Raw genomic sequence first — 112,953 nt, forward strand, 5'->3', positions numbered from 1 at the left:
AATGCGGTGGTCCAGCCGTTCGTGGACGCGTACGCCGCGGGGCTCACGCCGAGCCCCTGCGTGGGCTGCAACGCCTGCTGCAAGCTGCCCTCCCTGCTGGCTGCCGCCGACGAGCTGGGCTGCGAGTCGGTGGCCACCGGCCACTACGCCCGCATCGCGCAGCTTGCGGATAACGGGCGCTACGTGGTGAAGTGCGCGCTCGATGCGCGCAAGGACCAGAGCTACATGCTGGCGCTACTCTCCCAGGAGCAGCTGGCGCGCCTTGTGCTGCCGCTGGGCGGCACCACGAAGGCGGAGGTGCGCGTGCTGGCTGCCGACCTGGGGCTTCCCGTTGCCGAGAAACCCGAGAGCCAGGATGTGTGCTTCATCGAGGGTGATTATCGTGCGTTCCTGCACGCGCGGGGCGTCGATGACCGGCCGGGCGCCATCGTGGATTGCGCGGGTGCCGTGCTCGGCCGGCACGACGGGCTGGCCAACTACACGGTGGGGCAGCGCAAGGGCATCGGCGTAGCCGCGCCCGAGCCGTACTACGTGGTGGCCAAGCGGCCCGAGACGTGCGAGCTGGTGGTGGGATTCGCCGACGAGGCCCGCATCTCGAGCGTGCTGACGGGTCCGGTGAGGTGGCAGGCCCTCGCATGCCTGGACGGGCCGCGTGCCGCCAGCGTGAAACTGCGGTACCGAAGCCGGGCCGTTCCGTGTATCATAGAGCCCGAACCCGAAGGGCGCGTTCGCGCAGTGTTGCGCGAGCCGCAGCCGACCACGGCGCCGGGACAGTTCGCCGTCTTCTCCGTGGGCGACACCGTGCTCGGAGGCGGCATGATCGAGGAGGTAGCATCGGTATGAAGAAGCTGTTCATCATCGGCGGCATGGGCGCCGGCAAGTCGACGGCCCGCAAGGCCCTTGTGGACGCGGGCCTGCCGTACATCGACCTCGACAAGGTGGGCCACGACGTGCTCGCTTGGGACACGGTGAGGGAAGAGCTGGTGGACACGTTTGGCGCCGACATCATGGACGGTGACGAGGTGAACCGCAAGGCGCTCGCCCACAAGGCGTTCGTGAGTCCCGCCGAGACGCGCAAGCTCAACCGCATCACCGTGCCGCGCATCGAGGACGCCTACCGCGACAAGGTGGCCGAGCTGGAGGCCGCGGGCCATCCGGCCGTGGTGGTGGAGCACTCCGTGTTCAAGAACCGTACGTCCTCGCTCGCCTACGATGCCGACGTGGTCATCGCCGTGCTGGCACCGCTGGACGTGCGCATCGAGCGCGCCGTGGCGTCGGGCTTCGACGAGGCCGACGTGCGCCGCCGCATCGCCCGCCAGATCACCGATGCCGACCGCATCGAGGCCGCCGACGTGGTGTTCAACAACGACGGCACCCCCGAGGAACTGCACAACCAGGTGATAGCCTGGTGGGGAGAGTACGAGAAAGGCCTGTAAAGACTAGACGGCGAGGATGCCCCTTGGGCGGGCCCTCCCCGAGCTTTTAGTCGCGTCCGGCGTGGGCCAGCACCATGTTCGAAAAATTATATTAGAACATCCGTTTTATAAGTACGGATGTTCCTTTTTGTGCTACCATGTGATTTGTCGAAAAGAGCCAGTGCAGGCGCCTGCCCGATGCCGCAATGCGGGAGGGCGGCCCATAGATGGCGACGGTGTTCCGCGTCCGCCCGTACCACGCTTGCAAGATCCTCTCCAGCTTTCGGAACCGGAAGAGGGGTCTGCCATGGAAACCTTCATCTGAAAAACGACGAGAGGAAGCGCGGGTCGCTCTCCGTGCCCTGCCTTCCTTGACGCTGCGCCATTTACGTTTTACAATTTCGTTTAACAAAAAGGAATAGGTGATCGCTCAATGGAAGTGCTGGTTGATTTGCACGCGCTCAAGCATGGGTTGACCGAGGAAGAGATCCTGTATGCTTGGAAGAACTACGTGAGGAAGCAACATCGTAGGGCACCGAAAGAGGATCGTGTGGTAGTGGTAGCCCTTGGGTTTTGCAGCGATGGACGCCTCGTCCAGATGGTCGGCGTCGACAAATGGTACGGTGTGCTGATATACCATGCAATGACGCCGCCGACAGCGAGCGTTTTGGCAGAGTTCGGGCTGACAGGGAGGTAGAACGTGAAGACAGCGAAAGAGCTTGAGGAGATGTTCGGGGTCACCGCCGAGCAGCTTGATGAATGGGAGAAGGAAGCAGCGCAGGGCATCTTGCCTGGCGAGCAGGTGGGCGAGATCATTGTGGGGCGACCCCTCAAATTCGGGGAGCCGTTGCAGTTCGTCGGGTTCAAGGACACGCCGCAGAAGGTTGCGGCTATGGACGAGAGGGCGTCGAAGCTGGGCATGAGCCGGTCGGATTACCTGCGCAGCTTGGTTCGCAAGGATTTGGCAAGCGCCTAGGCAGCTCGACATCATCTCGAAAGATGGGGAAGATAACGGTTGAATCACGAACATATGTTCATTTTGCTTCTGCTGTGCTAGACTGAGTGGTCGATGAACCCTCTCGTCGGTGTCCTTCGGCATGCGGCGTTCTCTTCGGGAAGGAGCTTACGTGGCGCATCTTTCGAATATCGAAGGCCTCGAGATGGAGGGCAAGCTGCCGGAGGTGCGGCTGGCAACGACGCCTCTCAAGGTGGTGTCGCCCTACGAGCCGTCGGGCGACCAGCCGCAGGCCATCGAGAAGCTGGCCCGCGGGGTCGAGGACGGCCTGCGCTACCAGACGCTCCTGGGCGTGACGGGCTCGGGCAAGACGTTCACCATGGCCAAGACCATCGAGGCCGTGCAGAAGCCCACGCTGGTCATGGCGCCGAACAAGACGCTCGCGGCCCAGCTGGCCAGCGAGCTGAAGGAGTTCTTCCCGAACAACTCCGTGGTGTACTTCGTGTCGTATTACGACTACTACCAGCCCGAGGCCTACGTGCCCTCGTCCGACACGTTCATCGAGAAGGACGCCTCCATCAACGAGGAAGTGGAGAAGCTGCGCCATGCGGCCACTTCGGCCCTGCTTTCGCGGCGCGACTGCATCGTGGTGGCCTCGGTGTCGTGCATCTACGGCATCGGCTCGCCCATGGACTATGCCGGCATGGCGGTGTTCGTGGACAAGCAGAAGGAGATGGACCGCGACGACGTCATCCACGAGCTCATCGACATCCAGTACGACCGCAACGACTACGAGCTGAAGCGCGGCACGTTCCGCGTGCGCGGCGACAACCTGGACGTGTTCCCGCCCTATGCGGACAACCCGTTGCGCATCGAGTTCTGGGGCGACGAGATAGAGCGCATCGCGGAAGTGGACAACGTCACGGGCGAGGTGGTGAACGAGTTCGAGGCGCTGCCCATCTGGCCCGCGTCGCACTACGTGGCCACGCGCCCGAAGATGGACCGCGCGCTCGGCACCATCCGCGACGAGCTGCGCGAGCGCCTGCAGCAGTTCAAGGAGGAGGGCAAGCTGCTCGAGGCGCAGCGTTTGGAGATGCGCACGAACTACGATCTGGAGATGATGGAGACGATGGGCTTCTGCTCCGGCATCGAGAACTACTCGCGCCACATCGACGGGCGCTCGCCGGGCGAGCCGCCCTACACGCTCATCGACTACTTCCCGAAGGACTTCCTCTGCATCATCGACGAGAGCCACGTGACGGTGCCGCAGATCCGCGGCATGCACGAGGGCGACCGCTCGCGCAAGATCACGCTGGCCGAGCACGGGTTCCGCCTGCCCAGCTGCCTGGACAACCGCCCCTTGCGCTTCGACGAGTTCGAAGAGCGCATTCCGCAGTTCGTGTACGTGTCGGCCACGCCGGGCGACTACGAGCAGAAGGTGTCGCAGCAGCAGGTGGAGCAGATCATCCGCCCGACCGGCCTGCTGGACCCCGAGATCATCGTGCGCGGGAGCGCCTCCCAGATCGACGACATCATCGACGAGTCCAAGGACCGCGCCGCCCGCGACGAGCGCGTGCTCATTACCACCCTCACGAAGAAGATGGCGGAGGATCTGACCGACCACTTGCTTGACCAGGGCGTGAAGGCGCGTTACATGCACTCGGACATCGCCACGCTCGAACGCGTGGAGATCCTGCGCGAGCTGCGCCAGGGCAAGTTCGACGTGCTCGTGGGCATCAACCTGCTGCGCGAGGGCCTGGACTTGCCCGAGGTCTCGCTCGTGGCCATCCTCGATGCCGACAAGGAGGGGTTCCTGCGCAACCACCGCTCGCTCATCCAGACCATCGGCCGCGCCGCCCGCAACGTGTCGGGCCAGGTCATCATGTACGCCGACAAGATGACCGACTCCATGGCGCTTGCCATCGACGAGACGAAGCGCCGCCGTTCCATACAGATGCAGTACAACGAGGACCACGGCATAGAGCCGCAGACCATCCGCAAGGCCATCAACGACATCATGGACTACGTGACCGACGAGGTGGGCAACACCACGGCCGAGCAGGTGAACGCCGAGCTGGCCGCGCTCTCGCGCGAGGAGGTGCTGCGCATCATAGCCTCCATGGAGGACGAGATGGCCTCGGCGTCCCAGAGCATGGATTACGAGGAGGCGGCCCGCCTGCGCGACCAAGTGGTGAAGCTGCGCGCGAGCGTGGAAGGCGCGAGCGAGGAGGACGTGCTGAAGGACTTGAAGAAAGGCGCCCGCAAGGGCAGCGCCTTCGGCAACCGCAAGAACGCCGCCTACGGGTCGAGCCGCCGCTCGTAGGCGCGGGACCGGCGACGGATGCGGGGGCATCGAAGGCCGGCGAGGAAAGGGGCAGGGGAAATGGGCGGGATATCGGTCATGGTCATGCTGTCGGTGATGGGCGCCGTGGCGTTCGTCATCTTGGGCGTGGTGGCGCTTGCGCTGGCGATGTTCGTGGCGGCAACCGTGGTGAGCATCGTGTTCGCGTGCCGCGCGAAGGCACGGCGCGAGCAGGGCAAGCGGCTCAAAGGCCTTGTGGCCGTGCCCATCGTGCTGTACGCGGTGAGCGTCCCCGTGCTCATATGGTTCGCAGTCGTGTGGGTGGTGCCGCTCTCCACCGATAGAGAGGGTGACGAATTCGTCGACTTCTCCCAAGCCGTCACGCGGCACGATCCGGAGGCGTTGCAGGCATGCTTTGACGCCGATGCGTTCGCGTTCCCGGAGGAGGGCCCCGAGTCGCTTGCGGCTCTGCTGAAGATCGCGCGCGACTACGAGGACGAGGAATGCGCGTCCATCGTCATGCGCGAGGCAAGGGCAGAAGGCGTGTTCCTGGCGCATGACGGCCCGGTTTCCCTTGGTCTGCCGGAGGGGTCCGGGCCTGGGCAGGCGCCCGAAAGGGGATCATCGGATGCGGCCTGACCTAGCACCTGGACCGAACCGGGCGATGGGCTCCGCCTGCCCGGGCGCGCGCGGCACCAGGGCAGGCAAGCGCCGCGCTAGGCCTCGGCTTCCGCCGTTTGCCCACCGGCCGTTTCCGGCTGGACGGCTGGTGCATGGTCGAGGGCGCGCACGCTCTTCGGCAGGTACACCACGAGGCCCAACACCAGGCAGATGGCGCCGTCTACCACGAAGAACGGGGCAACTCCGATGCTCTCCGCCAACATGCCGCCGAGCGCGATGCCGATGGGTGAGGCCAGGCCCATAGCCGCCATGGACAGTCCCAGCGCACGACCCGTCTTCTCCTCGGCCACGTTGCGCTGGATGAGCGTGATGAGCGGCCCGTTGAACCAGGCGCAGGCGATCGCCATGACGGCGCAGAGCGCAACGAACGCCCAAAACATGCTTGGTGCAAGGAAACCGCAGGCCATGGTGGTGGCGCCTACGATAAGGGCCGCCACGCCGATGAGCAGCGCGAGTCTCTTGCCGCCGCCCCAGGCCATGAGCACGATAGATCCGCACACCATGCCGATGCCGAACGCGGCCTCCACGAGCGAGGCTGCGTAGCCGTCGCCGCCGAAGTGGTCGAACGTCATGAGCGGGAAGATGGCGCCCAGAGGCGCGAACGCCACCATGCCCACCGTCACGCCGGCTATGAGGATAACCAGGCCGCGGTTTGCCGACAGCGCGCGCCAGCCGTCGCGCAGGTTCGCCAGCACGTGCTGGTTCTCGGCCGCCTTGTCGATGACGGTGGGTATCTTCGCCAGGGCGAGGCCCGCCACGGCTGCGAGCGCGCCGAAGAAGTCCAGGAACATGACGGCATGGAAGCCGAGGGTGGTGTACAGGAAGATGCCGAACGCCGGAGCGCCGATGGACGCCACGCTCATGAGCAGCTGGTCGAGCGTGTTGATGCGCAGCAGATGCTTCTCGGGCACGAGCAGCGGCATGGCGGCCATCATGGCCGGCCCGTGGAACGCCTGGCCGATGCTGCGCACGACAACCAGTATCATGAGCAGGGCGAACGATACCTGGCCCAGGAGGATGGCCACGCCCAGCCCGAGCGACACCAAGCCGACTCCCAGGTCTGCCACGATCATGACGGTCTTGCGGTTGTGCTTGTCGGCGATGACGCCGCCGAATGGCGAGAGCAGGCCCTGCGGCAGGTAGGCGCAGATGGCGGCGGCAGACAGCATGAGGGCGCTGCCGGTGGTCTCGGTGATGTACCAGACCACCGCGTAACCTGCGGCGTAGCTGGTTATCATGGACACGGCCTGGCCGATCCAGATGGTGGCGATGACGGCGAGCCAGCGTTTGGGAAGCGGATGGCCCGCGGCGCTCAGGGTCATGGCAGATTCGGTCATGGGAGAGAGCTCCTTCAAGGTCGATGTATTCGTCGGCCGCGCAACGGGTGTTGGGCGGTGTGCATTTCAGTGTGGGGTTGCGAACGCGGCCGCGCCAGCCATTTCGGTTGGCAAAAGGGGTGCAACGGGAAGTTGCGACGAGGTTTGGCGCGCGTGGGCGTGCCGACTACTGAAATACGTAATACATCGAAACAGAGCTCCTTGGTTGGTTACAGTCCGCACAGTCTACTGGCGCGTTGGGGCCCTGTCAAGTACGAATGTGCGGTTTTGGGGTTCGAAGCCGCGCTCGGCGAGGGCTGCAACCGATCGTTGCGGTTGGGATACGGCCGGCAGGCTTCGGGCGATGCGGCGTCAGCCTGCGGCGGCGAAGCGGATGTTCAGGTCCACACGGGTGGATATGCCGGCCACCGTGCCGGCGCTCGTGTACTGCCACATGACGAAGTCGAACTGCCCGGTGGGCACGGCCACGTCGTACTCGGCGAACCACACCGGACGGCCGTCGAGGTCATCGCCGCCGAACCGGGCGATGTCGCGCTTATTGCCGTACACGAGCGTGTCGTAGCCCGCCTGCTCGATGCGCTCGCAGAACGCGCGGGCGCAGGCGGCCAGCTCGGGGCCCGTGAGGCGGTTCGCGCGTCCGGCGTTGTCGGAGACGGGTTCGTGGTCGAAGGCGACGGGCAGGTCGAGGGGGCGGCCGGCCAAGAGCCCGAGCACGAAGTCGGCCTCCTCGCGGGCTTCGTCAGGCGTGACGGCCTGCGAGAAGAAGTAGACGCCCGTGGCCAGACCTGCCGCCTTGGCGCCATCGACGTTCTCTGCGAAGCGCTCGTCGGCGTACAGCGCGCCCTCGGTGTAGCCGCGGTTGCCCGCGCGCACGATGGCGAAGTCCACGCCATCGGCCGCCACGGCCGGCCAGTCGATGGCGCCCTGATGGCTGGAAACGTCCACGCCAAGGTCAGAACGCAGCACGCCGTCCTCGTAGTAGGCGAGCCGGTCGCCGTTGCGCTCGAGGCCCGTCCAGTCGTAGGGGCTCACGTATGCGGCCGGCGCCGCGGCGTGCGGGGTGCCGGCGCACCGCCCGGCCAAAAGGCCCGCTGCGAGGGCGAGCAGAGCCAGGGCGAACAGCCCGACGAGGACGCGCCGCGACGACGCACGTCTCTGCACCGGCCGCGGCCGGGGTGCATGCGCCCGCGCGGTGTCGCGGCGCGATGGTCGGGGCGAGAGGGTTTTGTTCGTGTTCATGCCGCCATCCTAGCAAACCGCTGCGCGCTGCCACCCCCGCCCCCGCGCTTCCCATGCGAATACCAGAAGTCCCCGATTCCCGTCTTGGCGGGTACGCTCGCCGCCTCCCTACGCCCCCGCGCCCTGCGCGCCGATGCGGCGGGCGTCGGCCTCGTCGAGGTAGTCGTAGGCCACGAGCTTCTTCAGCACCTGGTATTGCCGCTGGCGGGCGAGGTCGGGGTTCTCGGAGAGCGCGTAGGCGCTCGGCGCGTTTGGTATGCCGGCCAGCAGCGTGCACTCGCCCGCATCGAGTTCCTGCGGCTCCTTGCCGAAGTAGCCTGCGCTGGCATTGCCGATGCCCTCGTAGCCGTCGCCGAAGTAGATGGAGTTCACGTAAAGCTCCAGTATCTCCCGCTTCGTGAAATGCTGTTCCATGGTCAGCGCCATGAACACCTCGGCCACCTTGCGCTCGATGGTCTGCTCCTGCGTGAAGTACTGGTTCTTCGCCAACTGCTGAGTGATGGTGCTGCCGCCCTCTACGATTGATCCGGCTTTGAGGTCGTTCACGAGAGCGCGGCCGGTGGCGATGGCATCGAAGCCCGGGTGGGCGTAGAACCGATGGTCTTCCACGGCCACGACCGCCTGCAGATACAGGTCGGGCAGCTCCTGGATGGGCGTGAAGCCGGATGCGCTCTCTATGCGCTGCTCCATCTCGTCCAGCGGGAGTGCGGCCAGAGCCTCGCGGTACTGATTGAAGCCCCGTGCCACGAAGAACGTGACGGCGAGCGCCACCAGGATGATAGCGAAGATAAGCAGGCTCCCGACAAGCCGTGCGACCGGCCGGTCCGGGGTGGTGCGCTGCGTGCTCGGTGCCATGGCGGTGCCTTTCCCTAACCTTGTTTCCCTATGCTCTCTGTTATACCGAGTCTTCCTTAACGCAACCTTACCGACCGCTTGCCCGGGCCTTACATTCCTGAAAGGAAGATCGGCGAGGATATGCTACCGATGCGCTATACTTACGGCGGTTGAGCGGCTGTCCTCAGGAGGAGACAGGCGCGACGGAGCGGTGAGGATGGTGGCGGACATGATGATTTCGACGAAGGGGCGCTACGCCCTGCGGCTCATGATCGATATTGCCAGCCGCGAGCAGGATGGTTCCCCCGTGACCATGCGCCAGGCGGCCGCGCGCGAGGACTTGTCCGTGAAGTACCTCGAGCAGCTGGGCGGCGCCCTGGTGAAGGCCGGCATCCTGAAGAGCATCAGGGGGGTGAGCGGCGGCTACCTGCTTGCCAAGCCCGCCGAGGACATCACTGCCGGCGACGTGCTGCGCGCCACCGAGGGCAGCTGCGCCCCCGTGGCCTGCCTCGAGGACGGCGCCGAGGCCTGTCCGCGTCGCGGCGAGTGCGTGGCCGTGAACTTCTGGCGCGGCCTGGACCGCACCATCGAAGGCTACGTTGACGGCGTCACCCTGGCCGACCTTGTGAAGATGGGCTGACACCCGTCCGCTCGCGGCAACGGGCCTCGGAAGTCCCGCTTTTCGCTCAGGCGAAAGGCGAGCCAGGCGGATACCGCGTAGAGCACCCATTAGCGGAATCCGACCAAGACGGCAGCCGAGGGCGCGTAGAACGTCTTGCCTTGCATGGGTGCCTTCTTCCTTGAGGCAGGGCTTTGGGACCGGCGGCTTCGGCTAGAAGTCGCGCCGCCGGTAGGCGGCGAGGCATGCAGCGCAGGATGCGGCGTACAGCGCGAAGGCGGCTGCTGTCAGGGCACCCGCTGCCACGAGGAAGGTCTCGGGCGACGTGGCGATCGAGACGAGCCCGCCGAGGAACGCGGGCGCTGCCTCCGGCCTGGCCCAGATGCTGACAATCGGGTTGATGCCAAGCACCGACACCATCATGACCAGCGCCATCGCGTAGCGCGGCCCGTTTCCCATGCCGAAGCTGAAGAACGTGGGCAGCATGATTCCCCCGACCACGAACGCGAGCGCAAACGACACGGCAACGGACCAGGCGAGCCCGACCGCGTCGAAGCCGCCCGGGCGGAGCGTAAGCGCCGCATAAGCCGGCACTACCTGTACGGCCAGTGTGACGACCAGGTAGAGCGCCACGCCCATCAGCGTGCCCGCCACGGCGACGGCTGCGAGGAACGCGTAGCGCCCGAGCACGACGCCCGTGCGGGTGAGCGGCATGGTCAGGCGGAACCGGCTCCAATCGCGCCGATCATCGTAGAGCGCGAGCGCCTGCGCGACCGAGATCACGGACAGCTCTCCGAAATACGGGATGATGCCCGGGTGGCTGCCCATCATGAGGGCGGCCAAGCCTCCCATGCCCAGGAGCAGCAGCAAGTAGCGCCGCAGCAGCTTCTTAACGGTGACGAAATCCATCAGGAACATCGCTTTCATGGGCAGGGCTTCCTTCTCGTCGGTCGGCGCGCTCTGGCGCCCGGCAGAAGTGCCGCCTGCCTGGTGAGCGGTGCAGGCGGCACGGGGATGCTGCTTAGAACTCCCGCCTTTCGTACAGCTTCACGGAAAGCATGCACGAGAGCACGGTGAGCACGGCCATGAGGGCGATCACCGCGGCAACCAAGGTGACGGTGCCCGTCGGCGTGCTCGCCCAAGTGGCAAGGTCGAGGACGAATGCGGGCGGGGGACCGGCCTTCTGCACGAGCACCGTGCCGATGGGCAGCAGGATGATGAACGCCAGCGGAAGGTAGCGCACGGCTTTCGTCATGCCGAAGCGCGCGACGAGAGGCAGGGCGACGAGCCAGAGGGCGAGCGAGAACGCGATGGAGGCTGCAACCATGCCCAGCGCTATCTGCCAGTCCATGCCCTCAAAGAGGCCGGCAAACAACTCGGTCTGCGGAAGCGCAAGCGACAACCCGTACACGATGGCGGTGACCGCCATGCCCAACACGAGCCCGACCAGCGTCATGACAACGAATGTGGCGTAGCGGCCCTGTACGACGTTCGCGCGCGAGAGAGGCAGCGTGAGGCGGAAGCGCTCCCAGTCGTTGCGCTCGTCGAAGGCCACCAGCGTGAAGCCCACCGAGTAGGCCAGCATGAGCGCCATGATGGGCATGATGCACAGGGCGGAGCCGGTGGATACCGTGAGGACCAGGGCCACCACCACACCCAGAAGCAGCTGCGACCGCGCGAGCTTCTTGGCCGTCAGCAGGTCGAACATGAGCATGGTCTTCATCGGGCCTCTCCTTTCAGCATGAGCGACATGTACGTTTCGATGTCGGCCCGCTCCAATACGATTTGGGGGAACCTCGCCGCGAACGACTGGCGGTCAGGGACGAGGACGGTGATACCGTAGGTGTTGCGCTCGTAGCGCATCCCTCCGCGGGGGAAGAAGCCGCTGTCCGCAATGGCGTCAAACTCGGCCGCGCGGCACTGGGCCACGCCGGCCAGGTCGGTGATGACATCCTTCTCCACCGAGAACACGATGCGGCCCGCATCGATGCACACGATGTAATCCGCGATTTTCTCCAAGTCGCTGGTGATGTGGCTGGACATGAGGATGCCGCGGCTCTCGCAGTCCATGTACAGGCGAAGCGTGTCGAGCGCTTCCTCGCGGGCCATGGGGTCGAGCCCGGCCGTGGCCTCGTCGAGCACGAGCAGGTCGGGGTTGTGGGCCAGCGCGCACGCCAGCGATAGCTTCATGCCCATACCGCGCGACAAGTCCTTCACCGTCTTGTCCTGGGGCAGCTGGAACGCATGGGCGAACGTGCGGAATGCGCCAGGGTTCCAGTCCTTGTAGCTTTGGGCCATGAGCTTGCTCACCGTGTCCACCGTGAGCTCCTCGGGGAACGAGCACGTGTCGAACACCACGCCGATGCGCTGTTTGAGCTGGGCAAGGCGCCTCTCGGGCGCACCGGTCACTTCCTCGCCGAAGAGCGAGATAGATCCGCCGTCGGGGCGGATGAGCCCGAGTATCGCCTTGATGGTGGTGGTCTTGCCGGCGCCGTTGGAGCCGATGAAGCCTACGACGCTGCCGGTCGGCACGCTTAAGGAGATGCCCTCCAGGTCAAAGCCGTCGTAGTGCTTTTCCAGATTCTGTATACGTAAAAGGTCGCTCATCAGTCGTCACTTTCTTCCGTGGTCGAACGGTCTGGGGTGCAGCCCTGCGGGCGCCATCCCCGGTCAGTCCTCCATGAGGAGGTCGAGCATGTCGTGGAGCTCGCCCGGCGCGACGCCCGCGCTGCGGGCCTCTTCCACCGCGCGCGCCATCAGATCCTCGATGTGCTTCAGGCGCTCCTCGCGCAGAAGCTCCATGTTGCCGCCGGCGACGAAGCTCCCCTTGCCCTGCACTGTCTCGATGAACCCTTGGGCCTCGAGGTCGGCGTAGGCGCGCTTCGTGGTGATGACGCTGATGCGCAGGTCGTTCGCCAGCGCGCGCATCGAGGGAAGCTGAGCGCCTTCCGCGAGCGTGCCGTTCAGGATGAGGTTCTTCATCTGGGCAGTGATCTGCTCGTAGATGGGCTTGTCGCTTGCGTTCGAGATGATGATGTCCAACGGTGCTCCTCGTCTTGTTCTTTGAGGGGGCGCCTGGCGTCCCAAGCACTCCCGGTGGCGGAGCCGCGACGTCTCGCCGCTTCGCCCGACGGCTGGGAAACACGTTCTTTCCCCGCCGCCCGAGGGTCCCCTACCTTGCACCCCGCCTCGCAGCAGTGTGCAATGTGTATATACCCTATATGCACACTATAAACACCTAAGGCGAAGGGTGTCAAGGGGAAGGAGGCGAAATTCGCGGAACTTGAAAGTAATACGGTATTACGATACACTGCTCTCCAGTGATTGACAGGAGGTTTGGCATGGACGCTGTAACGGAAAAGGGTGACCCCAGGACCTCGAAGAAGGCGATTGACAAGGCTTCGGATAAGTCGGGTCGAGTCGACTCCATCGTCACCGCCCGTGTGCCGACGGAGATCAAGAAGCAAGGCAATGCTGTGTTGGAGAAGATCGGTGCTACTCCTACCGAGCTGATCAATTCGGCATACGAATATGCCATTTCGCATGGGAGCTTGCCAACCGAAGGGGGGTTCGTGCGCCCAGGCCCGAGGAAGCTGACACCGGGCCAAAAAAACAAGCTCAAAGAGCGCGGACGTAGGATGCTGGTCAAGCCCGGTGGCGATGTCCTGAACGGTCGTTCGCTCAAAGACGTTCTCGCTGAAATGAGGTATGCCGATTATGAGGCTCTTTCTTGATACGAACGTGCTCATCGATCTCTACCAGGAACGGCATCCGTACTATGAAGACATGAAAAAGCTTCAGATCATGGAGGAGTTCGGTGATGCCGAGCTATGGGCTTCGGCGAAATCGTTCACCGATATTTACTACATTATGCGGAAGGAATGCGTCGGCGCCGACATACTCCGCGGCTTTGATGCGAGTTTCGAGTTCCTTCGCATCTGCTCGATTGACGGGGAAGACGTGAAAAGCGCCGTGAGGCTCGAATGGATAGACTTCGAGGATTGCGTGATCGAAATGGCCGCTCGAAAGGTAAAGGCCGATTTTCTCCTTACTCGGGATGCGGCCGGCTTTGCCCAATCGAAGATCCCGGTAAAACGCCCCGAGGCATTCCTCGATTGGGTTGAGAGAGAGCGCGGACTTTTGTACGGAGATATCGACTGGTGGAGTGATGGGGAGGAATGATGGTTGACGTGCTGTTCTTGGAGTACCCGAAGTGCTCCACCTGCAAGAAGGCGAAGGCGTGGCTCGATGCGCACGGCGTGGCGTATGCCGACCGGCACATCGTTGAGGACAACCCGACGGCCGACGAGCTAGCGGCGTGGCATGCGGCCAGCGGGCTGCCGCTGCGGCGCTTCTTCAACACGAGCGGCATGGTGTACCGCGAGCGCAACGTGAAGGCGCTCCTCGACGCGGGCATGGGCGACGAGGAAGCGTACGCGCTCCTTGCGGAGGACGGCATGCTGGTGAAGCGGCCGCTCGTGGTGGGCGAGGGTTTCGTGCTCGTGGGCTTCAAGGAAGCGGAATGGGAGCAGGCGCTGCTGGGCTAGCAGGTAGTCTGGCAGCTGCGGATGCTTCATTTGATCTGCGGCGTATCAGAGCTCGTCGGTGTCGAGGCAGAGCGTGAAGGGGCCGTCGTTCACCAGGGACACGTCCATATACGCGCCGAAGCGGCCCGTTTCCACGCGGGCGACGTCGCGTCGGGCGCGTTCGACGAACCACTCGTAGAGGCGGTTGGCCTCGTCGGGTGCACCGGCGCCCGTGAACGAGGGGCGGTTGCCCTTCTTGCAGCTGGCGTACAGCGTGAACTGCGACACCACCAGCACCTCGCCTCCGACGTCGGCCAGCGATAGGTTCGTCTTGCCGTCGGCGTCCTCGAAGATGCGCAGGCGCGCGATCTTGCTCCATAGGCGCTCGGCTTGCTCCTCGCCGTCGCCGTGGCCCACGCCCAGCAGGATCAGCAGGCCGTGCCCGATGCTGCCTGCCGTCTCGCCGTCGATGTCCACCTGTGCGCTGCTCACGCGCTGAATCACTGCTCGCATGGATGCTTCCCTTCCTTTGCCCGCGATGCACAGGTCGCCCGGAACGCATGCTGGGATGCACGCACCGCTGCGCCGCCTGGCGTGCGTTCCGAGGCGCTTCGCCAGCTTCGCATGCTGATCGCGGTTTTTTACCGTCCGACCCAGTATACCGGGGTTTACAGTGGGAGCGTGCCGGCGTATAACGATCTGCAACCGAGCGAAGGCGCCCTAGTGCCGCCGCCCCCGACGTAAGGAGCGAAACCCATGACGTACGCGATCGTCTACGACAGCAGAACCGGCAACACCGAGGAACTCGCGCGCGCCGTGGCCGGGGCGCTGCCCGCGCAGGGGTGCCTGGCGTTCGGGCGCGTGGACGAAGTGGACGCCGCCTCCATGGCGCAGGCCGACCGCGTGTATGCGGGCTTCTGGACGAACCGGGGCGACTGCACCGACGAGATGGGGGAGCTGCTGGCCGGCCTGGCGGGCAAGGAGGTGTTCCTGTTCGGCACGTGCGGGTTCGGCGCCGACGAGACGTACTTCGCCGGCGTGGCGGCCCGCGCGGCCGCCCATCTGCCAGAGTCGGCGCAGATCGTGGGCACGTTCATGTGTCAGGGCCGCATGCCTTCGAGCGTGCGCCGCCGCTACGAGCACACGGCCGCGCAGAACCCGGCGCAAGCCGCCCGCATGGCGCAGCTCATCGCGAACTTCGACGAGGCGGCCGCGCACCCGAACGACGACGACCTTGTGCGCCTGCGCGCCAAGGTTCAGGCCGCGCTTTCGGCCTAAGGCTCGGGGCCGCCGGCCCCCGAGCACGTGCGAACCGCTGATTCCGCAGCGAGAAACGGAGGACTCCCATGGCGAACCTCACCGATATGCCGAACATCGGCCCCCATGCCGCCGAGCAGCTTGCCCAGGTGGGCATCGTGACGCCCGAGGACCTGATGGCCGCAGGGGCCGAGCGGGCATGGCTCAAAGTGCAGGCCATCGACCCCGGCGTGTGCCTGCACATGCTCTACGGCTTGGAGGGTGCGGTGCAGGGCGTCCCGAAGAAGGAGCTCGACCCCGCTCGCAAGCAGGAGCTCAAGGCGTTCATGGACGCGAACAGGCCGGCGTAGGGGACGCGCCGCGGAAGATCTGCCCGCGTCCGCAGGAACGCCGCGCAACGGCAGGAAGCCCCCGCAGCGCCCGGCGCGGCGCGGGAAGGAGCGCGGCCGGCGTGGCGGGGGCTTCGGTGGAAACGTCGTGCTGATTGTCGCACGACAAAATGGTATGCTGTGCAGGAGGCTGCGCCGGCGGGTGCGGCAGGCGGCGGAGACGGCGAGAGGGGGAGCGGTGGTCTTCGGCGAGCTCATCGTGTGGTACCTGTTCCTCGGCGGCACCGCCGCCGGGAGCTTCGCGGTGCTCTCCGCCATCGACCTGCACACGGCCTTCTCGCATGCGAACGGCCCGTGCCTCGCCTGCGCGCCTCGTAGGCATCGCGGCCGTCGCGCGCGCTCGGCGACGCAGCGGCGCATCGCCCAAGCGGGCTACGCCGCCGCCTTCGTCATGCTGGTGGCGGGCATGCTGTGCCTGCTGGCGGATCTCGGCCGGCCGGAGGCGTTCTACCTGCTGTTCCTCTATCCCACCGGCAGCTTCGTGTCCGTGGGGACGTTCGCCCTCACGCTGTTCGGGGTCTGCCTCGTCGTGGCGCTTGCGGAATCCGTGCTCACGTTGGGCCCTGCGTGGGAGAGGGCGGCGCTCGTTGCGAAGGCGCTTGGAGCGGTGCTGGCCGTCGTCGTGATGGTGTACACGGGGCTGCTCCTGAAGAGCGTCGTTGCCGTGGACCTGTGGCAGTCGGCGTGGCTGCCCGTGCTGTTCCTGTTCTCGGCGCTCTCGTGCGGTTGCGGCGTCGTGCTCTTGTGCACCTGCTTCTGCGCGTCCTTCCCGGGCGTGCTCGTGTGGGTCCGGGGGCTGGCCGTCGCGGATGCCGTGTTCATCGTGCTCGAGGTGCTCGCGGCGGCGGCATTCGCGGCGACGGCGAATGCCGCGAGCGCCGGCCGGCCGTTCGACGCGCTGCTTGCGGGAGACCAGTCCTGCGCGTTTTGGCTCGGCTTCGTAGGATGCGGTATACTGGCGCCTCTGGCTATCGAAGCATCCGCGTTGGCCGCTCGACGCAGCCATCGGAGCAGCGTCGTCGCCGTGTTGGCGGTGCTCGTCCTGGTTGGTGGCCTGAGCCTGCGGTTCGTGCTCGTGAACGCCGGCGTCCAAACCGCAGTGTGAGAAACGACGGGACCGATGGCAACGAAGGACATACCTCCCTTTACCTTGAGCGACCAGAGCGACCTGCCGCTGTGGGTGCAGCTGCGCGACCGCATGGCGTACCTCATAAACTCGGGGTTCTACCAGCCGGGCGAGAAGCTGCCTACCGTGCGCAAGTACGCCGCCGACCTGCACATAGCCTACAACACGGTGAGCAAGGCCTACATGGGCCTGGAGCGCGACGGCTACGTGACCACGGTGCGCGGCAGCGGCGTGTTCGTCAGCGACCCGGGCACGTTCCCCCGTGAGGGTGGCCAGGCGGACCTGCTGGTCGAGGAGTTCGTGAAAAGCTGCCTTGAAGAGGGGATGACCTACGACGACATTCCCAAGCTCGTGTCGAAGCACATACGGAAGATGAAGAGGGACCATGAAGAGAAGCAATAAAGAGCGTATCGCGCGGGACGAGCGGGACTCCTACCGCCGTTCGGAGATGGAGTTCGGCGTCGCCGCCGACGCCTATCGTTCCGATCCCAGCAGGAAGGCCACGCGCAACGGGGCCGTGATGGTGACGGTGGTGCTCGCGCTGGCCGCCTTCCTTGCGGTGCTGACGCTGTGGTACGTGGTTGCGGGCGGCTTGAGCCTTGTCGGCATCGCCGTCGCGCTCGTCGTGGGGCTCGGGGTGCTGTCGTCGGTCCACGTGTGCCTCGAATGGGAGCGCGCGGTGATCATGCGCCTGGGCCGGTTCAACCGCTTGGCGGGCCCCGGCATATTCTTCAGCATCCCGCTCATCGAGTTCAGCACGCTGCGCGTGGACCAGCGCACGACGGCCACCCCTTTCGGGGCCGAGGAGGCGCTGACCAGCGATCTGGTGCCGCTCGACGTGGATGCCGTGCTGTTCTGGATGATATGGGACCCCGAGAAGGCCTGCATGGAGGTGGAGGACTGCCGCTTCGCCGTGGCGCTGACTGCGCAGACGGCGCTGCGCGACGCCATCGGCCGCGCGTCGGTGTCCAACGTGGTGATGAGGCGCCACCAGCTGGACCAGGAGCTGCAGGAAGCGGTGGAGGCGAAGGTCACCGACTGGGGCATCGCGGTGCTGTCGGTGGAGATCCGCGACATCATCATCCCGAAGGAGCTGCAAGGGGTCATGTCCCTGGAGGCCCAGGCCGAATGCCGCAAGAACGCGCGCATCACGCTCATGGAGGCCGAGCGCGATGTGTCCGCTATCCTGCAGGAGGTCGCTGAAACCTACTCCCATGACGAGATAGCGCTCTCGCTGCGCAAGATCCACCTGGTGTACGAGGGCATGCAGGACAACGAGGGCACCGTCGTGGTGCCGAGCGCCTACAGCGAGGGCTTCACGCTCGATCCGAACAAGGACGCCCCGAAGGCTAAAGGAAACCCCGCAACTTAGTTATACCTAAAATAGTATAAAGACAGTAAAAATTGTCGTGCGACACTCTTGATTGTCGCACGACAATTTTCCATAATAGGCGACAGAGGGATCGGCCGATTTCCTGCAAACACGCATCCGAGCGATCGCTGCGCCCACGCCCCCTTCCCAGGAGGCGGTGCGCCCGAGAGGCTTGGGCGAGGCGCGTGCCATCGTGGCGCGCGCCGCAAAAAGAGGCGCCTGCAGAGGGCGGGCGTTATGGGAAGAGGAGGCTTGAGCATGGGGCTTGAATCTTTGTATTTGTTCACTATGCTGGGAGGCTTGGCCGCCGGCGCGTACGCGTTCGACGCCGGCCTGCGCCGCACGCGCGAAGGCAGCCGTCCATGGCTGGTTCCCCTGGTCGTCGTGGCGCTGTTCGCCGTGGGCATGGTTGCGGCCACCACGCACGTGCACAGCATTCCGCGTGCTGTAGAATCGGTGTTCGGCGGTACGGTCAACTTCGGGTCCGGCATGATCCAGGAAGTCGCCGTTGCCGGGTGCTTCTTCGTGCTGGCGGCCATCGACCTGGTGGTGACGCTCGTCCGCAAGAGCAGCCCCTACGCGCTGCGCGTGGTGGGCGCTATCGCGGGCGTGATCTGCATGGTTATGATGGGCGTGGCCTACATCGACATCTATGGCAACCCCGTGTGGTGCAACGCCCCGGCGACCATCCTCACGTTCGTTGCCGGCGACCTGGCCATGGGCTTGGCGCTGTTCGCCGTGCTGGCTTCTGCGGACTACGCGGGCAAGCTGCTGCGCTTGGCGGCCTTCATCGTGAACGCCGTGCTGGCCGTGGGGCTCGTTCTGGAGGCTGTCGCTTTCTCGGGCGAGGGCTTCAGCCCGATCAGCCAGATCGCGGGACTCGTTATCGCGCCGGTCGTCTCCGTCGCGCTCGTGGCGCTGTCGTCGAAGATCAAGAACAAGAAGGCGCTTGCGATTGCCGTCTGCGTTGCCTCGATCGTCGGCGTCGCCATCGCACGCTACGCGTTTTACGCAACCTGCACGGTGGCATAGGGAAGCAAAGGGGGATTCATCGTGAGCATTCAATCCAAGAACATTTCTCGTCGCGGCTTTCTCGGGGCGTCGGCGGCGGTGGCGGCGAGCGCTGCCCTGTTGTCGGCCACGGGCTGCTCCGCGGAGGCGAGCCTCGACGCCGCCGATAAGCACGAGCTGCCCGTCGACCCGGCCGAGGGCGGCGAGTGGGTGGCGGCCGCATGTTGGCACAACTGCGGCGGACGCTGCATGAACAAGGTCATGGTCAAGGACGGTGCCGTCGTGCGCCAGAAGACCGACGACACGCACGAGGACTCGCCGGACTACCCGCAGCAGCGCGGCTGCGTGCGCGGCAAGGCCCAGCAGCAGCAGTGCTTCGGCGCCGACCGCGTTCTCTATCCGCTCAAGCGAAAGGGTTGGAAGCCGGGCGGCGGAGAGAATTCAAACGGACAGATGCGCGGTAAGGACGAGTGGGAGCGTATCAGCTGGGACGAGGCCATTGACCTGGCATGCCAGGAGATCAAGCGGATCAGCGACGAGTACGGCCCGACTGGCTTCTACTGCAAGTCTCCGGATGCCAGTATCAACGTCATGTGCGGATGCGTGCGCGGTTGGGACACCACTTCGCACGGAACTTATACGCTGGGATGCGACATGATCGGCCTTCCGCCGACTGATTGCGGCAAGGCGAACGACCGCTTTGACTTGAAAAATGCTGACTACATCATCCTGTATTCGTCGAATCCTACGTGGTCGGCAGCCGGCACGCCAACTTATTACTTCATTCAGGCCAAGGAGGCAGGTGTGAAGTTCGTGACCGTCGACCCGCTGTACAATGCAACGGCGCAGACGCTCGACGCCGACTGGGTTCCGGTGCGAAACGGCACCGACATGTCCTTCATGCTTGCCGTGGCTTACGAGATGCTGCGCCTCGACAAAGAAGAAGGCGATATCGTAGACTGGGATTTCATCCACAAGTACACGGTAGGCTTTGACGCAGAGAGCATGCCTGCAGATGCAAAACTCAACGAGAACCTTATGGACTATCTGCTGGGTGTCTACGACGGGATTCCGAAAACGCCCGAGTGGGCCGAGCCCTTCTGTGGCGTTCCGCCCGAGCAGGTGACGGAGTTCGCGCGCATCCTAGGCAAAAACAACAAGACCATGCTTTTGCACAACTACGGAATGGTGCGCTGCAACGGATCCGAAATGATCCCCCAGATGCTCATGACGCTGGGCGCGATGGGCGGCCACATGGGCAAGTCGGGACACGCTTGCGGAGGCAACTACCATGCCAATGCGGGCAACTACGGGCCCAATCTGGTGACCGCAGGGAGCGCTAAGACTCCCAAAACGAAGAATCCCTGTTCCACGGGCGTGCGCCAGCCGCAGCTCTATGATATTATTCTCAACGGTGGTGGAACTTTCTACGACGTGTCCAATTCTTACGGGAGCTTCCACGAGCCTATTCCGACGACGCTCGGTCCCATTAAGGGCATCTTCCATGTGACCGATGCGACGCTGCAGACTTCGCTGCATCAGAAAGCGGGTATCGAAGCCCATCGTGCTGTGGACTTCGTGCTTACGCGCGCCCAGTTCATGACGACGAACGCCCTCTATTCGGACATCATTCTGCCCGTCACGACCGAGTGGGAGCGCGTTGGTTCGGTGACGTCGTGCAACCGTGAGTTCGTGTATTGCTATTCGCAGGTGACCGAGCCGCTTGGCGAGGCGAAGACCGACCAGGAGATCGGCACGCTGCTGCTCGAGGGTATGGGAATGGATCCGAAGCTTGCCTACAATACCTCGGAAAAGCAGCAGTTCTTCGAGCAGATTTCCGGTTGCAAGGTCATGGGCGACGACGGCAAGATGGGACCGCTCGTCACCATCACTGATTCCGATATCTCGGAATGGGGGGTGACTGGAGTTCCCCAGAAGGGCGTGATCTCGCTTGCTGATTTCATCAAGAACGGCGGTTACCAGTTTGAGCGCAAGCCCGATGATGGGCACGGTTTTATCGGCTACGAGGATTTCGTGTCCGATCCTGTTGCCAATCCGCTCTCGAGCGCGAGCGGCAAGCTCGAGATCTACTGCCAAGCTCGCTACGACCTTATGGCGTCGTTCGAATACGATGGCATTGAGCAGTTTAAGCCGTATCCCACTTACGTCGTTCCGTGCGTTGGGTACGAATCTACGTTCAAGGACGAGCAGGTGGGCGGCGAAAAGGGCGAGTATCCTTATCTTATGTACAACCCTCACTATCTGCGACGTTCCCATACCGTCTTCGACAACTGCCCGTGGCTGCGTGAGGCATGGCCGAACCCGGTGTTCCTAAGTCGCCAAGATGCTGAAGAGAAGGGTATCGGAGAAGGGGACACGGTTCTCATCAGCACTCCGGCGGGGAAAGGCTTGCGCAAAGCGGCGGTCATGGACATCCTTATGCCGGGAATCGTCGGTGTGCCGCACGGTGCATGGGTCGATGTCGACGAGGAAACGGGTATTGATCGCGCCGGTTCCGATAACTACTTGATCGGCGCTGAATATGGTGGCATGGGCGTGTCGGGCTACAACAACCAGATATGCAACATCGAGAAGTACGACGAAGGGCAACTGGTACCCGATTGCGAACTGCCGCCTCGTTGGAGCAAGAACTAGGGCTGAGGATAAGGAGGTTGGATCATGAGCGTTGGATTCTATTTGGACCAGAACCGCTGCACGGGTTGCCGTGCGTGCCAGGTTGCGTGCAAGGATAAGAATCGCCTGGAAGTGGGATTGCTATATCGGGAAGCGCATACGTATTCTGTCGGGGAGTTCCCGAAGTCGAAGGCGTACAGCTACTCGTTCGGCTGCAACCACTGCGAGGAGGCCATCTGCCTGAAGAACTGCCCGACGGGGGCCATCTACAAGGCGCCCGACGGAACGGTCGTGCAGGACCAGAGCAAGTGCATCGGGTGCCGCATGTGCGTCATGTCGTGCCCGTACGGCCAGCCGAAGTACTTCCCGGACGAGGGCGTTTCCGGCAAGTGCGACGGCTGCTACGGCCTGCGCGAGGCCGGCGGCGAGCCGGCGTGCGTGGCGGGATGCCCCAACCGCGCGCTCAAGTTCGGCGAAATGGACGAGCTGCGCGCCGAGTTCGGCCCCGACTTGAACGAGGGCGGCATCGCCGTTCTGCCGTCTCCGGACGAGACGCACCCGAATATCCTCATCAAGGCGAAGGACTGTGCCTTTGACGAGGGATACCGGGAGCTTACCTGGTAACCTACCCCTTTCTTGCCGCGTCGCAGACCCCCTCCCTGCGGCGCGGCAACCTTTTTGCCGGTGCAGCCGCCGACCCGCCCGGCTGCTACGAGAGACGGGAGACCGTTATGCCGAACGAGGAGCGCGAGAGCGTGCTAGCGATGGGGCTGGCCCGTCGCACGTACCTGTACCACCTGTTCCACGTGGTGTTCGGAAGCCGCCCGACCGGCGAGGGCGTCGCGAAGGCGTTCGGCGGCGAGACGCCGGCCATGCTCGGCTCTGTGGGCGATGCGTTGGCCGGGGACGGCTTCGCGGACCTGGCGGGGCGGACGCTCGGCTCGTCCGGACGCAGCCTTGCCGCGTGCGCCGAAGATGCCCGTGCCTGGGCCGAGCGGGCGCAGGGCGAAGCGGGCGACCCGGAGCGCGCCGAGGCCCTTGCCGCGCGCCTGCGCGTCTCCTACGACCGGCTGTTCCAGGTGCCCGGCGAGCATTACGTGCACCCGTGGGAATCCCCGTATGCGGGCAAGGAGTCCGTGGTGTTCCAGGAGAGCACGCTCGACGTCCGGTCGTTCTACCATGCGGCAGGCTTCAAGCTGCGAGCGGAGAGGCGATTCCCCGACGACCACATCGCTGCTATGATGGACTACCAGGGCGCCTTGAGCCAGCGCGCGTACGAGGCGTTCGCCGACGGCCGCGACGGCGAGGCGGTCCGGACGCTCGCGACGCAGCGGCAATTTGCTGATCGGCACCTGCTGAACTGGGTCGACCAGTTCGCAACCAAGGTCATCGAGAACGATGCCCAGGGGTGCTACGGCGCGCTCGCGGGCGGCATGGCCGCATTCGTTGCGCTCGACCGCGCGATGGCCGAGCAGGTCGAGACGGAGCTGGCCGGCTCGGAATAGGCGGGTCCGATCGAGCCGGTCGGGCACGATGCGCCGGCCGCCCGCGCCGCCGAAGGGCAGACGTTTCTACAGGAGGGCACCGTGGATCTTCAGGGCTATAGGCAGGCGTTCGACGAGGCCGAGCACGATTTCGAGGCCGCGGTAGAGGAATACGGCCTGCCGTTCGAGCGCGAGGAGACCTCACCGCGCGAGGCGCGCAAGCGCACGGCGGCAGAGTGCGGGTGCCGCTGCGAGAACGGCGCCTCGTCGCTGTGGAGCAACTGGATATCGCCCGCGTGCCTGGCCTGCCGCACCGGCGACGAGACGGCCACGTTCTTCGTCGACCTGCGGTGCGTGAAGAAGTGCTACTTCTGCTTCAACCCGAACCAGGACCACTACGAGCATTTCCTCTCCCATGAGCGCGATATCGTGGCCGAGCTCGAGCAGGCGCACGCCATGGGCGCGCGGTTCCGCTGCCTGGCCATCACGGGCGGCGAGCCGCTGCTGCATCCCGAGCAGGTGAACGCCTTCCTCCAGCGAGCCGCCCAGCTCTACCCGGACGCCCACACGCGCCTGTACACGTGCGGCGACCTGCTTGACGAGCGCGGCTTGCAGGAGCTTGCCGAGAGCGGCCTGGACGAGATCCGCTTCAGCATCAAGCCGCCCGATGCGGGTGACGGCCAGGACCGCGTGTACGAGCTCATGGAACAGGCGGTGGGCACGATCCCGAGCGTGGTGGTGGAGGTGCCCGTGATACCGGGCTCGCTCGGGCAGATGAAGGACCTGCTGGTGCGGTCGGACGCCCTCGGCATCAGCGGGGTCAACCTGCTGGAGTTCTGCTTCCCGCTGCACAACGCCGCAGAGTTCGCGAAACGCGGCTTCCAGCTGCGCAAACACCCCTTCAAGTACCTTTATAACTACTGGTACGGCGGCGGCGTGCCAGTTGCGGGCAGCGAGGCCGAGGCCTTGGAGCTGCTGGCGTTCGCCGAGCGCGAGGGCCTGCAGCTGGGAATCCATTACTGCAGCTCGGACAACAAGAACACCGGCCAGATATACCAGCAGAACAAGGCGTTCTTCGCGGACCCGGCACTGCGGGACGCGCACCCGTGGATGCGTGCGGACGAGGAAGACCGGTTCCTGAAGTGCGCGAAGGCCTTCGGAGATGATGTGCGCCGGGCGAGGGAGTGGGCCGAGGGCGCCGGCGTGGTTTGCGGCTACGACCCGGACGTGCCGAGCCTCGCACTTGCGGACGACGACGCCGCGGCGCTGGAGGAGGCCTGCCCGTCCATCGTCCTGGCCGAGAGCGTGAACGTGGTGGAGTTGCGCGAGCCGGACGACGCCTCCGGGTCGGGACGCGTCGGCGCGCGCCCCGACCTCTACCTGAGGGAGGTGGCCGTCGAGCCTAGAGCTTGACGTGCCCGAACGTGACGATGGAGTAGATGAGCCCGGCGATGCCGAGTGCCACCACCACGGCCACGATGACCTTGTCCGAGGTCTTGGCGAACAGCTTCGCCTTGGGGTCGTGCTGGCGCACGCCCACGATGTAGAGCGGCAGGCCGACGGCGTACACGATGCACGCCACCATGAGGTAGTTCAGCCCGGCGGCGTAGATGAGCCACAGGCCGTAGAGCGAGCCGGCCGCGCCGGTGAACACCGCCATGTTCCGGCTGGCGAAGATGCCCTTCGGGTATTCTTTCTTGATGGCGATCTTAAACAGGAAGAGCGTGCAGAACAGGTAGCACGGCAGCGCCATGACGCTGGTGATGCTGATCATGGTGGTCCAGGCGTTGCTGCCGATGAAGAACGAGATAACGAGCACGATCTGCACGATGATGGTGGTCCACAGCAGCGCGGTGGAGGGCGAGCCCTTCTTGTTCTCCTTCACGAACGCCTTGGGGAAGATTCCGCTCTTCGAGGCGGCCAGCGGCATCTCGCCCAGCATGAGCATCCACACGAGCCAGGAGCTCAGCACCGACACGATGACGCCGGCGTTCACCAGGATCTCGCCCCATTTCCCGAACTTGTCCAGCATGATGGCGGCCATGGAAGGGTCGGCCATGTTGCCGACGTCGGCCTGCGAGTACACGCCGAGCGGCAGCAGGGACACGATGATGTAGAGCGCGAGCGTGACCAGAAAGCCGATGGTCGTGGCCTTGCGCACGGCGGCCTGCGACTTCGCCTTGCCGGACACCACGACGGCGCCCTCGATGCCCAAGAACAGCCACAGCGTGACGAGCATGGTGGCCTGCACCTGCGGCATGACGTTATCCCAGCTGAACGTCAGGTCGATGGTGCCCTTCATGCCCCAGAAGCCCTCCATGAACACCGAGAACTTGAACACGGTGGCCACCGCGATGATGAAGATGGCCACGGGCAGCAGCTTGCCGATGGTGCCGATGATGTTCAGGAAGCTCGTGGACTTCGCGCCCTGCAGGGCCAGCAGGTACATGATCCACGTGATGATGGAGCCGCCGATGATGGACGGGATGTTGTTGCCGCCCGAGAAGTCGGGCACGAAGTAGTTGAGCGTGGCCATGACCAGCACCGAGTACGCCACGAGGGCGAAGCAGTTGCAGATCCAGTAGCCGTAGGCCACGAAGAAGCCGATGAGCTTGCCGAAGCCCTTCTCGGCGTACGTGTACAGGCCGTTCGTGAGCTCCGGGCGCGCGGCCGAGAGGATACGGAACGTGTTCGCGATGAACCAGATGCCGATGCCCGTGACCACCCAGGCGATGATGATGGCTCCAGCGGAGGCGTCCGCCGCCATGTTCTGGGGGAGGTTGTAGATGCCTCCGCCGATCATGGCGCTGATGACGATGCCGACGAGGCCGATCAGCCCTACCTTCTTCGAGCTGTCGGATGCCTTGGCGGCGCTTCCGCTGGAACCGGTCGAGGTATTGTCTGCCATGATTCCAGTCCTTGTCATGTGAGGCGCGCCCGCTGGGAGGCGGGCGCGCGGCGATCTTCGTTGCGGCGGGGGCAACGGGCGCCCGCCGTCATGCGATAGGGGAGCTCCGCGCTACTTCGCGAGGTTCGTGAGCGACTCGAAGTCCATTTCCTTTAGCCAGTCGGAGAGGTTGAGGTCGTTCAGCGAGGTGAAGCCCGTGGTGGGCACGGCGTTGCGGGCCAGCGTGACGTAGGGGCCTACGGTGATGGCGTTGCCGATCTCGCCCGGCTTCATCATGCGGTGCGCGAATCCCACGTACGTGCGGTCGAACAGCACGTTGGAGTCGCGGCCGCACTCCACCACGGACCAGACGATTTCCTTGCGGTGCTGCTCGAGGAAGGCCATCATGTCGTCCTCGTTGTCGTTTTCGGTCCATACGCCGGCGTCCTCGATGAACAGGTCGGCAGAGAAGTCGCGGTCGGCGGACAGCGAGATGGCGATGAACGACCAGATGCCGTACGCCTCGCCGGCCTTGAGCGGGCGGTCCTCCTTCGGGCGGTAGGCGGTGACGCCCTTGTTGGCGCAGATGGTGTGCGCGCCGGGGATGGGATGGTAGCGGCGGTTGTTCTCGGTGCCGAACAGCTCGACGCCGGCGTTCAGCAGCGGGGCGGCGTCGAACACCTTGAGCTCGGAGCCGTCGAACTGCTTCTCGGTGAACAGCGGCTGGCTCTTGCCCGATGTGATGTCGTCGTGGCGGGCCAGGTCGTAGCCCCACACCTGACCGGCCATGCCGCAGAACGAGGAAGCCGTGAGCATGTTGATCTGGCCGATGTAGGCATCGGCTGTCTCCGCCTTGTCGTAGGTGACGATGGTGTCGATGAGCGCGTCGTTGGTCTTCTCCACCGTGCCGGCCGACACCTTCAGCACGGACACGTAGCCGTTGCCGTAGGCGCCCGGCATGCCGTAGCCGTCGCAGTAATCGTCGTAGGGGCTGATAGCCGTCTTGTCGATGTGCGGCGCGCGCATGCTCGCGTGGTAGTTCGCCTCGCGGGCGATGGTGCGGTTGCGACGTTCCTCGATGTTCTTCAAAACAGGTCTCCTTTCGCAGGTGTTCGATTCAGCGCCGATTGTAGGGCCCGAGCCTCGCGTTTGATTTCGCATAACGGTTCCGAAAGGGAGCCGTGCCTTTCCCGATGGCGGATCGTTGGGGAGGTGAAACGAGGGCGTTTCCAAAGGGGCCCCGTCCCCCCCCCCGATGGTCGTCCCGCCCCGCCTCTTCCCTTGACCGGCGGGCGCGGGGGTGATATATTACAACTGTCATATAACATATGTTATGTTAAAGGGGGCGGCCATGCCGGAGCAGCGGGTGGGCAGGGAGCAGGTGCTTGACGCGGCGCTTGCCGTCGTGCGCGAGCAGGGCGAGGCGGCGCTGAGCGCACGGTCGGTGGCGCAGCGGGCGAGGTGCTCGGTGCAGCCGATCTACAGCCTGTTCGGCGACATGGGGGAGCTGGTGCGGCAGTTGTACGACCACGCCCGGGCGTGGGTTGCGGCATACAACCGCGAGCATGAGCACGAGGGGTGCAACGCCTTCGAGTCCAACGGCCTTTCGCACCTGCGGCTCGCGCGCGAGGAGCGGCCGCTGTTCCACTTCCTGTACCTGTCGCCCCATATGGAGGCGACGGGCTTCACGGACGTGTACGAGAGCGTCGCCATCGACGGCGTGCAGGCGTGCATCGAGGAGCTGGGGCATCTGTCGCCCGACGCGGCGCGCGAGCTGTACCTCGACATGATCGTCTTCGTGCACGGCATGGCGGCGATGCTGGCCACGGGCGCGCAGTTCTCCGACGAGGAGCTGCACGCGCGCATGGATCGTGCGTTCAAGGGGTTCGTCGCGCTGGTGCGCGCGTGAGGGGCCGGATGCCAAGCAGCCTCGCATGAGGTGCTTGGACATCGAGAAAGGATGTCACGGCTTCCTTTTCCCCGTAAAGCAGGACGCGGCTGCGGCCTGCTGGGGAAGCCGCCACGACCGGGCGATCGAAAAACGTAGAAAGGCTTTCCAATGAGGGAGACGATCTTGCGGGGGCAGAAGCGCCAACGGATACGGCGGCTGATGCTGCTCGCAACGTTCTTGCTGTTCCCCATAATAATCTTTTACTTCTCGCCAGTGCTCATCATCGAAGGGGCGCTCTCGGGCGTCGTGTCGGCCAGCATGCTCGTGTTCGGCCTGCAGTTCTTGACGGCCATCGTGCTGCGCCGCGCATGGTGCGGATGGCTGTGCGCGGCGGGCGGGTTGCAGGAGCTTGCGGCCACCGCCGTGGGCAAGCCGTCGAGGCCTGCCTGGCTCAAGCGCGTGAAGTACGTCATCTGGGTGCCGTGGGTGCTCTCCATCGTCGCGTGCGCCTGGGTGGCGGGCGGCTTCACGGTGGTGGACCCGCTGTACGGCATCCCGGGCGGCGTGTCGATGAACAACCCGCTGGGCCTGCCCATCTACTTCGGCATCGTGGCGCTGTTCTTCGTCCCCAACCTCGTTCTGGGACGACGCGCCATGTGCCACGGCATCTGCTGGATGGCGCCGTTCATGGTGTTGGGCGAGAAGCTGGGGAGCGTTCTGCGCGTCCCGCAGCTGCACGTGAGCGCCGAGGCCGACCGCTGCATCGGCTGCGGGAAGTGCGACCGCGCCTGCCCGATGAGCCTGCCGGTGGAGCGCCTCCTGCACGCGGGGACGATCGAGGACGCCGAGTGCATCCAGTGCGCGGCGTGCGCCGACGCCTGCCCGAAGGGCGTGCTGAACCTACGGATAGGCCGCGTGCGGTGAGCGGGTGGGCAATGCCGCATCACGCGTCGCGCAGCGCTATTCCGGCAGATCGACAAGGGCGTAGGTGTCGATGTTCTGTCGCTGGTGCAGAATGCGGTACACGGCGAGCGCCGTGTCGTCGAAACGGTAGCAAATGATGTAAGGGCTGACGCTGATGGCCCGGCATTCGACTGCATGAATCGCATTCGGACACAGGCGCTCTTTTATGTCGGGGAATAGGCGATTGCGCAGGGAATTGTCTGTTGAAAAGAATCGAAGCGAGAACGATGCTTCATGCAAGCAGGCCGCATCAAAAACGATGCGGCCTGCTTCGGATCATGCGGCGTCTAGGCGGTCGACGTCTTCAACGCACTGGATGCTCCCGGGATGCCGGGCGCGCCAGGGGCTGCAGGCGCTCCCGGGGCGCCGGGTGCTTTGGGAGCGCCAGGGGCGCCCGGGGCACCGGGAGCTGCGGAAGCGGGAAGCTCGGATCCGCAGCTTTCGCACGTATCGTTCTTGGACGGGTTGAGCGACCCGCAGGACGGGCATTTCTTCTTCACATCGAGCGATGATGGCCTGAAGCACATATCGTCGGTCCTCCTTTTTCTTCTCGCGCCCTTCTAGACGAAGGAGCAAAGCAGTTGCTTGGGGTGATCGGACAGTTTCTTCGAGAGCTCCTCGATGGTTCCGAACTCGAGGCACTTGGCTTGGCAGTGATGCACGCAGGAGGGAACCTTGCCCTTCTTTCGGCGCAACAGGCACATGGTGCACTGGTCGGTGAACGCCGGAGCGTAGGAGAGCAGCCATTTGTCGGGAGCGATCTCCCAAGGGCCTATCTCGTTCACCTTGATACCGAACTGACCTGCGGGAAGGCCGTTTTCCATCTGGCAGGCAACTTCGCAGGAGTGGCAGCCTGTGCACCATGCGGGATCGATCAGAATGCCGTATTCAGCCATGGTTACTCACCTTCCTTGACTTTGTAGATCTTGCAGATGTTCGTCTTGTAGTTTGCGCCGAACCCGGTCTTTCCGAATTCGCCCCACGGGAGCAGCTTGTTGATGGCAACGTCGTACAGATCGAAAAGATCCTCGGGGTCTTTTTCAGGCAGCCACCAGCCGTGATCGCATGCGACGATGCGCGTGCCCAGGATGGGCGTCTTCTTCACGCGTCGCTTGGCGCGTCCCAGGTGATTCTCGACCCATACCCAGTCGCCCTCGTCGACGCCGTAGCGCTCGCAAAGTTCGGGGTGAACCTGTATGGTCGGGTCGGGCGTGTAGGAGCGGTTGCGCTCGATCATGCGATGCTCGGAATGGAAGGAGTTGAACACGCGGGCGCCCGTGGTAAGAACCAGCGGATACTCTTCCATCAGGTCAGGCGTCGAACCCGGTCCGGGCGAGGGCTCCTCGAAGTACGGCAGCGGATCGTACCCCATCGACTCGCAGATGGTCGAGTAGAGCTCGAGTCTGCCGGTCGGGGTGGGGAAGCCCAGCTGCCCGTCCTCGCGAAGCAGGCCCTTCTCGTGGCGGTGGTACTCTAGGGGAAGGAAGATGGGAGCGACTTCCTTGAGCTCGGAGAAGGTGAATCCCGTGGGCTTCAAAAGCTCGTCGTACACTTCCTCCAGCGTTTCCCAGGGCCAGGCTTCAGGTGCGAGCCTTTTGCCAAGAAGCAGGTTGATTTCCATGTCGGACTTGCTTTCGCCGACCGGTTTGCAGGCCTGGCAGATTACCTCGCCGCGCTGGATGCCGTCGCCCAAGCGAATGCTGTCGTGCTCGGGGAACGTGTTGGCGGGAAGGAACACGTCGGCCAGCGCCATCGCCGTCGGCGTCATGAACAGGTCGACGGAGACGTTGATGTCCAGCTTCTCGAACGCCTTATGAGTACGCTCCGGATCGGCGGCGATGCATGCCAGGATGTTGGTCTGCTGCAGCCAGGAACCGTGAATCTCGTACGGTTCGCCGCTTTCCATCGTTTCGATGAGCTCGTCGGCTTGCGACATCTGGAATCCTGCTTGGAGGATGGGGTAGTTGCCCAGGCCGATGCGCTTGGCTTTTTGCTCGTCGCTGATAAGCTCTCCGCCCCAGCCGGATGCGTAGCTGAGGATGGATATCGTGGGGATGATGCCGCCCGGTACGTCGATGTTGCCCGTGACCATGAAAATGGAGGCGATAGCCTGGCTTGCGGGCAGGGATTCCTTGGTCATGTCGACCGCGAGGCCCCACTGCAAAGATGCTGTTTTCGCCTTGCCGATCATGCGTGCGGCTTCGATGATGTTCTCTTCGGGAACCCACGTGATCTCGGCTACGCGGCTGACGGGGTATTCGGCGGCGCGTGCCTTGAGCTCATCGAATCCGTAGCACCACTTGTCGACGAAGTCGTTGTCGCAGAGGTCTTCTTCGAAGAGGATATTGAGGATGCCCAAGGCGAGAGCGGCGTCGGTTCCGGGGCGGATTCGAAGGTGCTGAGCCGAATTGCACGAGAGCCAGGTGACTTTGGGGTCGATGTCGATGATCTTGGTGCCGCGCTTCATCATGTCGACCACCCAGTGCCCGTACCAACCTTCGTTGTTGGCGACCAAGGGGTAGTTGCCCCAGACCACGAGGACTTCGGGGACCTCGTATGCGGGGTTGTCGTAGCGGTCGGTCCATCCCTGGGATGCATCGGCTACCATGTACGTCCCCGTGGTCAGGGCCATACCGGCGATGCGCGGAAGGAAGCAGGCCAGGCCCGAGAGGATGCACGTGTAGTTCGGAGAACCGTAAGACCAGGCCAGGCGCGTGATTGCGGGGCCGATGTCGCGTCCGGTGCCCTGTGCGAAGATTACGCTTTCGGCGCCGTACTTCTCTTTTATGTCAAGGAACTTGTCGGCTACGTAGTCGAGGGCTTCCTCCCAAGACACGCGTCGCCAGGTGTCCTTGCCGCGGTCCTTCGGATCTCGCATCATGGGGTAGGTGATGCGCTTTTCATGGTACGTCACTTCCTGGATGTTCAGGCAGCGCATGCACAGGCGCCCTTGGTTGAACGGGTTTTCCGGATCGCCTTCGCACTTGACCAGTTTTCCGTCTTGATCGGTGTGCAGGAGCACGCCGCAGCCAAGGTGGCATCCCGGGCCGGACCACGCACTTCCCCTTGTGACGGTAAGACCGTCTTCCTCGTACCTCCAGGGTTTTTCGTAGTCTACGAACTTGAGATCTGACTTCGCGAACTTCGTCATAACGCACCCTCCTCCTTTTCAGTGTGTAGGACTATCAGACGCATTATTTGTGCATTTTATACAGCTATATTGGTGAGTGACAATTGATAAAGTGTTGGTATCTGCGGTACTTATTCATATATTATGTACATATAAAATTAAGAGCGGGGGAACGATCGTTCTTGCGGGAAGCGGCCAAGATGACAGGGGACAAGCCGGTATGAAGCTGAATCTTTATTTCGTGCAGGAGGACTTACCTGAATTGCGGTTCGAGGGCACCCCCGTCGACCCCCCGACGGTGGCGCGATGTCGCATCGCCCAGTTCGTGGATGAGCTTCCGGGGCATCTTGACGAAGGGGTCATGTACGTTGTGAGCGCATCGACGCTGGCCTTGCATCCTCCCAAGTCCACGAAGGCTTCTTTTCTGTGTCTGGGATCCGCGCCGAAAGCGTGGAAAGATGCTGCGCTGAACCTGCTGCATTCCGAAGCGGACGTTGAACCCGTCGACGTAATGAACGCGGTGATTCGCCTGTTCGATCGTTACCGCGCGTGGGAAGAGGATCTTCACGCCCTTGTCGACCAGCACATGCCCATAGATATGCTAGGCGCGCGCTCTGTGGGCATCTTTGGAAATCCCGTCATAGCGCAGGACGTTTCCTACCGCCCCTTTTTCTACGCGCTGCCTTCCCCGGGGGAGGAAACGGAGGCTTTTCGAATCTACCGCGAAGAGGTATACGGGCAGCATGTTGGGGAAGGCGGTCTTTCCGTTCCGAGGAAAACCGCTATGGCGTTCAATCAGAACTCCGATTTCGCCAAGCTGGAAAACGCCGAAGACCCTGTTTTGTTTACCGGCGATACCTGGAGCAAGCTGTCGGTTCACTCGCTGTCTTTTCGTAGCCTTCTTTACAATTGCCGCGTGAACGGGACTTTGCTTGCCCGCGTGATCGTCGACGACATAGTGCGGCCCTTCCGTAAAAAGGACTACGTGCTGGTGAAGGTGCTTGGTGATTGCTTGACGAGAGGGCTGCAAACCGCGGGCATCGGCGATGCCGGGCAGAGCACTCGTTTCGTGCGGATTTGCCAGAGCCTGCTTTCGGGGGAAACCGTGTCGGATGGCCGGATTGCTGCAGTTATGGAAAAGCTGGGGTGGCACGACAGCGACAGGTTTTTCTGCATTGTGCTTAGGGAGCGGAAGCTCGATCGCAAATTCAGCGCTATTGCACGGGTGGCCATAGCCGTTACCGCTCACGATGATTCTCGCCAGCATTGCTTCTTCGACGGAAGGGCCCTAATCGTGTGCGACCTTAGCGCGGGTGCGCATACGCGCGACGAGGTGATAGCCGACGTGTTGCGCAACGTGCGGGATCTTGGCACTATCGTCTCTTTCAGTTCGTCGTTTTTCGGATTTGGAAACCTTGCGCACTTCTATCGGCAGGCTCTTGTTGTAGAGCGGGTGGGGCGTATCGAGGATGTTTCATCGGAGGCGTATCGATTCGAGGACTATGTCGTCGATTACCTTATCGCTCGATGCGAAGAGGGATCGACGGTTGACGCTATCGTTCCGGATGGCGTGCAGAAGCTTATCGAGCTCGACAAAGAGCGGGGCACGCGCGATGCTCATCTGCTCAAAACGTTTTTGGACAACGATCGCAACATAGCGAAAACCGTTCGAGAGTTCTATATCCATCGCAACACGCTGCTGTATCGTCTCGAGAAGATAAAGGAGACCCTTGGCTCCGATTTGGACGATCCTGACGTTCGCTTGTCAGTTCAGATTGCGTTGCGGGCGCTGCGCGTTTCGGCGGATGCGCCTTATGGGGAATGAGGCGTTGCTCCGACTTCTTTGTAGCGGTACTCGCGCTGCGGACGGATTCATTCCGGCAGATCGATGAGGGAATGCGTGTCGATGTTCTGTCGCTGGTGCAGAACGCGGTACACGGCGAGCGTCATATCGTCGAAACGGTAGTACACGGTATAGGGGTTCGCGTGCACGGTGCGGTACCCCTTGGCGTCCAGGCCTTCCATGCGGAAGCGGCCGCCAGCGTGGGGCAGGGCGCGCGCACGTTCGACGGCCGCATCGATGCGCTGGACGGCTGCGAGCTCGGCAGGGAGGTTGCCGCATTCGACCCCCAGGTAGATGGCGATGGACTCGCGGTCGAGATAGGCGCGGGGCCTCCAGGCGAGGTCGAGCATGGCTAGCTCGCGCTCGGCTGGTAGTCGAGCCCCCAGAGGGCGAAGATCTCGCGCATCTTCGCGTCAGACTCCGCGGCCGGCACGACCCCGGGACGGTAGCGCTTCTCGATCTCGGCCTCGCGCAGGGCCAGGTAGACGCGGTTGCGGCGCTCGGCCGTCTCGTAGGCGGCGCTGTCCATGAGCACGTAGGACGCCGTGCCGTTCTTCGTGAGCACGACCGGCTCCTGGGTGGCGGTCGCCTGCGTACACACGTCGTTGAGCTGCGTGCTCAGGTCGGTGATGGGCCTGATGATGGGAAGCGGTGCGGCGAGGGCGGGCTAATGCTCCTTTCGTCATGCTTAATTCAGTACATAATACCATCTACAATAAAGTATTTGAAAAGACGGGAAAACGTCATCTATTCTCGCTTGACTCTGACGTTGCGTGAGGGTGTAGGCTGTCGATGCGATCGCGAAAGGAAGGAGGCGCCCATGGAGCGCGAGCGGGCGGAATGCGGCTACACGGTGCACGAGCTGGCGGCGTTGTCGGGGTGCACGGTGCGCACGTTGCACCACTACGACGAGCTGGGGCTGGTGCGGGCCGGGCGCGCGGCGAACGGATACCGTCGCTACGGGCCCGCCGAGGTGGATCGGCTGCAGCAGGTGCTGCTGTACCGCGAGGCCGAGATGCCGCTGGCGGACATCAAGCGGCTGCTGGACGACCCGGCGTTCGACGCGCGCGATGCGCTGGTCGGGCATCTGCGCGAGCTGCACGCGCGCAAGGAGCGCCTCGACGGACTGATCGCGAGCGTGGAGAAGACGCTCGCCAGCCTGGAAGGAGATGGCCCGATGAAGGACGAGGAGAAGTTCGAGGCGTTCAAGCAAGGCCTCGTGGACGAGAACGAGAAGAAGTACGGCAAGGAGGTGCGCGAGCGCTGGGGCGACGATGCCGCCGACGCGAGCAACGCGAAGCTCATGGGCATGACCGAGGAGCAGTACCGCGCCACGCAGGAGCTGGAGCGGGAGATCAGGGACGTCCTCGTGGCGGCGATGGAGACGGGCGACCCGGCAAGCAAGGAAGCGCGCCATGCGGCCGATCTGCACCGTCAATGGCTGTGCGCTTTCTGGAAGGACGGCACGTACTCGAAGGCCGCGCACGCGGGCCTCGCCGAGATGTACGTGGCCGACGAGCGCTTCAAGGCCTACTACGAGGCATGGGCCCCTGGCGCCGCCGAGTTCCTCCGCGACGCCATCAAGGCTTTCTAAGGCAACCTGCGGCCCATTCGTTGCTTGTGCCTGCAGGCGGGCCATCCTACACTGCTGCCCATGAGCAGAATCGCAACGTCCATGAAGTCCGTGCTGCGCACCTCGGCGCGCCGTCTCGCCGCTTGGGTGCGCGCGCCGTTCGCCAGCCTGTACCGGGTTGCGGCGGCGGTCCTCGCCGCGGGGGCAGTGGGCCTCGCGCTGCCGCCCTGGGTCGGTTTGCTGCTGTTCGCCCCGGTGGCGGTGACCGTCGGGACGAAGGTCGCGCATGCCGTGCGCGCCATCGCCTCGCTGTGCTACGTGGGCGTGGCGGAGAACCGCGAGGGACACCCGACGCTCGACGTACGCCGCGATCTGCTGCAGCGCTCCCGGGTGCTCGGCACGGCCTCGCTCGCTGCGGGCGTGGCCGTGCTGCTCGCCGCGCGGGCAGCCCTGACCCTGTTCCCGAGCCTTGCCGAGGACGGCGTGCTCGCCCCCTACCTGGTGTTCACGGCGGTGCTGCTGGGCGGCTTCCTGCTGTTCTACACGCTGGCGCTGCGGTTCGACTCGTCGGTGCTGCGGGGCCTCACCAGCATCGCCGTCACGTTGCCGGTGTTCTTCATCGTGGTGGCGGTGGCCAGCATCCTGCTGTCGTGGGCCATGGGCGTGCTGGCGGGCTTCGGCGTGCCGGCCGAGGGCCTGCTGCAAGGCGGGTTCGCCTGGCTCTACGAGATGCAGCGCCTCCTGGGTGCGGCCGTCGGCTACTTCCTGCGGCAGGATACCCTCATCGTCGGCGTGTCCATCGTGGCAGCCGCGCTGCTGTTGCTGCTGTATACCTACTCGGTGCCGCTCTACTGGCTGCGCAGCGTGTCGCGCTGGCTCAAGGGCATCGGCGTGGCCGCGGCCGCATTCGGTGCGGCCGTCATCGTGTTCGCGGGCGTGTGGCTGGCCGACGTACAGCATCTGGCCGAGCAGGCGGCGGCGGGGCGTCTGGGCGCGGGGCTCGACGCCGGGGTGGCCAGCAGCCAGGCGCAGGCCGTCGCGCAATACCGCTCGGACGACCTCGTTGCGCTCATCAAGGCGTTCGTGTTGCCCTACACGGTGGGCGTGTTCGTGGCGAACGGCGTAGTGGCGTGGCGCAAGGGCCGCGCCAAGCAGGTGGCCGACGGCATCCTCGACGACTTCGCCGCCGCGGGCCACGTGGACGAGGCGGCGCTTCCCGAGCAGCGCAAGCGCTACCTCTACTGTGGCGGCAGCCCCACACTCTGGGACATCGCCCTGCGCTCCATCGGCCATGGCGTGCCCCTTCCGCACCCCTTCGCCCCGCGCAGGCTCACGCTCAAGGAACGCCTGACCGGCGTGCTGGAGGACCCGCCGTCCGAGAGGGCGCCCGACCCGCCGGCCGAGCAGCCGGCCGAGCAGCCGGCCTTGTCCGCTTCTGCCGGCTTGCCAGACGAAGTTGGCATGCGCATCGACCCCAAAACCGGTCATGCCGAGGGTCGCACCAAGAGGAATGAACCAAGACAGGCTCTGCAATAAGAGGGGAGGGAGGACAAGGGGCCAGGTCCTTGTCTCGTGCGTCGCGACGCCAGAGTTCGTCGGGGAATTCGTGGGCGTGGCGGCCCCTGCTGCTTCGCGCTTGGGCGCGGGCGAGCATCGCTGATGCGGCGAACCGATGGCTATTGTGCGTGCCAGAAGCGTCTGGATGCACAGTTTTTACCAGATTATTGCAGAAGGAGGAGTTCGAGGGGCGATTTGTATGCCTCGACGGCATCGCGGTGCCTTCATTGGTGGTGTTTTTCCTGATCGCAATAAGGCCGACGATGCAAAAGCCCCCGCAAGCGCTCCAAGCATGCAGAAAACTGGTAAAAACTGTGCAGAAAAGTCCGTGGGGGCCCGAACTTGAAGAACCTGCGCGGGCTGTTCGCTTCCGGCATGCCGGTGCCGTATGATGTGTTTCTTGTCTGACGGGACGGCAACGCGCCCGCCTCGCCTCGCGCCCCGCCGTTGCCGTTTTGTATAGTGGCTCCATGAAGAAATCCGAAGCGCTCAAAACCCTGGGGCTGGTCGACGGCGCCACCGACGACGAGGTCAAGCAGGCCCACCGCAAGCTGGTGATCGCGCATCACCCGGACAAGTTCGCCCTGGACTCGCCGGAGCGCGCCGAGGCCGAGGAGCTTACGAAGCGCATCAACGAAGCCCGCGACGTGCTGCTGAACCGTTCGTGGACCCCCGAGTTCGACCCCCGCCGCGACCCGCGTCCCTACGCGAACAACCCCTACGCGCACCCCGGACGCCCCGGATCGTCCGCCGCGCCGGGCGGAACGGCCGGCCAGGATCCGTTCGCCGGCTGGCCCTTCGCGGGAGGCCAGGGCTCGCCGTTCGGCCAGGGCCAAGGCACGGGCCCCGCACCCGGCCGCACCACCTATGTGTGGACGTCCTGGGATGGCACCCGCACGGCCGGCGGCGATCCTGGCGTCGGCGGCCCCTTCGACCCGTTCGACCCCTTCGCGCCCTTCCGCGCCGCCGAGCCGCGCAAGACCCCGCAGCAGGTGTTGGCCGAGGCCGTGCGCTCGCTGCGCAGCGAGGCGCTCGCCGTGGCGGGCAAGGCGGCCGTGCTCGCTGTGGCCGCGCTGCTGGGCTCGGTGGCCACCGGCCTGTTCTTCTACGTGATGATATCGCTCGTCTGGGGCCTGTGGAAGCGGCTGGGCAGCTGCCTCATCGGCTTCATCGTGCCCATCGCGCTTCTGGGCGCCCCCTTCGTGTTCCTCATCGCACCGCGCCAGGGCGCCGTGACCGTCGGCTTGGCCGTCTTCTTCCTCGCGGCCGTGCTGTTCGACGCTGTGAACCTGCGCAACGCCCTGCGTGCCTACCGCGCCGCCAAACGTGCCGCCCGGCCGTAGGGCCTCCCCTCCACGACCTCGTGCTATACTAGCCGCTTTAGGAAACGTTCGCGGGAAGGGTCCGGTTGAAGAAAGCGCTGCTGCTCGTTATCGGCATCGTCGCGGTGTGCTTCCTCATCGCGAACGCCGACTACCTGGCGAGCTTCCTCGCCATCCTCCAGACCGGCGCGCTCGTGCCGCTCGTGGTGGCGTGCGTGCTGATGCTGGCCCGCCACCTGGTGCAAGCGGCCTCCTACGACGCGGCGTTCGAGGCCGTCGGGCATAAAACCGGTTTCTGGCACAACGTCGTGCTCATCTTCTCGCTCGTGTTCATCAATACGTTCTGCCTGTTCTCGGGCGCGACGGGCGTGGCGTTCATCATCGACGATGCGCACCGGAGGGGCTGTGACGCCGGCCAGGCCACCTCGGGCGCCATCCTCTCGCAGATCGGCTACTTCGCCGCCATCCTCGTGATCTCGGTCATCGGTTTCGTCACCATGCTTGTGTCCGGCTCCATGAACACGCTCTTCCTCGTGGGGGGCCTTGCGCTTGCGGCCGTGCTGGCCGTGCTGTCCAGCATGTTCGTGGCGGGCTACCGCAAGCCGCGCATCCTGTTCCGGCTGTTTTTGGGCCTCGAGTCGCTCATCAACAAGCTGCTCGGCCTGCTGAAAAGGCACCTCAAGCCCGGTTGGGGCCGCAAGACGGCCGGCTCGTTCATCTCGTCGGCGTCCATCTTGGCGAAGAACCCGCAGGGCACGCTCGTCACCGTGGCCTATGCGTCGTTCTCGGCCATCCTCAACATGGCGTGCCTCGTGGCCATCGGCTACGCGTTCGGCTTCACCCACGTCACCGCACTCGTGGCGGCGTTCGCGGTGGCGGCCATCTCGGTGATACTGAGCCCCACGCCGCAAGGCGTCGGCGTGGTGGAGGCCGCCATCGCGGCCATCCTCACGGCCCATGGGTGCTCGCTCGCCACGGCCACGGCCATCGCGCTCGTGTACCGCGGCATCATGTTCTGGATGCCCTTCTGCATCGGCGCCGTGCTGCTGTCCCAGTCCGGCTTCTTCGCCGACAAGAAGAACCCCTCCGAGGAGCAGCGCGCGAAGGACCTCGCCTGGATATCCGGCACGCTCGTGCTGGTGGTGGGTCTGGTGAACCTGGGCCTGGCCCTCATCCCCAAGTCGTTCGAGCCGTTCACCGTGCTCACGGAGTGGGTGAACATCGGCGGCGTGCTCATCGGCCCGGCGCTCATCGCGGGAAGCGCGGTGCTCGTCGTGCTGGCGGTGGGCCTCATCCTGCGCTTTCGCACGGCGTGGGCGCTCACCATCGGCGCCCTCGTGCTGCTGGCCGGTGCCGAGTTCCTTTATGTGAACACGTGGCAGGTGGCCGTGGCTGCCGTCGTGCTGGTGGTGTGGCTGTTCTGGAAGCGCTCCGCGTTCGACCGGCCCGTGGTGCTGAAGGGCGACGCGGCGCGCATCGCCCGCGAGTTCGGCGATAACGTGGCCCGGTTCCGCCGTTGGCGCGCCGAGCGCCGCGCTCGCCGCGACGCCGCGGTCGGCGCGCCCGATACCGGATCGGACGACCTCGAAGAGCTTGTCGGCGCCCGAGCCGGTGCGCCGGCCGGCCCGGGGTCTCGCCTGCGCAACGCCGCGCCCGCCGGGCGCGGCGTGCGCGGCGCGAGGGCGGCCGAGCCGCCGCGCAAAACAAGTTGGGAACAGCAGGCCGAAAAGGGCGCGCTGCTCATGCGGCAGGTGGAGCAGGAGGGTATACTGGCAGACGAACCATCTGCGAAGGAGGAGCAACGCCCATGATAGTGCTCGACGAGCCGTACGTGTCCGACCCCCTGGTCGATTGGCTGGAGCAGTCGCAGCATCCCGTGCTGGACAACGATGTGGCCGCCGCGCTCGCCGCGGGGGGCCGCCGTCTCAACCTGGTGGGAGAGGACGAGGCCGCCCGCCGTATCGATGCGGGCGAGCGCGTGTACACGAACTCCGAGAACGCGCTGGCATGGATCGCGGACCATGCGGCCAACACGTCCCTCGCGCGTGCCATCGACCTGTTCAAGGACAAGGCGGCCATGCGGCGCGCGCTGGCCGGCCTCGATCCCGACCTGTTCTTCAAGACGTGCTCCATCGACGAGCTGTTCAAGTTGGATTTCTCCCGCCTGCCCGCTCCGTTCGTGCTCAAGCCCTCTGTGGGCTTCTGCAGCGTGGGCGTGTACGCCGTGGCAGACCGCGAGGACTGGGAGCGTGCGCTGGCCGATATCCAGAAGAACGCCGCGAGCTGGCACGACCTCTATCCCGAGAGTGTCATCGGCACGGGATCGTTCATCTTGGAGGGCTACATCGACGGCACGGAATACGCGCTCGACGCCTACTTCGACGAGCAGGGCCGCGCGCGCATCCTGAACGTGCTGCGCCACGACTTCGCCTCGGCCGAGGACACGTCCGACCGCATGTACGTGACGAGCGCCGCCATCGTGCGCGACAACGCCCCGGCGTTCGCCGCCTGGCTCGACCGGGTGAACGCGCTCGTGGGCGCCCGCAACTTCCCCGTGCACGTGGAGGTGCGCGTGGACGAGGGCCACGTGTGCCCCATCGAGTTCAACCCCCTGCGCTTCGCAGGCCTGGGAGGCACGGACGTCAGCTGGTATGCGTACGGCTACCGCACCTACGAGGCGTTCCTCGAGGGCGTCCAGCCCGACTTCGGCGCGGCGTTCGCCGGCAAGGAGGACAAGGTCTACTCCATGTCGCTGCTCAACGCGCCTGCCGGTGCGAAAGGCAACGAGCGCTTCGACTACGATGCGCTGCGCAGCCGCTTCTCGCACGTGCTCGAGCTGCGCCCGTTCGACGTGGGCCGCGTGGGCAACTACGGCTTCCTGTTCCTGGAAACGGATGCCGAGACGGCCGGCGAGCTCGATTTCCTTAAAAACACGGACTTGAAAGAGTTCCTCCGCTAGCGGCGGGGGCGTTATGGGACGGAACGGGGGCAGGCCTTGAAGCTGAGCGTGCGCAACCTGCTCATCGGGCTCGTCATCGTCATCGTGCTCGCCGTGGTGCTGCTGCGCGGCGACCAGCTGGTGGAACTCGTGGAGACCATCAAGAAGGGGTCGGTGATCCCGCTCGTCGCCGCCCTGTGCACGCAGCTGGGCAAGTACTTCGCGCAGAGCTTCGCCTACTCGTTCGCGTTCGAGGCCGTGGGCGAGCGCATGGACCCGCGTTCCACGCTGCCGCTCGTGTTCGGCACGTTCTTCATGAACACCATCGCCCCCTCGCTCAACCTCGCCGGCACCACGCTCGTGGTGGACGACGCGCGCCGCCGCGGCATCCCGCCGGGGCGCGCCACGAGCGCAGCCCTGCTCATGCAGATCACCGTGGACTCGGGTTTCGCCACCATCATGCTCGTGGGCTTCGCCATCCTCGCGTTCACCGTGGGGCTCTCGCCGCTGTGGTTCCTCCTGGGCCTGCTGGTCATCGCGCTCGTCACGGTCATGGTGCTCATCCTGGTGCTCGGCCGCAAGCGCCCGGCGCTCGTGCTGCGCGCGCTGCGCCCCATCGAGCGCTTGGTGGACCGCATCCGCGTGCGCTTCAAGAAGCCGCCGCTGGACTCGTGGGTCGAGCGCACGGTGGGCTCGTTCTCCGACGCGGCCGGCCTCATCGCCCACAACCCGAAGGCCACCGCCAAGGCGTTCGGCTGCTCCGTGGTGGCCTCCCTGTGCGAGCTCGCGTGCTTCTCGCTTGTGGGCGTGGGCTTCGGCGTCACCGTGCCCGAGGCGCTCGTTTGCGGCTACGTGGTGGCCACGCTGTTCGCCATGATATCGATCACCCCGCAGGGCGTGGGCGTGGTAGAGGCTGCCGTGGTGGTGGCGTTCACGTCGTTCGGCGAGTCGAGCGCGGCGGGCCTGTCCATTGCGCTCGTGTACCGCGGCATCGTGTTCTGGTTCCCGTTCTTGGTGGGCGCCATCCTCATCCAGACCACGAAGTCCTTCAAGCAGGAGGCGAAGAAGACCGTGCGCACCGCCCGCAAGTCCGACCGCATGCGCACCGTCGAAGGACAGGCCAGGCGCCTGGACGAGGCGAAGGCGCAGGGCGCGCCCGTCTCGGGCAAGGCACGGCCCGCCGCCCGCTCGCCGCAGGAGCAGGCCGCTGGCGCGCCGCCCGCTTCCTCCGAGCCGCGCGGCCGCTGACCGTCCGCGGCGCGCTGTACGTTTTCCAACCTCAAAAACTACGCCAATCGAGGGTTTACGCCATGCGCGGGTTCGCCATGCTATAGAATAGCGGGATGGTAGCATATCGCGGGCCGCAGGCCCGCTTGCAGAACGGGGGCAGTATGGAACGTGGGAAGCTTTTCGGCGCCGTCGCAACGTTCGCGCTGGCGGGGATCTTGGCCTGTGCCGGATGCGCAGGCGGTGGGCAGGGTGCGGCGCTCGAAGCCGGCAAGGCGTCGGTGCTCGACCCGGCCGATCCCGTGCAGGTGGAGCTCTGGACGTATTACAACGGCACGCAGCAACAGGCGTTCGAGGATCTGGTCAAGGAGTTCAACGCGGGTCGTGGCAAGGATACGGGCGTCGTGGTAACCAGCTCCAGCCAGGGAGGCGTGAACGACCTGGCCGCCGCCGTCACCGACTCGGCGCAGGAGCTCGTGGGCTCCGAGGCCATGCCCGATGCGTTCCTCTCGTACTCCGACACCGCCTCGGTCATCGATGGGCTCGGCCGCGTGGCCGACTTGTCGGCCTACCTGACCGACGACGAGTTGGCCCAGTACGTTGACAGCTTCATCGAAGAGGGCGACATCGGCGGCGACGGCAGCCTCAAGGTGTTCCCGGTGGGCAAGTCCACCGAGACGTTGCAGGTCAACTTGACCGACTGGCAGAAGTTCGCCGACGCCACCGGCTCGACGCTCGAGGAGCTCTCCACCATCGAGGGCGTCACGACCGTGGCGCAGCGCTACTACGAGTGGACCGACGCCCAGACGCCGGACGTCGCGGGCGATGGACGTCCTTTCTTCGGGCGCGACGCCATGGCTAACTACCTGATCACCGGTTCGCGCCAGCTGGGCCATGACGTGTTCGACATCGACGGAGGCGTGTGCGCGCTCGACCTCGACCGCGCCACTATGAAGAAGCTCTGGGACAACTACTATGTGCCTATGGTTCAGGGCTGGTTTTCCGCCGAGGGCAAGTTCCGCTCCGATGCCGTTAAGACGGGCGACCTCGTCTGCTATGTGGGCTCGTCCTCCTCGGTGGTGTACTTCCCGAAGACCGTGACGGTTGACGACAATACGAGCTATCCCATCGAGCTGGCCGCGTTGGCGAACCCCACGTTCAAGGACGGCAAGCCGTGCGCGCCCCAGCAGGGCGCCGGCTTCGTGGTGACGAAGTCCGACGAGAAGAAGGAAGCCGCCTGCGTCGAGTTCCTGAAGTGGTTCACCGACAAGGAGCAGAACACGGCCTTCTCCATCAGCGCCGGCTACGTGCCCGTGAAGAAGGACGCGCTTACGCTCGAGAATCTGCAGAAGGCTGCCGAGTCCGTCGAGGGCGCATCCGAGAACTACCTGGTGAACCTACCGGCCACGCTCGATACCATCGAGGCGGGCGTGTACGCCAACCCGCCGTTCAAGGGCGGTGTGGAGGCGCGCGCCGTGCTGGAGAAGGCGCTGTCCGACAAGGCCGTGGCCGACCGCGCGGCCGTGACGGCCGCCATCGAGGGCGGCGCGACGCCCGAGGAGGCCGTGGCGCCGTACCTGGAGGATGCGGTGTTCGACTCCTGGCTGGCCGACCTGACCGCGTCGCTCGAAGCGGCAATGGCCTAGCCAAAACGCCTTCGGCGAGGGCCGGAGAAGGGAAAACGACGGCGGCATGGGCCTGGAAACGGGAAAAAAGCGGGGCGCGCGGCGCGGACTGACGTTCAAGGTCCTCGTCGTGGTGCCCTTCTGCATCGCCCTCGCCATCCAGGGCGTCATGTGCGTGGCCGTGCTTGCGGGCAGCGAAACGCTCGAGCAGATGGAGACGGATGCCTACGACCTGTTTTCCGAGCGCGTATCGAGCCGGGCAGGCTATCTTGAGAACGACATGATATTCCGTTGGTCGGATTTCGACGTGGTCGTGGACGACGTGGGCGGCGATATCGATTCAGCCCTCGCCGCGCACGGTGCGTCGGCGACCGACATCGCCACGGGATCCGACCTCTCGCTTGCCGTCATCGACGCATCGGCCGACGACCTGCTGTCGTTCGCCCGCCGTGCCGAGGTGGACGGCGTTTACCTCGTGCTCGCGGACGGCGCGGTCGACCCCTCCTCCGAGGGGGACGGTCATCCGGCGCTCTACATCCGCGACGCGAACCCCAAAGTGGACGTGGCGAACGGCTCCGACCTTCAGCTGGCGGCGTGCCCCATCAGCGTGGCCCGCCGGCTCGATATCGCGCTCGACAGCCAGTGGTCGGCCGCGTTTCCGCTCGCCGCCGAGGGCGAGGGTCAGAGCGCTTTCTACTATCGTCCCCTGCGTGCCGCCCAACAGTACCCCGACGCCGACACGAGCGACCTGGGTTACTGGGGGCGCCCCGTGGACCTGGGATGGACGGGCACGCAGTCCGTCACGTACAGCAAGCCGGTGAGGGACGCCGCAGGCAATGTCGTTGGCGTGTTGGGGGTGGAAGTGCGGCTCGATCGCATAGCCTCCTTCTTCCCGTACCTCGACCTCAACGAGGGGGGCAACGGCTCCTATCTGCTGGCCGTCACGGGAGAGGACGGTGGTTTTGCGCGCGACGGCGGCGTGTCGCCGGCAGCCGGACAACCACGCACCTACGAAGTGCTCACGGCCACGGGTGCATCGCAGAGCCTCTACGTGGAGGACGGCTCGTTCGAATCGTCCCTCGACGAGAAGGGGCGCATGACGGTGGAGCCGTCGGAGGCCGCGTCGTCGGCCGCGCGTGCCGCTGCCAGTGTGGCCGAGATCAAGCTCTACGACAGCACGTCGCCGTTCGCCTCCGAGCATTGGGCTCTTGTGGGGCTCGAGCGCGAGGACGACCTGTTCTCCGCCGCGCACCTTCTGTCCGAGAACCTCATGAAGGTGTTCGCGGCCTCCATCGTGGTGGGCATCGTCGTTGCCGTGCTCACGGCATGGTTGTCGTCGTCCCGCCTGCGCCACCTGATGGGGGAGGTGCGTGCCGCAAGCCCCGAACAGCCTATCTCGTTCACGCCCACCGGCATCGTGGAGGTGGACGAGCTGTCCGAGTCCATCGAGCTGCTGGGCTCCGAAGTGGCCTCGGCCGCCTCGCGCCTGTCCCAGATACTCAAGCTGTCCGATCGCTCCATTGCCGCGTTCGAGTGCAATTTCACGTCGTCCGTCGCCACGTATACGGATGGCTTCTTCGATGCGATGGGGCTCGTGCTCCCGTCGGGCTCGGGCGAGCAAGGCTCCGCGCATGAGGGTTCTCTCGGCGGCGCCGTGCCGCTCGGAGCATTCGAGCGGCTTTTCCAGTCGCTTCGTCCGCGCTACGAGCAAGAGTCCGACGGTCGCTGGATCGTCTCGGATGTCGACGGCCGGCGCTGGGTTCGCATCGTCACGTTGGAAAGCGATGACGGAACGCGGGTGTTCGGCCTGGTGGAGGATGTGACCGACGAGATAGCCACACGCCGCCGCATAGAGCACGAGCGCGACCACGACGTGCTCACAGGCCTCTTGAACCGCCGTGCTTTCGAGCAGGCCGTCACGGAGCGCCTGGCCGGCATCCCGCCGGCGTTCGGCGCCATGCTCATGCTCGACTTGGACAATCTGAAGTACATCAACGACACGTACGGCCACGATTGGGGCGACCACTACATCAAGGCCGCCGCCAGCGTCATCGAGCGCACGTTCGAGGGCGAGGGCTTCTTCGCGCGCATCTCGGGCGACGAGTTCCTCGTGTTCGTCGACCGCTGCGCTGACGCCGACGGGGCATACCGCCTGTTCGACTCGTTCATGCGCGCGCTCGACACGAGCGTGCTCGAGGCGCCTGACGCCACGGTGCTCAAGGTGCGCGCATCCGTGGGCGTGGCGTTCTATCCCGAGGATGCGGTGGATTTCTCCCACCTGCGCGAATATGCCGACTTCGCCATGTACGAGGCCAAGAACCACCGCAAGGGCGCGCTCTTGCGGTTCGACCGCAAGAGCCACGAGCGGGGGGCGTTCATCCTCAACAACAAGGAGGACCTGAACCGCCTGCTCGACGAGAACCTCATCGACTACTACTTCCAGCCCATCGTGGACGCCCGCATGGGCGAGGCGGTGGCCTACGAGGCGCTCATGCGGCCGCAGCTTCCCTCCATCGCCACGCCGGACCGCGTGCTGCTGCTCGCGCGCTCGCAGTCGAAGCTCTACCGGGTGGAGCATCTCACGTTCTTCGGCGCCCTGGAGGCGTTCGCCAAGCACGGGGACGCCGCTCGCGGGGCCACCTTGTTCGTGAACAGCATTGCCACGCAGCGCCTGTCCTCCGATGACGAGGTGGAGCTGCAGAAGCGGTTCGGGCCCCTGCTCAAGCACCTGGTCATCGAGATCACGGAGAGCGACTACAGCCGCGAGATGTCGCTGTACAAGGAGGGCCTCGCACGGCGCTGGGGTGCGCGGCTCGCTATCGACGATTTCGGCAGCGGCTACAACGGCGAGACGTCGCTGCTCGACTACCACGCCGACTTCGTGAAGCTGGACATGGGCATCGTGAGCGGCATCGACGTTGCGCGCGACCACCAGGACATCGCCCGCAATCTCATAGGCTACGCGCATGACCGCGGCATACGCGTGATAGCCGAGGGCGTGGAGACGCCCTCCGAGCTCAAGGCCGTCATCGGGCTGGGCGTGGACTACCTGCAAGGCTACCTCATAGGCAAGCCAGCCGCCACGCCGCCGGCCGTGCCCGCCGATATCCAGGAGCTCATCCGCACGCTGGCCGGCACGTCCTGCTAGAAGGGAGCACCATGGCCCTCACCGACACGCTGCATATCGAGACCGTCTCTGCTGGCAAGCGCCACGTGGAGGCGTCCATGCCCATCACCCCCGACGTGCTCCAGCCGCACGGCTACCTGCACGGCGGCGCAACCATCGCGCTCTTGGAGACGGTGGCCAGCATCGGTGCCGAGCAGGGCACCGATTTCGAACGCGAACGCCCCTTCGGCGTCGACGTGCGGGTGCGCCATCGCAAGGGTGGCAGGAAGGGCATGCTGCGCGGCGTGGCCGACCTCGACCGCGAGGAGGTCTCGGAGCGCACCGGTGCCGTGAAGCAGTACTGGAACGTGGCGGCGTACGACGACGCGGGCGACGTGGTGTCCGACGGCGTGGTCATGACCAAGATCGTGCCCCTCGCGTACCTGGAGGCGAAAGGCGAGGGAGGCGCGTGAGGCGCCGTCTTTCGTCTCCCTCCTTGCTCTAGACGGGTGCGCTTTGTCGCCCAGGGCGCATCCATCGGCCTCTCCTACGGGGGAGGGAGCGGCTTCGAACGGCCTCGACCACCGGTGAAGAAGACGTGGAGGGGGAAATATTGCCACATTTTCTTTTACCTTCGATTACATTGTGCTATCATAACCGTCGCTGCAACAAGCAGCTTACGGGTTGTGGCTCAGCTTGGTAGAGCGCTGCGTTCGGGACGCAGAGGCCGCAGGTTCAAATCCTGTCAACCCGACCAGGGAGCTAAAGGGATGTAACTTTCAAGGAGCATCCCTTTTTTGCATAGTGTGTGCTACTCTGACGGCGTTGGAGTGGGCGGGGCGCGCTGCGGTGGCGGCCCGTAAGACAAGCTTGGAGGAACGTATGAAAATCCTGGGTATGGGCATGCCGGAGCTGCTGATCATCTTGGCAGTCATCCTGCTGATCTTCGGGCCGAAGAACCTCCCGAAGCTCGGCGGCGCGATCGGCAAGACCGTCAAGAACCTGCGCGAGGGCATGGGCGGCGGCAAGGCCATCGAGGAAGCCGACGACGAGGACGAGGAAGTCATCGAAGAGGTCGAGGAAGAGAAGCCGGCCCCCAAGAAGGCTACCACGACTGCGAAGAGGACCACGGCGGCGAAGAAGAAGGCCGAATAGCCTGGCGCTAGCGAATCGGTTCGCGGTATGTGCAGACGGCTCGGCCGGGCACATACCGCTTTTTTGTATATCGGCCGACACTCCGTCGGAGCACTCACGTACAGAGAGAAAAAGCCGCACGTCCGACAATCGGGCGTGCCTGTTGTAGGTATCGGACAGGTGAGAAGCATGGCAAACGACAACTTCATCCTCACGCAGGAGGGCAAGGAAAAGCTCGAGGAGGAACTGCACTACCTCGAGACCGAGAAGCGCGCCGAGATCGGCGAGCGCATCAAGGTGGCGCGCGAGTTCGGCGATATCTCGGAGAACTCTGAGTACGACGATGCCAAGAACGAGCAGGGCATGATGGAGGCGCGCATCGCCGAGATCAGCCGCATCCTGTCCGAGGCCACCGTCGTGAGCACGCCGAAGCGTTCCAGCAAGGTGAACATCGGCTCCATGGTCACGGTGGACATGGGGGGCAAGGAGCGCGTCTTCACCATCGTGGGCGGTGCCGAGAGCGACGCGGCCGCCGGCAAGATCAGCAACGAGTCGCCGGTGGGTGCAGCGCTCTTGGGCCACAAGAAGGGCGACAAGGTGGAGACTACGGGCCCGACCGGCCGCGACATCTCCATGGTGATTCTGAAGATCGAGCATTAGGAAGTTCCGTCGGCCTGGCGGCCGCCGGAACCCGCCGACGACTGCGGTTCCGGTTTCGTCGGCCTGGCGGCCGCCGGAATCCGCCGACGCTGCGACCCGCCCTCGCACCCGATCTTCGTGCGATGCCGCGGGCTTGCGTACCGAAGTACGCGGCGCCCGCGCCATCCCCCGAATCTCGGGCACGAGGGCGGGTCTCGCTGACTTACTACGCCAACCTGCGCGGTTGGTTTTCGCGCTTCGCGCGAAGGGCTCGGCCCTGATGGGCGAGCCCGCTCTGCGAGCTGGACGAGATTGAGGGGCACCGAACTATGAGCGACACCAACGACACGACGGGCAACGGGCAGGTCATCGAGGACGATCCCATCGCGGTGCGCCGCGCGAAGCGCGAGGCGCTCATCGCGGCGGGACGCGACCCGTACGGCCACGCTTATCACTACTCGCACCACCTGGCCGACCTGGCCGCCCAGTACGAGGGCCTCGAGGACGGCGCATCCACCTCAGACGAGGTGAAGGTCGCTGGCCGCATCATGGCCAAGCGCGACCAGGGCAAGCTCGCCTTCCTCGAGCTGCGCGACTCGACGGGCGACATGCAGCTGTTCTGCCGTATCAACGCGCTGGGCGAGGAATCGTTCGCCGAGCTCAAGGACCTCGACGTGGGCGACTGGATCGGCGTCGTCGGCACCATGATGCGCACGAAGCGCGGCCAGCTCTCCGTGGCGGTCGAGTCCTTCGAGCTGCTGTCCAAGAGCCTGCGCCCCTTGCCCGAGAAGTTCCACGGCCTGGCCGACAAGGAGACGCGCTATCGCCAGCGCTACGTCGACCTGGTCATGAACCCCGAGGTGAAGGACACGTTCACGAAGCGCTTCAAGATCGTGGCAGCCATCCGCCGCTTTATGGAGGACCACGGCTACTTCGAGGTGGAGACGCCCATCCTGCACCCCATCCTCGGCGGCGCGAACGCGCGCCCCTTCGTCACGCACCACAACGCGCTCGACAAGGACTTCTACCTGCGCATCGCCACCGAGCTGCACCTCAAGCGCCTCATCGTGGGCGGCTTCGAGAAGGTGTTCGAGATCGGCCGGCAGTTCCGCAACGAGGGCATGGACCCCTACCACAACCCCGAATTCACCACCATGGAGTTCTACCAGGCGTTCTCCGACCTGGAGGGCATGATGGAGCTCACGCAGGGCGTCGTGCAGGCCGCGGCGCTGGCCGCATGCGGCACCACGCAGGTTGAGTACCAGGGCCAGCAGGTGGACCTGGGCGGCACGTGGCGCCGCGCCACTATGATCGAGCTGGCCAGCGAGGGCGCGGGGGAGGACGTGAGCTTCGCGCGCACCCGCGAGGAGCTGGTGGCCATCCTCGAGCGCAACGGCGGCCATGCCGAGGACGCGTGGGGCAAGGGCAAGCTCATCGCCGAGATCTTCGAGGCCGTGGCCGAGGAGAAGCTCATCCAGCCCACGTTCGTGACGGAGCATCCCCTGGAGGTGTCCCCGCTCGCCAAGAAGAAGGCCGGCGAGCCCGAGCTCACCGAGCGCTTCGAGCTGTTCATCTGCGGCCACGAGTACGCCAACGCCTTTGGCGAGCTGAATGACCCGGTGGACCAGGCCGAGCGTTTCCGCAAGCAGGTGGAGGCGAAGGACCTGGGCGACGACGAGGCCATGGGCTACGACGACGACTACGTGCGCGCGCTCGAGTACGGCATGCCCCCGGCGGGCGGCTGCGGCATCGGCATCGACCGCCTGGTCATGCTGCTCACCGACGCCCCGTCCATCCGCGACGTGCTGCTGTTCCCGCATATGAGGGACGAGGCTCCCGCAGGCGGGCGTCAGCGCGCCGATGCGCCGTCTGCCGCCGTCGACGCTCCTGTGGCCGCGCCCATCGACTTCTCGAAGGTGGTCGTCGAGCCGCTGTTCGAGGACGAGGTCGATTTCGACACGTTCAGCAAGTCGGACTTCCGCGCCGTGAAGGTGAAGGAGTGCGCAGCTGTTCCCAAGAGCAAGAAGCTCTTGCAGTTCACGCTCGACGACGGCACGGGCGTCGAGCGCGTCATCCTGTCCGGCATCCACGCCTACTACGAGCCTGAGGAGCTGGTGGGCCGCACGCTCATCGCCATCACCAACCTCCCGCCGCGCAAGATGATGGGCGTCGACTCGTGCGGCATGCTGCTCTCGGCCATCCACGAGGAGCCCGGCGAGGACGGCCAGCCCGAGGAGTGCCTGAACCTGCTCATGGTGGACGACCGCATCCCCGCCGGCGCGAAGCTGTACTAGCGTCCCGGCAAAAGCACGCTCCCAACGAAGGCCGCCCTCGCACCCGCTCGGGCGGCCTTCTTGCGTCTAAGGCGCCCCAGCGCACGGGAAACCCGGTTTCGTGGCAGGTTTTGACGATAGTTGATCATTCGAGATGCCGGAAGCCGGCTGCTGAAGGCTCCTTCTCGAAGGGCATTCGCAAAGGGCCAGGTCATGTACCTGTCTCTCAAACCGGTGTGCCTGACCGTAAAAAGCCGATGATAAACTAACGTCATTTTCTGCCGCGAACGTGGCGAATCGCCGCGCGCGAGGCGGATTGCGCTCAGCCGAGCAGCTCCCTTCGGAGGGCGAACTGGCGCGCGGGGTAGTCGGAGCAGACGGGCCTGACCCTCGTGCCGAGGAGCTTCGCCAGTGCCTTGACGAACCGGTTGTACTCCTGGTAGTTTCCACCTGTTTCCAGGTGGCGGTCACCACCGTGAATCCGAGTGCCTCGAGCGCGTTCTTGCGGGCGGCGTCCTCGGCGATGCGCTCGGCTCCGGTGTGGCAGAGCGTGCTGTCGTACTCCACGGCCACACGCTCATCGGGCCAGAGCAGGTCGCAGCGCAAATGCGAGCGGCCGGTGACCCAGCGGCTGCGCGCAGGTATGGGGACGACAGCGTTCATCAAGGGGTGCTTGATGCCGCTTCCTCAGCGCAGAAAGGGAAGGGTCACGAGCTCGGCCAGCGTTGATTCGCGCGGCGAGGCTGAGCCCTCCATGATGTGGGGGAGGGCTGCGCGCAGGGCTTTCGCTCCTCGAACGCCGTCGAGTTTTCGCAGGTAGGAGGCTATTTTCTCCGGCGAAGTGAGCGGTTTTCTGGCCCTCGATCCGTAGGGGCGGCTCTCGTCGGGCGCGAACGTGCCGCAGAACTCGTATCCGAGGTGGGCGGTTCGTGGGAGGCTCGTCATGAGCGCCGCATGGACGAGGGTCAGCTCGGGGCTGGTCACGAAGAGGGGCTCGCCGAATCCGGGAATCGCAACAAGGCGCAACGACCCCTCGGGTAAGGGCGTCGACTTGTGGATGGCGAGCGCCGCGCCGCTTCTTCGGCCTTCGAGCGCGAGGACGTGGACGGGCAGCGACAGGACTCCGCAGCGAATGAGGGGATGGTCGCGCATATCTCGGGCTGATCCCGCCTCCGAGGGCAGCTCCCGGGCGCGGCATAGATCGCGCGCCGACCCCGTGTCGCTTAGGGCCGAACGCCAGAACTCCATTGCCGATATGTGGGAGACGATCGTTCTCATGGCGGCAGTGTAACATGGAGTAATACCAGATAAAATATCAATTTTGCCGTGCTGGAACCGTGCTGGAACCGTGCAAGGTTCCCGCTGGATTCCCGCAAGATCCGCGCTTGAAACGTGCAAGGTTCCTGCAAGGTCCACGCCGTCTTTCTGCAAGGTTCGCATGGCTTCGCACGCTCCACGTGCCCCTCTCCGACGGGTCTGCGCCGCAAAGCACCGGCAGCCGGACATTGCGAGGTGCGCTCCTGAGAAAAACCCGCACGTGTCAGAACCTCGTCAGAAGTGAGCACTTTTGGAGGCATCGGGGGGCACGGCAGCGCGCAGCCGGAGGTCGTGATAGGATGAACGGGTCGCCGCCGCCTGCGCTTGTGGAGCGAGCGTGTGCGGCCATATGCGGCATTGGCACTCTCAATACAAGAGTGCTAAGATGGCACGGAACCATACGATAGACTCTGCGAGAATAGAGGCTAGCATGTCATTTGAGAAGTTTACGGACAAAGCGCGCAAGGTGCTCGTCCTGGCGCAGGACGAGGCCCGCTCGCTCCACCAGCCCTACGTGGGCACCGAGCACATCCTGCTCGGCCTTATACAAGAGAAGGACGGACTGGCCGCCCAGGCCCTCGACCGCAAGGGCGTGAAGTACGACGCCGTGGTGCAGGCTATCCGCCAGGTGGTGGCCATCGACGAGGACACCGACGTGTCCGGGCATCTCTCCTTCACGCCGCGCGTCAAGCGCGTGCTGGAGAACAGCCTGCGCGAGGCCATGCAGATGGGCCAATCCTACATATCCACCGAGCATCTGCTGCTCGGCATCGTGCGCGAGGGCGACGGTACCGCGCTCGAGGTGCTCACGCGCCTGGGCATCTCCGGCGACGACGTGCGCAGCGCGCTGAACGACCTCGTGGGGCAGAGCCCCGTGTACGCCGGGCGCAACGCGTTCGACCCCCAAGGCCAAGGCTCCGACAGCGTGCTCAAGGAGTTCGGCACCGACCTCACGCAGAAGGCGCGCGACGGCAAGCTGGACCCGGTCATCGGCCGCGCGGGCGAGATCGAGCGCGTCATGCAGGTGCTCTCGCGCCGCCAGAAGAACAACCCGCTGCTCATCGGCGAGCCGGGCGTGGGCAAGACCGCCGTGGCCGAGGGCCTGGCGCAGCTCATCGTGTCGAACCAGGTGCCGGACATCCTGCGCGACAAGCGCCTGTTCACGCTCGACGTGAGCGCGCTCGTGGCCGGGTCGAAGTACCGCGGCGAGTTCGAGGAGCGCCTGAAGAAGTGCATCAAGGAGGTCATGGACGCGGGCGACATCATCCTGTTCATCGACGAGATGCACACGCTCATCGGCGCGGGATCGGCCGAGGGCTCCATCGACGCGGCCGCCATCCTGAAGCCGCCGCTGTCGCGCGGCGAGATCCAGGTCATCGGCGCCACCACCATCGACGAGTACCGCAAGCACCTGGAGAAGGACTCCGCGCTGGAGCGCCGCTTCCAGCCCATCACCGTGGGCGAGCCGAACGAGGAGCAGGCGCTGCGCATCATGGAGGGCCTGCGCGACCGCTACGAGGCGCATCACCAGGTACACTTCACCGACGAGGCGCTGCAGGCGGCCGTGACGCTGGCCGACCGCTACATCCAGGACCGCTTCCTGCCCGACAAGGCCATCGACGTGCTCGACGAGGCCGGCGCCCGCATGCGCATCCGCAACATGACGCTGCCGAAGGAGCTGCGCGACCTGGACGAGGAGCTGCGCAAGCTCCGCGCCGAGAAGGACGGTGCCATCGCCGCCCAGGACTTCGAGCGCGCCGCCCAGCTGCGCGACGAGGAGGCCCAGCTCAAGGACAAGCGCGCCCAGGCCGAGAAGGACTGGGAGGAGAATGCCCAGAAGACCATCCAGCAGGTGACGGTGGAGGACATCGCCGACGTGGTGTCCATGACCACGGGCGTGCCGGTATCGAACCTCACCGAGGCCGAGACCGAGAAGCTGCTGCGCATGGAGAGCGTGCTGCACGAGCGCGTCGTGGGCCAGGAAGAGGCCGTCACGGCGCTGTCGAAGGCCATCCGCCGCTCGCGCTCGGGCCTCAAGGACCCGAAGCGGCCCGCCGGCTCGTTCATCTTCCTGGGCCCCTCGGGCGTGGGCAAGACGGAGCTCTCGAAGGCGCTGGCCGAGTTCCTGTTCAACTCCGAGGATGCGCTCCTGTCCTTCGACATGTCCGAGTACATGGAGAAGCACAGCGTGTCCCGCCTGGTCGGCAGCCCTCCGGGCTACGTGGGCTTCGACGAGGGCGGCCAGCTGACGAAGGCCGTTCGCCAGCGCCCCTACTCGGTGGTGCTGTTCGACGAGATCGAGAAGGCGCACCCCGACGTGTTCAACATCCTGCTCCAGATCTTGGAGGAGGGCCGCTTGACGGACGCGCAGGGCCGCACGGTCGACTTCCGCAACACGGTCATCATCATGACGTCGAACGTGGGCGCGCGCGAGATCGCGCAGCCGACGACGCTCGGCTTCTCCACCGAGGAGCACGCGGGCCTCTCCGACAAGGAGATAAAGAGCCGCGTCATGTCCGAGATGAAGAAGCTGTTCCGTCCCGAGTTCCTGAACCGCATCGACGAGATCATCGTGTTCAAGAGCCTGAACGACGAGCAGATCGCCGAGATCGTGAAGCTCATGGTGGCTGACCTGCGCGAGCGCCTGATCGCGCAGAACATGTCCATCAACCTGACCGACACGGCGTGCAAGCTCATCGCCAAGGAGGGCACCGATGCCACGTTCGGCGCGCGCCCGCTGCGCCGTGCCATCCAGCGCTTGCTGGAGGACCCGCTGTCCGAGGAGATACTCGAGGGCAAGTGGTCCACGGGGTCGATCATCGACGTGGATGCAGTGGACGGCGAGCTCGTGTTCACCCAGGGCTCGGGCGTTGTCCCGGAGCCGCGGAAGCGCGACAGCATCGCGCGTGATGCCGAGCTGCTGCTGACGAACTACGACCTGGGCCATGCCGGCGTGCGTGGCGGCGGGTCGATGTCGGGCGGCGCGGCAGACTAGCGCTCCCCCTGAAAAAAGCTCCCCTGTTCCCTGGGCTCGCATCTGGCGCCCGGGGAGCAGGGGTTTCTTGCGTTCTGGACCCGCATTTGTCGTATACTGGGGAAACGCTGATTGCTGCATCGTTCGGCCCGTTTGCGGGGCATGGGCTCTGCCCTTGCCGACGACCTGCGACGGGCCGCCTGTTGGGCGGCAAGGGCAGAGCCCATGCCCTGCGGCGCCTATGCGAGCTTCGCTCAACCGACCGACTACAGGAGGTTCTATGTTCGGAGACAACCTCGATCGCATCGTGAAGGGCATCGAGAAGAACTACGAGGCCGACGAGATATTCTTCACGAAACCGGGGCGGCAGTTTCCCAGCCGCTCGGCCGTGAAGGGGGTTCTCAAGGACTTGCGGCGGGTGCTGTTTCCGGGCTATTTCGGCGACGAGATGCTCACGCCGTCCACGAGTCCGGAGTACTTCATCGGCGAGACGCTCATCCAGATCGAGCGGGCGCTGCGCGAGCAGATCGTCCTCGCCCTCGCCTACACGTCCGACGACCGCGACGCCGAGGAGGCCGATCCGGCCCGCTCGCTGTGCGGCGGGACTCCCGAGCGCATCTGCGATCGCGCCTCGGAGGTGTGCACGGTGTTTTTCGACGAGCTTCCCAGCATCCAGCGGGTGCTGCTCACCGATGTTCAGGCGCTCTACGACGGAGATCCGGCCGCCGGCTCGAAGGAGGAGGTCATCTTCTCGTATCCGGGCCTGTACGCCATCTACGTGTACCGTATCGCGCACGTGCTCTACCAGCAGAACGTGCCCATCATCCCGCGCATCATGACCGAGCTCGCGCACAGCGGCACGGGCATCGACATCGGCGCGGGGGCCGAGATCGGCGAGTACTTCTTCATCGACCACGGCACGGGCGTGGTGATAGGCGAGACCACCGTCATCGGCGACCACGTGAAGCTCTACCAGGGCGTGACGCTCGGCGCGCTGTCCACGCGCGGCGGGCAGCGGCTCGCGGGGGTGCGGCGCCATCCCACCATCGAGGACGACGTGACCATCTACTCCAACGCCTCGGTGCTCGGCGGCGAGACGGTGATCGGGAAGGGGTCGGTCATCGCCGGTTCCGCGTTCGTCACCTCGTCGATCCCGCCGCATTCCCGCGTGTCGCTGAAGGCGCAGGAGATCACCGTGCGCCAACCGGGCGAGCGGGACTAAGTCCGCGGGCGCAGCGGGCGGGGCGGAAACGGAACAGCGCAAGGCGGAGAGGAAGATCCCATGACCAAGACAATCGATCCCGTGTTCTCGTCGGAGGTGCTGCGCGCGCCTGAGCTGGCGTGCGACAGCTTGGACATCGACACGATCGCGCAGTCGCTGCACGGGCTGAAGGGCGAGGTCGACAAGAACCCGCAGACCGCGGCCATCATACTGGCCGGCGGCACGGGGGAGCGCTTCGGCAAGGAGGGCGGCAAGCAGCTCGTGGAGATAGCGGGCAAGCCCATCCTCACCTGGTCGGCCGAGGCCTTCGACGCGGTGGGCGACATCGGGCTCATCGTCATCGTGTGCCCCGAGGACCGCTGCGACGAGTACCTCAAGCGCGCCATCGACCCGTTCCCGTTCGTCACGCCCATCGTGGTGGCGCCCTCGGGTCCCAGCCGCCAGGAATCGGCGTTCTCGGGCCTGGAGTTCGTGCCGGACGACTACGAGTACGTCATCCTGCACGACGGCGCCCGCCCGCTCATCTCGCCCGACCTCATCGCGCACACCATCGCCACGCTCAAGGGCAACATCGACTGCGACGGCGCCGTGGTGGCGCACCCGGCGGTGGACACCTTGAAGGTGGTGGAGAACGGCGTGATCGTGGGCACGCCCGATCGCCGCGTGTTCTGGAACGCGCAGACCCCGCAGGTGTTCCGCGCCGGCATCTACCGCCGCGCGCACGCCTCGGCGCTCTCCGACGGCTTCATGGGCACCGACGACTCCTCGCTCATCGAGCGCTTGGGCGGCCGCGTGCTCGTGGTGGAGGGCAAGCGCGACAACATCAAGCTCACCGTGCCTGAGGACTACCTCATGCTGGCCGCCGCCGTGCGCACCAACTACATGAAGGGGGCAGAGGAATGACGGGCTCGTTCGATCCGGCCTCCCTGCGCATCGGGCAGGGCTACGACGTGCATGCGTTCGCCGAGGGGCGCCGGCTCGTCCTGGGCGGCGTGGACATACCGCATGCACGCGGGCTCCTGGGGCATTCGGATGCCGACGTGCTCGCGCACGCCATTGCCGACGCCCTGCTCGGCGGCATCCGCGGGGGCGACATCGGGAAGCTCTTCCCCGACACCGACCCGGCCTTCAAGGATGCGGACTCGCTCAAGCTCTTGGCCGCCGTGGCCGACAAGGTGCGCGCGGAGGGCTACGCCATCCTCGATGTGGACTCCGTCATCGCCGCGCAGGCGCCGAAGCTCTCGCCGCACCGCGACGCCATGCGCGCGAACCTGGCCGCCGCCATGGGCATCCCCGTGGAGAACGTGGGCGTGAAGGCCACCACCACCGAGCACCTGGGTTTCGAGGGCCGCGAGGAGGGCATCTCCGCCACGGCCGCCTGCCTGCTCTGCCGATGTAGCTAGAAGGCCGGTTCCTTCGGGAAGCCGGCCCGCTCGGCCCGCTGTGCTAGAATTTCAGGTTGACGCGCGCCCGCATGGGGCGGCGTTTCGGACAGGCAGGATGCGAGGACACTCTATGATCAGGCTCTACGACACCAAGGTCCGCGAGAAGGTGGATCTCGAGACGCTCGAGCGCGGCAAGGTCGGCATGTACGTGTGCGGCCCCACCGTGTACAACTACATCCATGTGGGCAACGCGCGCACGTTCATCAGCTTCGACAACATCCGCCGCTACCTCATGTGGCGCGGCTTCGACGTGAAATACGTTTGGAACGTCACCGACGTGGACGACAAGATCATCGGCAAGGCCAACGAGGAGGGGCGCAGCGCCGCCGAGGTGGCTGCCGAGTACACGCAGGCGTTCATCGAGGATATGCACAAGGTGAACGTGCTCGACCCCGACGTGCGCCCGAAGGCCACCGAGGAGATTCCCGAGATGATCGAGCTCATCGGCGAGCTCGTGGACGGCGGCCACGCCTACGAGGTGGAGGGCGACGTGTACTTCAGCGTGCGCTCGTTCCCGGACTACGGGGCGCTCTCGGGCCGCAACGTCGACGAGATGGAGGGAGGCCACCGCGAGCTGCGCGCCGACGGCAAGGGCGTGGAGGACCGCAAGCGCGACCCGCTCGACTTCGCGCTGTGGAAGGCCGCCAAGCCCGGCGAGCCGGCGTGGGAGTCGCCGTGGGGCCAGGGGCGCCCGGGCTGGCACATCGAGTGCTCGGCCATGTCGCGCAAGTACCTGGGGCTGCCGTTCGACATCCACGGCGGCGGCGGCGACCTCGTGTTCCCGCACCACGAGAACGAGCGCGCCCAGAGCGAGGCCGCGTGCGGCTGCACGTTCGCGAACCACTGGATGCACGGCGGCATGCTGCAGATCAACTCCGAGAAGATGAGCAAGTCGCTGGGGAACTTCAAGCTGCTGCGCGAAGTGCTGGAGACGACGCGTCCCGAGGTGCTGCGCTTCCTCATGCTGCAGACGCACTACCGCAGCCCCCTCGACTTCTCCGCCGATCGCCTGGACGAGGCCGCCTCGGCGCTCGGCCGCATCGAGAACGCGGTGAAGAACCTGGACTGGCTGCTGGCCAACGCCGAGGACATCCCCTCGCCGCTCGACCTGCGCGCGCTCATGGACCGCACGCGCCAGGCGAAGATGGGCTTCATCCTTGCCATGGACGACGACTTCAACACGTGCAAGGCGCTGGGCGAGGTGTTCGACTTCATCGCCGACGTGAACGCCCAGACGGCGGGCAAGGCGCTGTCGCTGTCCGACGTGCCGCCCGTGCGCGACGCCCGTGCGCTCATCGTGGAGCTCATGGGCGTGTTCGGCATCGACGTGGAGGCCGCCGGCGCGGATGCGGCGGGCGAAGGCTCTGCGTACCCCGCCGAGGTCGTGGCGCTGGCCGCCGACATCGCCGGCTACGAGGGCTCGGATGCCGCCGAGGCCGTGGACGCGCTCCTGGCCGCCCGCGCCGACGCCCGCGCCGCCAAGGACTGGGCCCGCGCCGACGCCGTCCGCGACGGCTTATGCGGCCTCGGCTTCACCATCGAGGACACCCCCCAGGGCGCCCGCGTGTCGTACGAAGGGTAGGGCGGCGCCATAGGATTCGCATGCGAAGGACGGCTCCGAGGAGCCGTCCTTTTCGTGTCGGAAGTTTTCCGGTTAGGGGACAAGGGGGCGGTTCTCTTGTCCCTCTCCTTGGATTTTCTCAGGGAAGCGGCGCTCCCAGCAGGAAATCATAAAGGCTCCTTGCTCTATGGGTGATTTTAGGATACCAGGTTTTCCGGTTGGCACTTGGAAAATTATCGATAATGAAAAGTTTTCCAAGTAGTAACCGGAAAACTCTTCTATTTTTAAAATTATCCGGTTAGCATTTGGAAAACTCGTGATAGCGAGGCCTTCCTCCGCGCTTGAGCTTTTGGCGATGGGTCGCGCCGCCGTCGTCCTGCGCTACAATACGGCGCATGCGAAATCAGACGGCACATATCCCCGAACTCCTCGCGCCGGCCGGCGGGCGGGCGCAGCTGGAGGCGGCGGTGCGCTTCGGGGCGGACGCCGTGTACTTCGCCTGCGATCGCTTCGGGCTGCGCCAACGCGCCTCGAACTTCGCGCTCGACGACGTGCCGGCGGCGGTGGCCTGCGCTCATGCGGCCGGCGCGAAGGCCTACGTGGCCGTGAACGCGCTCATGGACGCCGACGATGTGGCGGCGCTGCCGGCGTACCTGGAAGCGCTCGACGCGGCGGGCGCGGACGCGCTCATCGTGAGCGATCTCGGCGCGTTCTCGCTCGCGCGCAAGCACGCGCCGCATGCGGACCTGCACGTGAGCACGCAGGCGGGCGTCATGAACGCCGAGGCGGCCCGCATGTGGCACGAGCTGGGCGCGAGCCGCGTGGTGTGCGCCCGCGAGATGAGCGTGGAAGACATCGCGCGGATGCGTGCCGATGCGCCGCGCAAGCTGGCGCTGGAGGCGTTCGTGCACGGGGCCATGTGCATGGCCGTGTCGGGGCGCTGCCTTTTGAGCTCGGCCATGGCCGGCCGCTCGGGCAACAGGGGGCACTGCGCACAGCCGTGCCGGTGGAGCTACGCGCTGGTGGAGGAGCAGCGCCCCGGCGAGTTCTACCCGGTGGAGGAGGACGTGCGCGGTACCTACGTCATGAACGCGCAGGACCTGTGCATGGTGGAGCACCTGGACGATCTGGCCGCCGCCGGCGTGGACTCGTTCAAGATAGAGGGGCGCAACAAGAAGGCGTTCTATGTGGCTTCGGTCGTGCACGCCTACCGCCGCGTGCTCGACGGGGCCGACCCGGCCGAGGGTGCGGCCGAGCTCGCGTGCGTGTCGCACCGGCCGTACTCCACCGGCTTCTACTACGGGCTCGCCGAGCAGTCGCCCGAGCGCGACGGCTACGTGAGGGAGTGCCTGCACGCGGCCGACGTGCGCGCATGCGCCCCCGTCGGCGACGGCGCCTGGCGCGTGGAGGTCGTGTGCCGCAACCGCTTCTGCGAGGGCGACGAGCTGGAGGCCGTCGTGCCCGGACGCGCATCCTTCAGCGTGCGGGTGCGCAACCTGGCCTGGCTGCCGCGGCCCGATGCGGACGATCCGCACCCCGCGCCCGTCCCCGCAGCTGTGGCGAACCGCTCCGCCGAGGCGTACGCGTTCACGGTCGCCGAAGAGCTCTCCCCGGGAGACTTCCTTCGCATAAGGACACCGTAGGCGATCTCCTCGTCATCCCATCAGCCGGCCGAGAGCTCGTGTGCTAGGGGAGCTGTCCGGCGCATACGGCAATCCCCGAGGTTGATCGCATGCGCCGGGGCGGCCGTCTCTGGTCGCATGGTTTCGGCTGGCTGATATGAGGGGGGGGACCTCCGGTTGGTGCGGGAAGGGCGGCATCTTCGTCATCGTTGAGCTTTGCGCCCCTCATCTGCGCCGAAGCGATGGATACCTGCCATGTGGCCGTAACGGCCCGGCCTCGGCGCCGCGCTACACTGGGCTGCACCAATCGAATCGAGGGCGCTCTCGGCGCCCCCTTAGGAAAGCGAGGTGCATCATGCCCAACCATGCCTATCATGCCACGGCGGCACCGGGCGTCGTGCAACGGGCTCGCAGCACGAAGGCCGGCCGCAAGCTTGAGCGCGGCGGCTACCTGACTGCCGAGACGGTGACGATGTGGGTCGTCTACGCGCTCACGCTCGTCGGCAACGCGGTTATCGAGGGAGGCCAGGTAGGGGGCAACACATCGGCCACCGTGGCCTACGGCGTGTTCACCTGGTTCACGCCGGCGGGCTACGTGTTCTCCATCTGGTCCCTCATCTACGTGGCGCTCATCGCGTGGCTCGTGTCCTACACGCGCGAGGCGCCCTTGCGCGCCAAGCGCTTCACCCCCGTGTCCGTGCTGTTCATCGGCAGCTGCGTGCTGAACGTGCTGTGGCTGGCGCTGTGGCACTTCGAGCTGGTGGGCATCTCGTTCATCGTCATCCTGGCCGAGTGGGCGGTGCTCGCAGCCCTGTACCTGAACGTGCGCCGGTCGGCGAAGTCGGGCTGGGGTTGGGTGCCCATCTCCATCTACACCGCCTGGGTCACGGTGGCCGCGCTGGCGAACATGGCCATCCTCGTGACGCGCGCTTTGGACGGCGGCATCGCGTTCTTCAACGGGCTTTCGGTGCTGGCCCTCACGGCGGGCGTGCTGGCCCTCGGCTACGTCATGCGCAAGATGTACGACGACGTGGCGTTCCCCCTAGTGTTCCTGTGGGCCCTCATCGGCGTGGGCATCCACGTGGCCGAGGCGTCGTGGCTCGTGTCCTCCCTCGTGTTCATTCTCGTCATCGCGGGAGCGGTGCTCACGTTCGTGCCGCTGGGCAAGCTGCGCTCCGCCGTGCGGGGGTAGGCGGGCTTCCGGCGCGAGGGCGTTCGTCCGAGGCCTCGCAGGTGCTCCGGCGCCCTTCTTGGCGGATGCCTGCGAAGGCTCCGGGCCGGCGCCGCCGATGGCGCCCCTTCCGGCGCGCCCGGGCCGCGGGGGTTTGCCGCAGCCCGGGCGCTTCCGTATAATGACCCCCATGAGAAGCGTTTCAGACATATACGCGGCCGCCCATGCGGCGGGCCGCCAGCCGGTCTCGTTCGAGATATTCCCGCCGAAGGGCGATCTCACGCTCGAGACGGCGCACGAGGTGGCGGCCGAGCTGGCCGACCTGCTGCCCGATTTCGTGAGCGTGACGTACTCGGCGGGCGGCAGCGGCAACCGGCAGGCCACGGCCGACGTGGCCGCCATGATCCACGATGATTTCGACATCCCCACGGTGGCGCACCTCACCTGCCTGGGTGCCACGGAAGAGTCCATCTCGCGCGCCATCGACGACCTGAAACGCAAGGGCATTGCCAGCGTCCTCGCGCTGCGCGGCGACCGCACGGCCGACGCATCGGCGGCGGAGGGGCCGTTCCGCTTCGCGAAGGACCTGGTCATGCGCCTGGCAGACGAGGGGTTCTGCGTGGGTGCGGCGGCGTATCCCGAAGGGCACATCGAATGCACGGACTTCCGCGCATCCGTGGCGCACCTCAAGCAGAAGCAGGACGCAGGCGCGTGCTTCTTCGTCACGCAGCTGTTCTTCGACAACGCGTACTTCTACCGCTTCCGCGAGGCGGCCGACGCGGCGGGCATCTCCGTGCCAATCGCGTGCGGCGTCATGCCGTTTTTAGGGAAAGCGCAGATCCAGCGCATGGTGTTCATGTGCGGCGCCTCGCTGCCGTCGCCCATCATCAAGCTTCTGGCCAAGTACGAGGACGATGCGGCCGCACTGCGCGCGGCGGGCATCGAGTACGCTTGCGCCCAGCTGGTGGATTTGCAGGAGCACGGCGCGGACGGGCTGCACGTGTACACCATGAACCAGCCCGACATCGCCCGCGCCTGCGCGGGCGCGCTGCGTGCGACGTGGCGCCCGGCGGGCGAGGCGGCCGTGCGCGGCGCCGGGGAGCCTGTCGGCGGGCGCGTCTGATGGCGACGGAGGGCCTGCGCGTCGACCGCGACGAGGCGCTGCGCTACTTGGGCTACGACGGGCAAAAGCTCGACGCCGACCTCGCGCGCCGCTTCGACGAGGCCGTGGCCGCCTGCGAGCGCCTGCGCCCGCGCTGCCTCCATGCCGTGTTTCCCGTGGACCATGCGAGGTCGGACGCCGGGCACGTGGCGTTGGAGGGGTGCGGCCTCGTGCTGGAGGGACGCGACATCGCCCGCCATCTGGACGGCGCCGGCGAGGCAGTGCTCATGGCGTGCACGCTGGGCGCCGAGAGCGAGCGGGCGCTGCGCCTGCGCACGGCCACGAGCCCTGTGGACGCGCTCCTGTACGGGGCTGCCGCGTCGGCGCTCGTGGAGGCGGCGGCCGACTTGGAGGAGTCCCGCATCGTGGCCGAGGCCGCCGCGTGCGGCCTGCGCACGAACTTCCGCTTCAGCCCCGGCTTCGGCGACCTGCCGCTTGCCGTGCAGCCCGCGTTCCTTGCGGCGCTCGATGCGCCGCGCCGCATCGGCCTCACGGCCACCGCGGGCAACCTGCTCGTGCCCACGAAGAGCGTCACGGCCGTCGTGGGCCTGTTCGAGGGCGAGCCGTCGAACGCCTCGGCGCGCTCGACGTGCGCTTCCTGCGCGCTGGCCGGACGCTGCGCGCTCAAAGACCAGGGAAGGACCTGCCATGGATGAGAACAAGCCCGCTGCTTCCGCCCCCGCCCGCTCGGGCGCGGGGCGTGCCGCTGTCGCTACCGCCCGCACCGCCGTTTCCGCCCCCGCCGGCCTGCCCGACTCGCTCGCGGGGCTGCGCATTGCCGACGCGCACCTCGAGCGCGTGCTGCGCGGGCAGGACTTCCTCGTGCAGGACGGCGCCATGGGCACGCTCTTGCAGGAGCGCGGCCTCACGGCGCATGGCGAGCTGCCCGACCTGCTGAACTTGCATGACCCGGAAGCCGTCGCGGACATCCACGCCGGCTACGTGCGCGCTGGGGCCGAGATGATCACCACGAACACGTTCGGCGCCAACGCGCACAAGCTGGAGGGCCGCGCGACGGTGGCCGACGTCTACCGTGCGGCGGCGGCCAACGCCCGCGCGGCCGGCGCCCGCTACGTGGCGGGCGGCCTCGGCCCCATCGGCGTGCTGCTGGAGCCCCTGGGCACGCTGCCGTTCGAGGCGGCCTACCAGATATTCGCCGAGCAGGTGCGCGCCGTGGTCGAAGCCGGGTGCGACATCGTGCTCATCGAGACCATGACGGACCTGCGCGAGGCGAAGGCGGCGGTGCTGGCGGCGAAGGACTTCTCCGACCTGCCCATCTTCGCCTCCATGACGTTCGGCGAGGACGGGCGCACGTTCCTCGGCACGCCCCCGGGCGTGGCGGCGGCCGTGCTGTCGTCGCTGGGCGCTCATGTGGTGGGCGTGAACTGCTCGCTGGGCCCGAAGGAGCTGGAGCCGGTGGCTCGCGAGCTGGTGCGCTGTGCGCGCTGTCCCGTGGTGGTGCGCCCGAACGCCGGGTTGCCGCACGTCGTGGAGGGGCGCACCGTGTACGACGTGGAGCCTGCGGAGTTCGCAGCCGTCATGGAGCGCATCATGGAGGCCGGCGCGAGCGTGGTGGGCGGCTGCTGCGGCACGAACCCGGCCTTCACCGCGGAGCTGGCGGCCCTCGTGGCGGGCCGCACGCCGGTGCCGCGCACGCCGCCGTCCGCGTTCACGGTGACGAGCGCCCAGGAGGCCGTGGAGCTGTCGGAAGGGCGCGCGAACGCGGTCGTCATCGGCGAGCGCATCAACCCCACGGGCAAGACGAAGCTGAAGGCGGCTCTGCGCGCGGGCGATTACGACTACTTGGTGGGCGAGGCCGTGGCCCAGCAGGAGGCGGGCGCCGCCATCCTCGACGTGAACGTGGGTCTGCCGGAGCTGGACGAGCCCGCCGTGCTCGCGGCGGCCGTAGGTCGCCTGCAGGCCACGGTCACGGCGCCTTTGCAGGTGGATTCGAGCGATCCGGCGGCCATCGAGGCGGCCGTGCGCGGGTATGCCGGAAAACCGCTCGTGAACAGCGTGAACGGCAAGCGAGAGAATCTGGATGCCGTGTTGCCCGTGGTGGCGCGCTATGGCTGTGCGGTAGTGGGCCTCACGCTCGACGAGGACGGCATCCCGCCCACGGCAGAAGGGCGGCTCGCCGTGGCCGAGCGCATCGTGGCGGCCGCGGAGGCCCACGGCATCCCGCGCTGCGACGTGGTCATCGACTGCCTGGTCATGGCGGCGGCCACGAACCAGGACGAGGTGCGCGAGATCCTGCGTGCCGTGCGCCTCGTGAAGGAGCGCCTGGGCGTGCGCACGGTGCTCGGCGTGTCGAACGTGAGCTTTGGCCTGCCGCAGCGCGGCCTCGTGAACGCCACGTTCCTGGCCGCGGCGCTCGCGGCGGGGCTCGACCTGCCCATCCTGAACCCGCTGAACGCCCGCTGCCGCGACACCGTGGAGGCATGGCGCGTGCTGAACGGCCAGGACCGAGGGGCGGCGGCCTACGTGGAGCGCTACGCCGGGGCGCCCGACCCGTACGCGGTGCGTGGCGCGTCCGAGGCACCCGGGGGCGTGGCAGATGCCGGGGCCGCGGCGCCCGAAGGGGAGCGCAGTCCCGTGGCGGGGCCGGACGGAGCGGCAGGCATGCCGGTGCCGCCCGCCCTTGCGGACGCGGCCGAGGAGGTGCGCGCCATGGAGCGCCTCATCCTCACGGGACGCGCGACCCCCATGGCGGCCGCGACCGAGCGGCTGCTGGAGGGCCACGACGCGCTCGACGTCATCGACGGCGTGTTCATCCCGGCGCTCGACGCCGTGGGCGAGCGCTTCGAGCGTGGCGAGTTCTTCCTTCCGCAGCTCATGGCCTCGGCGGAGGCGGTGAAAGCCGGCTTCGACGTGGTGCGCTCGCGCCAGGGGGAGGCTGCCCCGACCGACGACGGCAAGGCCATCGTGCTGGCCACCGTGCAGGGCGACATACACGACATCGGCAAGAACATCGTGCGCATGCTCTTGGAGAACTACGGCTACCGGGTGATCGACCTGGGCCGCGATGTGGCCCCCGAGCGGGTGGTTCAGGCGGCGCGCGAGCACGGCGCGCGGCTCGTGGGCCTCTCGGCGCTCATGACCACCACGGTGAAGGCCATGGAGCAGACCATAGCGCTCTTGCACGAGCAGGTGCCCGGCACGGCCGTGTTCGTGGGCGGCGCCGTGCTCACGGCCGACTACGCGTGCGAGATAGGCGCGGACTACTATGGCAAGGACGCCGCCGAGGCCGCCCGCATCGCGGAGCGGTTCTTCGCCGCGCACCCGGCAATATGAAAACGAGATGCTTTTGCGGGTGCAACCTTCAGGAGTTCTTGCTATGATGTGTGCCAAGGCTTATTCCCGAGGAAAGGGGTCTGCTATGGGTGTGAAATCGGCGGAGGCGCTCGACGTTTCGTTCGACGAGCTGCCGAACTACCTGCACGCCAAGCATTCGGTGTACATGGAGGTCGGCGGCGCAACGTATTACCTGACCGATGTGAACGACCGCTACTGGCGCGCACAGGACACGGCCCAGTTCAACGACAAGGGCCACTACGTGGACGCGAGCGAGCTGGTGCCCACGGTGAGCGAGTTCATGACGCTCCCCTTCGTGGACGGCAAGTCGATAGGGGATGTGTTCGAGGAAGCAACCTTCTACGCCTCGGAAAAAACCGAATAGTGAAAACAGGGACGGCCGCGCAAGCGGCCGTCCTCCGTTGAGCGTGACAAGGGGACGGGGATAATGTCACGTCTCCGGGAGTTTTGCGGCCCCGCGCCCAGCGAGGAACGGGACATCATCCCCGTCCCCTTGTCACGCGGCGCATGTCGTGGCGCTCCGATGCGCGCCTATGCCGGGCGGATGACGAGCTCTTTGATAAGGCTGTCGTCCAGGCTGCATACGCCGTCGTTGCAGTTCTCGATCTGCGCGAGGGCGTGGATGATGGTTCCGTTGTAGTCAGCGTAGAAGTTCACTGTGCGCTCGTTCACGATTCTCGGGTCGCGCATGGTGAAGCCGCCGAACATGAACTTGTTGTGGAACGACATCTCGATGGCGTTGCGCCCGTACAGAAACGTGTTCTGCCGCTTCACCATGGAGGGGCAGTAGTCCACGAGGCGGCTGTCCTCGGTGAAGCATGCCGCGAGCCCCTTGTGGTCCTTGCCCTGCATCGCGGTGACGAAATCGTTGATGACCATGTGCGCCTCCTAGTAGACTTTCTCGGAATTGAGCAGGGCGTCGGTGCCGCCGTCCACGAACAGCACCACGCCGTTGATGCCGCTGGCCTCGGGGCTGGCGATGAACGCCATGGCGTTCGCTATCTCGATGGGCTCCATGAGCGGCTCCTCGCCGAAGTGCGTCGGCACGGGGATGGCCTCCATGGCCGCGCGTTGCTCGGGCAGCATGTTCGCGGTCATGGCCGTGCGCACGTTGCCCGGCGCGATGGCGTTCAGGCGCACGCCGCGCGAACCCCAGTCGGGGCTCATGCGCCGCACCCAGCGGGCGAGCGCGTACTTCGTGGAGGCGTAGTACACGTGCCCGACGGCCGGATCAACGTCCTTCACGAGTTCCAGGATGCGGTCCTCGTCGGCCTGGTTGTTCAGCATGCCTGCCACGTCCATGCGCGCCGCGCCCTGGGCGATGGAGTTCGACGACGTGATAACGCAGCTGCCGCCCCTCTTCTCCAGAAGGTCGCGCACGCCTTTGGCCATCTCGGTGGCGCCGAAGTAGTTGAGCGAGATGATGAGCGAGATGGGCACCTTGCCGCCCGATACGCCCGCGTTGCAGATCATGGCGTCGATGCCCTCGGGATAGCGCTCGTGCAGCTCGGCGATGGCGCCGGCACGGCCCTCCTTCGTGGCCAGGTTCGCCTCGATGTCGCCGTCCTTGAGGTCGATGTTGACCACCTCGTGGCCTCGTTCGCGCAGGATCTCGGCCGTCTTCGCGCCGATGCCGCTCGACGCGCCGGTGATGACGTAGATGCCCATGCGTCCTTCCTTTCATGCGGGGCCGCGCGCAGCACAGCCCTTATCGATACGCATTACTATTACGGGGTAAATCATATACCATGGCCCACGGCGTCCTGCCTGCGCCGGGGCCAACGGTAGCCGAGGCGTCATCCGCGGCGGCTCCCTTTCGGCCGGCGGCCTCGGCGGCTGTCGAAACCGTTGGAGGTGCAACAGCTGCGGGGCGGCGGGCACCTCGGGAGCATGGGCGGCGGGCAGGCGATCGGCTGTCGGGCGTCGTGGGCGGGCAGAGAAGGGGTTCGAAAGCCTACGGAGACGGGGTGCCTGCCGGGACCCGGCTGCCACCTCGGGCCTGCGAACCGGCCGGGGCGGGGAGCTCTGCTCCTGCGTGTCGTTCAAAATAAGGAACATAAGTTCTTAAATTCCCGATCATAAGCTCTAAATCCATGCTATACTGCCCCTAACCGCCCCATGACTCTTGGAGGATGCCCATGGTTGCTTGGCACGAGCTGTTTCCCGTAGACCGCGAGCCGTCGATGGAGGATGTTGCCGACTACGTCGCCAACCCCTTATGGGATGCGTTCATTAGGTTCGTCGACGAGGCCTACGGCGCCCAGCCCCGTATCGAGTACAGCCGCTGCGGGGCCGCGCCGGGCTGGAACGTGAAGTACAAGACGCGCGGGCGGGCGCTCTGCACGGTGTACCCGCACGACGGTTTCTTCATCTGCATGGTGTCGGTGGGATCGAAGGAGAAGCCCGAGGCCGAGGGACTGCTGCCCGCGTGCGATCCGTACGTGCGCGCGCTGTACGAGAGATCGGCCGACAGCAGCATGGGCCGCTGGCTCATGATCGAGGTGACGAGCGAGGCCATCCTGCGCGACGCCGAGGCGCTCATGATGCTGCGCGCCGCGCCGAAGAAGGAGGCGCGCTCATGATGCGCGACCCCGAGCAGACCATCGGCAACCTCGTCGACCACCAGAACGCGTCGTTTATCGGCTCGGTGGACGGGGACGGCTTCCCCGAGATCAAGGCGATGCTCCCGCCGCGCCGGCGCGAGGGCATCCGCACGTTCTACTTCACCACGAACACCTCGTCGATGCGGGTGCGGCACTATCGCGCGCACCCGCAGGCGTGCCTCTACTTCATGGACCGGCGGTTCTTCCGGGGCGTCATGCTCAAGGGCACGATGGAGGTGCTCGAGGACTCGTGGGCGAAGGAGCTTATCTGGCAGGACGGCGACACGACGTACTATCCGCTGGGCGTGACCGATCCTGACTACTGCGTGCTGCGCTTCACGGCCGATGCGGGGCGGTACTATCAGAACTTCGGGTCGGAGGACTTCGTCGTGCCGGAGCCTGCTGGCGAGGAACCGGGCGCACCGGAGGCGTGACGCGCAGGCCGCTTGACCCACCAGGTTGCGGCCACGCTGAACAGGAGCGTCTGCGCGAGTATCTCGAGCGTTCCTCCGATGCTGATGCCCAGGGGCGCGTCCGTGGGCGCGAGGTAGATGAAACCCTCGATGGAGTCGGGCGAAGGGGCCGGCGTGTTGAAGATGCCAACGATGGCTATGACCGCCCACACGACGAGCCAGCCGTGCTTGCGCTCCATGAACGCGGGGCGAATGAGCCAGAGCACGAGGGCGAACAGAGCGCCGCGCACGATCTGGAACACAGGGGCCAGCCCGACGATGGGGTCGTCCAGGGGGCGCATGCCGATGGCCTCTACCGAGGATTGGTAGTCGAACAGGAACATTGCCGCAAAGCCGCACAGGGTGTAGGTGAGGACGTGCGCGACCGTGACCTTCGTGCCGAAGGCGAGCTTCTCTTTCATGGGTATGCCTTTCTGTCGGTTGCGAGACGGGCGGGTGCAGGCGGCCGCGCTCAGCGGCGGTTCTTCTCGCGGTAGCGGGCGAGGGCCTGGTCGTAGCCGCCGGCAGTCTTCTTGAAGTAGACGGTGTAGCCTGCCGTGACGCCCGCGAGGATGAACAGGTACACGATGGCGAAGGCCGCCCAGACGCCGGGATCGTCGAGTGGGAACCACGGGCCCGCCCAGGCGCAGAGTGCCAGCACGGGCAGGCCGCAGGCGCCGAAGCCCGCGATGCGCGCCGGGTAGGCGAGCTTCCTGAACACGGCGCCGGTGAACCAAAGCGCCTGGAGAGCCGCCATCCCGAAGGCGGCGCCGAACACGCTCATGGTGAGGTTGAGCCCGTAGCTCGGCCCGGCGAACAGGTAGCCCATGCCCGTGAACCACAGCATGACGATGGTGAACATGATGCACGCGGCGGAGGCGGCTTGGACGATGATCTTCTTCATGGCGAATTCCTTCGAAATGAGACACGGGGACGGGGTTGACGTCTCATGCGGTGGCTACAGCCCGAGCTTCCGCTTGATGGCGGGCGCGTACTGGCGCGACACGATGACGGCCTCGCCGTTGTCCAGCATGAGCTGCAGGCGCGCGTTCAGGGCGGGCCGGATGGACGCGACGTGGTCGAAGTTCACGAGCATCTGCTTCGATGCGCGCACGAACTCGGTGCCCGCCAGCCGCTCCTCCAACTCGTAGAGCTTGAACGGCGCCTGGTACACGGCATCGGCCGTGTAGAGGAACGTTTTGCCGTCCACGGTCTCGGCGTAGCAGACGTCGTCGACGTCGAGCCGGTACGTCGCCCCGTCGCGCTCGCCGACGAGCACGCGGTCGAACGCGCCGAGCGCAGACACGATGCGCTGCACGCGCTCGTCGATGCGTGGGCATACGATGGCGACTTCGACGTCGTCGAGCGCGGGGTTCTCGGTGATGGTCACGTTCATGGTGCGCGCCTTCCGTTGTCAGGTTGCGGCGGTTGGCCAACGACGCCAGTATGCCCGACCGCGCGGGACCCGCGCAAGGCCGTCGGGGCCCAGTTGCATGCGGGGCCGCGCAAGTTGCACGGACGCGTCGTGTGGTATGCTCGGGAAGCAAGGCGAGGCAGGCGAAGGGGAGGGCGCATGGACGTGGAGGCGAACGTGGATATGGGCCGGTTCGAGGCGGCCGTCAAAGTGGTGGACGTGCATGCGGCCGGGGAGCCCTGCCGGGTAGCCGTGGGAGGCTTTCCGGAGCCTGCGGGCGCCACGATGATCGAGAAGCGCCGCTGGACGGAGCGGCACGCCGACGACCTGCGGCGGGCCCTCATGCTGGAGCCGCGCGGCCACCACGACATGTTCGGCGCGTTCCTGTGCCGGCCGGTCGACCCCCGGGCCGACGTGGGCGTGCTGTTCATGGACACGGGAGGTTACCTCAACATGTGCGGGCACGGCGCCATCGCCGTGGTCACAGCCGTGCTGGAGGCCGGGATCGTGGAGGCGCGCGAGGGTGGGAACGAGGTCGTGCTCGAGGCCCCCGCTGGGCTTATCCGTGCCACGGCCTTGGTGCGCGGCGGTGCGGTGGAGTCTGTGTCGTTCGAGAACGTGCCGTCGTTCGTCTACCGGGACGATGTCGCGGTGCAGGTGGAAGGGCGCACCGTGCCGCTGACCATCGCCTTCGGCGGCAGCTTCTTCGCGCTTGCGGACGCTGACGGCCTGGGTCTCGGCGACATCGGCCCCGAGACGGCTCCCGCCTACGCGCGCCTCGGCATGCTCGTGCGCGACGAGGTGAACCGCACGGTGGCCGTGAGCCATCCGGCGCTCGACATCGACACGGTGGACCTCGTGGAGTTCTCGGCATCGGGGGCGCCTGCGGCACCCGATGCCCCGGCGGCGCTGCGCCATGTGGTGGTGTTCGGTGCCGGGCAGGTGGACCGCTCGCCGTGCGGCACGGGCCTGAGCGCAAAGCTCGCCGCACTCCACCGCGCGGGCAAGGTTGCCGTGGGAGAGCCGGTGGTCTGCGAGAGCGTGATCGGGACCCGCTTCACCGGCACCATCGACCGGACGACGCAGGTTGGCGACCGTGCGGCAATCGTCCCGCGTATAACGGGCAGCGCCTACCTCACCGGCTTCGGCACCTGCCTCGTTGACCCGAACGACCCGCTCGGCCATGGCTTCCTGCTGCCGCGCTGACCTTACCGTACTGTTGCCCGGTCAGAACAGGCTGCCCTGCGTGCCGATGGGCTGGGCGGGCTTGTACGCCTTGATGATGTCGGACATGCGCCACAGAAGCCCGTGCTGCTTGCACAACGCGCGGAACAGGGCGCGGTTCTCGCTTGCGCGCGGGCTGTTGCAGAAGTAGCGCTCGCCGTACGCGGCGCGGTAGCGCTCGGGCAGCGCGGGGTCGACGGCGGCGATGCGCTCGAGGAAGTGCTCGCGCTGGCGGTCGCGCATCGTGACGCCCGTCATGTGGAAGACGAACCGCGCGCCGGCCGCCGCCGCGCCCTCAACGACGCCGCGGATCGTGTCATCATCGTCCGTCACCCAGGGCAGCGTCGGCGTGAACAGCGCGCCGCAGAACACGCCGGCGTCCGCCAGCTCGGCCAGCGCTGCGAAGCGCTCGCTCGGCGAAGGCGCGTGCGGCTCGATGATGCGCGCCAGCTCGTCGTCGGCCGTGGTGACGGTGACCTTCGCGATGGCGCCGCCCTCGCGCCCGATGGCGCTCAGCAGGTCGGCGTCGCGCGTGACGAGGGTGCTCTTCGTGTCCACCGAAACGCCGAAGCCGAACTCCTCCACCAGCTCGAGCGCCCCGCGCGTCACGCGCAGCTCCCGCTCGAACGGGTTGTAGGTGTCGGACATGGCGCCGATGCCCACGATGCCGCGCGCGCGGCGGCTGCGCAGCTCGCGCCGCAGGATGGCCAGCGCGTCGAACTTGACGCTCACCTGGTCGAAGTCGTCGATGCGGTAGCACTCGCTCCGGCTGTCGCAGTAGATGCAGCCGTGGCAGCAGCCACGGTAGAGGTTCATGTTGTAGTCGATGCCGAACCACTCGACGCCGTGCGCGCGCACTTTCTGGAGGATCGATCGCGCGCGCACGACGGGGCAGGGGCTTGGCGCGGCATCGCTCATGCGGATGCGGGCTTCACGGGGTGGCGCAGCACGGTGCGCAGGTTCTCCGGCTTCGTGCGGCGCGGATCGCCCAGGTAGATCTCGTGGTGCAGGCGCACCGAGGGAACGCCGCCATCCGCATCGAGCATGTCCATCAGGGCCTCGGCGCTCGGCGGGTCGGCGATGTCCCCCGCGCGTCCCGTCGTGCGGACGAACTCCTCGAGAGCGGCAACCGTGGCGGGCTCGTCGTCGTAGGGCCCCTTGTGCATGATCTGCGCGCAGGGTCCTTCGGCGAAGCGCACGAGCCGCGCGCGGCCGACGTCGAGCCCGGGCTTCTTCGCCGCGACCTGCTCGCGCGCCCAGGCAAATACTCCCGGCGTGACGAAATCGGGCTGGCGGATCATCGACACCCAGTTGAGCGCATCCTTGTCCTCGATGCGCTTTCCGTCGAAGCCGCCTCCCCACCACAGCCCTTCGAGCGGCGGCACGACGTAGTCGAAGTAGCCTTCCGGCTGCCAGTCGCCCATCTTCGCCATCTTCACGGTGAACGAGAAGGCGTAGAGCAGCCCGAGCGCCTCGGCGTAGTCGCCGTTCTCCTCGTTCGGGTTGCCCGAGCCGGCTACCGCGATGAACGTCATTGCCGGCACGTCGATGAGCATCGGCTTCGTCTTCGGCAGGTAGAGGTCCTTGTATTCCTTCTTGAAATCGAATGCTGCGCCCATGGGGTCCTCCTTCTTCGTCGTTCAGTCGGCGGCTGCGCCTTTCCAGCGTTCGAGCGTGGGCAGCAGCGATTCCATGTAGGCGCGCGCCTCTTCCTCGGTGAAGGGCGCCTCGGGGCCGGCCATGTTCTCCACGCAGATCTCAACCATGTCCTCCATGGTGCATTCGCCCAGGTAATCGCCGTTCGCATAGCACCACTTGCAATGATGTTCGCTGGGCGAGCCGTCCGCCTCCGTGCCCAGCAGGCTTGCGTCCGCGAGGGGCATGCCGCAGCTCTGGCACACGGCCTGCAGGGGCATGTCGAGCAGCTTCTCGATGGGCACGTTAAACGTGGTGGCGATCAGTTTGAGCGCGTCGATGCCTGGCTGCGTGTCTCCGCACTCCCAACGCGACACCGCCTGGCGCGTGACGAACAGGCGGTCCGCCATCTCCGCCTGGGTGAGGCCGTTTCGCTCCCTGATCTCGATGAGCGTGTCCTTGATCGCCATGAAGGGCTCCTTTTCCCGGTGTCGATACTCAGGTTCCATGGAACCATGGCGCACGCGGCCCCGTCAAGCAACAGCCGGTTGCCCGACGGGGCCGCGCGTTCGGCGCGGGCGTTATCGCAGGGCCACGTACACGTCGATGTCGGCGCAGGACATGTCCTCGCCCGGAAGGTACGCCTCGAAGTCCACGGTGTACGCGCGCTGCGCCGTCAGCTCCTCGTCGGCCCAGATCTCCTCCCAGGCCTTGGCCACGCTCGCCACGCAGTCGCCGCCGCGGATGGCGATCTTCGCGTAGCGGCCTGCGGCGATGGTCTGGGCTTCCATGCCCTCGGGCGCGTCTGCGGACGTCTCGCAGCCCACGAGCATCGTGTAGCCCATGTCGCTCATATCGTAATCGTAGTACAGCCCGAAGCAGCCGTACGGCTCGACGCGCGTCTCGTGGATGGTGCGGTCCATGCCCTCGCCCATGAAGCGTCCCCACAGCTGGCCGATCGCGGCCACTTCCTCGGGGGAGTTGTTCGACGTGCGGATGGTGGGGCCCACGATGGTGCGCTCGGGAAGCTCGACTATCTCATACTGCATGGTTCGGATCCTTTCGAAGCGGTGAATGTTGACAAGGAGCACGATACCGAACATAACCGGACAGGGCGTGTCCGGTTATGCGGGAAAGTTTGGGGAATCGTAGAGGATATAGATTGTCAAATATTTTAGATATTCGATCAAAACTATAAATCGTCAATAATATTTGATATGCGGTGCTATACTCGACTTATCAAATATTGTTGACAAAGGAGCGTGACGATGGAGTGGAGCAACGTGTATTCCCCTAAGCAGCTCGGCGCGTTTTTGAAGAAGCGGCGCAAGGAGCGCGGCATCAGCCAAGACCAATACGCCGAGATGATAGGCGTTTCCCATGCAACGCTGTCTGCTCTCGAGAACGGCAAGTCGGTCTCTTCGACCACGATGTTCAAGGCGATCGGTTTTTTGGGACTGAACCTCGTGGTGGTTCCGAAAACCGCGCGTACGAAGGTGGTGCTTGCGAAGGATGTAGAGGAGCGAGAGGATGACGGCCATGCGCGGTGACAATCTGCTCGTGTACGTTGGCGACAAGATCGTCGGCCGGCTCGAACCGGTAAGGGACGGTGCGAGGTTCAGGTACGAGCCCTCGTTCGCCGCTTCTCACGCCGGCGAAGCGTTGCTTTCAACCGCGTTGCCCGTGCAGGACGAACCGTTTGATCGGGAAACGACGCGAAGGTGGTTCTCCGGCCTTCTGCCCGAAGCGGCGCGCTTGGGCGAAGTGAGCCGCTTCTTCGGCCTGCATTCGGAATCGTACGTCGACCTTTTGCGCGAAGTTGGATGGGAATGCGCGGGTGCCGTTCGCGTTCTTCCGGTTGGCGCCGAGATTGCGCGTGACGACGATACGGCCTGCAAGCGTCTCGGAGAGGAAGAGCTTGCGCGACGGCTCGCCGCATTGCCCACCCATCCGTTCGACAGCGCCTCGACCATGCGCGTGTCGTTGGGCGGGTACCAAGAAAAGCTCTGCGTCGTTGCATCTGAAGACCCCGAGGTTGTCGACGGTCGGATCGAGCGCCTGGAAGTAGCACTTCCTTTGCGGGGCGCTCCGACGACGCACATCCTCAAGCCCCAACCGCGCGACCGTCTTGAAGGCTTATGCGAGGGCGAGGCGTGGGCGATGGCTGCCGCTCGTTGCGCGACGGCGACGGCCGAGTCGGCGCTGTACTATGCAAGCGACGGTACGCCGGTCCTGATGGTGCGGCGCTACGACCGGGAACGCGTCGACGGCAAGATCGTCCGCATTCATCAGGAAGACGGGGCGCAAGCGCTGGGATTGGGGCCCGAGCAGAAGTACGCGGCCGAGCGCGCCCCGCAGAAAAGCGATCCAGCGTTTCAAGGTTTGGCCTCCTTGCTGGCGACATATGCGCTGGATCCGCACGGTCAGATGCTGGTTCTCCTTCGCCAGTTGACGGTGAATCTCGTGCTGGGAAACACCGACGCCCATGCGAAGAACTACTCCCTGTTGCACGATGCTACGGGAGCCGTGTCGCTCAGCCCACTGTACGACGTGGTTCCCGCGCGCGAGATCACGCCGCAGGTGCTGACGCTGGGCATGCGCGTGCATGGGCGTATAAGGTCCGATCGGGTCGCTCGCCAACAGGTGGTGGGCGAAGCGATGTCTTGGGGGCTTTCGGCGCGAGCGATCGAACGGGAGCTCGACGAAGCTTTGGACGACCTTGAGCGCGGCGTAGAAGCTGCTTCTGCGTTGTATCCCGCAGCGGGAAGCAGGCATGCTGCTGCGGCCCTTACGCGACTTGCCGAGCTGCGCGAGAGTTGTTAGGCACCGGCACCGGCACCGGCGTCGGGCTCGTCCTCTGCGTAGCGCTGGGCGACGGCTTCGCCCTGCTCGCGCAGCCAGGCGCGCACATCGGCGGGTTCGAGCACTTCGAGCAGCTCGCCGAACGACAGCAGGTAGTAGCGCGTGCGCTCCCCGATGTCGCAGACGAGCGTCACCAGCCAGCTGCCGTCTGCCTCGCGCTCGATCGTCTCCGGAGCGAACTCCTCGCGCACCCGTGCTTCCGCTTCGGGGGCGAAGCGCATGACCAGCCGGTCGCTTCCCCTCATGTGGCCGCCCTCGTCGAACGCGGGCATCGGGCGCGCCTCGAACGTGTCGGGCGCGACGCTGATCGTCTCCCAATCGATGCGGAACAGCTTGAACGTGCGCCATGCCTCGCGCTCGCGGCACCAGGCGCGCAGGTACCACGACGATTCCTTGAACACGAGCTGCGCGGGCTCCACCGTGCGCTCGGTGCGGTTGCCGGCGGCGTCGAAGTACGCAAAAGACAGTGGGTGCCGGCCGATGGTGGCGCTGCGGATGGCATCGAACGCGGCGCGGTAGTTCGGCGGCGCGCCCCAGAACGAGAAGTCCATGTCGAGCCAGTCGACGTTCTCGCGCTGGAACAGCCGTCCGAGGCGCGCAGCCGTCTCGTCGCTCGCCTCGTCTGCCGCGCCGGTGCGGTTGAGCGCCGAGAGCGCCGCCATGATGTCGCTCTGCTCGCGCTCGCTCAGCACCGAGCGGTCCAGCACGTAGCCGTCCATGAGGTGCACGCCGCCGCCCTTGCCGCGCGTCATGTACACGGGCACGCCCGCCGCCGACAGCGCGTCCACGTCGCGACGCACCGTGCGTTCGGACACTTCCAGCTTGGCCGCCAGCTCCGCCGTGGTGGAGGTGCCGCGGTCCATCAGCAGGTAGACGATCTCGAACAGGCGCTGGGGCTGCATGGCGGGTTCCTAAGCGCGCTGACGCTGCGCGGCCGCGGCGTTCGCGCGGGCCAGCACGTCGTTCACGACGGCAGCGTCGCGGCACAGCAGGGCGGGGAAGGGGACAGGCGCCTTCGGTGCTGGGTCGAAGGCCGCCAGGGGCAGGGAGAGCCATGCCACGTCGCGCCAGGCGCCGCAGGTGTAGCCGGCGTTGCGCTGGATGCCCATGAGCTGGAAGCCGAACGCCTCGTGCAGGCGCTCGCTGGCCGCGTTCGGCAACGTGACGCGCGCGTAGGCGCATTTCATGCCCTGCAGGCGCACGAGCTCGATCAGGGCTCCGTAAAGCGCGCTTCCCTGCCCGGCGCCTTGGGCTCCGGGAGCCAGGTACACCGACAGCTCGGCGTTCCAGGCGTAGGCCGCCCGCTCGGCCTGGGCGTGCGCGTAGGCAAAGCCCACCATGCGTCCGTCCTGTTCGGACACGAGGTACGGGTAGCCGGCGAGCACGCCTGCGACCCGCTCGCGGAACGCTTCGGCCGAGGGCACCTCTTCCTCGAACGTGACGGGCGTGTCAACGAAGGGCGCGTACACGGCGAGGATGGCGTCCGCGTCGTCGGCGGTCGCGAGGCGTATGCGGGTGGGAGCGGGTCTCACGTGACGTCTTTCCGGTCGGGGAGGGGCATTGTCCCGCCCATACTACCACGGAGCCGTCGCCGCCGCCCATGGCAGGGCGGTGCAGGCGTCGGCCAAGAGGGGCGCTCGCTCTCGGAAAACACCGTCCCCCGAGGAACGAAAGCGCTGGTGATAATAAGCGTTCAATCCCCTTTCCCCCGCGGGGGGACCATGCGAACAGACCGTGGCGCTGTTGTGTTGTTCGGTTGCGTCGTCTTGTCGTTGCCCGGCTGTTACGGAATACTCGGTGGGGAAAAGGGCAGAACAGCCGCCCCGGACAGCGCGGCGCATTAGAAGCACGGCGCAGGGTTGCGGCAGGAAGGAAGCGAAACGGCGAAACCATGGGGAAGGGTTCGGGCATACGGCGGCTGCGCCGACGGATAAGGCACCTGCCGACGTGGTCGAAGGCGGCCGCGCTCGCGCTCGTGGGCGTCGTGGCCTTCTTCGGCGTGGCGATCGGGGCGGGGGCTGCCGCCGAGCGCCCTGAGGAGCCGGCCGTGTCGCTGGGTGCGGCCGACGCCGCTCCGGATATCCCTGTCGCCGTGGCGGACGAAGCGGTCCTGCCGCCCGACATCGCGACGGCATCGGCACCCGCGGCGAGCGACGTGGAGCCGGCGGTGCTCGACGCGGCATCCGGCACGGCCGACGTCAACCTCTTCGACGCCTCGGGGGCCCAGCGTCCCGTTGACCCGTCCGAGGTGCCCGCCGTGGCTGCGGCGCTCGAAGCGTTCCGCAGCGCTGGTTGCGACGCCGGCTTCGTCGTATACGATTTCGCCTCCCAGCGCGGCCTTGGCTGCAACGCCGATGCGGCCTTCTCCTCGGCGAGCACCATCAAGGCACCGTTCGTCACGTACGTGGCCCAGGCCCTGGTCGACGAGGGAAGGGCGGCGCTCGACGACGTGGTCTTCGAGGACACGGTCATGGAGGGCACGGGCATCATGGCCTCCGACGGCCAGAGCACCTACGACCTGGCCACGGTGCTCACGGACACCATCGTCTACTCCGACAACACCGGTTACGCGCTGCTCCGCAACCGCTACGGCGAAGGCTTCGAGGCGTGGACGGCGGCGGCCGGCGTGGACGCTGCGGCCTGGGGTGGCGAGTGGTACCCCTCCTACACGCCGCGCGACTTGGCGAAGCTCTGGCTTGGCGTGGGCGGGTACCTCGGGGGCGGGGGCGGCCTGGCCTCCTTCTGCGAAGGGCTGTTCGCGCAGACCGGCACCTCGTTCATCCGCGAGGTGCTCGGATCCGACCATCAGGTGCTCTCGAAGGCCGGCTACGAGATCGACACGCCCCTGTACGACATGGGCGCGCTCAACGACGCCGGCATCGTCAAGTCCGCCGCAGGCAACTACTTGGTGGCCGTCATGTCGGATGCCGACTACGACGACGCGTACTTCACCGACAACGAGCCGCTCATCCTTAACCTGATCGCCGCGCTCGACGAAGCGCACGACCGGCTGCTCGCAGCCTAAGGACTTCTTATGAACCCGAACGCGTACCCGGCCACGAACGTCCCGTCCGCCGAACCCGTCCGCCCGCAGCGCCGGCGCCCCGCTGCTCCGTTTGCCGCACGCGCAGTGCTGGGCTGCCTGCTGGTGGCGCTTCTGGCCTGCGGGCTCGTTCCCTTCGCGCCGCGGGCGGCGGGGGCCGACGAGGTTGACGAGGCCGCCGTGGCCGAGGCCGAGCGCTCCGTGGAGGAGGCCCAGAGCGCGCTCGACGGCGCCGAGTCGAGCCGGCAGGGCATCGCCGCCGACCACGAGGCGCTCGTCCAGGAGGTCGCCGAGCTGCAGAAGCGCATCGACGAGACTACGGCCCAGGCTCTGGAGGCCCAGCAGGAGGTCATCGACGGGCGCGCGGCCCTGGCCAAGGCGGCGGTCTACGAGTACCGCGGGGGCTCGGCCCAGTCGCTCGTCATGCTGCTGCTGGAGGCGCAGAGCTTCGACGAGCTCGTGCGCAACCTGGTCTACCTCTCGAGTGTGGTGCAGTACCAGGTGGACGAGATCGAGGCGCAGAAGGAGCGCTCGGCCCGCTTCGAGGCGCTCATGGAAGATCTGAACGCGCAGAAGGACGAGCAGGAAGGGAAGCTGGCCGAGCTCGAGGAGAAGAAGGTTCAGGCCGAGCAGACGGTGTCCGACGCCTCGACGAGGCTGCAGGGGGCGCAGAGCGAATACTCCTCCATGTTGGAGGAGCTGCAGCGCAAGATCGAGGAGGCGGAGGCCCAGGGCTCCGCGCCTACCGAGCCGGTGGCCGTCGACGAGTCGAACACGAACACGTCGCGCCCGGGCGACCAGATGACGGATGTCGCGCCCGACCCGTCGCCCTCTCCGGCACCCGACGGCGGCTCGGGGTCCGATCCGGCGCCGGAACCCGCGCCCGATCCCGGCGTCGGCTGGTCCACGGGAGTCGCCTCGGCGTACGGCGGCTCCACCGACCCCTCGACGCCGAACCCCGGCATCACGGCCACGGGCGCCGTCTGCGACGACTGGTCCATGGGCGTGGCCGTGCCCATGGCGTGGCCACGGTACTGGCAGTACTACGGGCGCACCGTCGAGATCTCCTACGGCGGCATGACGGTGCTCGCCACCGTGAACGACTGCGGCTACATGGGCGGCGGCAGCCGCTCCCTCGACCTGCAGCCCGGTGTGTGGAAGGCGTTCGGCTTCTCGTCGTGCAACGACTGGGGCCTGCGCACCGTGAGCTACCGCTTCCTGTAGGGGCGTGGCAAAAGCCCAGGGATGATGTCGCACGGAGGCGATGTCGTGTTACGGGGGGGGGGCGACGCCATGCTCCCCGGCGCGCTAGGGTTCTGCGAGAATGCCGAGAATGCGACATCGTCTCCGGGGACGACGCAGCAGGATGACGCAGGACGGGGATAATGTCGTCAAATCCGATACCTCGGATTTGACGACATTATCCCCGTCCCCCTGTCTCGTTTGTGCTAAACTGCAACGTTACATGCGATGACGAAGACAGCGCCGTGCGGCGCGGTTGCCATCAGAGACGGGTGCCACCGGCTGAGAGCACCCGGGCGACCAGTGCGGCGATTCCCTTCCGAGCAGCGCGTTTGAATGCGGATGCGGCCCGGCGGCAGCGGGGCGGCAAGACGTGCAGTAGGACGCGACGGGTGCTCCCGTTACCGAGCGCAAGAGCGGGCGGCTTTAAGCCGCACCCCGCGTCGTCGCAAGGCGGGCGGGTGTGCAGTGAAGGCACGCCAACCGAGGTGGTACCGCGAGAGCCTTCTCTCGTCCTTGGACCGGGGCCGTGCCCCACACGACAAGGACGAGAGAAGGCTCTTTTTCATTGCGCCGGCTGCGGCGGGCGCGGGGAGAGACGGAAAGGAAGCACGAGGACATGGGTATCGTGGACGAAGTGGCGGCGCTGCGCGAGCAGACGCTCGCCCGCATCGCGGAGGCGGCCGACACCGCCGCGCTCGAGCAGGTGCGCATCGGCGTGCTCGGCAAGGCCGGCACGCTGACGGGCTATCTGCGCAGCATGGGACAGGTGCCGAAAGAGGAGCGCGCGGCCGTCGGCAAGACGGTGAACGAGGTGCGCGAGGCGGTGGAGGAGGCGCTGGCCGCACGCAAGGCGGCCCTCGATGCCGCCGAGCTGGCCGCGGCCATCGACGCGGCGGCCGTGGACGTGACGCTGCCGGGCCGCGCCCAGCAGATGGGCACGCGCCACCTCATCAACCGCATCACCGACGAGATCTCCGAGATATTCCTCGGTCTGGGCTACACGGTGGCCGAGGGCCCCGAGGTGGAGACCGACTACTACAACTTCGAGGCGCTCAACGCCCCGGCCGACCATCCCAGCCGCAGCCTGGCCGACACGTTCTACGTGGTGGACCGCTCCGGCGACGAGGCCGCCGTGCGCGGTGAGTCCGACGTGCTGCTGCGCACGCAGACCTCGGGCGTGCAGGTGCACGCGATGGAGGACAACGAGCTGCCCATCTTCGTCATCGCGCCCGGCAAGGTGTACCGTCGCGATGTGGCCGACCCGTCCCACCTGCCCCAGTTCACGCAGATCGAGGGCTTGGTGGTGGACGAGGGCATCACGTTCGGCGACCTCAAGGGCACGCTCGACTACCTGTGCAAGCAGCTGTTCGGCGAAGAGCGCAGGACGCGGTTCCGCGCCCACTACTTCCCGTTCACGGAACCGTCGGCCGAGGTGGACGTGAGCTGCGGTATCTGCCACGGCGAAGGCTGCCGCTTCTGTAAGGGCACCGGCTGGCTGGAGATCCTCGGCTGCGGCATGGTGGACCCGAACGTGCTGTCCATGTCCGGCATCGACCCCGAGAAGTACTCCGGCTTCGCCTTCGGCATGGGGGTGGAGCGCATCGCCTGCCTGAAGTACAACGTGCCGGATCTGCGCATGCTGGTGGAAGGCGACATGCGCTTCCTTCGGCAGTTCTAGGGTTTCTGGCGGCGACGGCGGGGCGGCGCCCAGTCGCTCGAACAGTCCTCGCTGCGCTGCGGAACTCGCTTGGTGGGCGCCGCCCCGCCGTCGCCTTCACATGGTTGACGTTGTTGCGGCTCGCCTGATGACCGGTGTTCGGACTCGGGCCGAAGGGGGTCAGGCAGGCGTGGGCATGGTGAGAGGGGTTGACCTGCGCGTTTTGCTTTCTTGGGAGGCGCGAGGGGCGGGAGTGGTTCGGAATAGTATGCGCGACGCGCATAGACGATAGGAAGAACGATATGAAAGTATCTTTGAAGTGGCTGAGCGAATATGTGGACGTGCCTTCGGACACGAAGGCGTTCTGCGATCGGCTCGATCTGACGGGCACGGGCGTGGAGGCGGTGGAGAGGACCGGCGCGGCGCTCGACGGGGTGGTCGTGGGGCACGTGCTCACCTGCGAGCTGCACCCGGACAGCGACCACCTGCACGTCGTGACGGTTGACGTGGGCGCAGGCGAACCCGTGCAGATCGTGTGCGGCGCGCCGAACATCGCGGCGGGCATCAAGGTGCCGGTGGCCACCGTGGGCGCGGTGCTGCCGGGCGACCTCAAGATCAAGAAGTCGAAGCTGCGCGGCGTTCCCAGCTGCGGCATGTGCTGCTCGCAGCGCGAGCTGGGGATGGGCGGCGATCATGCGGGCATCTGGATCCTGCCCGAGGACGCGCCCGTAGGCATGCCCATCGCCGATTTCGCGCAGCTCTCCGACACGGTGCTCGACCTGGAGATCACGCCGAACCGTCCCGACTGCCTTTCCATGGTGGGCATGGCGCGCGAGGTGGGCGCCATGTACCGCACCGACTACGAGAGCCCGCTCGGGCGCATGGCGGGCAAGCTCGTGCTGGACGCCTCCTCGGCGCCCGTCGACGAGACGGTGAGGATCACCATCGAGGACGCGGTGCGCTGCCCGCGTTACACCGCGCGCGTCATCCGCGGGGTCAAGGTCGGGCCGAGCCCCGACTGGATGGTCGAGCGCCTGGCGGCTATCGGCCAGCGCTCCATCAACAACATCGTGGACGTGACGAACTATATCCTGTTCCTGTTCGGCCAGCCGCTGCACGCCTTCGACCTGGACAAGCTCAAGAATGCGGACGGCGTGGCGCATATCGTGGTGCGCGCGGCCGCCGAAGGCGAGCGCCTGACCACGCTGGACGGCGAGGATCGCGCGCTCACGCCCGATATGACGGTCATCTCCACGCCGGAGCTCGGTGCCGTGGCGCTCGCGGGCGTCATGGGCGGCCTGGACACCGAGGTCACGGACGGGACGGTGGACATCCTGCTGGAGGCCGCCACGTTCGAGCCGGGCCGCACGAGCCGCACGAGCCGCAACCTGGGCCTGTTCAGCGAGAGCTCCATGCGCTACGAGCGCGGCGTGGACGACCACGGCATCGAGGAGCGTTCGGCTGCGGCCGCCGCGCTCATGGTGGAGGTGGCCGGGGGCTCGGTGAGCGCCGCCGTCCGCAACGGCGAGGGCATCGTGGACGAGTGGCCGGCGCCCTCGACGGCGCCCGACTTGCGCTTCCGCATCCCGCGCTTCTGCGCCATGATGGGGGCTGACATCCCGCGCGCCGACATCGAGGACATCCTGCGCCGTCTCGGCTGCGCGGTGGCCGACGATCCGGCGGGCAATGCCGACGTTCTGGCCGTGACGGCGCCCACGTTCCGACCGGACCTCGATCGCGAGATCGACCTGTACGAGGAGGTGCTGCGCCTGTGGGGCATGGACCGCATCCCGGCCACGCTGCCCGGCGGCCCCGGCCGCGTGGGCACGCGCTCGCAGATGGAGCACGTCATGGACACGGTGAACGCCGTCATGCGCGCGAGCGGCCTCAACGAGACGATGACCTACTCGTTCGCCGAGCCGAGCGACCTCGACCGCCTGCGCATGCCGCACGAGGGGCTGGGCGAGCCGGTCGAGCTCATCAACCCCCTGAACGCCGACCAGTCCGTCATGCGCCAGAGCATCGTGCCGGGCCTTCTGCGCAGCGTGGCCTACAACCAGAGCCGCGGCGTGAAGAACGTCCAGCTCTACGAGGCGGGCGCCGTGTTCTTCGCGGCCGAGGGGCGCAAGCAGCCCAAGGAGCGCCGACGCCTGGCGGGCGTGCTGGCGGGGGCCATGGGCGATACGGGCTGGAACGCCGCGCCGGCCCCGTTCGACTTCTTCGACGGCAAGGGCGTCGTCGAGAGCCTGGCGCGCGAGCTGGCGCTGCCGAAGCTGCGCTTCAAGCCGCTCTCCGCCGAGGAGGCCCCGCACCTGCAGCCCGGGCGGGCCGCCGCGGTGCTGTCGGGCGGAGCCGAACTCGGTTGGGTGGGCGAGCTGCACCCGCTGGCCGTGGAAGCCTTCGAGGCGGACGCGCCGGTGGTGGCGTTCGAGCTGGACGTGGAGGCGCTCGCGAAGGCGTCGCGCCCCGCGCGCGACTACCGCGACGTGCCCACGTTCCCTGCCGTGTCCATGGATGTGGCGTTCGTCGTGGACGAGGGCGTCGCGCACGAGAAGCTCGTGCAGTGCATGACCTCGGCGGGCGGCAAGCTGCTGGAGGACGCGCGCCTGTTCGACGTGTACCGCGACGAGGAGCGTTTGGGCGCGGGCAGGAAGTCGCTGGCCTACGCGCTCACGTACCGCGCGACCGACCGCACGCTCACGAGCGACGAGGTGGACAAGGCTCATGAGCGCTTGGTGAAGAAGGTGTGCACGGCCACCGGTGCCGAGGTGCGCGGCTAGCCGATCGGCCATAATGGTAGGGTAAGCAAGAGGGACGGGATTCGGGGCCCGTCTGCATCGGGCGGCGGGGGAATCCCGTCGCCTGCTGTCTGGGAGGGCAACAGGTGGAAAAGAGCATCGCAGTCGCGACGGACACGAACAGCGGCATCATGCAGGAAGAGGCCGAGCAGCTGGGCGTGCACGTGGTGCCCATGCCCTTCGTCGTGGACGGGGAGGAGTGCTTCGAAGGCGTGAACCTGGACGCCGAGCGCTTCTATGCGCGCCAGACCGCAGGCGCGGACATCGTTACGTCGCAACCGTCCATCGTCGATCTGGGCAAGCGCTGGGCCGAGCTGCTCGAAGCGTATGACGAAGTCGTCTACATCCCCATGTCCAGCGGCCTGTCCGGCTCGTGCGAGACGGCGTGCCAGGTGGCCCGGCACTGCAACGGGCGCGTGCACGTGGTGGACAACCAGCGCATCTCGGTCACGCAGCGCGAGGCGGTGCTCGACGCGCTGCGTTGGATCGGCGAAGGTCGCACGGCGGCCGAGACGTGCGCGCTGCTGGAGCGCACGAAGCTCGACGCCAGCATCTACCTCATGGTGGATACGATGGCCTACCTGCAGAAGAGCGGGCGTATCACGCCGGCTGCCGCGGCCATCGGCTCCGTGCTCAAGATCAAGCCGGTGCTGCAGATCCAAGGCGAGAAGCTCGATGCCTTCTCGGTTGCCAAGTCTTCCAAGGCCGCGAAGCGCACCATGGTCAAGGCGCTCTCGCGCGACGTGCAGGATCGCTTCGGCGGCGCGGGCGGCGTGCACCTCTACGTGGCGCACACGAACCGCGACGAGGACGCCCGGGCGTTCGCCGACGAGGTGCGCGCCCACTTCGGCACGGACGACGTCTACGTCGACCGCCTCCCCCTGAGCATCGCCTGCCACGTGGGCCCCGGCGCCCTGGGCATCGGCTGCGCCAAGAAGCAGTTTGCGTAGGGCTGCAGGTTGCCGAGCTGCCCATCTTAGCGATTTTTCGGCATCGGCGCAGACGAGGATTCCTTTTCTACGGCCTGTCAGCTCGGTGAAGTGTCCATTTTGTCGAAGATGCCGATGGCTTCCAGCAGGCTCTGGTCCTGGGAGGCCAGCACGCCCTCGCGCGTGTAGACGGTGAGCGTGTAGGAGGTGGAGCTGTACGCGGCCGGTTCCCCCTGCAATTTCTGGCTCCAAGTGCTCAGGCACCACAGGATGCCGGTGCCCCCGGTCGCACAGTTCCCGATGCGGGTAACGGTGCGCCGGTCGAAGCGATGGTTCTCTTCCACGGTGCGGGACAGCTCGTCTCCGAGGCCGGCCGCCTCCAACAGCGATGCGCATACGGCCTCCGCCTCATCCTCGCCGGCGAGCGGGGCCATGATGCCCATGCCCACGGCCTGCGGGCGCATTCCTTCGAGCATGAGCTCGGGTGATGTCTCGCCCCCTCCGACGGCGAAGAAAAGGCGCGTCCTGGAGCCCGCGGGCGAGCACGGCGTTTCGGCGGAAATGCTCTCCCAGGCTCCTGTGGGGGCTCCCGTCTCGTATTCGAACCCGAGTCCCTCCAGCATGGCAGGGATCCGAGCCGGGTTGAGCGAGAGGATGGCTTCAAGATCGTAGGCCGAGCAGACTGGGGCGGAGTTGGGAGAGGGCGCTGCCGCCGGTCCTCCGTCGCAGGCGTCCCCTGATGCGGGGAGGCCTTCTCCAGCATCGGGCTCCTGGTCGCGCGCTTCTTTGCCGAATGCATCGGCTGCGAACGGAACGCTCTCGTCGACGGGCCTTTGCGCAGGGGCGGCGCATCCGGCGATGGCTGCGCAGGCGAGAGCTATCGCCGCGCACCGGGCGATGGTGGTCGGGCGACGCTGGTTCGGCATGGGGCGTCCTTTCCGTTCGGCCTTTCGGCGCGCCATCGGGCGGATGGACGCCTACCCTCTATACACGATCCAGGCGGTCGAATTGTCGGGACTTTCCTTCCGCCCGCTGCCGCTCGCGGCGTTGCGCGGTACAATAGCCCGCGAGCGAAAGGAAACCGCATGTATGACGGAGTGGAGCAGCCCGGTCGCAACGACGTATGCTGGTGCGGCAGCGGGCGCAAGTACAAGAAATGCCACCTGGCCTTCGACGAACGTCTCGAGCAGCTGTACGAGCAGGGGTGCGAGCTGCCTGGGCGCGAGCTGCTGAAGTCGGCGGACGACCTCGAGGGCATCAAGCGCAGCGCGGCCATCAACGTCGGCGTGCTCGACTACGTGGCCGAGCGCATCGGCGTGGGCACCACGACGGGCGAGATCGACCGTTGGGTGCACGACTACACGGTTGAGCATGGCGGCATCCCGGCCGATCTGGGCTTCGAGGGGTATCCGAAGAGCGTCTGCACGTCCGTGAACGACGAGGTCTGCCACGGTATCCCCTCCGACGACGTCGTGCTCCGCGAGGGCGACATCGTGAACGTGGACTGCTCGACCATACTGGACGGATACTACTCCGACTCATCGCGCATGTTCTGCCTAGGCGAGGTGTCCGAGGACCGTCGGCGCCTGGTAGACGAGACGAAGAAGGCGCTGGAGGCGGGCCTGGCCGCCGTGAGGCCGTGGGGCTTCCTGGGCGACGTGGGCGCAGCCGTGAACGCTCATGCGCAGTCGTGCGGCTTCTCGGTGGTGCGCGAGTTCGGCGGCCACGGCATCGGCCTCGATTTCCATGAGGATCCGTTCGTGAGCCATGTGGCCGAGGCGGGTACGGGCATGGTGCTGGTTCCGGGTCTCGTGTTCACCATCGAGCCCATGGTGAACGCCGGCGGACCCGATATCGACATGGGCGATCCGAACGGCTGGACCGTGCGCACGGCCGACGGTTCCGACACGGCCCAGTGGGAGGTCCAGGTGGCCGTGACCGAGGACGGGTACGAAGTGCTGTCCTGGTAGGAACGGCAAGGGCTGCGTGCGGAATCGTTTTCCGTCCGTTGACGGGCGGCGACCTTTCGCGCTTTCCCGGGGCGCACAATCTGCCCCATGGAAAAGAACACTCCCAAGGACGCGGGACGACGGCGCATAGGGCGCGTTGTCGTAATCGCCGTGATCGCGCTGGCGGCGGCGTCCATCGCCTGGTGGCTGCTCGTGTACGGGCGCGACGTGCTCGCGCTGCTCACCGACGGGCGCCGGGTGCAGGAGCAGGCCGCGCGCCTCGGGCCGCTGGCCCCGGTGGCCCTGGCGGGGCTCGTGGCGGTGCAGCAGCTATCGGCCGTGCTGCCGGCCGAGCCGCTCGAGCTGGCCGCCGGGTACGCCTTCGGCTTCTGGAAGGGCGCGCTCGTCTGCTTCGCGGGCAGCCTCGTGGGCGCCGTAGCCATCATCGTGCTCGTACGCCTCGTGGGCGACCGAGCCCTCGCGCTCTTCCTCTCGCGCAAGCGGCTGGACGACCTGGAGCGCTTCGCGGCCTCGCCGCGCTTCGAGCTCATCCTGTTCGTGTACTTCCTCGTGCCCGGACTGCCTAAGGACCTCATGACGTACGCGGCCGCGCTTGCCCGCGTGAAGCCCCTGCGCATCCTTCTCATCACTTCGGTCGGCCGCGTGCCGTCCATCGCGGCGTCGGTGCTGGCCTCGTCGTTGGCCGCCGACGGGGATTGGCGAGCCGCAGGAGTCGTGCTGGCCGGCATCGTCGTCCTTGTGCTTGCGGGCGCAGCCGTGTATGCACGCGTCAGGATGCGCCATCGCTCCCGTTCGCAAAGTTCCTAGCATTTAAAACAAATGTTCGTAAAAATGTGCTATACTGCTAGCGAAACGAAGGAGCCAGTGCAAGCGCTGTTTCGTCCGCCGCGGCAGAAGGCGGGCGCAGCCCATAGATGGCGGCGGTGTTCCGCGCCGCCCGTACCACGCTTGCAAGATCCTCCCAGCCCAGGAACCGAAGGGAAGCGAGGTGTCTTGCCATGTTCGCATGCGCGTCTACGGCAGGGTGCGCGAAGGCGGCCGCGAAAGCCCGCCATGATGACCATCCCTCGAAAGCGGGGCCTCATGTTGCCGTGACTGCATGTTTCGAGGGCAATGCTGGGCCGCGCCGTAGCGAGGGGAGGCTGCCATGAGCGGCGGGAGCCTGTGGGAGCGTGAGCACCTGCGTCCGCGCGACCTGCCCAGCCTCCAGGAGGTGCTCGGCGCATGCGACCGGCCCCTTCTGCGGCGCGTGATCATTGAGGATTTCGCCGAAGTCCATGCCTACGCTGACAAGGCTCGTCGCAATGCGATGGCGCAGCGGCTCGATGGCTCGCTCGATGCCATGGCCTCCCTCGAGGTGCGGCGCGGGCCGACGAGAGGCTGGGTGCTGGCCCCGCGGGAGTCGTACGTGCTCGATGCCCGAGGCGGCACGCTGACATGGCGGCTCCACGCCGCGCTCGTCCCGTTGCTCGATGTGGCAGCAGCCGAGCGCCTCGTCCGCGTCGCCCAAATGCCCGCGACGACGTACGCCCAGGCGAGGAAAGTCGACAAGCGCCTGCGGTCCCTTGCGGTGCGCGCGGCGGACGAGAAGGGCGGCGCGGGCGACGTGGACGACTGGGGCGAGCGCTGCTACGCGCTCGCCCCCTGGGAGGAAACGCTCGGATGCAAGGTGTGGCTCGGCGGGGATTGGTGCTGCCGTGAGCGCTACCGCGTGCTCGCAAGCGCGTTCTGGGAACTCACGTTCTACGGATTCGAGTACGACCTGGTTCGTGCGCGCACCGCCCGCGAGAAGGCTGCGCGGTTGACGGGCGGGTCCGATCCGACAGGCGAGGAGGCCGGTGCTCGCATTACGGCGTCCCCCGGAGGCTTGGCGGCCGCTTGCGGCCTGCAGCCGCCCGACCGCTTTACCGGTGAGGCGCTCGGCCGCCTCGCCCAGCGCGTCGCCGTGCTGAACCACCGGGCCCACTGCGCCTTCTTCGAGCAGATGCTCGATTTGGCGCGCCGCATGGAGAGGGGGTGAGCAGCATGGACGTCTTGCAGCTGTCGCACACGGGGAGCGTGCGGACCCTCTGCCGGCTGATCCAGGGGATGGATCGGCCGGTCGTGGTCGCAGACGGGGCCGATGAGGTCATGGTCGTGTTGTCCCCGTCTGCTTTCGAGGGCGTGCTGCTGCGAAGCGGGCGGGGAGGACGGAGAGGCCGCACGTTTGGCGCCGGCTGCGACTTGGAGGGCCGCGCCGAGGACGCCTGCGGATGCGGAGCATGCCGTCTTGCAGAATGACGGAAGGCGCCCTCGGGCGCCTTCCGTGGTCGTTGCAATGTTGGAGGGTGGCGTTAGCCGGCGACCTCCACCAGCGTGATCTCGAAGTTCAGGTCCTTGCCCGCCAGCTCGTGGTTCATGTCGAACGTGACGATGCCGTCCTCGATGGCCTCCACGAACACGGGGAACGACTGGCCGGCCGGGCCGCGCATGTACACGGTCTGGCCCACGGGAAGCTGGTCGCCGTTGGGAATCTGGCTCACGGGCACCTTCTGCACCATTTCCTCACGGCGCTCGCCGTACGCCTCGGCGGCAGGGATGTGCACGGTCTTGGTCTCGCCCTGCTCCATGTCCTTCACCGCTGCGTCGAAGCCGGGGATCATCTGGCCGGCGGCGCAGGTGAACTCGATGGGCTCGCCGCGATCGACCGACGAGTCGAACTTCGTGCCGTCGTCCAGCGTGCCCGTGTAGTGGACCTTGACCTTCTTGCCTTCGTTGCTCATGAACGAGCTCCTCTCGATTTGAAACAAAGTAGACCCAGTCTACCCCACTGCAGAACGCGGCCCCTCCGCTGGACGCAAACCCTCTCCAAGTTGCCATAAGTCCGTAGAGCTTCCTGCTCCCCGGCCGTGATGACAGCGTGGCGCGCCCCGTGACTCCTTTTCGGAGATGCGGCGCAGGCAGCCTCAGCGGCTCGGAAGCTCGGCCACATCTAGCAGCGTCATCTCGAAGTTGAGCGCCTTCGCAATGGCCTCGTGGTTCAGGTCGAACACGGCCTTCTCGTCCGTGAGCTCCACGAGCCTGGCCGGGTAGGTCTGGCCCGTGGGGTCCTCCAGGTTCACCATCTCGCCCACCACGAGCTTCACCGAGGCGGGTATCTTCGCGCGCTCCACCTCCATCACGCGTTCGTCGGTGCGCTCCTCGTAGGCCTCGTTCGCGCCCACGTGCACCTGCCGCGTCTCGCCCACGGCCATGCCCCGAACAGTGTCGATGAACGCCGGCGGCATCCATCCGTCCAGGCAGGGGAACTCGACGGGCTGCTCCGTCTGGTCGATGAACACGGAGCCGTCGTCGAAGAACCCCTTGTACGCCACCTTCACCATCTTGCCCGTGTTGTCCACGTCGGGCCTCCTCTCCTCGTGTCATCCGCTTGCATGCTGGAAGGTCGTCCCTCCATCGCGCTGCTGCGTCTGTTGCGGCTTCGAGATGCGGACGCCGGTTTAACCCTTGCGCTCCGCCAGGTCGGCCAGCGTGACGCGCTGCGCTGCCAGCTGCGCGAGCGGCTCGAGGAAGCCCCGCTCGTCCGCTGCGAGGCCCTGCCGCGCCAACGCCATCACCTCGTCGACCAGCTCGGCCACGGGCCGACCGTACACCTCGGCCTCGTAGCCCCCGACCATGAGCGCGTCCTTGGCCGCCTCCACGGCCGCGCCGTCCACGCTTTCGAACAGCGCGTCGAGTGTGTCGAGGTTCTCCGCATGGTAGAACAGACCCTTGATCAGCGCCGCGTACGCTACTACGTAGGGCACAGGCATCGCGTCGGCCGGCCTGATCTCGATATAGGTCTTCAGGCGCACGTCGTTGAAGAACATGGACACGGCATGCTCCACTTCGGCGCGCGTCATGGTGCGCTCGGCGTATATCTCGCCGAAGGTGCGCTCGGAGTAGCACCACTGCTCCTTGCGGCACGGTATGAGGATAGCAGGCGTGTCCAAAAGGTACTCGGCATAGCGGCGCAGGTCGAAACCCGGGTCCATCACGCCGGGCACCAGGCCGCAGCGGTCGGGGTCGCAGAACCGCCAGATCTCGGTCCGCACCAGCTCGTGGGCGCGCGGCGCGCCCTCGAACACCGGCGCGTTGTCGCAGACGAGCGAGAACAGCGGCACGAGCGCGAACGCCAGCCGCAGCTTGCGCAGGCAGTCCGCCGTCGACCAGTAGTCTATCGACACCTGGGTCGACGCGCTGCCCCGCATCATGCGCGGCCCGAACGGCCCCTTCTCGCCCAGGTACAGGTTCATGAACTTGTAGCGCCGCTTGGGGATGAGCTCCAGGTCGAGCGCCTTGGCGGAGGGGTGGTAGCCCACCGTGAGCGCGCGCTCGCCATGCGGCGCCAGCGCGTCGTCCAGCGTGCGCTCGAACCGCTCGAACGTCGCCCGCGCGTCCTCGAGGCTTGCGAACGGGCCCGCCGAGAGCTCAACCTGCGCCGCCGGCTCGATGGTCACGGCCTCGCCGGGCCGCGCCACGCCCAAGAGGTCGCCCTCCGGGTCGCGCGTCGTGCGGGGGAACTCGGCTTCCAGCTGGCCCAGCAGCCATTCCACGCCGTAGGGCCCGCTGTACGGCACGGGGCTCATGTCGTCGTGCACGAGGGTGTGCTCCAGCTCGATGCCCAGCTCGCCGGCTGCCCCGGCCGGCGTGATGCCGCTCTCGAAATAGGCTACGATGGCGTCGATGTTGCTTGTGCGTGCAGGCTGGTCGCTGGGGGTTTCCGGTTCCCCGGGGGCTGCGATGGCTGTGCCGGGAACGGCTGTTTTATTCATGTAGCAGGCTCCTGTAAAGCATTGGTCCGTGCAAGGTTACGTTACTTTGTATACAATACCCTTTTGGTTGCCGCGCTTGTCGGCAAAATGGCATCAATTCGCTTTTCCACTCGGGGACGAGGCTGCGCTTGGACGCTCATATCACAAAAAGAACAGCGGTCCTGCTGCTGCTCGACATCGTTGCGACGTACGCCGCCTACTGGCTCGCATCCTTGCTCACCGCCGTCGAGGACGAGGTCTTCGTCAACAACGAGATCTACTTCATGCTGGGCATCCTGGCGCTCATCAACGTGGCGGTGCTCGGCCTGTTCCGCCTCTACAACAACTTGTGGGAGTACGCGAGCGTCGACGAGGCCATCCAGATCATGCTCGCGGTGGTGCTGTCCACGCTCATCGGCGCCGTGTTCCTATGGATCATCGACGTGCGCCTGCCCATACGCGTGTTCTTCGTCTCGTGCTTTCTGCTCATATTCTTCATGGGGGGCATACGCTTGGTATTCCGCGTCATGCGCCAGAAGAAGCGCGTGCTGGGGTCGGCGCAGCGCGCCTGCGACCGGCCGCGCACGCTCATCGTGGGCGCGGGGGAGACGGGCTCGCTCGCCATCGGCCGCATGGCCTCGAAGGACCCGCTCATGCCCGGCGTGGCCATCGTAGCCACCGACGACGACGCCTCGAAGCGCGGCAGCCGCATCCACGGCGTGAAGGTGGCCGGCACCACGGACGACATCGTGGAGCTGGTTGACCGCTACGACATCGAGCAGATCGTCGTGGCCATTCCCTCGGCCTCGCTCGAGGAGCGTAAGCGCATCTACGGCGAGTGCACGAAGACCGAATGCAAGCTGCGCACGCTGCCCAACATCCGCGAGCTGTCGCTCGACGAGATAGGCGACGTGCGGCTGCGCGACGTGGACGTGGCCGACCTTCTGGGGCGCGAGGAGATCATCCTGAACACCCGCGCCGTGTCCGGCTACATCGCCGGCGAGTGCGTGCTGGTCACGGGCGGCGGCGGCTCCATCGGCAGCGAGCTCTGCCGGCAGCTGTGCCGCGTGGCGCCTGCGCGCATCGTCATCTTCGATATCTACGAGAACGATGCCTACATGCTGCGCAACGAGCTTTTGGCCGAGTACGATGACATCGAGATCGTCATCGAGATCGGCAGCGTGTGCGACGAGGCCCGCGTGGCCGAGGTGTTCGCGAAGTACCGCCCCGGCGCCGTCTTCCATGCCGCGGCCCACAAGCACGTGCCGCTCATGGAAGCGTGCCCGCGCGAGGCGCTGCACAACAACGTGTTCGGCACCTTGAACGTGGTGAAGGCGGCCGACGCGTTCGGCGCCGCGCGCTTCATCTTCATCTCCACCGACAAGGCCGTGAACCCCACGAGCGTCATGGGCGCCACGAAGCGCATGGGCGAGATGGTGGTACAGCTGTACGCGCGTACGTCCAAGACCGTGTTCTCCGCCGTGCGCTTCGGCAACGTGCTGGGCTCGAACGGCAGCGTCATCCCCGTGTTCCAGCGCCAGATAGCCGCTGGCGGCCCCGTAACAGTCACGCATCCCGAGATCGAGCGCTTCTTCATGACCATCCCCGAGGCATCGCGCCTGGTCATCCAGGCAGGCGGCATGGCGCATGGCGGCGAGATATTCATCCTCGACATGGGCGAGCCCGTGAAGATCGTCGAGCTGGCGAAGGGCCTCATCCAGCTGCAGGGCCTCGTGCCCGACGTGGACGTGAAGATCACGTTCACGGGCCTGCGCGACGGCGAGAAGATGTACGAGGAGCTGCTCATGGACGAGGAGAGCACGCTTCCCACCGACAACAAGTCCATCATGATATCCACCGGCCAGGAGATCAGCTACGACGAGGTGGCCGCCAAGCTCGGCGAGCTGGAAGCCGCCATCGGCAAGTCGGACGAGGAAGCCGTCCACATCCTGGAGTCCGCCGTCCCCACCTACCACCACACGAAGAACTGCGCGTAGGCCCGCCCGATGGGGCCGGCAGTTGCCTGCAGCCTCCTGATACGGATGGTTCTGCCTCGGGCGTTTGCGGAGGAGCGGTGCGCGAAGCTGGGCGAGGAAAAAATCGCAGGACGGATTTGCGTCATAGCGCACGCTAGACGCTAAACTATACGAGATGGCAATGCTGCGTTGCGCCGTATGGCGCGGGCAAGGTGTTCGAGAGGGTTTTTCTGACGGGATAAGGCGAGGTGGGGCAGTGGCGGTCGTCTCGGCATCGAACGAAGCAATCGGCCTTTTCGTGAACTCGCCTGTTTTCCAGGTGAACGTGGGCCAGGGTGCGGCGGTTGCTTCTCTTCCAAGGGAGCTGCCTCCAGCATGCGCGCACTTCGTGGACAGAAGCGCGGAGCGCGGTCTGCTGGAAGATGCGTGTGCGGACTCTGCCTCGACTAAGGTGGTTGTCGTTGACGGGATCCCTGGTGTCGGCAAGTCTGCCCTGGTGAAAAAGTGGGGAAACGAGAAACGGATCGATCATTTCCCCGACGGGCAGATCTACCTCGATTTCGCCGCCTCGGAAGAAGGAGGCGCCTCCCCGGTGGCCGATATGCTCCGATCCAAGCTTTCCCAAATGATCGGCCCCGATGCCGTGTCCCGTACGCGTCCTTCAGATCTGCCCGCCCAATACCGCAGCTTCACCTGCGACAAAAGCATTCTCGTAGTTTTGGAGAACGTGTCCAGCTATTCGGAGATAGAGCCTTTCGTCCCGAATTCGCCGTCCTCGCTCGTGCTCGCCACAAGCTCGAGAATCGATATCGATTCGCTCGAAACCGAGATCACCCATGTTTCTCTCGGCGAACTGGACGTGGACGATTCGCTCGACCTTTTCGTTCGGGTTGCGTACGGCTTGTCGGGCGAGGAGGCGCAGCAAGTCCTTCCGCCTGATGAGGTGGAAGAAATCCAATCGGTCCTTGAGCATTGTTTCGGGATTCCCTTGGCCATACGGGCCTGTGCAAGCATCTTGTGGCGGAAGCGCGCCTCGTCGGCGAAGGAGCTGCACCGAAAGCTCATGCGCTCCGAACAAGACGTTTTCTGCTGCCGAGAGATGGACGAGGTATGGCGAGAGTGTTGCAAGGCCCTCGATCCGCGCTGTCTGGACGCCGCGCGCAGGTTCGCGTCGCTTCCGGTTCCGACGGCTTCCCTTGGAACGCTTGCCGCCGTATGGGGTACCGACCCTTCCGGAGCGAGGTCCATCGTGGAGGAGCTTCACTGCTTCGGGTTCGTCTCTCTCGACTCTCCTGCGGATGGCGTCGGAGATGCTTCCTTGTCGAGCGAGGTGACGCTTCTTCGCGTTATCCGGGCATACCTGCAGGCTCAGATGCTCGGGGATGGGTCTCTTGGCGAGGTTCAAGAAAGCGTCCATGCCTTGCTGCTCTCCCATTTCCGGGTGTTGTCCCAAGAGTTGGATCATTCTTTGAAGCCCGCGCGCCTTCGCCTGTACGACCGGATTCCCTCGAACGATCTGGTGCGCGATATTCTCAAGGGGAGGACGGAATTCGAGGTGTTCGAATCCGAGTCCGGTCTCTTGGGCGCTGTTCCCCAGATCATAAATGCGCACCAAGGCGTCGTGGGGGATGCTTGGGCAATCGGCGATGCGCTCTGGTCCTTCTATAGCGGAACCTTTCGTTATCAAGCAGGATCCGAGCTGTTCTCGGCTTGCTCGCGTTCTGCTCGGCAGGCAGGAAACATACTTGCAGCCTCGCGCTTGACGGTTATGTCGTCGGGTATGGAGGCAAAGCTCGGCAAGGCCGCTGAGGCGCTCGGTTCCATCGATGCCGCCATTGTCGAATGCGCGCCGCTGGGCAGGCTCGATGTTATGTGCATGTTCCACGAGTTCCGCGGAATCTGCCTGGCTGAGCTGGGATGCGAAGGCGATGCGGTAGCCGAGTTCACGTATGCCCGCGCTGGCAACGAGTCGCTGGGCAACAAGCGCGGATGCTCCATCCAAGACCTTCTTCTCTCCCGAACGTATCGGAGGTTCGGAAAAGCGGAAGAGGCTGAAAAGGCTGCGCGCCGTTCATTGGACGAGGTCGACAAGAACCGCGATTGGCACACGTATGCGAAAAGTGCGCAGGAGCTCTGCTTCGCATTGCGTTCGGCAGGGAAGCACGGGGAAGCGCTTGCGTATGGGAAAGACGCTGCGGAGATCTTTGCGGAGCTGGGTGAATATCGGCGGGCTCACGACACGCTGTTCGCGATAGCCGAGTCACTCCATGCCCTGGCGGATGACGATGATGCAGAAGCCTTCGCCGCGGAGGTCCGCGATTATTACGAACGCGTCGGGCTTTCTGCGGAATACGAGCAGGTTAGCCGCTTTCTGGAATCCTTGCACACCTGATTACCGATTCGCCGACAGTGTAGAGGGTCTTGCCCATGCGGTACGTTCCGCGGAAGTCGCCTTGTGCGAGGCAGTATGCGAGGATCGCTGCGAGTACGTTCCGGTCGGCATGTGCTGGTACCTTGAACGGAACCTGCGTTCCGTTTCTGTCTGACAACTGGCCCGATGAGCCTTGTTGGAAATAGGCGCATCGGGCAAAGGGGCTGGCATCTTGCCACCATCCGGCGGCGTCGCGGTTCTCGAGCACTAGGCAAGAGGCGGATTGGACCATTCGGTAGTTCCTCTCTGCGGAAGACGCCACGAGCAGGGTCGAGTCGGACCGTATGCCCGAAGGACCGACGGAGGAGGGCGTTCTTCTCATGTCGATGATCATATCGGAGATGCGGGTGAAGCCGACCCAGAAGGAAAGCGGTTTGCATGTTCTTGGAATCGGCGGCTCCAAGGTCAGGGGCAGCACGGCGGTGCTCGACGGCTCCAGGCCGATCAGACGGTAAGCCAGCTCGGCGAGTCTTTCCATGGAGCTTCCGACATAGGAGAAGGCGGCGTTCGGTCGCTTTTGCGCGCGGCTTGCTTGCCTGCAGGTTGTTTCTGCGAATTCGGCGATCTCACGAGCCGTTTCAACTGCCTTGTTCGAGCCCATGGCCTGCACGATTGCCAGGTCGCCGTTAAGCGCGTCTTCGGGATAGCTCAAAAGGCAGGTGGGGGTTCCCAGCATGCTCGCATAGGTTGATACGGATCCGTGGTCCCCCGCCAGGCAGTCGGCTGCGACCAAGGTCGCCTGCCAGCCGCTCTCGAACGGGATGAGCTTCAGCCCGCCTGCAAGGGCGTCTCTTAGCCAGGTCTCTATTTGCCAGGGCCCGTGTCCCATCCATATGTTCGGATGGAGGATCGCCGCGATGGCGAATTCGTCGGCAGGGAGCAGGGAAAGGAGCTCGGAGAACATCTGCGGGCGTGCCGAGAAAGCCGAAAGCCTACCCCATGTCGAGGAGAGTGCGACCAATTTCCTGTCTCCGATGTCGAGCGCATTCCTGAACTCGTCCCGACGGTGTCTCGCTTGGAACATGGAGTCGAATACGGGGTCTCCCAGCACCTCCGTCTGGCAGCGGTCTCCGAACACGCGGGCCTCGTCTTCCGAGATCAATCCCACTATGCGGGGGAGGTTGGTTCCGGGCCCTTCGTCGAGCCAGTTCGAGTGCGCCGTGTTCGCCCCGGCAACGGATCGGACGCTATTGTGCCCGACACCGTGGGAAAGCATGATGATGGGTGCCTTGATCTCGGGCAACGGGTCGAGCGCGCTTTCGATGAGAGCGAGGTCGTACGTTTCCAGCACGGCGTTCTTCCAAGGGACGAAGGGAAGCCCCCTTTTGTTTATGGCGAGCTCGAGCTCGTTCGAGAAAACCGACCGAGGTTCCGACACGGTGAAAAGAACCTGAATCCTCGGATCAGAGAAGAGGTGCCTTGCCAAATCCGCCGATCTGACAAGGGTGGTAGGACTTCTGACCATTACGAGCACGGTTTTCTCGAACGCTACGGTCCTCGGCCCTCCTCCGGGTTTCAGCAGCGGCGAGGGGGCTTCGAACAGTCGTCGGGGGGGGGGGGGCTTCATTGTCTACCTTACGATGTTCGTTTGGACAACGGGGCTCTTGATGAAAATACCCGAGGCGGCGTTCGAGGCGGTCGTCATCTGCGAGCTGCCGAGATGCTTCTCCATGAGATCGCACCAAGATGAGAGGAGCTGGTTGAAGTCGGGGTCTCCCTTTGCCAACTCGGCCGCTTTTGCGGCGAGCTTGTCGGGATCGGCCCAAGAGCCCATCGCCTTCAACTCGTTTTCATCCATATCTTCCTTCCGACCTGCGAGTTTCTTGAACAGGGCGATGGTGGCCGCGCCCAAGGCGGACCCGAAAGCAGAGAGGCTGCCGCTCGCGAGGCCGTCGAGGCATGCTTGCATGAGGCTGGGCAAATCCATGGCCCTCCCTTTCACCGTGTGTGGATGTTCTTTCATTGTATGGTCGCTTAGTCATCATTGCAAGGCTCTGATCGGTCGGGAGCGGCAGGCACGCCGTGAGGATACTGCTCGATTGCGCTAAGGGGAGTTTGGCGCCCTGCGCAAAGCTTCGGTAGTTCGGGTAAAGCCGAATTTCGCGATAATGAATCTCGTGCCGACCGGCCGTGCGCCTGCCGGCATCTCTTTTGGCGGCCGATGGCAAAGCGGCCCGGAGGGGGCTCGCTTTGACGGGAACGATGGGGTGAGCGATGGAGCGAGAAGGAATCGTGTACGGGTATGCGCGCGTGTCGGCGAAGGACCAGAAGCTCAGGCGGCAGATCGACGCCTTGACGGATTTCCCCGTTGCCGAGGGCTGCATCTACGCCGACAAGGCGAGCGGGAAGGACTTCGAGCGGCCGGAGTACCGCAAGCTGGTCAAGCGCCTTAGGCCCGGCGACGTGATGGTGGTGAAGAGCATCGACCGGCTGGGGCGGAACTACGACGAGATCCTCGAGCAGTGGCGCATCCTCACGAAGGTGAAGCGGGCGTTCGTCGTGGTGCTCGACATGCCGCTTCTCGACACGCGCAACGACCAGCACGGCATCACCGGCGTGTTCCTGGCCGACGTGGTGCTGCAGCTGCTCAGCTATGTTGCACAACTTGAGCGCGAGAACATCCGGCAGCGCCAGGCGGAGGGGATCGCGGCGGCCCGGGCGCGCGGCGTGAGGTTCGGCCGGCCGGCCATCGAGGTGCCGAGCGCTTATCCACCGATCAAGACCGCATACCTATCGGGGCAGATCACACGCAAGGAAGCGGCGGAGCGCCTCGGTGTTTGCCCCCGTACGTTCGACCGGTGGCTGAAAAGGGACGCCGAGGGGGAAGTCGCTTAGCGTTCACGGCAACCGGGGTGTTGAATAACCCGCTCGGCATGGTTTTCGTTGCCAAAACGTAGACTTTTTGCCTCACGTAAAGCTTGCTCGCCCTCACATACAAGGGCACCCATCCGACCTGCTGTTTCTCTTTCGAATGAGATTATCGGGCATCTCCGCCAAAAAGTCTACGTTCTTGCGGCCGTCGGTGCGGCAGCAACGTGCACCGACGGTCGCAGCATCCGATCATGCGAGCGAGCATGGGAGAGGACGTAATGGCAACGGAGGCACGGCAGCGCGAGGGTTTGCCGACGGGTTTCCTGTCGGAAGGGCCGTTGCGAGACGGCGACCTGCGCTGGTACGCCATCCATGTGCCCGAAGGCCGCGAGGACGCGGTGGCGGGCAAGTGCCGCCAGCTCCTCGGCTCCGACCTCGTGGAGGACTGCTTCGTTCCCAAGTACGAGCGGTACATGAAGCGCGAGGGCGCCTGGCGCATCGTCGTGCACCCCATGTTCAGCGAGTACGTGTTTGTTTCCACGCGCGACGTGCGCGCGCTTGCCAAGGCGCTCGGGCAACTGTCGTTCCCGGCACCGCTCGTGGGCAGGCGGGGCCGCACCTACGCGCCGCTCTCGCCGAGCGTGCAGGCGTGGCTCGAGTCGGTCCTCGACGAGGCGCACGTGCTGCGCGCGAGCGAGGGCCGCATCGAGGGCGGCGTCCTGCAGGTGGAGCGGGGCCCGCTGCGCGGCTGCGAGGGCCGCGTGCGCAAGATCAACCGCCACAAGCGGATGGCCTACCTCCGCTTCGACGAAGGGGGCGAGGGCGACTGCGTGCTGCAGGCCGCGCTGAACGTCCCGGTGAAGAACTAGCACGACCCCGGTTTCCCGCTGGGAGCCCAAGGCGCAAGGCGTTGGGCTCCCAGCGGGAAACCGCAGCGAACATATCCTGAGCAAGCGCAGGCGGTGCCATCGGCGGGCCAAGCGGAACCAGGGGAATGAATACTCTCGATGCCGCGGGCCGCAGGCCCGAATGGCGAAGCTATGTCCGCCTGAGCGAGGAGGCCCTCCATGTGGTATGTGATTCAGGTTCTTTCCGGGCAGGAGGACAAGGCGTGCGAGCTCATCAACCTGCATGCGGCGGGGCAGCGCTCGAAGGACGGCAGACCCGTTCTCAAAGAGTGCTTCGTGCCGCGCTACCAGGTGGAGCGCAAGTTCCACGGCCAGTACCGCACCCTCACGCGCAACCTGTTCCCCGGCTACGTGATAGCCGTCACCAATCGTGTGGACGAGCTGAACGACCGTCTGGTCAGGATCCCAACGTTCACCCGCATGCTCGGCAGCGAGAAATCATTCATCCCCCTCGATCGGTCCGAGAAGGCGTTCATCAACGCCTTCACCACCGAGAAGCACCGCACTATCAGCCTGTCGAAGGCCGTATACGAAGGCGACAAGGTGGTGGTAACCGAAGGCCCCATGATCAACCGCGAAGGCTGGATCACCGAGGTCAACCGCCGCAAAGGAACCGCCCGCATCGAAGTGAACATGTTCGGAAGAACCATCAACGTAGAGATAGGACTAGCGATTGTCGGCCGAAGGCCTGAAAAGAAATAGCATTCCCTTGTCGCATAGCGACGAGATTTCTTTGCGATACCTTCTGCCAGGCAGGACGAATCAGCCATGCGCTCTGTGTGCGAAACAGCCCACCAAATAAAGGCGGCTGCGTGACCATCGAGGAAAATACGGTGGTTGTCGACGGGGAAGAGGGAGTTCTGGCCGTCGCGGATCTGGGAGCCGTAGCTTACGACGAGGCCCTTGAGAGCCCCATTCCGCGCGACGTCCTCGAGGCTCTGCTGCCCGGCGATGATGTCGTGGAGCTCGAGGAGCCCGAGGTGGGCGGCGGCCCGGGCTACCGCCTCGCCAAGCGCGCGTTCGACCTGGTGTCGTGCGCGGGCGCGCTCGCCGTCCTCGCCGTCCCCATGGCCGTGATAGCTGTCAAGATAAAGGCCGAGTCTCCCGGTCCCGCCATCTACGCCCAGAGGCGCGTGGGTCTGGGAGGTCGGGAGTTCTTTATTTACAAGTTTCGCTCCATGTACTCCGATGCGGAGGTGCGCGGTGCGCAGTGGGCAGCCGACGGCGACCCGCGCGTGACCCCCTTCGGCAAGAAGCTGCGCCGAACGCGCCTGGACGAGATCCCCCAGTTCTGGAACGTGGTCAGGGGTGACATGTCCCTTGTCGGCCCCAGGCCCGAGCGCCCCGCCTTCTGCGAGGAGTTCGAGAAGCGCATCCACGGTTGGCATCACCGCACGCTCGTGAAGCCTGGCATCAGCGGGCTGGCACAGGTGACGGGCGGCTACGCCCTCCTGCCCAAGGAGAAGGTGCTGCTGGACATGGAGTACATCAGGCACCGTGGCGTCAAGATGGATCTCTCGATCATCGTGAAGACGCTCAAAACGGTCTTCACCGGGGACGGTGCGCGGTGACGCATCGTTACTGTTTACGAGTTGGCTTTTGAGCCTGCATGTGCGTTTGAAAATCGGACTGCTATGAAGGTAATGAGGCAATCCATGGAAAATAGCATGGGTTTTGACGAAGGTCGATCTCCTTGTGAAGAGGAGGCAGGCCGGTGTCGAATCAAAGTTGCCCTGTATCTGCCTCTGGGAAAAAAACGAAGTCCATGGCGTGGGATCGGAGGTGCCGAGCATCGGTTGTGCAGCATCTTCTCGGGCATGGATGAAGAGGCATATGACGTGAAAATCGTCATCAGGGGATACAACCCCGAGGAAGAGATGCGGGGTTATCTGGAGAAATACGTTTCACATTGGAGTATGGTCGAGTATGTAAGCAGCCATTATGCCTTAATGAGGTATTTGGTCAAAGAGCATTTCGACGTAGTTTGCTACGACGATTGCATGATGCTCACCAAAGATGGAATCCTTGCCGCGTGCCTGGCTCGCAGCAAGAGGCTTCTTATGCTCGTTACCGTTCCTTACGCCAATTGGTCGTTCAAAAAAAGATGGCATGCACTTCCTATGCTGTTGAACGTCCTTCCTTCGAATTGGCTGGACACCTTGTATCCGAATACCAAAGCCATTCTCGAACGGCGTTTTCCGAAAAAGCCCGTCTCGGTCACTCCGTGCTCTTTGCCCATGATGAGCGGCTATCTTGCGAGAAGTGAAAAGCAAAACATGATTCTTTTCTCCGGAAGGCTTGTTCCGGAGAAGAACCCGATCCTATTCGCGGAGGCGGTCATACGCATCCGGTATTCCTTGAGGGAATGCGGGTATCGCGCATTGATTTGCGGAGTCGGCGAGCAAAGCGAAGCGATCGAGCGAATGATCGAGGAGACGCAATGCTCGGACGTTCTTCAGCTCGGTGGCTACAAAAGAATGGAAGAAGTCACTCCTCGCGCGAAAGTGTTCTGTTCGCTCCAGACGAAAGAAAACTATCCCTCGCAGTCGCTGCTTGAGGCAATAGCTTCTGGCTGCTATTGCATCGCGACGAACGTCGGCAGTACCGACGCAATAGTCAAACCGCGGTTCGGCCATTTGATCGGGCTGGACAGTCAGGAATTGTCGGAAGCGCTTTTAGCATGCATCAGGTTCCAGGCATCGCAGTGGGAGGATATCGAGGCAAGCGCAAGAGAATTCGCTTCGGAGAATTTTTCACTTGAAAAGGCTTCCTTTCACTACCAGTCCATCATCGACAAGCTTGTCATGAGCTAGTTGTGCTCGCCTTTTTAGAAAAATACACCGTCGGCGAATTGCTGATTTCCTTGGCGATAATCAGCGTTGCTTTCGGCGACATTTACAAAATTGCTGGGATCGTTCCCGTTTACCTTGCCTTTCTGGCAGTAGCCGTCATTTTCGAAGCGGGCACCATGTTTCGCCAGAAGCCGGATACCCCGCTTCACTTCTTCGCTCTTTCTTGGATCCTCTTTGCCACTTTCGACTTGGCTCTCCATTTCGACAACAGCAATATGACGATATATTTCTCGTCTTGTGCGAATTCGTTGTTCATTTACCTCATCGCATGCACCGCCTTGAAAAAGAAAGACGTGCTTTCTTTGTATTCAAAGGCTCTGATTGCCTGCGTGCTCATCACTATAATCGCATGCGTTATAGAAACATATACGGGAATCCACTATGTGAACTTCGATGAGCGATATCGGAGAATGTTCAGCAGCCTTGCAGCAGGCTTTCAGGTGAACATCAACGACAACGCGACGCTGCTTAGCCTTATGATTCCTGCGGTGTTGATAACCATGCGGGCGAAAACGAAATATCTGATTGCCTTTATCCTCTTAGTCCTAGTGGTTCAAATCGGGTCGCGTCTTTGCAACGTGTCGATAGCGGTTCTTCTTCTGCTTTCTGCCGGATTGGGCTTGTATTCGAAAATCGGTGATCGTGATTCGAAAAGAACGTATAAAGTGTTTCTGATCTGCGTTTTCGGTATCGTCGCAATAATTACGGCACTTTTTCTCGATTCAATTTACTCGGCATTGGTATCCCTGAGCGGTGAGAGCCTGTCCACGACGACTGCCGATGACTTGTTTCGCGTCGATAGGATCACGGACACGGTCCTCCTTTCATTGAACCCTGGCTTCCTGATAGGGAATGGGCCTGGAGCGACTTTGGAGATCATGGGGTATAGTCCGCATTGCTCCGTTTTCGAGCTGTTGTCCGATTACGGTATTGTGGTCTTCGCTTCGCTGTTCGCTCTCTTGATGCCCTTTTTCTCCACTTTCGCAAAAAGGGGCGGCTTGATGAATCGCGTGCTGCTCACGGCCTTCCCTGTGTTCTTCCTCATGGTGAGCTTCACCTCGAGCAGCATGCTGCGAATACACTGCGTATGGGTTATCCTCGCGATTCTCTTCTGCTATGCCTATCAGCAGGGCAAGCCGGCCATTGAAGTCGACGTCTTGAGCGCACGGGGGAAGGTAGGATCTCGCTCATGAGCGCGCAGAGGCATCAAGGCGCCATCGCGTTTGTTAAAAACCTCCTCGGTTTCTCTGTGAGCTCTTACGCCGGCCTCGTGATCACGATTCTTGCGACCGTGATCAACACGCGTGTGTTCGCAGCTTCTGAACTGGGAAAAATCAACTTGTTCATCACCGTCGGAACCGCCTTGGCCTATGTCGCATATTTAGGGGTCGATCAATCGTTTTGCCGCTACTTCGGCGAAGGGGATGGCCAAAAAAATTGGACAGGTCGACTGTTCAATGTATGCTTTTCCTTGTCGTTCTACGCGTTTGTCGCCGTCGCGGCAGTAACGCTCGTGGCATGGAGGTCGATTACGGAGTACATCGTCGGCGAAGCGTCGTTTTCTATCGCCGTGTTTCTCGTACTGTACGTTTTCTCGCAAATGGCATGCCGATACATCAGCCTTATCCAGCGAATGAGCTATCGGGTGGTTTCTTATTCGGTGCTTCTCATTTCCATGTCGTTTGCCAACAAGCTCGCTTATAGCGTTGTTGGAGTTTGGAGACCGGATTTCTGGGCAGCCATCGCGTCTATGGTCGTTGCCTATGTCCTCATCGTCGCCGTGTCTTCGGGCTTGTTGGCAGTAAGGCAGAACTTTAGAGTAAAGCTGGTCGGACCGGTTTCCGATGATTCGAAGATGGTCTTAAGGTTCGGCTTGCCCCTTATGCCAACTTCCCTTTTGTCTTGGGCGAACTCGTCTATACCAATTTTCGTCATTCAAGGGATGATCGGCTATTCGTCGGTGGGCATTTACTCGAGCGCGGTGAGCATCGCCGGCGCCATGGCGCTTGTGCAATCGGGCTTCAATACGTTCTGGGTGCCCTTCGTCTATGACAACTACCGAGACAAGGCAGGTGCCATCAAAAGGGTTCAGGACGTCTTGGTGTATGCATTGGTCGCCATTGGCCTTGTGCTCATCTTGTTCCAAGATGTTCTTTACCTTCTCGTCGGCGAGTCCTATCAAGCAGGGAAGGCGTTCATGCCCCTTTTGCTGTTGGCGCCCATTTGCTCAACGATTGCGGAAGCGAGCGGGATAGGAATCAACATTTCCGAGAAAAGCTATTTGAATATCGTCCACTACGTTTTCGGGATAGCGGCGAATCTGGTGTTGGCATGCATCCTTGTGCCCCTCTTCGGCTTGGTCGGCGCTGCCCTCTCCGTCGCGATATCCTCTCTTATCGTGCTAGCGATACGCAGTTATCTGGGGGGCAAATACTACGCCAGCATAGAGAGCACATATCGAACCTGCATGGGCACTTTGCTGCTCTTTGCCGGGGCGGTTTTAAGCTATGCCTTCTGCGGCACCGTTCTGCAGTATATCTGCCCAGCGATACTGCTCTTGGTTCTTTGCGTCGTGTTCAGAAACGACGTTTCTTATTTGCTCGATATCGCAAAGACCTTTTTCCGTCGAACCGAGGAGAACGAGCGATGAAGAGAAATCTGTCCATGAAGCTGTACGGATTAGCCCATGGCGCGTACGCGAAAGGCTTCCGAAGGGTGTCCCTTGTTTTTGCCGCTCTGAACAGAGTTGTATGTTCTTGTCAGATACCTCCTTCGGCGCAACTAAGCAGTTCGGCTTATTTGATGCACAACGGTCTTGGCGTGGTTATTCATGAAAAAGCCGTGGTGGGTGAGAGGTGCGTCATTTGTCAAAACGTGACGATTGCGGGAGGGCGGGGGGAAGGGTATCCGCCCGGAGGTGCAGTCATTGGAAAAGATGTGATCATCGGCGCAGGGGCTGTGACTATTGGCCCGATTTCGATAGGGGATGGAGCCAAGATCGGCGCAAACACGGTATGCCTTTCGGATGTGCCGCCTGGGGCTACCGCAGTTGGGGTTCCGGCACGCATCATAGTCGATTCCGGCAGAGGGCCTGGTGTCGCCGAGTGAACATTTGCGTGATTACCGCCGCCTACCCTTACGAAGGCAGTGCAGACGGAGTCTTCGTTAGAGAGCAATGCCGGGCTTTGTCGAGGAAGGGGCATGAAGTAGCGGTTCTGGCGGCATTGGGAAGAGGGAGGATCGCCCAGGGTCCCAACTTCGATTTCATAGAAGAAGACGGGTTCAATTGCTATGCGTCCCGTTGCTTCAGGAAGGCGACAACTTATTTTCCCAAGACGTCTTCAAGGACGGTGCTGCGGCAGATCGAGGAGCTGTTCGATATCTGCTACGCGAACGGACGCATGCCGGATGTCCTGTACGCGCATTTTGCATTTCCTGCCGGATATGCGGCCTGCGAGCTTGGAAAGAGCAAAAACCTGCCTGTTGTGGTGATGGAGCATTTCAGCGGGATTGCCCAAGGGACCATTCGGAAAGGTTGCGCGCGCATCGTGAGCGACACGATAACCTCTGCCGACTCGTTCTACTGTGTGTCCGACAGCTTGAAGGGGGCGCTCGATCGAATCAATCCCTCGGGCAAGCGCATAGACGTTATTCCCGACATGATCTCGGGGTCCTTTTGCTTCATAACGCCAAAGAAAAAGGAGGAGTTCTCCTTTTTCTCGCTTGGAATGCTTCGCAAGATTAAAGGATTCGATGTTCTGATCAAAGCGTTTTGCTCAGCTTTTTCGGAAGAGGAAAACGTGAGGCTTCGCATTGGCGGTTCAGGGGAAGAAGAGGAGTCCTTGCAAAGGCTCATCAAGGATTCAGGACGAGGATGTCAGATCAAGATGCTCGGGTTTCTCGATGAGGCTGCCGCATTGCGAGAGTACGGCGAGTGCGATTGCTTCGTCCTCGCAAGCCGTTGTGAAACGTTTGGGATTGTTTACCGGGAGGCCTTGGCTTGCGGGCGTCCTGTCGTCTCCACGCGCAACGGAGGCATCGAGCAAGGCTGGAAAGCTGATTTCGGCGTGCTGGTCGATGTTGACGACGTCGATGCCCTGGCGCAGGCGATGCGCGCGATCAGGCTCTCGTACGACAGGTACAACTTGGAAGATATTTCTTCGCAGATCCGGCAAATGTATTCCCCTGAAATCATTGCGGAGGAAATAGGCGAGGCCCTCGAGCGGGTGGTAGTAAGACACGAGGAAGGACTATCTTGAAAGATGGCATATTGAGGAGGATCGGCTCGCGCGGGCTCGTTTGCGGAACAGTGGGCCTTGGATACGTCGGCTTGCCGCTTGCGGTGGAAAAGGCCAAAGCAGGCTTTCGCACGATCGGCTTCGACGTTCAAGGCGACAAAGTCGACAGGGTGAACCGTGGCGAGAACTATATCGGCGACGTCGTGCAGGAGGATCTGGCAAGGCTTGTGGAAGAGGGAGCCCTCGATGCGACGACGGATTTCTCGCGCGTGGCAGAGTGCGACTTCGTTGCCATTTGCGTGCCAACGCCGCTCGACGATCATCAGATGCCCGATACCTCTTATATGGAGGCGTCGGCGCGGGAGATAGCCCCTCATCTCAAGCCCGGGTGCATGGTCGTGCTCGAGTCGACCACTTATCCGGGCACGACGGAGGAGCTCATCCTGCCCATCCTTGAGAAGGGGTCGGGCATGAAGTGCGGCGAGGGTTTCTATCTCGGATTCTCCCCCGAGCGCGTGGATCCTGGGAACCTTGTCTACAAGACCAAGAACACCCCCAAGGTCGTGGGGGCTGTCGGAGCTGATGCGCTCGAGTGCATAGCCGCAGTCTACGAGGCCGTGCTCGAAGGGGGTGTCACCCGCGTGTCCAGCCCGGCTGTTGCCGAGATGGAGAAGATTCTGGAGAACACCTACCGCAATATCAATATCGGGTTGGTCAACGAGCTTGCGATGCTCTGCGATCGCATGGGCATCAACGTGTGGGAGGTCATCGACGCTGCCAAGACCAAGCCTTACGGCTTCACGGCGTTCTATCCCGGCCCGGGGCTCGGAGGCCATTGCATCCCGCTCGATCCCTACTACCTGTCATGGAAGGCGCGGGAGTACGGATTCCATACCTCGATGATCGAGGCTTCCATGACCGTGAACGATTCCATGCCCGAGTGGGTGGCCTCGCGCGCCGCTCGTATTCTCAACGAAGCGGGCAAGGCGATGAACGGCGCCAAGGTGCTCGTGCTGGGCGTTGCCTACAAGCAGGATATCGACGACTACCGCGAGAGCCCTGCGTTGCGGGTCGTGGAGCGTTTGGAGAGGCGCGGAACCCTGGTATCCTACTTCGATCCTTGGATACCTCGATACCAATATAAAGGAACCGTCAAGGAATCCGTTCCCGAGCTGTCGGCCGAGGCGATCGCTGCGGCCGATCTTGTTTTGGTAACGTGTGCGCACACCAACATTGACTATGCGTTCGTGCAAAAGCACGCAAAGGCCGTTCTCGACACCAAGAACGCCATGAAAGACGTGCTCCCGCGAGAGAACATCGAGGTGCTGTAACATGAAATGCGCGATCATCGGTTGCGGGCGCATCGCCTTGAACCACGTAAGGGCTGTGGAAGCCAATGGACTTGAGCTGGCGGCCCTTTGCGATATCGTGCCCGGCAAGGCCGAAGGCCTGCTCGAGCGCGCGGAATGGAAGGGCCTTGCCCCCGCTTTTTTCTCGAGCTACCAGGAAATGCTCGCCGAGCATGCCGATATCGAGCTGATCGCCATTGCTACCGAAAGCGGTGAGCATGCCCACATTGCGCTTGATTGCATCGACGCCGGCAGAAATGTGATCATCGAGAAGCCCATCGCCCTCTCCATGGCCGATGCAGGTGAAATCGTCCGTAGGGCGAACGAGCGGGGTGTCAAAGCGTCTGCTTGCCATCAAAACCGCTTCAACGTTGCCGTGCAGCATGCGCGACGCGCTCTTGATGAAGGGCGCTTCGGGCGCATGTCGCACGGTTCCATCCATGTGCGATGGAACCGTGGCAGAGGGTATTACGTCCAAGCCCCTTGGAGGGGAACGTGGGCTCAGGATGGCGGCTGCCTCATGAACCAATGTATACATGGAATCGACCTTCTGCGTTGGATGATGGGCGGCAAGGTTGTTTCCGTGTATGCGCAGATGCGTCAGCGCTTTCACGAGTATCTGGAGGCCGAGGACGTCGGGGTCGCCGTCTTGACGTTTGATGACGGGTCTGTGGCAACCGTTGAGGGAACGGTGAACGTGTTCCCGAAAAACCTCGAGGAAACGCTGTACTTATTCGGTGAGACGGGCACGATCAAGATCGGAGGCACGTCGACCAACGATATCGATGTGTGGGACTTCGCTGACAGGCGCGAGGGCGATTCGGGCCTCGCGGGTCTCAAAGAGCCCACTTCCAACGTTTACGGCAACGGCCATGCCTTGCTGTACGCCGATGTCGTCGAGGCGATAAGGGACGATCGTGCGCCCTATGTTGATGCCCAGGCTGGCAGCGATGCCCTCGAAATAGTGCTCGCCATCTACAAGAGCCAGAAAACCGGCTTGCCCGTGGAGTTGCCGCTTGTTGATTTCGCAAGCCTGGACATGGTGGGCGAGTTCTGATGGAAGGCGTGTTCATCCATCCGAGCGCCATTGTCGATGAAGGCGCCAAGATCGGAGAGGGAACCAAGGTGTGGTGCTTCAGCCATGTTCAGGCTGGGGCGAGGGTAGGTCGCAACTGCACGCTCGGTCAAAACGTCAATGTTGCCGACAACGTTTGCATAGGCGATGGCGTGAAAATTCAGAACAACGTGTCGGTCTACGAGGGGGTCACGCTTGAAGACAACGTTTTCTGCGGGCCTTCATGCGTTTTCACCAACGATACGACCCCCCGAGCCGACGCTTTCAAAGGGCCTGAGGGTTGGAAGCCAACTGTTGTACGTGAAGGTGCCTCCATCGGCGCGAATGCCACCATTGTATGTGGGCACGAGATCGGAAGACGGGCGCTCGTCGGCGCGGGTGCGGTTGTGACCAGCGATGTTCCCGCCCACGCCCTCATGCTGGGGGTTCCTGCGCGCAGGAGGGGTTGGGTGTGCGAATGCGGGGGCGTTTTGTCCGATGACATGGCGTGTCCCGAATGCGGCCGCAAGTACGTTCTGACGGCCGGAGAGATAGTTGAGGCTAGATAGTCTTCTCGTCGGATCCGATAGGAAAGGCTGGGTGCATGAAGTATAGGGATTTAACGCGACAGTACGCTGCATTGAAATCGAGGATCGACGAGGCCATGCGGGCAACGTGCGAAGAAGCCTCCTTCATAGGGGGAAGGCGCGTCGTGGAGTTGGAAGCCGAGCTGGCGGATTATTGCGGGGTCAAGCACTGCCTCACCTGCGCGAATGGTACAGACGCCCTCCAGCTTGCGCTTATGGCGTGGGGCGTGGGGCCCGGAGACGCGGTGTTCGTTCCGGATTTCACCTTTTTCGCGAGCGGCGAGGTCGTTCCGGTTGTCGGGGCCGTGCCAGTGTTCGTCGATGTAAATCCGCTGACGTTCAATCTCGACGCATCTTCCCTTGAGGGCGCAGTGAAGCATGTGCTGGAGGAAACCGATCTCGTTCCGAAGGCTTGCGTCGCGGTCGATCTCTACGGCCTTCCTGCGGATTACCAGGCTATTCGACAGGTTTGCGAACGCTACGGACTGCGGCTGCTCGAAGACGGGGCGCAAGGTTTCGGAGGTTCGATAGGAGGCAAGAGGGCGTGCTCTTTCGGAGACATCTCCACGACGAGCTTCTTCCCCGGCAAGCCGCTTGGCTGCTATGGGGACGGGGGTGCCGTATTCACCGACAATGACGAGTGGGACATCCTTATGCGAAGCTTGGCGGTGCATGGGAAGGGTGCGACGAAATACGACAACGTGCGCATCGGAATGAACAGCCGCCTCGATGCCCTGCAGGCGGCAATCCTTGAAGTGAAGCTCGACGCTTTCAAGAGCTATGAGCTTGAGGCGGTCGATCGCGCGGCACGGCGCTATAGTGAAGTGCTGTGCGGGATCGATTGCGTGCTGCCCCAGGTTCCCGAAGGGTTTTCAAGCAGCTGGGGCGTTTACACCGTCCAGCTGCCCGTAGGCGTCGATCGCGATCGGCTCCAAACGCATCTCAAGGATGCCGGCGTTCCCACCATGGTCTACTACCCCAAGCCCATGCATGAGCAAAAGGCGTTCGAGGACGCGCACCTTTGCCCGAATGGTTGTCCTGAAACCGAAAGGCTGTGCGGAACGG

108 protein-coding genes and 1 tRNA gene (2 of these 109 running past the window's edge) are annotated in these 112,953 nt (G+C 65.0%); 76 read left to right on the forward strand and 33 right to left on the reverse strand.

The genetic code is table 11. From position 1 onward, the window contains the following. From mnmA to LB310_RS06840, 6 genes are all read left to right on the forward strand, one after another. On the forward strand, positions 1-843 hold the 3' portion of the coding sequence (gene mnmA, locus LB310_RS06815; RefSeq protein ID WP_278806636.1) for a tRNA 2-thiouridine(34) synthase MnmA. 228 nt of this gene lie to the left of the window's left edge; 843 of the gene's 1,071 nt are visible here — the last part of the coding sequence; its start codon lies off the left edge, out of view; it ends in the stop codon at positions 841-843. Further along, a complete protein-coding gene (coaE, locus tag LB310_RS06820; RefSeq protein WP_157004904.1) occupies positions 840-1,436 on the forward strand; it encodes a dephospho-CoA kinase in 597 nt (198 codons plus the stop codon). The genes mnmA and coaE overlap by 4 nt, the downstream gene beginning before the upstream one ends. 412 nt (positions 1,437-1,848) lie before the next feature. Further along, on the forward strand, positions 1,849-2,112 hold the full coding sequence (locus LB310_RS06825) for a hypothetical protein (RefSeq protein WP_157004903.1): 264 nt from the start codon (positions 1,849-1,851) through the stop codon (positions 2,110-2,112). A gap of 3 nt (positions 2,113-2,115) precedes the next feature. Next, positions 2,116-2,391, forward strand: coding sequence for an antitoxin (locus LB310_RS06830; RefSeq protein WP_123649876.1), 276 nt, complete (start codon positions 2,116-2,118; stop codon positions 2,389-2,391). 184 nt (positions 2,392-2,575) lie between these two features. Further along, positions 2,576-4,693 (forward strand): excinuclease ABC subunit UvrB, encoded by a 2,118-nt coding sequence (gene uvrB / locus LB310_RS06835; protein WP_166521697.1) that lies wholly within the window; start codon positions 2,576-2,578, stop codon positions 4,691-4,693. Positions 4,694-4,753: 60 nt separating this feature from the next. Then, entirely contained in the window at positions 4,754-5,311 is a 558-nt protein-coding gene (locus LB310_RS06840; protein ID WP_278806638.1) for a hypothetical protein, read from the forward strand. 77 nt (positions 5,312-5,388) lie between these two features. Here LB310_RS06840 and LB310_RS06845 read toward each other — a convergent pair whose 3' ends face one another. The 3 genes from LB310_RS06845 to LB310_RS06855 all read right to left on the reverse strand — a co-directional run bounded on the left by LB310_RS06845 (position 5,389) and on the right by LB310_RS06855 (position 8,784). Beyond that, on the reverse strand, positions 5,389-6,690 hold the full coding sequence (locus LB310_RS06845; protein WP_301154755.1) for an MFS transporter: 1,302 nt from the start codon (positions 6,688-6,690) through the stop codon (positions 5,389-5,391). 351 nt (positions 6,691-7,041) lie between these two features. Next, on the reverse strand, positions 7,042-7,929 hold the full coding sequence (locus LB310_RS06850; RefSeq protein WP_087191930.1) for a glycoside hydrolase family 25 protein: 888 nt from the start codon (positions 7,927-7,929) through the stop codon (positions 7,042-7,044). A 108-nt stretch (positions 7,930-8,037) separates the two neighbouring features. Further along, positions 8,038-8,784: a biosynthetic peptidoglycan transglycosylase gene (locus LB310_RS06855; protein ID WP_278806641.1), complete on the reverse strand. Its 747-nt coding sequence runs from the start codon at positions 8,782-8,784 to the stop codon at positions 8,038-8,040. Between the two features lie 208 nt (positions 8,785-8,992). On the opposite strand from LB310_RS06855, the gene LB310_RS06860 reads away from it, so the two are divergent. Then, entirely contained in the window at positions 8,993-9,403 is a 411-nt protein-coding gene (locus LB310_RS06860; protein ID WP_087191952.1) for an Rrf2 family transcriptional regulator, read from the forward strand. 192 nt (positions 9,404-9,595) lie between these two features. Here the strand turns inward: LB310_RS06860 and LB310_RS06865 are convergent, their stop codons facing one another. From LB310_RS06865 to LB310_RS06880, 4 genes are all read right to left on the reverse strand, one after another. After that, positions 9,596-10,309 carry an ABC-2 transporter permease gene (locus LB310_RS06865; protein ID WP_278806644.1) on the reverse strand — a complete coding sequence of 238 codons (714 nt, stop codon included), beginning with the start codon at positions 10,307-10,309 and terminating at the stop codon, positions 9,596-9,598. A gap of 94 nt (positions 10,310-10,403) precedes the next feature. Continuing rightward, positions 10,404-11,105, reverse strand: coding sequence for an ABC-2 transporter permease (locus LB310_RS06870; protein WP_278806646.1), 702 nt, complete (start codon positions 11,103-11,105; stop codon positions 10,404-10,406). Beyond that, positions 11,102-11,989, reverse strand: a complete 888-nt coding sequence (locus LB310_RS06875) for an ABC transporter ATP-binding protein (protein WP_278806648.1) — start codon at positions 11,987-11,989, stop codon at positions 11,102-11,104. The genes LB310_RS06870 and LB310_RS06875 overlap by 4 nt, the downstream gene beginning before the upstream one ends. A 63-nt stretch (positions 11,990-12,052) precedes the next feature. Continuing rightward, positions 12,053-12,424 (reverse strand): GntR family transcriptional regulator, encoded by a 372-nt coding sequence (locus LB310_RS06880; protein WP_041238960.1) that lies wholly within the window; start codon positions 12,422-12,424, stop codon positions 12,053-12,055. Between the two features lie 299 nt (positions 12,425-12,723). Here LB310_RS06880 and LB310_RS06885 point away from each other — a divergent pair, with 299 nt between their 5' ends. From LB310_RS06885 to LB310_RS06895, 3 genes are read left to right on the forward strand one after another with little or no spacing between them, the layout of a single operon-like run. Beyond that, a complete protein-coding gene (locus tag LB310_RS06885; RefSeq protein WP_087191936.1) occupies positions 12,724-13,116 on the forward strand; it encodes a type II toxin-antitoxin system RelB/DinJ family antitoxin in 393 nt (130 codons plus the stop codon). Continuing rightward, positions 13,100-13,564, forward strand: a complete 465-nt coding sequence (locus LB310_RS06890) for a PIN domain-containing protein (protein WP_162457281.1) — start codon at positions 13,100-13,102, stop codon at positions 13,562-13,564. Before LB310_RS06885 ends, LB310_RS06890 begins: the two co-directional genes overlap by 17 nt. Beyond that, entirely contained in the window at positions 13,564-13,929 is a 366-nt protein-coding gene (locus LB310_RS06895; RefSeq protein WP_123673793.1) for an arsenate reductase family protein, read from the forward strand. The genes LB310_RS06890 and LB310_RS06895 overlap by 1 nt, the downstream gene beginning before the upstream one ends. A gap of 45 nt (positions 13,930-13,974) precedes the next feature. Here the strand turns inward: LB310_RS06895 and dtd are convergent, their stop codons facing one another. Continuing rightward, positions 13,975-14,421 carry a D-aminoacyl-tRNA deacylase gene (gene dtd, locus LB310_RS06900; RefSeq protein WP_278806650.1) on the reverse strand — a complete coding sequence of 149 codons (447 nt, stop codon included), beginning with the start codon at positions 14,419-14,421 and terminating at the stop codon, positions 13,975-13,977. 243 nt (positions 14,422-14,664) lie between these two features. On the opposite strand from dtd, the gene bilS reads away from it, so the two are divergent. From bilS to LB310_RS06950, 10 genes are all read left to right on the forward strand, one after another. Next, positions 14,665-15,186 carry a flavodoxin family protein BilS gene (bilS, locus tag LB310_RS06905; protein WP_157004894.1) on the forward strand — a complete coding sequence of 174 codons (522 nt, stop codon included), beginning with the start codon at positions 14,665-14,667 and terminating at the stop codon, positions 15,184-15,186. 68 nt (positions 15,187-15,254) lie between these two features. Beyond that, positions 15,255-15,515 (forward strand): TfoX/Sxy family protein, encoded by a 261-nt coding sequence (locus LB310_RS06910; protein WP_087191941.1) that lies wholly within the window; start codon positions 15,255-15,257, stop codon positions 15,513-15,515. Between the two features lie 217 nt (positions 15,516-15,732). Beyond that, complete coding sequence (nrfD, locus tag LB310_RS06915; protein ID WP_278806651.1) at positions 15,733-16,659, forward strand: NrfD/PsrC family molybdoenzyme membrane anchor subunit; 927 nt, start codon at positions 15,733-15,735, stop codon at positions 16,657-16,659. A 15-nt stretch (positions 16,660-16,674) separates the two neighbouring features. Then, positions 16,675-17,082 (forward strand): GntR family transcriptional regulator, encoded by a 408-nt coding sequence (locus LB310_RS06920; RefSeq protein ID WP_157004892.1) that lies wholly within the window; start codon positions 16,675-16,677, stop codon positions 17,080-17,082. Continuing rightward, positions 17,066-18,052 (forward strand): SPFH domain-containing protein, encoded by a 987-nt coding sequence (locus LB310_RS06925; RefSeq protein WP_278806653.1) that lies wholly within the window; start codon positions 17,066-17,068, stop codon positions 18,050-18,052. Before LB310_RS06920 ends, LB310_RS06925 begins: the two co-directional genes overlap by 17 nt. 258 nt (positions 18,053-18,310) lie before the next feature. Continuing rightward, positions 18,311-19,084, forward strand: coding sequence for a DmsC/YnfH family molybdoenzyme membrane anchor subunit (locus LB310_RS06930; RefSeq protein ID WP_143412776.1), 774 nt, complete (start codon positions 18,311-18,313; stop codon positions 19,082-19,084). 21 nt (positions 19,085-19,105) lie between these two features. Next, positions 19,106-21,718 (forward strand): molybdopterin-dependent oxidoreductase, encoded by a 2,613-nt coding sequence (locus LB310_RS06935; protein WP_278806658.1) that lies wholly within the window; start codon positions 19,106-19,108, stop codon positions 21,716-21,718. A gap of 24 nt (positions 21,719-21,742) precedes the next feature. Further along, positions 21,743-22,321, forward strand: a complete 579-nt coding sequence (locus LB310_RS06940; RefSeq protein WP_278806661.1) for a 4Fe-4S dicluster domain-containing protein — start codon at positions 21,743-21,745, stop codon at positions 22,319-22,321. A gap of 107 nt (positions 22,322-22,428) precedes the next feature. Beyond that, complete coding sequence (locus tag LB310_RS06945; RefSeq protein WP_278806663.1) at positions 22,429-23,202, forward strand: molecular chaperone; 774 nt, start codon at positions 22,429-22,431, stop codon at positions 23,200-23,202. Positions 23,203-23,283: 81 nt separating this feature from the next. After that, positions 23,284-24,594 carry a radical SAM protein gene (locus LB310_RS06950; RefSeq protein WP_278806665.1) on the forward strand — a complete coding sequence of 437 codons (1,311 nt, stop codon included), beginning with the start codon at positions 23,284-23,286 and terminating at the stop codon, positions 24,592-24,594. Here LB310_RS06950 and LB310_RS06955 read toward each other — a convergent pair. Beyond that, positions 24,584-26,089, reverse strand: coding sequence for a basic amino acid/polyamine antiporter (locus tag LB310_RS06955; RefSeq protein WP_087191949.1), 1,506 nt, complete (start codon positions 26,087-26,089; stop codon positions 24,584-24,586). The genes LB310_RS06950 and LB310_RS06955 overlap by 11 nt on opposite strands. A 111-nt stretch (positions 26,090-26,200) precedes the next feature. After that, positions 26,201-27,157 (reverse strand): histidine decarboxylase, pyruvoyl type, encoded by a 957-nt coding sequence (hdcA, locus tag LB310_RS06960; protein ID WP_096227179.1) that lies wholly within the window; start codon positions 27,155-27,157, stop codon positions 26,201-26,203. 262 nt (positions 27,158-27,419) lie between these two features. On the opposite strand from hdcA, the gene LB310_RS06965 reads away from it, so the two are divergent. Together LB310_RS06965 and LB310_RS06970 are read left to right on the forward strand one after the other, a co-directional pair. Continuing rightward, complete coding sequence (locus LB310_RS06965) at positions 27,420-27,977, forward strand: TetR/AcrR family transcriptional regulator (RefSeq protein ID WP_278806667.1); 558 nt, start codon at positions 27,420-27,422, stop codon at positions 27,975-27,977. Positions 27,978-28,127: 150 nt separating this feature from the next. Further along, positions 28,128-28,883 carry a 4Fe-4S dicluster domain-containing protein gene (locus tag LB310_RS06970; protein WP_278806669.1) on the forward strand — a complete coding sequence of 252 codons (756 nt, stop codon included), beginning with the start codon at positions 28,128-28,130 and terminating at the stop codon, positions 28,881-28,883. Positions 28,884-28,919: 36 nt separating this feature from the next. Here LB310_RS06970 and LB310_RS06975 read toward each other — a convergent pair whose 3' ends face one another. The 3 genes from LB310_RS06975 to LB310_RS06985 form a co-directional block, all read right to left on the reverse strand. Further along, a complete protein-coding gene (locus LB310_RS06975; RefSeq protein ID WP_157004888.1) occupies positions 28,920-29,162 on the reverse strand; it encodes a type II toxin-antitoxin system RelE/ParE family toxin in 243 nt (80 codons plus the stop codon). 320 nt (positions 29,163-29,482) lie between these two features. Beyond that, positions 29,483-29,818, reverse strand: coding sequence for a 4Fe-4S dicluster domain-containing protein (locus tag LB310_RS06980; protein ID WP_114566578.1), 336 nt, complete (start codon positions 29,816-29,818; stop codon positions 29,483-29,485). 2 nt (positions 29,819-29,820) lie between these two features. Continuing rightward, positions 29,821-32,073: a molybdopterin-dependent oxidoreductase gene (locus LB310_RS06985; RefSeq protein WP_301154756.1), complete on the reverse strand. Its 2,253-nt coding sequence runs from the start codon at positions 32,071-32,073 to the stop codon at positions 29,821-29,823. A 199-nt stretch (positions 32,074-32,272) separates the two neighbouring features. Between LB310_RS06985 and LB310_RS06990 the strand changes: the two genes are divergently transcribed. Then, complete coding sequence (locus tag LB310_RS06990; protein WP_301154757.1) at positions 32,273-33,877, forward strand: CdaR family transcriptional regulator; 1,605 nt, start codon at positions 32,273-32,275, stop codon at positions 33,875-33,877. 47 nt (positions 33,878-33,924) lie between these two features. Here LB310_RS06990 and LB310_RS06995 read toward each other — a convergent pair whose 3' ends face one another. Both LB310_RS06995 and LB310_RS07000 read right to left on the reverse strand, forming a co-directional pair. Next, positions 33,925-34,245 (reverse strand): type II toxin-antitoxin system RelE/ParE family toxin, encoded by a 321-nt coding sequence (locus LB310_RS06995; RefSeq protein WP_087191537.1) that lies wholly within the window; start codon positions 34,243-34,245, stop codon positions 33,925-33,927. A gap of 2 nt (positions 34,246-34,247) precedes the next feature. Next, positions 34,248-34,538, reverse strand: coding sequence for a type II toxin-antitoxin system prevent-host-death family antitoxin (locus LB310_RS07000; RefSeq protein ID WP_087191538.1), 291 nt, complete (start codon positions 34,536-34,538; stop codon positions 34,248-34,250). A 177-nt stretch (positions 34,539-34,715) separates the two neighbouring features. Between LB310_RS07000 and LB310_RS07005 the strand changes: the two genes are divergently transcribed. The 13 genes from LB310_RS07005 (at position 34,716) to lysS (ending at position 51,310) form a co-directional block, all read left to right on the forward strand. Beyond that, on the forward strand, positions 34,716-35,489 hold the full coding sequence (locus LB310_RS07005) for a MerR family transcriptional regulator (RefSeq protein ID WP_087191539.1): 774 nt from the start codon (positions 34,716-34,718) through the stop codon (positions 35,487-35,489). Between the two features lie 60 nt (positions 35,490-35,549). Next, positions 35,550-37,004 (forward strand): hypothetical protein, encoded by a 1,455-nt coding sequence (locus LB310_RS07010; RefSeq protein ID WP_238386040.1) that lies wholly within the window; start codon positions 35,550-35,552, stop codon positions 37,002-37,004. A gap of 491 nt (positions 37,005-37,495) precedes the next feature. Further along, positions 37,496-38,368 carry a DnaJ domain-containing protein gene (locus LB310_RS07015; protein WP_157004884.1) on the forward strand — a complete coding sequence of 291 codons (873 nt, stop codon included), beginning with the start codon at positions 37,496-37,498 and terminating at the stop codon, positions 38,366-38,368. 65 nt (positions 38,369-38,433) lie between these two features. After that, the gene (locus tag LB310_RS07020) at positions 38,434-40,158 is read left to right on the forward strand and encodes a lysylphosphatidylglycerol synthase transmembrane domain-containing protein (RefSeq protein ID WP_301154758.1); all 1,725 of its coding nucleotides are present in this window, start codon (positions 38,434-38,436) and stop codon (positions 40,156-40,158) included. Continuing rightward, positions 40,155-41,306 (forward strand): ATP-grasp domain-containing protein, encoded by a 1,152-nt coding sequence (locus LB310_RS07025; protein ID WP_087191542.1) that lies wholly within the window; start codon positions 40,155-40,157, stop codon positions 41,304-41,306. Before LB310_RS07020 ends, LB310_RS07025 begins: the two co-directional genes overlap by 4 nt. Before the next feature lie 36 nt (positions 41,307-41,342). After that, positions 41,343-42,533 carry a lysylphosphatidylglycerol synthase transmembrane domain-containing protein gene (locus LB310_RS07030; RefSeq protein ID WP_301154759.1) on the forward strand — a complete coding sequence of 397 codons (1,191 nt, stop codon included), beginning with the start codon at positions 41,343-41,345 and terminating at the stop codon, positions 42,531-42,533. Positions 42,534-42,676: 143 nt separating this feature from the next. Continuing rightward, positions 42,677-44,158 carry an extracellular solute-binding protein gene (locus LB310_RS07035; protein WP_278806693.1) on the forward strand — a complete coding sequence of 494 codons (1,482 nt, stop codon included), beginning with the start codon at positions 42,677-42,679 and terminating at the stop codon, positions 44,156-44,158. A gap of 46 nt (positions 44,159-44,204) precedes the next feature. After that, a complete protein-coding gene (locus LB310_RS07040) occupies positions 44,205-47,285 on the forward strand; it encodes an EAL domain-containing protein (protein WP_301154760.1) in 3,081 nt (1,026 codons plus the stop codon). An 11-nt stretch (positions 47,286-47,296) separates the two neighbouring features. Then, positions 47,297-47,716 (forward strand): PaaI family thioesterase, encoded by a 420-nt coding sequence (locus LB310_RS07045; protein ID WP_087191545.1) that lies wholly within the window; start codon positions 47,297-47,299, stop codon positions 47,714-47,716. A gap of 207 nt (positions 47,717-47,923) precedes the next feature. Next, positions 47,924-48,000, forward strand: a tRNA-Pro gene (locus tag LB310_RS07050). Positions 48,001-48,125: 125 nt separating this feature from the next. Further along, positions 48,126-48,398, forward strand: coding sequence for a twin-arginine translocase TatA/TatE family subunit (gene tatA, locus LB310_RS07055; protein WP_301154761.1), 273 nt, complete (start codon positions 48,126-48,128; stop codon positions 48,396-48,398). A 168-nt stretch (positions 48,399-48,566) separates the two neighbouring features. Then, positions 48,567-49,037 carry a transcription elongation factor GreA gene (gene greA / locus LB310_RS07060; protein ID WP_087191547.1) on the forward strand — a complete coding sequence of 157 codons (471 nt, stop codon included), beginning with the start codon at positions 48,567-48,569 and terminating at the stop codon, positions 49,035-49,037. A gap of 308 nt (positions 49,038-49,345) precedes the next feature. Beyond that, entirely contained in the window at positions 49,346-51,310 is a 1,965-nt protein-coding gene (lysS, locus tag LB310_RS07065; RefSeq protein WP_301154762.1) for a lysine--tRNA ligase, read from the forward strand. 666 nt (positions 51,311-51,976) lie between these two features. Here the strand turns inward: lysS and LB310_RS07070 are convergent. After that, positions 51,977-52,729, reverse strand: coding sequence for a hypothetical protein (locus LB310_RS07070; protein ID WP_301154763.1), 753 nt, complete (start codon positions 52,727-52,729; stop codon positions 51,977-51,979). Positions 52,730-53,036: 307 nt separating this feature from the next. Between LB310_RS07070 and LB310_RS07075 the strand changes: the two genes are divergently transcribed. The 11 genes from LB310_RS07075 to LB310_RS07125 all read left to right on the forward strand — a co-directional run bounded on the left by LB310_RS07075 (position 53,037) and on the right by LB310_RS07125 (position 67,442). Continuing rightward, positions 53,037-55,601, forward strand: coding sequence for an ATP-dependent Clp protease ATP-binding subunit (locus tag LB310_RS07075; RefSeq protein ID WP_301154764.1), 2,565 nt, complete (start codon positions 53,037-53,039; stop codon positions 55,599-55,601). 259 nt (positions 55,602-55,860) lie between these two features. After that, complete coding sequence (locus LB310_RS07080; RefSeq protein WP_087191550.1) at positions 55,861-56,802, forward strand: serine O-acetyltransferase; 942 nt, start codon at positions 55,861-55,863, stop codon at positions 56,800-56,802. A gap of 60 nt (positions 56,803-56,862) precedes the next feature. Beyond that, on the forward strand, positions 56,863-57,705 hold the full coding sequence (gene ispD, locus LB310_RS07085) for a 2-C-methyl-D-erythritol 4-phosphate cytidylyltransferase (protein WP_087191551.1): 843 nt from the start codon (positions 56,863-56,865) through the stop codon (positions 57,703-57,705). After that, the gene (gene ispF / locus LB310_RS07090) at positions 57,702-58,205 is read left to right on the forward strand and encodes a 2-C-methyl-D-erythritol 2,4-cyclodiphosphate synthase (protein ID WP_301154765.1); all 504 of its coding nucleotides are present in this window, start codon (positions 57,702-57,704) and stop codon (positions 58,203-58,205) included. Before ispD ends, ispF begins: the two co-directional genes overlap by 4 nt. Before the next feature lie 112 nt (positions 58,206-58,317). Further along, a complete protein-coding gene (gene cysS / locus LB310_RS07095) occupies positions 58,318-59,829 on the forward strand; it encodes a cysteine--tRNA ligase (RefSeq protein WP_301154766.1) in 1,512 nt (503 codons plus the stop codon). 374 nt (positions 59,830-60,203) lie between these two features. Then, positions 60,204-61,451 (forward strand): U32 family peptidase, encoded by a 1,248-nt coding sequence (locus LB310_RS07100; protein ID WP_301154767.1) that lies wholly within the window; start codon positions 60,204-60,206, stop codon positions 61,449-61,451. 334 nt (positions 61,452-61,785) lie between these two features. Next, a complete protein-coding gene (locus tag LB310_RS07105) occupies positions 61,786-62,622 on the forward strand; it encodes a TspO/MBR family protein (protein WP_087191556.1) in 837 nt (278 codons plus the stop codon). A 169-nt stretch (positions 62,623-62,791) separates the two neighbouring features. Beyond that, entirely contained in the window at positions 62,792-63,724 is a 933-nt protein-coding gene (locus LB310_RS07110) for a methylenetetrahydrofolate reductase (protein WP_301154768.1), read from the forward strand. Further along, a complete protein-coding gene (locus tag LB310_RS07115; protein WP_301154769.1) occupies positions 63,724-64,419 on the forward strand; it encodes a vitamin B12 dependent methionine synthase in 696 nt (231 codons plus the stop codon). The genes LB310_RS07110 and LB310_RS07115 overlap by 1 nt, the downstream gene beginning before the upstream one ends. Continuing rightward, on the forward strand, positions 64,412-67,057 hold the full coding sequence (locus tag LB310_RS07120; protein WP_301154770.1) for a homocysteine S-methyltransferase family protein: 2,646 nt from the start codon (positions 64,412-64,414) through the stop codon (positions 67,055-67,057). Before LB310_RS07115 ends, LB310_RS07120 begins: the two co-directional genes overlap by 8 nt. 85 nt (positions 67,058-67,142) lie before the next feature. Next, positions 67,143-67,442 (forward strand): hypothetical protein, encoded by a 300-nt coding sequence (locus tag LB310_RS07125; RefSeq protein ID WP_015538660.1) that lies wholly within the window; start codon positions 67,143-67,145, stop codon positions 67,440-67,442. Positions 67,443-67,609: 167 nt separating this feature from the next. Here the strand turns inward: LB310_RS07125 and LB310_RS07130 are convergent, their stop codons facing one another. Further along, the gene (locus LB310_RS07130; protein WP_087191560.1) at positions 67,610-67,957 is read right to left on the reverse strand and encodes a hypothetical protein; all 348 of its coding nucleotides are present in this window, start codon (positions 67,955-67,957) and stop codon (positions 67,610-67,612) included. 9 nt (positions 67,958-67,966) lie between these two features. Then, on the reverse strand, positions 67,967-68,746 hold the full coding sequence (locus LB310_RS07135) for an SDR family oxidoreductase (RefSeq protein ID WP_087191561.1): 780 nt from the start codon (positions 68,744-68,746) through the stop codon (positions 67,967-67,969). 470 nt (positions 68,747-69,216) lie between these two features. Here LB310_RS07135 and LB310_RS07140 point away from each other — a divergent pair, with 470 nt between their 5' ends. Both LB310_RS07140 and LB310_RS07145 read left to right on the forward strand, forming a co-directional pair. Beyond that, complete coding sequence (locus tag LB310_RS07140) at positions 69,217-69,660, forward strand: DUF3788 domain-containing protein (RefSeq protein ID WP_301154771.1); 444 nt, start codon at positions 69,217-69,219, stop codon at positions 69,658-69,660. Next, a complete protein-coding gene (locus tag LB310_RS07145) occupies positions 69,657-70,115 on the forward strand; it encodes a pyridoxamine 5'-phosphate oxidase family protein (RefSeq protein ID WP_087191563.1) in 459 nt (152 codons plus the stop codon). Before LB310_RS07140 ends, LB310_RS07145 begins: the two co-directional genes overlap by 4 nt. On the opposite strand, the gene LB310_RS07150 is transcribed toward LB310_RS07145, so the two are convergent. From LB310_RS07150 to LB310_RS07160, 3 genes are read right to left on the reverse strand one after another with little or no spacing between them, the layout of a single operon-like run. Beyond that, the gene (locus tag LB310_RS07150) at positions 70,043-70,555 is read right to left on the reverse strand and encodes a hypothetical protein (RefSeq protein WP_087191564.1); all 513 of its coding nucleotides are present in this window, start codon (positions 70,553-70,555) and stop codon (positions 70,043-70,045) included. The genes LB310_RS07145 and LB310_RS07150 overlap by 73 nt on opposite strands. A gap of 50 nt (positions 70,556-70,605) precedes the next feature. Continuing rightward, the gene (locus LB310_RS07155) at positions 70,606-71,037 is read right to left on the reverse strand and encodes a hypothetical protein (RefSeq protein ID WP_087191565.1); all 432 of its coding nucleotides are present in this window, start codon (positions 71,035-71,037) and stop codon (positions 70,606-70,608) included. 54 nt (positions 71,038-71,091) lie between these two features. Continuing rightward, positions 71,092-71,529 carry a LytTR family DNA-binding domain-containing protein gene (locus tag LB310_RS07160; RefSeq protein ID WP_301154772.1) on the reverse strand — a complete coding sequence of 146 codons (438 nt, stop codon included), beginning with the start codon at positions 71,527-71,529 and terminating at the stop codon, positions 71,092-71,094. Positions 71,530-71,706: 177 nt separating this feature from the next. Here LB310_RS07160 and LB310_RS07165 point away from each other — a divergent pair, with 177 nt between their 5' ends. Further along, on the forward strand, positions 71,707-72,753 hold the full coding sequence (locus LB310_RS07165; protein WP_301154773.1) for a proline racemase family protein: 1,047 nt from the start codon (positions 71,707-71,709) through the stop codon (positions 72,751-72,753). A 21-nt stretch (positions 72,754-72,774) separates the two neighbouring features. Here the strand turns inward: LB310_RS07165 and LB310_RS07170 are convergent, their stop codons facing one another. From LB310_RS07170 to LB310_RS07185, 4 genes are all read right to left on the reverse strand, one after another. Continuing rightward, positions 72,775-73,689, reverse strand: a complete 915-nt coding sequence (locus LB310_RS07170; RefSeq protein ID WP_301154774.1) for a radical SAM protein — start codon at positions 73,687-73,689, stop codon at positions 72,775-72,777. Continuing rightward, positions 73,686-74,390 (reverse strand): GyrI-like domain-containing protein, encoded by a 705-nt coding sequence (locus LB310_RS07175; protein WP_301154775.1) that lies wholly within the window; start codon positions 74,388-74,390, stop codon positions 73,686-73,688. The genes LB310_RS07170 and LB310_RS07175 overlap by 4 nt, the downstream gene beginning before the upstream one ends. Positions 74,391-74,411: 21 nt before the next feature. Further along, positions 74,412-74,876: a zinc ribbon domain-containing protein gene (locus LB310_RS07180; RefSeq protein ID WP_301154776.1), complete on the reverse strand. Its 465-nt coding sequence runs from the start codon at positions 74,874-74,876 to the stop codon at positions 74,412-74,414. A gap of 111 nt (positions 74,877-74,987) precedes the next feature. Then, the gene (locus LB310_RS07185) at positions 74,988-75,455 is read right to left on the reverse strand and encodes a GyrI-like domain-containing protein (protein WP_301154777.1); all 468 of its coding nucleotides are present in this window, start codon (positions 75,453-75,455) and stop codon (positions 74,988-74,990) included. A 219-nt stretch (positions 75,456-75,674) separates the two neighbouring features. Here LB310_RS07185 and LB310_RS07190 point away from each other — a divergent pair, with 219 nt between their 5' ends. Together LB310_RS07190 and LB310_RS07195 are read left to right on the forward strand one after the other, a co-directional pair. Then, a complete protein-coding gene (locus LB310_RS07190; protein ID WP_087191572.1) occupies positions 75,675-75,956 on the forward strand; it encodes a helix-turn-helix domain-containing protein in 282 nt (93 codons plus the stop codon). Beyond that, on the forward strand, positions 75,937-77,229 hold the full coding sequence (locus tag LB310_RS07195; protein WP_301154778.1) for a HipA domain-containing protein: 1,293 nt from the start codon (positions 75,937-75,939) through the stop codon (positions 77,227-77,229). The genes LB310_RS07190 and LB310_RS07195 overlap by 20 nt, the downstream gene beginning before the upstream one ends. Here LB310_RS07195 and LB310_RS07200 read toward each other — a convergent pair. Continuing rightward, entirely contained in the window at positions 77,226-78,170 is a 945-nt protein-coding gene (locus LB310_RS07200) for a YafY family protein (protein ID WP_301154779.1), read from the reverse strand. The two genes, LB310_RS07195 and LB310_RS07200, sit on opposite strands and share 4 nt — an antisense overlap. A gap of 9 nt (positions 78,171-78,179) precedes the next feature. Beyond that, complete coding sequence (locus LB310_RS07205) at positions 78,180-78,800, reverse strand: GNAT family N-acetyltransferase (RefSeq protein WP_301154780.1); 621 nt, start codon at positions 78,798-78,800, stop codon at positions 78,180-78,182. A gap of 359 nt (positions 78,801-79,159) precedes the next feature. Between LB310_RS07205 and LB310_RS07210 the strand changes: the two genes are divergently transcribed. From LB310_RS07210 to LB310_RS07230, 5 genes are all read left to right on the forward strand, one after another. Further along, on the forward strand, positions 79,160-80,293 hold the full coding sequence (locus LB310_RS07210) for a serine hydrolase (protein WP_301154781.1): 1,134 nt from the start codon (positions 79,160-79,162) through the stop codon (positions 80,291-80,293). Positions 80,294-80,302: 9 nt separating this feature from the next. After that, positions 80,303-81,535, forward strand: a complete 1,233-nt coding sequence (locus tag LB310_RS07215) for a hypothetical protein (protein WP_301154782.1) — start codon at positions 80,303-80,305, stop codon at positions 81,533-81,535. A gap of 637 nt (positions 81,536-82,172) precedes the next feature. Next, the gene (pheS, locus tag LB310_RS07220; RefSeq protein WP_096227147.1) at positions 82,173-83,234 is read left to right on the forward strand and encodes a phenylalanine--tRNA ligase subunit alpha; all 1,062 of its coding nucleotides are present in this window, start codon (positions 82,173-82,175) and stop codon (positions 83,232-83,234) included. A gap of 281 nt (positions 83,235-83,515) precedes the next feature. After that, positions 83,516-85,993 (forward strand): phenylalanine--tRNA ligase subunit beta, encoded by a 2,478-nt coding sequence (gene pheT, locus LB310_RS07225; RefSeq protein WP_301154783.1) that lies wholly within the window; start codon positions 83,516-83,518, stop codon positions 85,991-85,993. Between the two features lie 104 nt (positions 85,994-86,097). Then, positions 86,098-86,961 (forward strand): DegV family protein, encoded by an 864-nt coding sequence (locus tag LB310_RS07230; RefSeq protein ID WP_301154784.1) that lies wholly within the window; start codon positions 86,098-86,100, stop codon positions 86,959-86,961. Positions 86,962-87,038: 77 nt separating this feature from the next. On the opposite strand, the gene LB310_RS07235 is transcribed toward LB310_RS07230, so the two are convergent. Further along, positions 87,039-87,866: a hypothetical protein gene (locus tag LB310_RS07235; protein WP_301154785.1), complete on the reverse strand. Its 828-nt coding sequence runs from the start codon at positions 87,864-87,866 to the stop codon at positions 87,039-87,041. Between the two features lie 159 nt (positions 87,867-88,025). Between LB310_RS07235 and LB310_RS07240 the strand changes: the two genes are divergently transcribed. From LB310_RS07240 to LB310_RS07255, 4 genes are all read left to right on the forward strand, one after another. Beyond that, on the forward strand, positions 88,026-88,910 hold the full coding sequence (locus LB310_RS07240) for a methionyl aminopeptidase (protein ID WP_301154786.1): 885 nt from the start codon (positions 88,026-88,028) through the stop codon (positions 88,908-88,910). A gap of 87 nt (positions 88,911-88,997) precedes the next feature. Continuing rightward, positions 88,998-89,717 carry a TVP38/TMEM64 family protein gene (locus LB310_RS07245; protein ID WP_154248326.1) on the forward strand — a complete coding sequence of 240 codons (720 nt, stop codon included), beginning with the start codon at positions 88,998-89,000 and terminating at the stop codon, positions 89,715-89,717. A 340-nt stretch (positions 89,718-90,057) separates the two neighbouring features. Next, positions 90,058-90,930, forward strand: coding sequence for a hypothetical protein (locus LB310_RS07250; protein WP_301154787.1), 873 nt, complete (start codon positions 90,058-90,060; stop codon positions 90,928-90,930). A gap of 5 nt (positions 90,931-90,935) precedes the next feature. Further along, entirely contained in the window at positions 90,936-91,190 is a 255-nt protein-coding gene (locus LB310_RS07255; protein WP_301154788.1) for a hypothetical protein, read from the forward strand. Between the two features lie 53 nt (positions 91,191-91,243). On the opposite strand, the gene LB310_RS07260 is transcribed toward LB310_RS07255, so the two are convergent. From LB310_RS07260 to LB310_RS07270, 3 genes are all read right to left on the reverse strand, one after another. Then, positions 91,244-91,672 (reverse strand): peptidylprolyl isomerase, encoded by a 429-nt coding sequence (locus tag LB310_RS07260; RefSeq protein ID WP_015538641.1) that lies wholly within the window; start codon positions 91,670-91,672, stop codon positions 91,244-91,246. Positions 91,673-91,855: 183 nt separating this feature from the next. Then, positions 91,856-92,290, reverse strand: coding sequence for an FKBP-type peptidyl-prolyl cis-trans isomerase (locus tag LB310_RS07265; protein ID WP_301154789.1), 435 nt, complete (start codon positions 92,288-92,290; stop codon positions 91,856-91,858). A 99-nt stretch (positions 92,291-92,389) separates the two neighbouring features. After that, the gene (locus LB310_RS07270; RefSeq protein WP_301154790.1) at positions 92,390-93,703 is read right to left on the reverse strand and encodes a glutamate-cysteine ligase family protein; all 1,314 of its coding nucleotides are present in this window, start codon (positions 93,701-93,703) and stop codon (positions 92,390-92,392) included. 128 nt (positions 93,704-93,831) lie between these two features. Between LB310_RS07270 and LB310_RS07275 the strand changes: the two genes are divergently transcribed. Beyond that, positions 93,832-95,679 carry a nucleoside-diphosphate sugar epimerase/dehydratase gene (locus LB310_RS07275; protein WP_301154791.1) on the forward strand — a complete coding sequence of 616 codons (1,848 nt, stop codon included), beginning with the start codon at positions 93,832-93,834 and terminating at the stop codon, positions 95,677-95,679. A 235-nt stretch (positions 95,680-95,914) separates the two neighbouring features. After that, positions 95,915-98,050, forward strand: a complete 2,136-nt coding sequence (locus LB310_RS07280) for a tetratricopeptide repeat protein (protein WP_301154792.1) — start codon at positions 95,915-95,917, stop codon at positions 98,048-98,050. Here the strand turns inward: LB310_RS07280 and LB310_RS07285 are convergent. Together LB310_RS07285 and LB310_RS07290 are read right to left on the reverse strand one after the other, a co-directional pair. Further along, positions 98,019-99,563 carry a hypothetical protein gene (locus LB310_RS07285; RefSeq protein ID WP_301154793.1) on the reverse strand — a complete coding sequence of 515 codons (1,545 nt, stop codon included), beginning with the start codon at positions 99,561-99,563 and terminating at the stop codon, positions 98,019-98,021. The two genes, LB310_RS07280 and LB310_RS07285, sit on opposite strands and share 32 nt — an antisense overlap. Positions 99,564-99,659: 96 nt before the next feature. Then, positions 99,660-100,016 (reverse strand): hypothetical protein, encoded by a 357-nt coding sequence (locus LB310_RS07290; protein ID WP_301154794.1) that lies wholly within the window; start codon positions 100,014-100,016, stop codon positions 99,660-99,662. 287 nt (positions 100,017-100,303) lie between these two features. Here LB310_RS07290 and LB310_RS07295 point away from each other — a divergent pair, with 287 nt between their 5' ends. From LB310_RS07295 to LB310_RS07355, 13 genes are all read left to right on the forward strand, one after another. After that, the gene (locus LB310_RS07295; protein ID WP_301154795.1) at positions 100,304-100,924 is read left to right on the forward strand and encodes a recombinase family protein; all 621 of its coding nucleotides are present in this window, start codon (positions 100,304-100,306) and stop codon (positions 100,922-100,924) included. 254 nt (positions 100,925-101,178) lie between these two features. Then, positions 101,179-101,769 (forward strand): transcription termination/antitermination NusG family protein, encoded by a 591-nt coding sequence (locus LB310_RS07300; RefSeq protein WP_301154796.1) that lies wholly within the window; start codon positions 101,179-101,181, stop codon positions 101,767-101,769. A 198-nt stretch (positions 101,770-101,967) separates the two neighbouring features. Then, positions 101,968-102,510, forward strand: coding sequence for an antiterminator LoaP (gene loaP / locus LB310_RS07305; RefSeq protein ID WP_157006657.1), 543 nt, complete (start codon positions 101,968-101,970; stop codon positions 102,508-102,510). Between the two features lie 110 nt (positions 102,511-102,620). Continuing rightward, a complete protein-coding gene (locus LB310_RS07310; protein ID WP_301154797.1) occupies positions 102,621-103,379 on the forward strand; it encodes a sugar transferase in 759 nt (252 codons plus the stop codon). Positions 103,380-103,475: 96 nt separating this feature from the next. Then, positions 103,476-104,621, forward strand: coding sequence for a glycosyltransferase family 4 protein (locus LB310_RS07315; RefSeq protein ID WP_301154798.1), 1,146 nt, complete (start codon positions 103,476-103,478; stop codon positions 104,619-104,621). A 2-nt stretch (positions 104,622-104,623) separates the two neighbouring features. Beyond that, entirely contained in the window at positions 104,624-105,853 is a 1,230-nt protein-coding gene (locus LB310_RS07320; protein WP_301154799.1) for a hypothetical protein, read from the forward strand. Continuing rightward, positions 105,850-107,310, forward strand: coding sequence for a lipopolysaccharide biosynthesis protein (locus LB310_RS07325; protein WP_301154800.1), 1,461 nt, complete (start codon positions 105,850-105,852; stop codon positions 107,308-107,310). The genes LB310_RS07320 and LB310_RS07325 overlap by 4 nt, the downstream gene beginning before the upstream one ends. Beyond that, positions 107,307-107,768 (forward strand): serine O-acetyltransferase, encoded by a 462-nt coding sequence (locus LB310_RS07330; protein WP_301154801.1) that lies wholly within the window; start codon positions 107,307-107,309, stop codon positions 107,766-107,768. The genes LB310_RS07325 and LB310_RS07330 overlap by 4 nt, the downstream gene beginning before the upstream one ends. An 8-nt stretch (positions 107,769-107,776) precedes the next feature. After that, positions 107,777-108,919 (forward strand): glycosyltransferase, encoded by a 1,143-nt coding sequence (locus LB310_RS07335; protein WP_301154802.1) that lies wholly within the window; start codon positions 107,777-107,779, stop codon positions 108,917-108,919. An 11-nt stretch (positions 108,920-108,930) separates the two neighbouring features. After that, positions 108,931-110,229, forward strand: coding sequence for a nucleotide sugar dehydrogenase (locus LB310_RS07340; protein WP_301154836.1), 1,299 nt, complete (start codon positions 108,931-108,933; stop codon positions 110,227-110,229). Position 110,230: 1 nt separating this feature from the next. Continuing rightward, positions 110,231-111,304, forward strand: a complete 1,074-nt coding sequence (locus LB310_RS07345; RefSeq protein WP_301154803.1) for a Gfo/Idh/MocA family protein — start codon at positions 110,231-110,233, stop codon at positions 111,302-111,304. Next, positions 111,304-111,870, forward strand: a complete 567-nt coding sequence (locus LB310_RS07350) for an acyltransferase (protein WP_301154804.1) — start codon at positions 111,304-111,306, stop codon at positions 111,868-111,870. The genes LB310_RS07345 and LB310_RS07350 overlap by 1 nt, the downstream gene beginning before the upstream one ends. Before the next feature lie 35 nt (positions 111,871-111,905). Beyond that, positions 111,906-112,953 carry the 5' portion of a DegT/DnrJ/EryC1/StrS aminotransferase family protein gene (locus LB310_RS07355; protein WP_301154805.1) on the forward strand. Its footprint extends 104 nt past the window's final position, so only the first 1,048 of its 1,152 coding nucleotides appear in the window; it begins with the start codon at positions 111,906-111,908; its stop codon lies off the right edge, out of view.

The sequence above is a fragment of the Gordonibacter sp. RACS_AR49 genome (genome assembly GCF_030418435.1).
GTDB classification, from domain to species: domain Bacteria; phylum Actinomycetota; class Coriobacteriia; order Coriobacteriales; family Eggerthellaceae; genus Gordonibacter; species Gordonibacter urolithinfaciens.

Bases quoted from the DNA above. Each gene is read 5' to 3' on its own strand.
- LB310_RS07075 (WP_301154764.1), top strand. From the start codon at position 53,037: ATGTCATTTGAGAAGTTTACGGACAAAGCGCGCAAGGTGCTCGTCCTG.
- LB310_RS07110 (WP_301154768.1), top strand. From the start codon at position 62,792: ATGAGAAGCGTTTCAGACATATACGCGGCCGCCCATGCGGCGGGCCGC.
- LB310_RS06870 (WP_278806646.1), bottom strand. From the start codon at position 11,105: ATGAAGACCATGCTCATGTTCGACCTGCTGACGGCCAAGAAGCTCGCG.
- LB310_RS06855 (WP_278806641.1), bottom strand. From the start codon at position 8,784: ATGGCACCGAGCACGCAGCGCACCACCCCGGACCGGCCGGTCGCACGG.
- LB310_RS07260 (WP_015538641.1), bottom strand. From the start codon at position 91,672: ATGAGCAACGAAGGCAAGAAGGTCAAGGTCCACTACACGGGCACGCTG.
- LB310_RS07330 (WP_301154801.1), top strand. From the start codon at position 107,307: ATGAAGAGAAATCTGTCCATGAAGCTGTACGGATTAGCCCATGGCGCG.
- dtd (WP_278806650.1), bottom strand. From the start codon at position 14,421: ATGCGAGCAGTGATTCAGCGCGTGAGCAGCGCACAGGTGGACATCGAC.
- loaP (WP_157006657.1), top strand. From the start codon at position 101,968: ATGTGGTATGTGATTCAGGTTCTTTCCGGGCAGGAGGACAAGGCGTGC.
- tatA (WP_301154761.1), top strand. From the start codon at position 48,126: ATGAAAATCCTGGGTATGGGCATGCCGGAGCTGCTGATCATCTTGGCA.
- LB310_RS07240 (WP_301154786.1), top strand. From the start codon at position 88,026: ATGTATGACGGAGTGGAGCAGCCCGGTCGCAACGACGTATGCTGGTGC.
- LB310_RS07120 (WP_301154770.1), top strand. From the start codon at position 64,412: ATGGATGAGAACAAGCCCGCTGCTTCCGCCCCCGCCCGCTCGGGCGCG.
- LB310_RS06945 (WP_278806663.1), top strand. From the start codon at position 22,429: ATGCCGAACGAGGAGCGCGAGAGCGTGCTAGCGATGGGGCTGGCCCGT.
- ispD (WP_087191551.1), top strand. From the start codon at position 56,863: ATGACCAAGACAATCGATCCCGTGTTCTCGTCGGAGGTGCTGCGCGCG.
- LB310_RS07160 (WP_301154772.1), bottom strand. From the start codon at position 71,529: ATGAACGTGACCATCACCGAGAACCCCGCGCTCGACGACGTCGAAGTC.
- LB310_RS07145 (WP_087191563.1), top strand. From the start codon at position 69,657: ATGATGCGCGACCCCGAGCAGACCATCGGCAACCTCGTCGACCACCAG.
- LB310_RS06845 (WP_301154755.1), bottom strand. From the start codon at position 6,690: ATGACCGAATCTGCCATGACCCTGAGCGCCGCGGGCCATCCGCTTCCC.
- LB310_RS06955 (WP_087191949.1), bottom strand. From the start codon at position 26,089: ATGGCAGACAATACCTCGACCGGTTCCAGCGGAAGCGCCGCCAAGGCA.
- LB310_RS06980 (WP_114566578.1), bottom strand. From the start codon at position 29,818: ATGGCTGAATACGGCATTCTGATCGATCCCGCATGGTGCACAGGCTGC.
- LB310_RS06825 (WP_157004903.1), top strand. From the start codon at position 1,849: ATGGAAGTGCTGGTTGATTTGCACGCGCTCAAGCATGGGTTGACCGAG.
- LB310_RS06930 (WP_143412776.1), top strand. From the start codon at position 18,311: ATGGGGCTTGAATCTTTGTATTTGTTCACTATGCTGGGAGGCTTGGCC.
- LB310_RS07025 (WP_087191542.1), top strand. From the start codon at position 40,155: ATGATAGTGCTCGACGAGCCGTACGTGTCCGACCCCCTGGTCGATTGG.
- LB310_RS07300 (WP_301154796.1), top strand. From the start codon at position 101,179: ATGGCAACGGAGGCACGGCAGCGCGAGGGTTTGCCGACGGGTTTCCTG.
- LB310_RS07100 (WP_301154767.1), top strand. From the start codon at position 60,204: ATGCGAAATCAGACGGCACATATCCCCGAACTCCTCGCGCCGGCCGGC.
- LB310_RS06910 (WP_087191941.1), top strand. From the start codon at position 15,255: ATGGCGAACCTCACCGATATGCCGAACATCGGCCCCCATGCCGCCGAG.
- LB310_RS07270 (WP_301154790.1), bottom strand. From the start codon at position 93,703: ATGAATAAAACAGCCGTTCCCGGCACAGCCATCGCAGCCCCCGGGGAA.
- LB310_RS07080 (WP_087191550.1), top strand. From the start codon at position 55,861: ATGTTCGGAGACAACCTCGATCGCATCGTGAAGGGCATCGAGAAGAAC.
- LB310_RS07295 (WP_301154795.1), top strand. From the start codon at position 100,304: ATGGAGCGAGAAGGAATCGTGTACGGGTATGCGCGCGTGTCGGCGAAG.
- LB310_RS07070 (WP_301154763.1), bottom strand. From the start codon at position 52,729: ATGCGAACCTTGCAGAAAGACGGCGTGGACCTTGCAGGAACCTTGCAC.
- LB310_RS07105 (WP_087191556.1), top strand. From the start codon at position 61,786: ATGCCCAACCATGCCTATCATGCCACGGCGGCACCGGGCGTCGTGCAA.
- LB310_RS07130 (WP_087191560.1), bottom strand. From the start codon at position 67,957: ATGGTCATCAACGATTTCGTCACCGCGATGCAGGGCAAGGACCACAAG.
- LB310_RS07190 (WP_087191572.1), top strand. From the start codon at position 75,675: ATGGAGTGGAGCAACGTGTATTCCCCTAAGCAGCTCGGCGCGTTTTTG.
- LB310_RS07315 (WP_301154798.1), top strand. From the start codon at position 103,476: ATGGGTTTTGACGAAGGTCGATCTCCTTGTGAAGAGGAGGCAGGCCGG.
- LB310_RS06995 (WP_087191537.1), bottom strand. From the start codon at position 34,245: ATGCTCGACCTCGCCTGGAGGCCCCGCGCCTATCTCGACCGCGAGTCC.
- LB310_RS07200 (WP_301154779.1), bottom strand. From the start codon at position 78,170: ATGCAGCCCCAGCGCCTGTTCGAGATCGTCTACCTGCTGATGGACCGC.
- LB310_RS06850 (WP_087191930.1), bottom strand. From the start codon at position 7,929: ATGAACACGAACAAAACCCTCTCGCCCCGACCATCGCGCCGCGACACC.
- LB310_RS07165 (WP_301154773.1), top strand. From the start codon at position 71,707: ATGGACGTGGAGGCGAACGTGGATATGGGCCGGTTCGAGGCGGCCGTC.
- LB310_RS07290 (WP_301154794.1), bottom strand. From the start codon at position 100,016: ATGGATTTGCCCAGCCTCATGCAAGCATGCCTCGACGGCCTCGCGAGC.
- LB310_RS07245 (WP_154248326.1), top strand. From the start codon at position 88,998: ATGGAAAAGAACACTCCCAAGGACGCGGGACGACGGCGCATAGGGCGC.
- lysS (WP_301154762.1), top strand. From the start codon at position 49,346: ATGAGCGACACCAACGACACGACGGGCAACGGGCAGGTCATCGAGGAC.
- LB310_RS07210 (WP_301154781.1), top strand. From the start codon at position 79,160: ATGGGGAAGGGTTCGGGCATACGGCGGCTGCGCCGACGGATAAGGCAC.
- LB310_RS07180 (WP_301154776.1), bottom strand. From the start codon at position 74,876: ATGGCGATCAAGGACACGCTCATCGAGATCAGGGAGCGAAACGGCCTC.
- LB310_RS06885 (WP_087191936.1), top strand. From the start codon at position 12,724: ATGGACGCTGTAACGGAAAAGGGTGACCCCAGGACCTCGAAGAAGGCG.
- LB310_RS07195 (WP_301154778.1), top strand. From the start codon at position 75,937: ATGACGGCCATGCGCGGTGACAATCTGCTCGTGTACGTTGGCGACAAG.
- coaE (WP_157004904.1), top strand. From the start codon at position 840: ATGAAGAAGCTGTTCATCATCGGCGGCATGGGCGCCGGCAAGTCGACG.
- LB310_RS07125 (WP_015538660.1), top strand. From the start codon at position 67,143: ATGGGTGTGAAATCGGCGGAGGCGCTCGACGTTTCGTTCGACGAGCTG.
- LB310_RS06840 (WP_278806638.1), top strand. From the start codon at position 4,754: ATGGGCGGGATATCGGTCATGGTCATGCTGTCGGTGATGGGCGCCGTG.
- LB310_RS07255 (WP_301154788.1), top strand. From the start codon at position 90,936: ATGGACGTCTTGCAGCTGTCGCACACGGGGAGCGTGCGGACCCTCTGC.
- LB310_RS07040 (WP_301154760.1), top strand. From the start codon at position 44,205: ATGGGCCTGGAAACGGGAAAAAAGCGGGGCGCGCGGCGCGGACTGACG.
- uvrB (WP_166521697.1), top strand. From the start codon at position 2,576: ATGGAGGGCAAGCTGCCGGAGGTGCGGCTGGCAACGACGCCTCTCAAG.
- LB310_RS07150 (WP_087191564.1), bottom strand. From the start codon at position 70,555: ATGAAAGAGAAGCTCGCCTTCGGCACGAAGGTCACGGTCGCGCACGTC.
- LB310_RS06875 (WP_278806648.1), bottom strand. From the start codon at position 11,989: ATGAGCGACCTTTTACGTATACAGAATCTGGAAAAGCACTACGACGGC.
- LB310_RS07215 (WP_301154782.1), top strand. From the start codon at position 80,303: ATGAACCCGAACGCGTACCCGGCCACGAACGTCCCGTCCGCCGAACCC.
- LB310_RS07155 (WP_087191565.1), bottom strand. From the start codon at position 71,037: ATGAAGAAGATCATCGTCCAAGCCGCCTCCGCCGCGTGCATCATGTTC.
- pheS (WP_096227147.1), top strand. From the start codon at position 82,173: ATGGGTATCGTGGACGAAGTGGCGGCGCTGCGCGAGCAGACGCTCGCC.
- LB310_RS07235 (WP_301154785.1), bottom strand. From the start codon at position 87,866: ATGCCGAACCAGCGTCGCCCGACCACCATCGCCCGGTGCGCGGCGATA.
- LB310_RS06895 (WP_123673793.1), top strand. From the start codon at position 13,564: ATGGTTGACGTGCTGTTCTTGGAGTACCCGAAGTGCTCCACCTGCAAG.
- LB310_RS07250 (WP_301154787.1), top strand. From the start codon at position 90,058: ATGAGCGGCGGGAGCCTGTGGGAGCGTGAGCACCTGCGTCCGCGCGAC.
- LB310_RS07015 (WP_157004884.1), top strand. From the start codon at position 37,496: ATGAAGAAATCCGAAGCGCTCAAAACCCTGGGGCTGGTCGACGGCGCC.
- greA (WP_087191547.1), top strand. From the start codon at position 48,567: ATGGCAAACGACAACTTCATCCTCACGCAGGAGGGCAAGGAAAAGCTC.
- LB310_RS06940 (WP_278806661.1), top strand. From the start codon at position 21,743: ATGAGCGTTGGATTCTATTTGGACCAGAACCGCTGCACGGGTTGCCGT.
- LB310_RS07135 (WP_087191561.1), bottom strand. From the start codon at position 68,746: ATGGGCATCTACGTCATCACCGGCGCGTCGAGCGGCATCGGCGCGAAG.
- LB310_RS06925 (WP_278806653.1), top strand. From the start codon at position 17,066: ATGAAGAGAAGCAATAAAGAGCGTATCGCGCGGGACGAGCGGGACTCC.
- LB310_RS06990 (WP_301154757.1), top strand. From the start codon at position 32,273: ATGAAGCTGAATCTTTATTTCGTGCAGGAGGACTTACCTGAATTGCGG.
- LB310_RS06890 (WP_162457281.1), top strand. From the start codon at position 13,100: ATGAGGCTCTTTCTTGATACGAACGTGCTCATCGATCTCTACCAGGAA.
- bilS (WP_157004894.1), top strand. From the start codon at position 14,665: ATGACGTACGCGATCGTCTACGACAGCAGAACCGGCAACACCGAGGAA.
- LB310_RS07170 (WP_301154774.1), bottom strand. From the start codon at position 73,689: ATGAGCGATGCCGCGCCAAGCCCCTGCCCCGTCGTGCGCGCGCGATCG.
- LB310_RS06965 (WP_278806667.1), top strand. From the start codon at position 27,420: ATGCCGGAGCAGCGGGTGGGCAGGGAGCAGGTGCTTGACGCGGCGCTT.
- LB310_RS07345 (WP_301154803.1), top strand. From the start codon at position 110,231: ATGAAATGCGCGATCATCGGTTGCGGGCGCATCGCCTTGAACCACGTA.
- LB310_RS07175 (WP_301154775.1), bottom strand. From the start codon at position 74,390: ATGGGCGCAGCATTCGATTTCAAGAAGGAATACAAGGACCTCTACCTG.
- LB310_RS07045 (WP_087191545.1), top strand. From the start codon at position 47,297: ATGGCCCTCACCGACACGCTGCATATCGAGACCGTCTCTGCTGGCAAG.
- LB310_RS07035 (WP_278806693.1), top strand. From the start codon at position 42,677: ATGGAACGTGGGAAGCTTTTCGGCGCCGTCGCAACGTTCGCGCTGGCG.
- LB310_RS07005 (WP_087191539.1), top strand. From the start codon at position 34,716: ATGGAGCGCGAGCGGGCGGAATGCGGCTACACGGTGCACGAGCTGGCG.
- LB310_RS07140 (WP_301154771.1), top strand. From the start codon at position 69,217: ATGGTTGCTTGGCACGAGCTGTTTCCCGTAGACCGCGAGCCGTCGATG.
- pheT (WP_301154783.1), top strand. From the start codon at position 83,516: ATGAAAGTATCTTTGAAGTGGCTGAGCGAATATGTGGACGTGCCTTCG.
- LB310_RS07115 (WP_301154769.1), top strand. From the start codon at position 63,724: ATGGCGACGGAGGGCCTGCGCGTCGACCGCGACGAGGCGCTGCGCTAC.
- ispF (WP_301154765.1), top strand. From the start codon at position 57,702: ATGACGGGCTCGTTCGATCCGGCCTCCCTGCGCATCGGGCAGGGCTAC.
- LB310_RS07185 (WP_301154777.1), bottom strand. From the start codon at position 75,455: ATGCAGTATGAGATAGTCGAGCTTCCCGAGCGCACCATCGTGGGCCCC.
- LB310_RS07010 (WP_238386040.1), top strand. From the start codon at position 35,550: ATGAGCAGAATCGCAACGTCCATGAAGTCCGTGCTGCGCACCTCGGCG.
- LB310_RS06985 (WP_301154756.1), bottom strand. From the start codon at position 32,073: ATGACGAAGTTCGCGAAGTCAGATCTCAAGTTCGTAGACTACGAAAAA.
- LB310_RS07350 (WP_301154804.1), top strand. From the start codon at position 111,304: ATGGAAGGCGTGTTCATCCATCCGAGCGCCATTGTCGATGAAGGCGCC.
- LB310_RS06920 (WP_157004892.1), top strand. From the start codon at position 16,675: ATGGCAACGAAGGACATACCTCCCTTTACCTTGAGCGACCAGAGCGAC.
- LB310_RS06970 (WP_278806669.1), top strand. From the start codon at position 28,128: ATGAGGGAGACGATCTTGCGGGGGCAGAAGCGCCAACGGATACGGCGG.
- LB310_RS06860 (WP_087191952.1), top strand. From the start codon at position 8,993: ATGATGATTTCGACGAAGGGGCGCTACGCCCTGCGGCTCATGATCGAT.
- LB310_RS07325 (WP_301154800.1), top strand. From the start codon at position 105,850: ATGAGCGCGCAGAGGCATCAAGGCGCCATCGCGTTTGTTAAAAACCTC.
- LB310_RS06865 (WP_278806644.1), bottom strand. From the start codon at position 10,309: ATGAAAGCGATGTTCCTGATGGATTTCGTCACCGTTAAGAAGCTGCTG.
- cysS (WP_301154766.1), top strand. From the start codon at position 58,318: ATGATCAGGCTCTACGACACCAAGGTCCGCGAGAAGGTGGATCTCGAG.